86 protein-coding genes, 1 tRNA gene and 2 riboswitches are annotated in these 101066 nt (G+C 68.0%); of the genes, 43 read left to right on the top strand and 44 right to left on the bottom strand.

The window, feature by feature from the left end; all coding sequences use genetic code 11:
• The first annotated feature begins 567 nt into the window (after window positions 1-567).
• The 3 genes from QCD75_RS10205 (at window position 568) to QCD75_RS10195 (ending at window position 5117) form a co-directional block, all read left to right on the top strand.
• On the top strand, window positions 568-855 hold the full coding sequence (locus tag QCD75_RS10205; protein ID WP_024367639.1) for an HU family DNA-binding protein: 288 nt from the start codon (window positions 568-570) through the stop codon (window positions 853-855).
• A 141-nt stretch (window positions 856-996) separates the two neighbouring features.
• Window positions 997-3159, top strand: coding sequence for a cytochrome c oxidase assembly protein (locus QCD75_RS10200; RefSeq protein WP_441005464.1), 2163 nt, complete (start codon window positions 997-999; stop codon window positions 3157-3159).
• Entirely contained in the window at window positions 3156-5117 is a 1962-nt protein-coding gene (locus tag QCD75_RS10195; protein WP_301228208.1) for an NHL domain-containing thioredoxin family protein, read from the top strand. The genes QCD75_RS10200 and QCD75_RS10195 overlap by 4 nt, the downstream gene beginning before the upstream one ends.
• 96 nt (window positions 5118-5213) lie before the next feature.
• Here QCD75_RS10195 and QCD75_RS10190 read toward each other — a convergent pair whose 3' ends face one another.
• The 4 genes from QCD75_RS10190 to QCD75_RS10175 form a co-directional block, all read right to left on the bottom strand.
• Window positions 5214-6206: a hypothetical protein gene (locus QCD75_RS10190; RefSeq protein ID WP_301228221.1), complete on the bottom strand. Its 993-nt coding sequence runs from the start codon at window positions 6204-6206 to the stop codon at window positions 5214-5216.
• Between the two features lie 149 nt (window positions 6207-6355).
• Window positions 6356-8035, bottom strand: a complete 1680-nt coding sequence (locus QCD75_RS10185) for a helicase HerA-like domain-containing protein (RefSeq protein ID WP_301228205.1) — start codon at window positions 8033-8035, stop codon at window positions 6356-6358.
• A gap of 59 nt (window positions 8036-8094) precedes the next feature.
• A complete protein-coding gene (locus QCD75_RS10180; RefSeq protein WP_301228203.1) occupies window positions 8095-8796 on the bottom strand; it encodes a type 1 glutamine amidotransferase domain-containing protein in 702 nt (233 codons plus the stop codon).
• 51 nt (window positions 8797-8847) lie between these two features.
• Window positions 8848-9687 carry an aldo/keto reductase gene (locus tag QCD75_RS10175; RefSeq protein WP_441005463.1) on the bottom strand — a complete coding sequence of 280 codons (840 nt, stop codon included), beginning with the start codon at window positions 9685-9687 and terminating at the stop codon, window positions 8848-8850.
• A gap of 125 nt (window positions 9688-9812) precedes the next feature.
• Here QCD75_RS10175 and QCD75_RS10170 point away from each other — a divergent pair, with 125 nt between their 5' ends.
• Both QCD75_RS10170 and QCD75_RS10165 read left to right on the top strand, forming a co-directional pair.
• Window positions 9813-10622 carry a hypothetical protein gene (locus QCD75_RS10170; protein ID WP_301228199.1) on the top strand — a complete coding sequence of 270 codons (810 nt, stop codon included), beginning with the start codon at window positions 9813-9815 and terminating at the stop codon, window positions 10620-10622.
• A gap of 140 nt (window positions 10623-10762) precedes the next feature.
• Complete coding sequence (locus tag QCD75_RS10165) at window positions 10763-11752, top strand: LLM class flavin-dependent oxidoreductase (protein WP_301228197.1); 990 nt, start codon at window positions 10763-10765, stop codon at window positions 11750-11752.
• Between the two features lie 9 nt (window positions 11753-11761).
• On the opposite strand, the gene galT is transcribed toward QCD75_RS10165, so the two are convergent.
• The 6 genes from galT to QCD75_RS10135 form a co-directional block, all read right to left on the bottom strand.
• The gene (gene galT / locus QCD75_RS10160; RefSeq protein WP_301228195.1) at window positions 11762-12862 is read right to left on the bottom strand and encodes a galactose-1-phosphate uridylyltransferase; all 1101 of its coding nucleotides are present in this window, start codon (window positions 12860-12862) and stop codon (window positions 11762-11764) included.
• A gap of 1 nt (window position 12863) precedes the next feature.
• Window positions 12864-15035, bottom strand: coding sequence for an alpha-galactosidase (locus tag QCD75_RS10155; RefSeq protein ID WP_441005465.1), 2172 nt, complete (start codon window positions 15033-15035; stop codon window positions 12864-12866).
• 70 nt (window positions 15036-15105) lie between these two features.
• Window positions 15106-17187 carry a beta-galactosidase gene (locus QCD75_RS10150; RefSeq protein ID WP_301228193.1) on the bottom strand — a complete coding sequence of 694 codons (2082 nt, stop codon included), beginning with the start codon at window positions 17185-17187 and terminating at the stop codon, window positions 15106-15108.
• A 2-nt stretch (window positions 17188-17189) separates the two neighbouring features.
• Window positions 17190-18131, bottom strand: coding sequence for a carbohydrate ABC transporter permease (locus QCD75_RS10145; protein ID WP_301228191.1), 942 nt, complete (start codon window positions 18129-18131; stop codon window positions 17190-17192).
• Entirely contained in the window at window positions 18128-19081 is a 954-nt protein-coding gene (locus QCD75_RS10140; protein WP_301228189.1) for a carbohydrate ABC transporter permease, read from the bottom strand. The genes QCD75_RS10145 and QCD75_RS10140 overlap by 4 nt, the downstream gene beginning before the upstream one ends.
• Window positions 19082-19111: 30 nt before the next feature.
• Window positions 19112-20431, bottom strand: a complete 1320-nt coding sequence (locus tag QCD75_RS10135) for an ABC transporter substrate-binding protein (RefSeq protein WP_301228187.1) — start codon at window positions 20429-20431, stop codon at window positions 19112-19114.
• Window positions 20432-20655: 224 nt separating this feature from the next.
• Between QCD75_RS10135 and QCD75_RS10130 the strand changes: the two genes are divergently transcribed.
• Window positions 20656-23283, top strand: a complete 2628-nt coding sequence (locus tag QCD75_RS10130) for a trehalase-like domain-containing protein (protein WP_301228185.1) — start codon at window positions 20656-20658, stop codon at window positions 23281-23283.
• A 31-nt stretch (window positions 23284-23314) separates the two neighbouring features.
• On the opposite strand, the gene QCD75_RS10125 is transcribed toward QCD75_RS10130, so the two are convergent.
• The 5 genes from QCD75_RS10125 to QCD75_RS10105 all read right to left on the bottom strand — a co-directional run bounded on the left by QCD75_RS10125 (window position 23315) and on the right by QCD75_RS10105 (window position 28175).
• Window positions 23315-24316 (bottom strand): GmrSD restriction endonuclease domain-containing protein, encoded by a 1002-nt coding sequence (locus QCD75_RS10125; protein ID WP_301228183.1) that lies wholly within the window; start codon window positions 24314-24316, stop codon window positions 23315-23317.
• A gap of 159 nt (window positions 24317-24475) precedes the next feature.
• Complete coding sequence (locus QCD75_RS10120) at window positions 24476-25606, bottom strand: FAD-dependent oxidoreductase (RefSeq protein WP_301228181.1); 1131 nt, start codon at window positions 25604-25606, stop codon at window positions 24476-24478.
• Window positions 25607-25653: 47 nt separating this feature from the next.
• Window positions 25654-26580 (bottom strand): AEC family transporter, encoded by a 927-nt coding sequence (locus QCD75_RS10115; protein WP_301228179.1) that lies wholly within the window; start codon window positions 26578-26580, stop codon window positions 25654-25656.
• A 116-nt stretch (window positions 26581-26696) separates the two neighbouring features.
• A complete protein-coding gene (gene panD, locus QCD75_RS10110) occupies window positions 26697-27125 on the bottom strand; it encodes an aspartate 1-decarboxylase (RefSeq protein ID WP_197410622.1) in 429 nt (142 codons plus the stop codon).
• Between the two features lie 138 nt (window positions 27126-27263).
• The gene (locus tag QCD75_RS10105; protein WP_301228175.1) at window positions 27264-28175 is read right to left on the bottom strand and encodes a LysR family transcriptional regulator; all 912 of its coding nucleotides are present in this window, start codon (window positions 28173-28175) and stop codon (window positions 27264-27266) included.
• Between the two features lie 145 nt (window positions 28176-28320).
• Here QCD75_RS10105 and QCD75_RS10100 point away from each other — a divergent pair, with 145 nt between their 5' ends.
• Together QCD75_RS10100 and QCD75_RS10095 are read left to right on the top strand one after the other, a co-directional pair.
• Entirely contained in the window at window positions 28321-29784 is a 1464-nt protein-coding gene (locus tag QCD75_RS10100) for an amino acid permease (protein ID WP_301228173.1), read from the top strand.
• A 220-nt stretch (window positions 29785-30004) separates the two neighbouring features.
• Window positions 30005-33535: a bifunctional proline dehydrogenase/L-glutamate gamma-semialdehyde dehydrogenase gene (locus QCD75_RS10095; RefSeq protein WP_301228171.1), complete on the top strand. Its 3531-nt coding sequence runs from the start codon at window positions 30005-30007 to the stop codon at window positions 33533-33535.
• 108 nt (window positions 33536-33643) lie between these two features.
• Here QCD75_RS10095 and QCD75_RS10090 read toward each other — a convergent pair whose 3' ends face one another.
• Together QCD75_RS10090 and QCD75_RS10085 are read right to left on the bottom strand one after the other, a co-directional pair.
• Entirely contained in the window at window positions 33644-33943 is a 300-nt protein-coding gene (locus QCD75_RS10090) for a hypothetical protein (protein ID WP_301228169.1), read from the bottom strand.
• 265 nt (window positions 33944-34208) lie between these two features.
• Window positions 34209-35063, bottom strand: a complete 855-nt coding sequence (locus tag QCD75_RS10085) for a LysR substrate-binding domain-containing protein (RefSeq protein ID WP_301228167.1) — start codon at window positions 35061-35063, stop codon at window positions 34209-34211.
• Window positions 35064-35201: 138 nt separating this feature from the next.
• On the opposite strand from QCD75_RS10085, the gene QCD75_RS10080 reads away from it, so the two are divergent.
• Entirely contained in the window at window positions 35202-36560 is a 1359-nt protein-coding gene (locus tag QCD75_RS10080) for an MFS transporter (RefSeq protein WP_301228165.1), read from the top strand.
• Window positions 36561-36662: 102 nt separating this feature from the next.
• Here QCD75_RS10080 and QCD75_RS10075 read toward each other — a convergent pair whose 3' ends face one another.
• From QCD75_RS10075 to QCD75_RS10065, 3 genes are all read right to left on the bottom strand, one after another.
• Entirely contained in the window at window positions 36663-37823 is a 1161-nt protein-coding gene (locus QCD75_RS10075) for a N(5)-(carboxyethyl)ornithine synthase (RefSeq protein ID WP_301228163.1), read from the bottom strand.
• Window positions 37820-37969, bottom strand: a complete 150-nt coding sequence (locus QCD75_RS10070; RefSeq protein ID WP_301228161.1) for a hypothetical protein — start codon at window positions 37967-37969, stop codon at window positions 37820-37822. The genes QCD75_RS10075 and QCD75_RS10070 overlap by 4 nt, the downstream gene beginning before the upstream one ends.
• A gap of 102 nt (window positions 37970-38071) precedes the next feature.
• Window positions 38072-38145 (bottom strand) — tRNA-Gly (locus QCD75_RS10065).
• Between the two features lie 301 nt (window positions 38146-38446).
• Between QCD75_RS10065 and QCD75_RS10060 the strand changes: the two genes are divergently transcribed.
• Both QCD75_RS10060 and dcd read left to right on the top strand, forming a co-directional pair.
• The gene (locus QCD75_RS10060) at window positions 38447-38881 is read left to right on the top strand and encodes an SRPBCC family protein (RefSeq protein WP_301228159.1); all 435 of its coding nucleotides are present in this window, start codon (window positions 38447-38449) and stop codon (window positions 38879-38881) included.
• 62 nt (window positions 38882-38943) lie between these two features.
• Window positions 38944-39519 (top strand): dCTP deaminase, encoded by a 576-nt coding sequence (dcd, locus tag QCD75_RS10055; RefSeq protein WP_301228157.1) that lies wholly within the window; start codon window positions 38944-38946, stop codon window positions 39517-39519.
• Window positions 39520-39531: 12 nt separating this feature from the next.
• On the opposite strand, the gene QCD75_RS10050 is transcribed toward dcd, so the two are convergent.
• Genes QCD75_RS10050 through QCD75_RS10040 form a run of 3 tightly spaced genes read right to left on the bottom strand, consistent with a single transcriptional unit; the run spans window position 39532 to window position 42658 of the window.
• Window positions 39532-40728, bottom strand: coding sequence for a cation:proton antiporter (locus QCD75_RS10050; protein WP_301228155.1), 1197 nt, complete (start codon window positions 40726-40728; stop codon window positions 39532-39534).
• 4 nt (window positions 40729-40732) lie between these two features.
• Window positions 40733-41215, bottom strand: coding sequence for a cation:proton antiporter regulatory subunit (locus tag QCD75_RS10045; protein ID WP_301228153.1), 483 nt, complete (start codon window positions 41213-41215; stop codon window positions 40733-40735).
• 39 nt (window positions 41216-41254) lie between these two features.
• Entirely contained in the window at window positions 41255-42658 is a 1404-nt protein-coding gene (locus QCD75_RS10040; protein ID WP_301228151.1) for an MFS transporter, read from the bottom strand.
• A gap of 150 nt (window positions 42659-42808) precedes the next feature.
• Here QCD75_RS10040 and QCD75_RS10035 point away from each other — a divergent pair, with 150 nt between their 5' ends.
• The 6 genes from QCD75_RS10035 to mnhG are packed head-to-tail and all read left to right on the top strand — an operon-like array spanning window position 42809 to window position 49279.
• Window positions 42809-45844, top strand: a complete 3036-nt coding sequence (locus tag QCD75_RS10035) for a Na+/H+ antiporter subunit A (RefSeq protein ID WP_301228149.1) — start codon at window positions 42809-42811, stop codon at window positions 45842-45844.
• On the top strand, window positions 45841-46419 hold the full coding sequence (locus QCD75_RS10030; RefSeq protein ID WP_301228147.1) for a Na(+)/H(+) antiporter subunit C: 579 nt from the start codon (window positions 45841-45843) through the stop codon (window positions 46417-46419). The genes QCD75_RS10035 and QCD75_RS10030 overlap by 4 nt, the downstream gene beginning before the upstream one ends.
• Window positions 46416-48062: a Na+/H+ antiporter subunit D gene (locus tag QCD75_RS10025; RefSeq protein ID WP_301228145.1), complete on the top strand. Its 1647-nt coding sequence runs from the start codon at window positions 46416-46418 to the stop codon at window positions 48060-48062. The genes QCD75_RS10030 and QCD75_RS10025 overlap by 4 nt, the downstream gene beginning before the upstream one ends.
• On the top strand, window positions 48059-48604 hold the full coding sequence (locus tag QCD75_RS10020; RefSeq protein ID WP_301228143.1) for a Na+/H+ antiporter subunit E: 546 nt from the start codon (window positions 48059-48061) through the stop codon (window positions 48602-48604). The genes QCD75_RS10025 and QCD75_RS10020 overlap by 4 nt, the downstream gene beginning before the upstream one ends.
• Window positions 48601-48879: a monovalent cation/H+ antiporter complex subunit F gene (locus tag QCD75_RS10015; RefSeq protein ID WP_301228142.1), complete on the top strand. Its 279-nt coding sequence runs from the start codon at window positions 48601-48603 to the stop codon at window positions 48877-48879. The genes QCD75_RS10020 and QCD75_RS10015 overlap by 4 nt, the downstream gene beginning before the upstream one ends.
• Window positions 48869-49279 (top strand): monovalent cation/H(+) antiporter subunit G, encoded by a 411-nt coding sequence (gene mnhG / locus QCD75_RS10010; RefSeq protein ID WP_301228140.1) that lies wholly within the window; start codon window positions 48869-48871, stop codon window positions 49277-49279. Before QCD75_RS10015 ends, mnhG begins: the two co-directional genes overlap by 11 nt.
• Window positions 49280-49296: 17 nt before the next feature.
• Here mnhG and QCD75_RS10005 read toward each other — a convergent pair whose 3' ends face one another.
• Window positions 49297-49560, bottom strand: coding sequence for a DUF4235 domain-containing protein (locus QCD75_RS10005; protein ID WP_301228138.1), 264 nt, complete (start codon window positions 49558-49560; stop codon window positions 49297-49299).
• Window positions 49561-49678: 118 nt separating this feature from the next.
• On the opposite strand from QCD75_RS10005, the gene QCD75_RS10000 reads away from it, so the two are divergent.
• Window positions 49679-50476, top strand: coding sequence for a DUF4386 family protein (locus QCD75_RS10000; RefSeq protein WP_301228136.1), 798 nt, complete (start codon window positions 49679-49681; stop codon window positions 50474-50476).
• A 1-nt stretch (window position 50477) separates the two neighbouring features.
• Here QCD75_RS10000 and QCD75_RS09995 read toward each other — a convergent pair whose 3' ends face one another.
• Window positions 50478-51026 carry a heme-degrading domain-containing protein gene (locus QCD75_RS09995; RefSeq protein ID WP_301228134.1) on the bottom strand — a complete coding sequence of 183 codons (549 nt, stop codon included), beginning with the start codon at window positions 51024-51026 and terminating at the stop codon, window positions 50478-50480.
• Between the two features lie 184 nt (window positions 51027-51210).
• Window positions 51211-51354, top strand: a riboswitch (TPP riboswitch).
• Window positions 51355-51419: 65 nt separating this feature from the next.
• Between QCD75_RS09995 and QCD75_RS09990 the strand changes: the two genes are divergently transcribed.
• From QCD75_RS09990 to QCD75_RS09970, 5 genes are all read left to right on the top strand, one after another.
• Complete coding sequence (locus tag QCD75_RS09990) at window positions 51420-52052, top strand: ECF transporter S component (protein WP_301228132.1); 633 nt, start codon at window positions 51420-51422, stop codon at window positions 52050-52052.
• Complete coding sequence (locus tag QCD75_RS09985; protein ID WP_301228130.1) at window positions 52052-53695, top strand: ABC transporter ATP-binding protein; 1644 nt, start codon at window positions 52052-52054, stop codon at window positions 53693-53695. The genes QCD75_RS09990 and QCD75_RS09985 overlap by 1 nt, the downstream gene beginning before the upstream one ends.
• Window positions 53692-54495 (top strand): energy-coupling factor transporter transmembrane component T family protein, encoded by an 804-nt coding sequence (locus QCD75_RS09980; protein WP_301228128.1) that lies wholly within the window; start codon window positions 53692-53694, stop codon window positions 54493-54495. The genes QCD75_RS09985 and QCD75_RS09980 overlap by 4 nt, the downstream gene beginning before the upstream one ends.
• A gap of 96 nt (window positions 54496-54591) precedes the next feature.
• The gene (locus QCD75_RS09975; RefSeq protein WP_301228126.1) at window positions 54592-56115 is read left to right on the top strand and encodes a UDP-N-acetylglucosamine 1-carboxyvinyltransferase; all 1524 of its coding nucleotides are present in this window, start codon (window positions 54592-54594) and stop codon (window positions 56113-56115) included.
• A 120-nt stretch (window positions 56116-56235) separates the two neighbouring features.
• Complete coding sequence (locus tag QCD75_RS09970) at window positions 56236-57420, top strand: glutamate--cysteine ligase 2 (RefSeq protein WP_301228124.1); 1185 nt, start codon at window positions 56236-56238, stop codon at window positions 57418-57420.
• 99 nt (window positions 57421-57519) lie between these two features.
• Here QCD75_RS09970 and QCD75_RS09965 read toward each other — a convergent pair whose 3' ends face one another.
• The 4 genes from QCD75_RS09965 to QCD75_RS09950 all read right to left on the bottom strand — a co-directional run bounded on the left by QCD75_RS09965 (window position 57520) and on the right by QCD75_RS09950 (window position 60699).
• The gene (locus QCD75_RS09965) at window positions 57520-58728 is read right to left on the bottom strand and encodes an O-succinylhomoserine sulfhydrylase (RefSeq protein WP_301228122.1); all 1209 of its coding nucleotides are present in this window, start codon (window positions 58726-58728) and stop codon (window positions 57520-57522) included.
• The gene (locus QCD75_RS09960) at window positions 58729-59148 is read right to left on the bottom strand and encodes a rhodanese-like domain-containing protein (protein ID WP_301228120.1); all 420 of its coding nucleotides are present in this window, start codon (window positions 59146-59148) and stop codon (window positions 58729-58731) included.
• A complete protein-coding gene (locus tag QCD75_RS09955) occupies window positions 59145-59453 on the bottom strand; it encodes a DUF1737 domain-containing protein (RefSeq protein WP_441005462.1) in 309 nt (102 codons plus the stop codon). The genes QCD75_RS09960 and QCD75_RS09955 overlap by 4 nt, the downstream gene beginning before the upstream one ends.
• Window positions 59454-59466: 13 nt before the next feature.
• Window positions 59467-59581: riboswitch (SAM riboswitch) on the bottom strand.
• A 155-nt stretch (window positions 59582-59736) separates the two neighbouring features.
• Window positions 59737-60699: an aminodeoxychorismate lyase gene (locus QCD75_RS09950; RefSeq protein WP_301228118.1), complete on the bottom strand. Its 963-nt coding sequence runs from the start codon at window positions 60697-60699 to the stop codon at window positions 59737-59739.
• Window positions 60700-60792: 93 nt separating this feature from the next.
• On the opposite strand from QCD75_RS09950, the gene cls reads away from it, so the two are divergent.
• Window positions 60793-62268, top strand: a complete 1476-nt coding sequence (gene cls, locus QCD75_RS09945) for a cardiolipin synthase (protein WP_301228116.1) — start codon at window positions 60793-60795, stop codon at window positions 62266-62268.
• Between the two features lie 17 nt (window positions 62269-62285).
• Here the strand turns inward: cls and pabB are convergent, their stop codons facing one another.
• The 3 genes from pabB to QCD75_RS09930 all read right to left on the bottom strand — a co-directional run bounded on the left by pabB (window position 62286) and on the right by QCD75_RS09930 (window position 65603).
• Window positions 62286-64340 carry an aminodeoxychorismate synthase component I gene (gene pabB, locus QCD75_RS09940; protein WP_301228114.1) on the bottom strand — a complete coding sequence of 685 codons (2055 nt, stop codon included), beginning with the start codon at window positions 64338-64340 and terminating at the stop codon, window positions 62286-62288.
• On the bottom strand, window positions 64337-64903 hold the full coding sequence (locus tag QCD75_RS09935) for a low molecular weight protein-tyrosine-phosphatase (protein WP_301228112.1): 567 nt from the start codon (window positions 64901-64903) through the stop codon (window positions 64337-64339). Before QCD75_RS09935 ends, pabB begins: the two co-directional genes overlap by 4 nt.
• A 205-nt stretch (window positions 64904-65108) precedes the next feature.
• Window positions 65109-65603, bottom strand: coding sequence for a MarR family winged helix-turn-helix transcriptional regulator (locus tag QCD75_RS09930; protein ID WP_301228110.1), 495 nt, complete (start codon window positions 65601-65603; stop codon window positions 65109-65111).
• A 290-nt stretch (window positions 65604-65893) separates the two neighbouring features.
• Here QCD75_RS09930 and QCD75_RS09925 point away from each other — a divergent pair, with 290 nt between their 5' ends.
• The 6 genes from QCD75_RS09925 (at window position 65894) to QCD75_RS09900 (ending at window position 72546) form a co-directional block, all read left to right on the top strand.
• Window positions 65894-66829 carry an SDR family NAD(P)-dependent oxidoreductase gene (locus QCD75_RS09925; protein ID WP_301228108.1) on the top strand — a complete coding sequence of 312 codons (936 nt, stop codon included), beginning with the start codon at window positions 65894-65896 and terminating at the stop codon, window positions 66827-66829.
• Between the two features lies 1 nt (window position 66830).
• The gene (locus tag QCD75_RS09920) at window positions 66831-67724 is read left to right on the top strand and encodes an amidohydrolase family protein (RefSeq protein ID WP_301228106.1); all 894 of its coding nucleotides are present in this window, start codon (window positions 66831-66833) and stop codon (window positions 67722-67724) included.
• Window position 67725: 1 nt separating this feature from the next.
• On the top strand, window positions 67726-68952 hold the full coding sequence (locus tag QCD75_RS09915; RefSeq protein WP_301228104.1) for an acyl-CoA dehydrogenase family protein: 1227 nt from the start codon (window positions 67726-67728) through the stop codon (window positions 68950-68952).
• An 84-nt stretch (window positions 68953-69036) separates the two neighbouring features.
• Entirely contained in the window at window positions 69037-69492 is a 456-nt protein-coding gene (locus QCD75_RS09910) for a MaoC family dehydratase (protein WP_226760581.1), read from the top strand.
• A gap of 43 nt (window positions 69493-69535) precedes the next feature.
• Complete coding sequence (locus QCD75_RS09905; RefSeq protein ID WP_301228100.1) at window positions 69536-70900, top strand: MFS transporter; 1365 nt, start codon at window positions 69536-69538, stop codon at window positions 70898-70900.
• Between the two features lie 53 nt (window positions 70901-70953).
• A complete protein-coding gene (locus QCD75_RS09900; RefSeq protein ID WP_301228098.1) occupies window positions 70954-72546 on the top strand; it encodes an acyl-CoA synthetase in 1593 nt (530 codons plus the stop codon).
• Window positions 72547-72592: 46 nt separating this feature from the next.
• On the opposite strand, the gene QCD75_RS09895 is transcribed toward QCD75_RS09900, so the two are convergent.
• From QCD75_RS09895 to QCD75_RS09880, 4 genes are all read right to left on the bottom strand, one after another.
• The gene (locus QCD75_RS09895; protein WP_226760705.1) at window positions 72593-73216 is read right to left on the bottom strand and encodes a LysE family transporter; all 624 of its coding nucleotides are present in this window, start codon (window positions 73214-73216) and stop codon (window positions 72593-72595) included.
• A gap of 55 nt (window positions 73217-73271) precedes the next feature.
• The gene (locus tag QCD75_RS09890) at window positions 73272-73766 is read right to left on the bottom strand and encodes a hypothetical protein (RefSeq protein ID WP_301228094.1); all 495 of its coding nucleotides are present in this window, start codon (window positions 73764-73766) and stop codon (window positions 73272-73274) included.
• Window positions 73767-73933: 167 nt separating this feature from the next.
• The gene (locus QCD75_RS09885) at window positions 73934-74749 is read right to left on the bottom strand and encodes a methyltransferase domain-containing protein (RefSeq protein WP_301228092.1); all 816 of its coding nucleotides are present in this window, start codon (window positions 74747-74749) and stop codon (window positions 73934-73936) included.
• A gap of 170 nt (window positions 74750-74919) precedes the next feature.
• Window positions 74920-75459 carry a MarR family winged helix-turn-helix transcriptional regulator gene (locus tag QCD75_RS09880; RefSeq protein WP_441005461.1) on the bottom strand — a complete coding sequence of 180 codons (540 nt, stop codon included), beginning with the start codon at window positions 75457-75459 and terminating at the stop codon, window positions 74920-74922.
• A gap of 204 nt (window positions 75460-75663) precedes the next feature.
• Here QCD75_RS09880 and QCD75_RS09875 point away from each other — a divergent pair, with 204 nt between their 5' ends.
• Window positions 75664-77889 (top strand): MMPL family transporter, encoded by a 2226-nt coding sequence (locus QCD75_RS09875; protein ID WP_301228090.1) that lies wholly within the window; start codon window positions 75664-75666, stop codon window positions 77887-77889.
• A gap of 26 nt (window positions 77890-77915) precedes the next feature.
• Here the strand turns inward: QCD75_RS09875 and QCD75_RS09870 are convergent, their stop codons facing one another.
• Window positions 77916-78872, bottom strand: a complete 957-nt coding sequence (locus tag QCD75_RS09870) for an NAD-dependent epimerase/dehydratase family protein (RefSeq protein ID WP_301228088.1) — start codon at window positions 78870-78872, stop codon at window positions 77916-77918.
• A gap of 155 nt (window positions 78873-79027) precedes the next feature.
• On the opposite strand from QCD75_RS09870, the gene QCD75_RS09865 reads away from it, so the two are divergent.
• The 6 genes from QCD75_RS09865 to QCD75_RS09840 all read left to right on the top strand — a co-directional run bounded on the left by QCD75_RS09865 (window position 79028) and on the right by QCD75_RS09840 (window position 84644).
• Window positions 79028-79789: a TetR/AcrR family transcriptional regulator gene (locus QCD75_RS09865; RefSeq protein WP_301228086.1), complete on the top strand. Its 762-nt coding sequence runs from the start codon at window positions 79028-79030 to the stop codon at window positions 79787-79789.
• A 131-nt stretch (window positions 79790-79920) separates the two neighbouring features.
• Entirely contained in the window at window positions 79921-80325 is a 405-nt protein-coding gene (locus QCD75_RS09860) for a hypothetical protein (RefSeq protein WP_301228084.1), read from the top strand.
• Between the two features lie 260 nt (window positions 80326-80585).
• The gene (dnaK, locus tag QCD75_RS09855) at window positions 80586-82448 is read left to right on the top strand and encodes a molecular chaperone DnaK (RefSeq protein ID WP_301228082.1); all 1863 of its coding nucleotides are present in this window, start codon (window positions 80586-80588) and stop codon (window positions 82446-82448) included.
• Window positions 82449-82450: 2 nt separating this feature from the next.
• Window positions 82451-83125 carry a nucleotide exchange factor GrpE gene (locus QCD75_RS09850; protein WP_301228080.1) on the top strand — a complete coding sequence of 225 codons (675 nt, stop codon included), beginning with the start codon at window positions 82451-82453 and terminating at the stop codon, window positions 83123-83125.
• A 94-nt stretch (window positions 83126-83219) separates the two neighbouring features.
• Window positions 83220-84206: a DnaJ C-terminal domain-containing protein gene (locus QCD75_RS09845; protein ID WP_301228078.1), complete on the top strand. Its 987-nt coding sequence runs from the start codon at window positions 83220-83222 to the stop codon at window positions 84204-84206.
• 15 nt (window positions 84207-84221) lie between these two features.
• Window positions 84222-84644 carry a heat shock protein transcriptional repressor HspR gene (locus QCD75_RS09840; RefSeq protein WP_226760718.1) on the top strand — a complete coding sequence of 141 codons (423 nt, stop codon included), beginning with the start codon at window positions 84222-84224 and terminating at the stop codon, window positions 84642-84644.
• A 232-nt stretch (window positions 84645-84876) separates the two neighbouring features.
• On the opposite strand, the gene QCD75_RS09835 is transcribed toward QCD75_RS09840, so the two are convergent.
• A complete protein-coding gene (locus tag QCD75_RS09835) occupies window positions 84877-88413 on the bottom strand; it encodes a DEAD/DEAH box helicase (RefSeq protein ID WP_301228074.1) in 3537 nt (1178 codons plus the stop codon).
• Between the two features lie 245 nt (window positions 88414-88658).
• Between QCD75_RS09835 and QCD75_RS09830 the strand changes: the two genes are divergently transcribed.
• Entirely contained in the window at window positions 88659-89555 is an 897-nt protein-coding gene (locus QCD75_RS09830) for a DMP19 family protein (protein ID WP_301228072.1), read from the top strand.
• A gap of 46 nt (window positions 89556-89601) precedes the next feature.
• Here QCD75_RS09830 and QCD75_RS09825 read toward each other — a convergent pair whose 3' ends face one another.
• Entirely contained in the window at window positions 89602-90156 is a 555-nt protein-coding gene (locus tag QCD75_RS09825; RefSeq protein WP_301228070.1) for a COG4315 family predicted lipoprotein, read from the bottom strand.
• Window positions 90157-90343: 187 nt separating this feature from the next.
• Between QCD75_RS09825 and QCD75_RS09820 the strand changes: the two genes are divergently transcribed.
• The 3 genes from QCD75_RS09820 (at window position 90344) to QCD75_RS09810 (ending at window position 91950) form a co-directional block, all read left to right on the top strand.
• Window positions 90344-90844, top strand: a complete 501-nt coding sequence (locus tag QCD75_RS09820) for a sigma-70 family RNA polymerase sigma factor (protein ID WP_301228068.1) — start codon at window positions 90344-90346, stop codon at window positions 90842-90844.
• A 5-nt stretch (window positions 90845-90849) separates the two neighbouring features.
• A complete protein-coding gene (locus tag QCD75_RS09815) occupies window positions 90850-91539 on the top strand; it encodes an anti-sigma factor family protein (RefSeq protein WP_441005460.1) in 690 nt (229 codons plus the stop codon).
• 180 nt (window positions 91540-91719) lie between these two features.
• Window positions 91720-91950, top strand: coding sequence for a hypothetical protein (locus QCD75_RS09810; protein ID WP_301228064.1), 231 nt, complete (start codon window positions 91720-91722; stop codon window positions 91948-91950).
• A gap of 1 nt (window position 91951) precedes the next feature.
• Here QCD75_RS09810 and nagA read toward each other — a convergent pair whose 3' ends face one another.
• The 3 genes from nagA to trmB form a co-directional block, all read right to left on the bottom strand.
• Window positions 91952-93172: an N-acetylglucosamine-6-phosphate deacetylase gene (gene nagA, locus QCD75_RS09805; RefSeq protein ID WP_301228062.1), complete on the bottom strand. Its 1221-nt coding sequence runs from the start codon at window positions 93170-93172 to the stop codon at window positions 91952-91954.
• Window positions 93169-93975 (bottom strand): DUF1206 domain-containing protein, encoded by an 807-nt coding sequence (locus tag QCD75_RS09800; RefSeq protein ID WP_301228214.1) that lies wholly within the window; start codon window positions 93973-93975, stop codon window positions 93169-93171. Before QCD75_RS09800 ends, nagA begins: the two co-directional genes overlap by 4 nt.
• A gap of 138 nt (window positions 93976-94113) precedes the next feature.
• On the bottom strand, window positions 94114-95037 hold the full coding sequence (gene trmB, locus QCD75_RS09795; RefSeq protein WP_301228060.1) for a tRNA (guanosine(46)-N7)-methyltransferase TrmB: 924 nt from the start codon (window positions 95035-95037) through the stop codon (window positions 94114-94116).
• 109 nt (window positions 95038-95146) lie between these two features.
• On the opposite strand from trmB, the gene QCD75_RS09790 reads away from it, so the two are divergent.
• A complete protein-coding gene (locus tag QCD75_RS09790) occupies window positions 95147-96454 on the top strand; it encodes an MFS transporter (protein WP_301228058.1) in 1308 nt (435 codons plus the stop codon).
• Between the two features lie 51 nt (window positions 96455-96505).
• Here QCD75_RS09790 and QCD75_RS09785 read toward each other — a convergent pair whose 3' ends face one another.
• Window positions 96506-97714 carry a hypothetical protein gene (locus tag QCD75_RS09785; RefSeq protein WP_301228056.1) on the bottom strand — a complete coding sequence of 403 codons (1209 nt, stop codon included), beginning with the start codon at window positions 97712-97714 and terminating at the stop codon, window positions 96506-96508.
• A gap of 214 nt (window positions 97715-97928) precedes the next feature.
• Window positions 97929-99359 (bottom strand): hypothetical protein, encoded by a 1431-nt coding sequence (locus QCD75_RS09780; RefSeq protein ID WP_301228054.1) that lies wholly within the window; start codon window positions 99357-99359, stop codon window positions 97929-97931.
• A 277-nt stretch (window positions 99360-99636) separates the two neighbouring features.
• On the opposite strand from QCD75_RS09780, the gene QCD75_RS09775 reads away from it, so the two are divergent.
• Window positions 99637-101066: MFS transporter (locus QCD75_RS09775; protein ID WP_441005459.1), on the top strand; the 1430-nt coding region annotated here is incomplete at its 3' end.

Here is a 101066-nt window from a genome sequence, read left to right as displayed (position 1 = left end):
TCATTAAACGGTCGAGAGCCCCAACCACCATGGTCGGGGCTCTCCCGCATTTAACCACCAAACCCCTCTCAGTAGCGCCGTCGGACGGGAGGGCGGCGTCCCCGGGGCTTCCAGACCCCACAGAGAATTCAGACGCTCACTGGCACAAGCCCAGCCCGCAGCCCGCCTGCGGCCGCTGCAATCCCGACTTCTGGCCGCCCCAGGCCAAGCCCGGCCCGCAGCCGGCGTACGGCCGCCCCCGTCCAGTCCAGGCCAGGCCGGACCCGTAGGGGGGGCGCCGAAGTGGCGGGCGCCGCCGTCGTTCCCCCTGGGGTCCGGCGCGCGCTGGCCCGGAAGACGCGGGCTGCGGGGGACGCTTAGGGCGGACCTTGCCGGGACTGGGGGAGCGTCCGCTGATGGCGAAATATTGGCCAGAAAGGCGCCAAATCCCGGGTTTTTCCCCAAAAAAGGCCGAAAACACGCGGAATTTGCCGCCTCGGCGGCGGCAAGCTGGTAAGTTTTCGAACAGTGGCTTGTGCGCATGCCGTGTGCAGGCTCCAGGAATCATGACCGTCCAGGAGGACATAAATGGCTAAGAACCGAAGTGAACTTGTTGCAGAGGTAGCAGGCAAGGCCGGCACCAGCCAGGCAGCCGTCAACTCCGTGCTGGATGCATTGTTCGAGGTCTTCGAGACCTCTGTCGCCGCGGGCGAAAAGATCACCATCCCGGGCTGGCTTGCAGTTGAGCGCACCGACCGTGCAGCTCGCACCGGCCGCAACCCGCAGACGGGCGAGACCATTCAGATCGCCGCGGGCCACAGCGTCAAGCTGACCGCAGGCTCCAAGCTGAAGGCTGCAGTCTCCAAGAAGAAGTAGTCTTCTTGAACGCTTGAAAGGAGCGGTGACCCCTGGGGGCGCCGCTCCTTTCACGTTAACGGCGGCAGACAGCGGAGCACCAGAACCATTGCGGACCACGCTCGATTCGGTGAGCAGGCGGGGGTAGCGGACAATGGAACTGTGCCTTCCGCAGCAAATCCCCGTGCCACAGCAGCAGCTCCCACCCCGACCGGGGGAGCGCGAGGTCCTGTTGTGGGTCCAGGCGGGATCTCCCGGCCCTGGCTTTTCGCGGGCCTGGCGGCGCTGTTCCTGGGACTGGTTGCCGCCCTGCTGTTCTCCGGCGCCGCGGCTGCCCGCGGGGTCTCCGATCCGGGTGCCCTGGTCCGCTGGGGCCTGCCCGTCAGCAAGGCCATCCATAACGCCTCGCTGGCCACCGTGATCGGCGGGCTGCTCTTCGCCGTCGGAATCCTGCCCCGCTCACTTGCCGGCTCGCGCTCCAAGGCCAAGGACCTCCCGGAACATCCGGCTTTCACCCGCGCCCTGGCTGTCGCGGCGGCGGCTGGCGCCGTCTGGACGCTTTCAGCGATTGCCGTCCTAGTGCTGAGCTTCGCGGACATCGCCGGACAGGGGGTCTCCGGGGACGCGGAGTTCACCCGGTCCCTGGTGTACTTCATGACCGACATCGAGACCGGCCGCGCCTGGCTGTCCGTTGTCATCATTGCCGCCGTTGTCACCACCTCACTCTTTGGCGTCCGCTCCCAGGGCGCCCTGGTGGCGACCCTGATCCTCTCCCTCATCGGGCTCGTGCCGTCAGCGCTGATCGGCCACTCCGCCAGCTCGGCTGACCACGAAGGCGCCATCAACTCGCTCGGCCTGCACCTGATCGGGGTATCGGCCTGGGTCGGCGGCATCATCATGCTGGCTCTGCTCTCCGGCGTCCTGGGAGGCGCGGCGTCCGGCTCGACGTCGGGCAGCCGCCCGGATATCACCGAGCCGACGCTCCGGCGCTTCTCCTCCCTGGCCGGGCTAGCGTTCGTCCTCGTCTTCGCCTCCGGGGTGATCAATTCCAGCATCCGCCTCACCTCCTGGAACGACCTGTTCGGTTCGGCCTACGGGCAGCTGATCCTGGCCAAAGCCGCGGCAACCCTCGTCCTCGGCGGCATCGGCCTGATGCACCGCCGCTGGGTCATCCCGCAGCTGGGCAGCGCAGGTGGGGGGCTATCCGCGCGCCGAGTGCTCTGGCAACTCGTCATAGCTGAGCTGCTGATCATGGGAGCGACCTCGGGCATCGCCGTCGCGCTGGGTCGCTCCGCGCCGCCGCAGAGCGAGGCGTCCGCGCCGGACGCCACCCCGGCCTTCATTGTCTCCGGCTACGATCTGCCGCCGGAACTGACCCCGGATCGCTGGCTGACCGAGTGGCGCCTCGACTGGCTCTGGGTCGCCCTTGCGGTCTTTGGCCTCGTGGCGTACATCCTCGGCATGCGGAAGGTGCTTCGCCGCGGCGACTCCTGGTCCTGGTTCCGGGCCGTCAACTGGCTGATCGGCCTCGGGGTCCTGACCTATGTGACTTCCGGTCCGCCGTCGGTGTACGGCCGCGTCCTGTTCTCGGCCCACATGGTGGACCACATGGCCCTGACCATGGTGGCGCCCATTTTCCTGGTCCTCGGCGCCCCGGTGACGCTGGCCCTGCGCGCCCTCACGCCGCGGCGGGACAGCTCGCGCGGCCCCCGGGAATGGCTGCTGGTCTTCATCCACTCCAAGTTCGCCCAGCTCGTGACGCATCCGCTGTTCGCCGCCGCCAACTTTGCCGGCTCGATCGTGCTGTTCTATTACTCGGAGGCGTTCGGGTACGCCATGCGTGACCACGTGGGCCACGAACTGATGAACCTGCACTTCGCCCTCACCGGCTACATCTTCGTGCTGACCATGATCGGCACCGACCCGCTGCCCCGGCGCGCCCCCTACCCCATGCGGCTGCTGCTCCTGCTGGCCACGATGGGGTTCCATGCGTTCTTCGGCGTCGCCATCATGGGCGGAACCGGGCTGCTGGCTGCGGACTACTTCGGCAACCTCGGCCGGACCTGGGGGCCCCCAGCCCTGCTGGACCAGCAGATGGGCGGCGCGGTGGCCTGGGGCATCGGCGAAGTGCCCACGCTGCTGGTGGCCATCGGCGTCGCAGTCATGTGGTCCCGCTCCGATGAGCGCGAGTCCAAGCGCACCGACCGCGCGGCGGACAGGAATAACGACGCCGATCTCACCGCTTACAACGATATGTTTGCCAAATTGGCCGAGCGCGATGCCAGGCTGGCCGAACGCAACTCAAAGCTGGAAGGACGCTCATGACCGAAACCGTACGCACCCACCTCCGGGTCCGGGCCTCCGAGCTGGTGGGCCGCAACTGGCTCAACACCGGCGGCAAGTCCCTGGACTTGGAATCCCTGCGCGGCAAGATCGTGCTGCTGGACTTCTGGACCTTCTGCTGCATCAACTGCCTGCATGTGCTGGACGAGCTCCGCCCGCTCGAGCAGCAGTACTCCGACGTCCTCGTCACGGTCGGTGTGCACTCTCCCAAGTTCGAGCACGAGGCTGATCCGGTGGCCCTCGCCGCCGCCGTCGAGCGTTACGAGATCCGCCACCCGGTCCTGGATGATCCCGAGCTGGACACCTGGAAGGCCTACACGGCACGCGCGTGGCCCACGCTGGTGGTGATCGATCCTGAGGGTTACATCGTGGCCCACCTCTCCGGCGAAGGCCACGCCGACGGCCTCGCGGTGCTTATCCCCGAGCTGATCGCCGAGCATGAGGCGAAAGGCACCCTGCACCGCGGCGACGGGCCCTATGTGGCGCCGGAGCCGACGTCGGGCACGCTGCGGTTCCCCGGCAAAGCCCTGTTCCTTCCGGATGGCCGGGGCGTCGGAAGCGCTGCGGATGCGGGATCCTGGCTGGTGACCGACACCGGCCACCACCGCCTCGTGGAGCTGTCCACCGACTTCCAGACAGTTCTCGCCACCTACGGTTCCGGCGACAAGGGCCACGCCGACGGCAATGCCGCAACGGCCCGGTTCAACGAACCACAGGGCCTGGTCCTGCTCCCGGAGGACGCCGCCGCGGAGGCCGGCTACGACGTCGTCATCGCCGACTCCGTGAACCACCGCCTGCGCGGGCTGAACCTCGCGGACGGAAACGTCACCACGCTGGCCGGCAACGGCGTGCAGCGGCTCCTGGAGACGGGACCGGCCCGGGTCGACGAGGAGGGTGCCGCCTATGGTGCCCGGCTGGAAGCGGACCCGCTGCAGGTTTCCCTCAGCTCGCCCTGGGACGTGGTCTGGTCCGCCAAGCTGGACGCCGTTGTGGTTGCGATGGCCGGCGTGCACCAGATCTTCAGCTTCGACCCGCGCTCCGGCGCCGTGTCCATCATCGCCGGCAACGGACTCGAGGGTCTGCTCGACGGACCGGCGGAGGAGGCCTGGTTCGCCCAGTCCTCCGGTCTCGCCGAGGACGCGGACGGCAACATCTGGGTGGCGGATTCCGAGACCTCGGCCCTGCGCAAGCTCGTGATCGGCGACGGCGGCGCTGTCACCGTCGAGTCCGCCGTCGGCAAGGGCCTGTTCGACTTTGGTTTCCGTGACGGAAAGGCCTCCGACGCCCGGCTGCAGCACCCGCTGGGCGTTACTGTGCTGCCGGACGGCTCGGTGGCGATCGCCGATACCTACAACGGTGCCGTCCGCCGCTACGACCCCGCCTCGGGCCTGGTCTCCACCCTGGCGCGCGGGCTGTCCGAGCCCTCCGACGTGATTGTGGACCACACACACGTGGCCGGCGCCGAGCCTCTCCTGGTGGTGGTCGAGGCAAACAAGCACCAGCTGGTGTACGTGCCGATCCCCAAGGAAGCGCAGCAGGTCGACGAGGGTGCGGCCCAGACCCACCGGCCCAAGAGCCCCGTGGCCCCCGGGCTGCTGGAACTGACCGTCCGTTTCACCGCGCCGACCGGCCAGAAACTCGATGACCGCTGGGGCGACCCGACCCAGCTGAAGATCTCCTCGACGCCGCCGGAACTGCTGCTGGCCGGCGGCGGGACCTCGGTGGGCCTGCTCCGCACCCTGGAACTCGCCTCCGACGTGCCCGAAGGTGTGCTGCACATTACCGCCCGCGCCGCTGCCTGCGACGGCCCGGAAGACGCGGACGGCGAGATCCCTGACCACGCAGCCTGCCACCTGTACCAGCAGGACTGGGGCATCCCGGTCCTGCTGCAGGCCGACGGCGACACCGAACTGGTGCTGGACCTGCGCGGCATGGACTGACCTCCGCAGGGGTGGCGCACTTTGGCTGCTGTTCGTGACCACCGCGTCACGGACAGCAGCCTTTTTGTCCCTGGTCCGGGGTGCTCCCCAGCAGCCCTAGTAGCTCAGCAGCGGGGTGACCTTGACGGTGTCGTCGTCGACGTCCAGGCGGGTGGTGAAGCTGAAGTCGTGGACTGCGTTGAGCTCCGTCACGGCGCCGGTGAACAGGTCCACCTGCCGGGCCTTGATCCGGGCTTTGCCGTTCAGGGGTGCCACCACCCAGCGTCCGCCGAAGGGTTCGATACTGACGGTGGGGTACTCGGTGATGCTCCAGTCGATGGTGCCGTCGACGACGCGGTTGTTGGTGGTGTGGTAGAACGGGCAGTCCGGCTGGAGCTTCTGCTCCTTGTCGGCGGTGTCGGCGCAGGTGTCCAGGAACTCCCTGACCTTGCCGCCCACCGCGTCCTTCAGCCCGTCGGTGGCTTCGGTCATGAGGTTCAGGGGAGCGACGGGGACGTCCCGGCCGGACAGCGTGGCCTTGGCGGGCGGTGCGGAGAAGTACGCACCGGCCAGTGAAGCTTCGTACTCGCCCGGGTAGAAGACGGCGAAGGAGTTGCGGCCGTTGGGCATGTTCACCGGGACCCCGTTCAGGATGGCCTCGCTGGAGTTGACCACCGTGACGTCCAGGACCGGAAGAGCGGCCGGGACGAAGGCCCACTTATGGAAGAACAGCCATTCCACGCCGGACTTTTCCAGCAGGAACTCGGTCCGCAGCTGGCTGCCGTCAATCGTGTAGTCAATCGGCACCATGACCCGGTTGCCGCCGCGGTCCTCGGCCTCGCCGTACTTCACACCGCTGATCCGCGCGGACGCCGTCTGCAGCGCCGTGCCGTCCAGCATGGCAGCGTTTCCCTGGGGGACCGAGGCGCGCAACAGGCCGAGGGCCTTCTCGCCTTCGCCCTTCTGCAAAGCGTCGAGGTACTCGCGGACAGGCTGCTGCGGGCTCGCGATGGTGTTGTTCACGATATTGATAGCAACGATGCCCCCGGCCACGGCGAGCATCAGGCCCAGCAGCCACCCGGCTGCGATCCTGACCAACGCCTGACTGATTTGCACGTACCTTACGTTACCTGCACCCCAGCGGAATCCTCTTGTCACAGCGGCTGCACGCGGCAGGCTCTGCACCCAAGGCGGCCCGCTCCGGCGGCCAGGGCCGCGCGGATCGCCCCCGTCAGGGGAGGAACCGTTTCGGCTGGCTCCTAGCGGCGGCGGCGCTTGGGTGCCGTGCCGAAGACCCCGCGCAGCAGTTCACGCCCGAGCTGTGTCCCCAGCGACCGGGCCATGCTTTTGAGTCCCCCGCCCAGAGCGCCACCAAGGGCTCCGGCGAGGCCGCCGTCATCCGACGGCGGCCGTGGGGACTGCCGCGGTTCCTGCCGCGGTTCCTGCCGCTCGGGCGCCGGCGCGGGCCGGCTGCTGGGGCGGCCCAGGATTTCCTCTTCGATCCGCCGCGCTTCGGCGTCGACGTCCGGGGTGCCCCCGCCATGTGGGGCCGGCGACGCCGGGGCTGCCGCACCGGTGGCAGCCGAAGCCTTCCCGGCGATCTTCTCGAAGGCGGAGACGTTGTCGACGGCGGTGCCGTACTTGGGCAGAAGGGCCGAGCCGGCCACGGTGCTGGCGATGAGCGCGTCGGCGCTGGGGCCCATGACCGACTCCGGGGCGCGGAGCCTGGTGAGCGCCACCGGCGTCGGGGCTCCCTTCTCATTCATCACGGTGATGACAGCTTCGCCGATCCCCGCGGAGGTAAGGGTTTCCTCGAGGTCGTAGTCGCTCATCGGGAAGGTGGAGACGGTCGCTTTGAGCGCCTTCGCATCCTCCGGAGTGTAGGCCCGGAGGGCGTGCTGGACCCGGTTGGCGAGCTGCCCCAGGACCTCGGCCGGGACATCCTTGGGGGTCTGGGTGACGAAGAAGATGCCGACGCCCTTGGACCGGATCAGCCGCACGGTGGTGGTGATGGCATCCAGGAAGGCCTTCGAGGCACCGTTGAACAGCAGATGGGCTTCGTCCAGGAAGAACACGAGTTTCGGCTTGTCCAGGTCACCGGCCTCGGGCAGGTCCTCGAACAAGTCGGCCAGCAGCCACATCAGGAAGGTGGAGAACAGCATCGGCTTGGTTTGGAGCGTGGGCAGCTCGAGGCAGGTGATGACGCCGCGGCCGTCCGGGGCCGTGCGCAGCAGTTCGGCGGTGTCGAACTCGGGTTCGCCGAAGAACTTTTCCATGCCCTGCGCCTCGAGGGTGATCAGTTCACGGAGGATGACGCCGGCGGTGGCCTTGGACAGCCCGCCGAGTTCCTCGAGTTCGTCCTTGCCGTCCTTGGAGGTGAGGAACTGGATGACCGCGCGCAGGTCCTTCAGGTCAATCAGCTCGAGTCCGTTCTTGTCCGCGAAATGGAAGACCAGCTGCAGGCTCGATTCCTGCGTGTCGTTGAGTTCCATGATGCGGGAGAGCAGGATGGGGCCGAAGGACGTGATGGTGGCGCGGACCGGGATGCCGTGGCCGTCGCCGCCGAGGGCCAGGAACTCCACCGGGAAAGTCCTGCCGGACCAGGACTGGCCGATCCCGTCCGTGCGGGCGATCAGTTTTTCGCTGCCGGTGGCTGCAGTCGCCAGCCCGGAGAGGTCGCCCTTGATATCCGCCAGGAAGACCGGGACCCCCGCGGTGGAGAGCTGTTCGGCCATCATGTGCAGCGTGACGGTCTTGCCCGTGCCGGTAGCGCCGGCCACCAGGCCGTGACGGTTCATCATGGAGAGCGGGAGCCGGACGGGGGCCTCCTTGCGGACTTCACCGTCGATGATGGCAGCACCCAGCTCGATCGTGGGGCCCTCGAGGATGTACCCCTTCTGGATGGTGGCGATTTTGTCTGCAGTGGATTTGATGGCCATGCCGACAGCATAGCCGGGTCCGGCGGCCCCGGACCCGGCTAATGGCAGCTATGCCAGTGCTATTCGGCGAGGGCCTTGAGGACTTCCTTCGCCACGTCCTCGCTGGACTGGGGGTTCTGGCCGCTGATCAGATTGCCGTCGCGCACCACATGCGACGTCCAGGCGGCGGCGTTCTCGATGATCGCGCCCTTGTCCTTTAGCGCGTCCTCCACGAACCACGGCGTATTGGCGCCGGTGCCGCCATTGAGTTCCTCCTCGTTGGTGAAAACGGTGAGGCGGCGTCCCGCAAAGGCGAACGTCCCGGCGTCGTCCGTGGCGCTCAGCAGGCCGGCCGGGCCGTGGCAGAACGGGGCGATGACCTTACCCGCCGTGTTCGCCGCAGCCAGGAGCTTGCCGAGATCCGCGTCCCGGTAGAGGTCGGTCATGGGCCCGTGGCCGCCGGGCAGCACGATTGCGTCATAACCGGAGAGCTCGACGTTAGCCAGTGCCAGCGGCGCGGACAGCTCGGTGTCGAGCCCGGACAGGTACTTCCGGAAGCTGTCGGCGCGGTCCTGGCCGCCGGCGGATTCGGCGGCGAGGCTGACCTCGTCGACCGTGGGCTTTGCGCCGCCGGGGGTAGCGATGTGGACGGTGTGTCCGGCGCTGAGGAGTGTCTGGTGGGAGACCACCAGTTCCTCCGCCCAGTAGCCGGTGGGGTGTTCGCTGCCGTCGCGCATGGTGAGGGAATCGGCGGCGGATACGACCATCAGGATGTTAGCCATGTCAGGCTCCTGTTCTGCCGGCCACACGGCCGGCGCTGAAAGTAAAAGGGATTAGTGTGCGGATTCGAGTTCGGCGTACGTGGCGTCATCCAGGACGACGCCGGCAGCGGCCAGGTTCTCTTCGAGGTGGTTGACCGAACCGGTGCCGGGGATCGGCATCATGACGGGGGAGCGGCGCAGCAGCCAGGCAAGGGCCACTTGCGAGGTGGTGGCGCCGAGCCGTTTGGCGGCCTCGTCCAACGGGCCGCCGGGCTGGGCCAGTTCCCCGGCGGAGATCGGCGCCCAGGGGATGAATCCGATGCCGTTTGCCTCGGCATAGTTGAGGACGTCCTCGGAGCTGCGGTCGGTCAGGTTGTAGCGGTTCTGCACAGTGGAGACGGTGAAGTACTTCCCGGCTTCCTCGATCTCGGCGACGCTGACCTGGGAGAGGCCCAGCGCCTTCACCTTGCCCTCCTTCCGCAGGTCGCGGAGCACAGTGAACTGCTCCTCCGGATCCACCTTGGGGTCGATCCGGTGCAGCTGCAGCAGATCCAGCGCGTCGACGTTGAGCTTGCGCAGGCTCAGCTCCGTCTGCTGGCGGAGGTACTCCGCGCGCCCCAGCGGCACCCACTGGTGGGGGCCGGTGCGGGTGAAGCCGACCTTGGTGGCGATCCGCAGCCCCTCTTTGTAGGGATGCAGGGCCTCGGCGAGGATCTCCTCGCTGATGTTCGGTCCGTAGGAATCGGCGGTGTCAATGAAGTCGACGCCGAGTTCGACGGCCCGGCGGACAACGGCGACGGCGGCCTGGCGGTCTGCCGGCTCGCCCCAGACGCCGTCCCCGACAATGCGCATGGCGCCGAACCCCAGACGGTGGACCGTTCCCACGTCCTTGAGATCGATTGTGGCGGACATTTCCGGATGCTGTGAGATGTCATGGCTCATAGGGGCGGCAACTCCCTAAGCCAGCTGAGTATTCCGCCCGCCGCATCACTCGGCGCGTTTCCGCGCCCGGCCGGGGCACGGAGGTAAGCTGGGGCATGGCTACCCGGGTATTGACGAAGCTTTCTTCCGCCGCCATCACGTTTGGCCTTGTCCTTCTGGGCGGCGGGCCTGCGGACGCCGCCCCGCCCCGGACATCGGAGCCGGTCGGCATCGACGTCTCCTGGCCCCAGTGCGGAAAGACCCTCCCCAAACAGCCCGCGTTTGCCATCGTCGGGGTGAACAACGGCCTCGCCAACACCACCAACCCGTGCCTGGCAACCGAACTTGCCTGGGCAAACACAGCCCCGGACCCGGCGCTCACCGCCCAGCCGCGCGTGGCGCTCTACGTCAACACGGCCAACCCCGGCCTGCAGGGGTCCTGGTGGCCCACCTCAAACCACTACGGCGGCGCTGACGTGGCCAACCCGTACGGAGACTGCAGCAGCGACCCGGAAAATTTCAACGCCTGCTCCTACATCTACGGCTACGCGAAGGCCTACGACGACGCCACGATCCGCGGGGTCGCCAATCCGCAGAAGTACTTGTGGTGGCTGGATGTCGAGACCGGAAACAGCTGGCAGGCCGAAAAGGCCGCCAACGTCGCCGACCTGGAAGGGATGGCTGCTTACTTCAAGAGCATCAACGCGACGGTCGGCCTTTACTCCACCGGCTACCAGTGGGGGCAGATCGCCGGGTCGGTCCCGGCGAGCAGTCCGCTCGCCGGCTTGCCGAGTTGGCTCGCGGGTGCGCGGTCCCTGGCGGGTGCCAAGTCCAACTGCTCTTTGCCGGCGCTCACCCCCGGCGGCCGCGTCGTCTTGACGCAGTACGTCTCCGGCGGGCTGGACTACAACTATCCATGTCCGTGAGCCGCACCCGGAAACGGCATGGGGTGCGCCACAGCTGAGGCAGAAATAACCCGGAGCCCGGCGTCGTTGTCCACAGTGTGCGCGTGCCGGGACCCGGTGCCGCGCCTGAGACTTCCCCTTTACGAAAGGCCGGCTTTTCCGTGACTGTTCCGCTTTCCATCCTTGACCTGGCAACCATCGGCAAGGGCCAGACAGCGGCTGAGAGCTTCGCGGGGAGCGTGGCCATGGCGCAGCTCGCCGAGAAGCTGGGCTACCGCCGGATCTGGTACGCCGAGCACCACAACATGTCCGCCATCGCTTCCTCGGCCACCAGCGTGCTGATCGCCCATATCGCCGCCCAGACCGAGAGCATCCGGCTCGGCGCCGGCGGCGTGATGCTGCCCAACCATTCGCCGCTGACCATCGCCGAGCAGTTCGGCACCCTGGAGACCCTGCACCCGGGCCGGATTGACCTGGGCCTGGGCCGTGCGCCCGGCAGCGACCAGAACACGCTGCGGGCCCTGCGCCGGGACCCGATGTCCGCGGACAGCTTCCCGCAGGACGTCCTGGAACTCCAGGGCTACCTGAGCGGTCCCACCCGCATCCCGGGCGTGGAAGCCACCCCCGGCAAAGGCACCAACGTGCCGCTGTACATCCTGGGATCCTCGCTGTTCGGCGCCAAGCTGGCCGCGCAGCTGGGCCTGCCGTACGCTTTCGCCTCGCACTTCGCGCCGAACGCACTCCAGGACGCCGTCGCCGTGTACCGCCGCGACTTCCAGCCATCCGCGCAGCTCGACGCCCCGCACGTGATCGCCGGCGTCAACGTGATCGCGGCGGATTCCGCGGCCGAGGCGCAGCAGATGTTCCATGCCACCAAGCGTGCCCGCGTCTCGCTCTTCTTCGGTGGCGGCCGCGAGTTCAGCGACGACGAGGCGGACATGGTCCTGGACTCGCCGCAGGGCCAGCACGTGGCCCAGATGATGAAATATTCCGCCGTGGGAACGCCGGACGCCGTGCTGGAATACCTGGACGAATTCACCGCCCACGCCGATGCCGACGAGCTCATCGTCGCGCACCAGAGCACCGGGACCGAGGCCCGGCTGCGTTCGGTGCAGCTGCTGGCCGACGTCGCCGGGCTGGTCCGGGTCTAACAAACCCGGTCACCCCTCGATGACGTCCCGGAGCCTGCCAGCGGCGGTTTCCGGGACGATGTCGGCGATGAACGCTCCCATCGCCGCCTCCGAACCGGCAAGGTACTTCAGTTTTGTTTCCTCGCGCCTGGGGGAGGTCAGCTGGAGCATCAGCCGGATATCGTGCCGGTGGGCCCGGACGGGCGCCTGATGCCAGGCGGAGATATAAGGGGTCGGCGTCGGATACAGCGCATCCACACCGCGCAGCAGCCGGCCGTACAGCAGGGCAAACTCGTCGCGCTCCTCGGCGCTCGTGGCCGCGAGGTCGGGAACCTGGCGGTGCGGCAGGATATGGACTTCCAGGGGCCAGCGCGCCGCGAAAGGCACGAAGGCCGTCCACCGGTCGCCCCGGAGCACCACCCGCTCGGAGTTCCGCTCGAACGTGAGGACATCCTCGAAGAGCGAACGGCCGTACCGCTCCAGCGAGCGGATGAGTGTCTGGGTGCGCGGGGTGATGAACGGGTAGGCGTAGATCTGCCCATGCGGGTGGTGCAGGGTCACCCCGATCTCTTCGCCGCGGTTCTCGAAAGGGAAAACCTGCTGCACGCCGGGCATCGCGGACAGGGCCGCTGTCCGGTCCGCCCAGGCTTCCATCACGGTCCGCATCCGGGACAGCGATACCCGGGCGAGCGATCCGGTGTGTTCCGGGGAGAAGCACACGACCTCGCAGCGGCCCACGGACTGGCGGCTGCGCCCCAGGCCAATACGCGAAAGATCCTCGAGCCCGTCCGGCGCCAGCGGGCCGGTCAGCTCCGGTCCGAAGGACGGCGACTTGTTTTCGAAGACAGCCACATCGTAGGGGCTGGGAATCTCCGAGGGGTTCCCTGCCGAGGCCGGCGCCAGCGGATCCAGGTGCGAGGGCGGGAGCACTACCCGGTTCTGGCGGGCCGAAGCCACCGAAATCCATTCGCCGGTCAGCACATCCTGCCGCATGAGGGCCGTTGGCGGCCGCGGCGCCGGTGCACGCAGGTCCGGCGAGCGTTCCGCTGGGAGTGCGGTATCGGCGTCGTCGAAGTAAATGATGTCGCGCCCGTCCGCGAGCTGAAAGGCGCGCTTCACAATCCCGGCCATGCTAGCTGTGCTTCCCCGCGGGGCCGGGGACGGCCCGCGCACTCAGGAGCAGGCCGTGTTCCGGATTCAGGACGGGCATCGGCAGGCCGGACCCAGCGAGGAAACGGCCGCTCGCCTCAATCCCGGCTGCCAGCCAGGCAGGCGGGCGCGTCTGAATGAAAGCGTGTCCGCTGTCCGGGGCCGGATAGGCAAGCTCCACCCGGTAGTTCTGGTCGGGCAGCAGCCCGGGCAGGGGCACGCATCCGGGAACTTCGGAGAAGGACGTCGCCACCGACACCAGCGCGAACAGCGCTTCGGAGCCGTCGTGCGAGACGGCGCCGTGCAGCATCAGCGAGGGGTCCCGCTCGTCGGCCCGCACCATGCGCCCGCTGTGCAGCAACGAACGGTGCTCCTTGTAAAGCGCGATGACGGCTGCAAGCTCATCCCGTTCCGCACCCCGGAGCTGGCGGACGTCCCATTCCAGGCCGAAGTGGCCGAACATAGCGGTAATGGCGCGGAAGGACAGTTCGTGGGTGCGGGCTGTGGTGTGCGAGGTCCCCGGCCCGATGTGCGCTCCGACCAGCTCCGGCGGCACCACCACCCCGGTCCACCGCTGAATGGTCTGGCGTTCCAGGGCGTCGTTACAGTCGGAGGCCCAGACCCTGTCGGTGCGTTCGAGAATACCCAGATCCACGCGCGCCCCGCCAGAGGAGCAGCTCTCAATTTCGACGCCGGGATGGGCCTTCCGCAGTTCATCCAACAGCCGGTACACGGCCAGCGTCTGGGCGTGGACGGAAGGGCTGCCCCCGTGCCCCATTTCCGTGAGATCTCTGTTCTGGTCCCATTTGAGATAGCTGATGCGGTGCTCGCTCAGGAGTGAGTCGAGCCGGTCAAAGATGTACTGCCACGCCTCCGGGTTGACCAGGTCCAGCACCTGCTGGTGCCGCCATTGCTCCGGCAGCCGGCCCGGTGAGCCCGGCCCCTGGCGGAGCGGGCCCGGGCCGGAGATCCAGTCCGGGTGCGCGCGGGCAAGGTCCGAATCCTCATTGACCATCTCCGGCTCGACCCACAGGCCGAATTCCATGCCGTGCGCGGTGACGGCGTCGATCAGGGGGTGCAGCCCGTCCGGCCAGAGCTGTTCGTCCACGTACCAGTCGCCCAGGCCGGCGTGGTCGTCGCGGCGGCCGCGGAACCAGCCGTCGTCGAGGACATAGCGCTCGACGCCGAGCGCGGCGGCGGAGTCGGCCAACTCCAGGAGCGTGGTGAGCCGGTGGTCAAAGTACACGGCCTCCCATACGTTCAACACCACGGGGCGCGGCTTCCCGGACCGTGTGCCGGGATGGTGCGCCCGGGCACGGAACCAGGCGTAGAACGAGTCGCTGATACCGTCCAGCCCGGCGTCCGAGTAGGCGGCAAAGAGCCAGGGCGTCTGGTAGCCGGTTCCTGGGGCCAGGGTGACCTCGCCGGAGCCCAGCAGCTCCGAGGCGCCAATGACCGAGCGTCCGTCGCCGATCGTCTCCACGAAGCTTTCGTGGTTGCCGCTCCAGCCCAGGTGAACGGCCCAGACCTGCCCGTGCCGGTTGCCGAACCCCGGGGTTCCCGCGGCCAGCAGCAGTGAGGAATCGTGACCCGTGCGTCCGTGCCGGCCGGAGCGCACCCAGGTGCCCTGCCGCATCGGCAGCCGCTGGGGGTGGGCCTCGCGGCACCAGCGTCCCGTCAGGTCCAGGATTTCGCCTGCGGCACGCCCCACGGGCAGCACCGCGGCGAGCTCCTCCAGTGAATAGCCGTCCGGGCCGTCATTCTGGAGGCGGTGCCGGAGCTGCAGCAGGCCACCGTCGTTGATTTTGATTTCGGTGCTGAGGGTCAGGCCGGCGTCGGGGTCTGACTGTGTGATGACGGCGGAGCAGCCCTTACCCTCCGTTACGGACACCAGGCGGAGCCGGGCGGAGAACGACCGGCCGTTCCGGTGGCCGCGGAGCCCGGGGCGTCCACGCCAGCCGGAGGACGCCTGCGGGATCAGGCCCTGCGTCACGGGAATGTCCAGGGATGAGGGCGGCACGGGGTCGCCCAGCAGGGACAAATCCGGAAGATCAGGGCCCAGGTCCGCTCCGAAATGCAGCACCGCGGGCTCGCCGGTGCTGCAGTCGATGAGCAGTGCCGTGCCGGAGTTCCGCAAATACAGCAGCCGCGGCAGCGGTTCCAGGACCGGAGTCCCCCCGGGGACGGTGGTCGGGTTCGGGTGGCTCACGGCAGCTCCATGCTCATCATCGGCGTTGGGTGGTGGATGCTGTGCGGGAACGGACGACGGCGACGGCGCCAGCGTCCAGGCCAAGGCCGCCGTCGAGCTCCTGGCCGGCGATGAGTTCTACCCCCGCAAGGGGCAGCCGGACGTCGTCGGCCCCGTGGTTGATGCAGAACGTCCAGTCCGTGCCGTCCTTGCTGCGCCGGATGACCTCGACGTTGGGCGGAAGGTCCGGGACGAGGGGCTCCACCGACGCATCGGCGCAGATAACGGGCAGCAGCTCGCTGAGGCCTTCGGCGGACAACGTGGTGGCGACGTAGTAGGCCCGGCCGGTTCCTGCGTGGTTGCGGGTCACCGCCGGGGAACCGGCCACCGGCCCCTCCGTTGCCGCTGCGAGCACCTCGGCGGTGCTCACCGTGCCCAGTTCGCTCCAGCACGAGCCCGCCCCGAAGGCGCTGAGCGGGACCGACTCGCCGGCGCGCAGGGGGAAGAATTCCTCCATCCGTACTCCCAGCAGCTCACTGAACGCGCCGGGGTAGCTGCCGGGCCTGATGTGGTCATGTTCGTTGACGATGCCGGAGAAGTACGTCACGACGAGGTGCCCGCCGGACCTCACATAGCCGTCCAGGTTGGCCGCGCCGGCATCCGTCACAAGGTACTGCATCGGGGCCACCACGAGCCGGTAGCCGGACAGATCGTCCGTGCTTTGGCGGAAGTCCGTCGGGATTCCGGCGCGATAGAAGGCATCATGCCAGCGACGCGTCTCCGCGATGTTGGAGGCATCCGCGCTCGGGTGCGAATCGAGTTCCGATGCCCAGCGGGCATCGGTGTCATGGATGATCGCGACATCGACGCTGCCGGACGCGCCGGCCACGGTCGAGCCGGCGACTTCGGCGATGCTGCGCAGTGCCTGCCCCAGCTGGACGACTTCCCGCCACACCTTGGTGTCGGTTCCCCCGTGCGGCAGCATCCCGGAGTGGAACTTCTCCGCACCGGCCCGGGAGGCCCGCCACTGGAAGAAGAGCGCGCCGTCCGCGCCGCGGCCGACGTGCTGCATCGAGTTGCGCAGCATCTCGCCGGGCGCCTTGGCGATGTTGCGGGGCTGCCAGTTGACCGCAGACGTGGAGTGCTCCATCAGCAGCCATGGCCTGCCCTGCGCCCAGCCGCGGGTGAGGTCGGCAGTCTCGGCAAGCTCCTGGAAGTTCCGCAGGTCCTCGGCGATGAGGTAGTGGTCGTTGGAAACCACGTCCATCTGTTCGGCCCAGCGCCAGTAGTCCACCGGCTGGTGCAGCCCCATGTTGAAACCCATGAAGTTTGTGGTCACCGGATGCCGGGAATGCGCGCGGATGATCGCCGCCTCCGCTTTGTAGCACTCGAGGAGTTCGTCCGAGGAATACCGGGCGAAGTCCAGCTGCTGGGTGGGATTGACCCATGTGCCGGAGGTCCGCGGCGGCAGGATTTCTTCCCAGGCGTGGTAGCGCTGCGACCAGAATGCGGTGCCCCAGGCGTCGTTCAGGCCGTCGAGTGTTCCGTAGCGGGCCTCCAGCCAGCTCCGGAAGCCTGCGGCGGCGCCGTCGGAAAAGTCGGGCTGGTTGTGGCAGCCGTACTCGTTGTGCACATGCCACATGACCACCGCGGGGTGGTCCTTGTACCTCGTCGCAATCTGCTCCGTCAGGGCGGCCGCGGCCCGGCGGTAGTCCGGGCTGGAGGCGGCGAAGGCCTGCCGTGAGCCATAACTGTGGCGCACGCCGTCGGCAGTCACTGGAAGGGACTCCGGGTACTTGTGGCTGAACCACGGCGGCGGCGAGGCAGTGGCGTTGGCCAGGTCCACCCGGATGCCGTTGGAGTGCAGCAGGTCCAGCACACGGTCCAGCCAGCCGAATTCGTAGACGCCCTCGGACGGTTCCAGCAAGGACCAGCTGAAGATGCCGACGCTGACCAGGTTGACGCCGGCCTCGCGCATGAGCCGGACATCCTCGTCCCAGGTTTCTTCCGGCCACTGCTCCGGGTTGTAATCCCCGCCGAAAGCCAGCATCGGGGACCCTTCGGAGCCCAGCCGGGCGGTGATGTAGTCCATGGCGGCGTTGTTGTTGTTGTAATCCACGTTTATCCTTTGCTGGAGCCGAGCGTCAGGCCGGCCACGAAGTGCCGCTGCAGGAGCAGGTAGATGATGAGGGCCGGAATGGCCGTGATCATGGCGCCCGCGGCGATCAGGTTGTAGTCGGAGAGGAACTGGCCCTGGAGGTTGTTCACGGCGGTGGTGAGCGGGAGCCGGTCACCGCTTTGAATAAAGAGCAGCGGCCAGAAGAAGTCGTTGTAGATGAAGATGACCTCGAGCGTGCCCATCGCCGCCAGTGCCGGCCGGCAGAGGGGGAGGATGATTTCCCAGTACTGCCGCCAGATGCCGGCGCCGTCCACCAGGGCGGCCTCCGTCAACTCGGGGGACAGCGCCTTCATGTAGTTGGAGAGGACGAACGTGACGAAGCCGATCTGGAAGGCCGTGTCGACGGCGATGACGCTGATGTAGGTGTTGAGGAGGTTTCCGGAGTCGCTGATGCTGTACGGGAGCTCAAGCTGCTTGAACATCTGGAACAGGGGAGCCGCGAGGACCTGGGGCGGCAGGAGGTTGCCGGCCGTGAACATGATCAGCAGCGTGACGTTGAATTTCCAGGACACCCGGCTGACGGCGAAGGCCATCATGGAGGCGAAGAACAGAATCAGGATGACTGAGGGGACGGTGATCAGCACTGAGTTCCAGGCGTACTGCGCAAACCCGCCCCGGGTCCAGGCCTCGACGAAATTGTCGAAATTGAAGGACCCGCCAAGGCTGAAGTACCCGTACTTGTCGGTGTCGGCTTTGGGCCGCAGCGACGTGAAGACGGTCCAGCCCAGCGGCACCAGCCACATGGCTGCCATCACGATCAGGAAGATGTGGATGCCGAGGTGATTTTTCGCTGGCCCCCGTCTTTTGCCGCCGGTGCCTGTGCGCGGCGCTGCGGCGACGTCGTGGCCTCTCGCCGCGGCCGGGGCCGGCTTGATGATGCTCATGCCTCTTTGTCCTTTCCGAAGGCGCGGGACAGGTAGAAGGTGATGGGGACCAGCGAGATGACCAGGAGGATGACCGCGAGGGCGGAGCCGACGCCGATCACCTGTCCTTCGCCCACAAGATTCTGGATGACGAGGGCGCTGATGAGTTCGAGGCCGTTCGTGCCGCGGTTGATGACGTAGACAATGTCAAAGGCGCGCAGCGATTCGATCACCGTGATGACGATGATGATCACGTTGACCGGCCGCATGGCCGGGAAGATGACCCGAAAGAAGGTCTGGACAGCGTTGGCGCCGTCGATCTGGGCCGCTTCCCGCAGGGTGGGGTCAACACCCTTGAGTCCTGCCAGGTAGAGGATCATGACGTAGCCGGCGTGCCGCCACGTGGCTGCCACGAGGGCCGCCCAGATGTTGACGCTGGAGTCGCCAAACCAGTCGACCGCCTGCGGGGTGCCGGCGGTCCCCAGCAGGAAGTTCAGCAGCCCGCTGTCCCGGTTGTAGAACAGCTGCCAGATGACGCCGATCAAGGCCAGCGACAGCATGACGGGGGTGAAGAAGATGCTTTGGTAGATCTTGGTGCCGCGGATGTTCTGGTCGAGAAGGATGGCGAGCAGCAGGCCCAGCGGGGTGGCGATGAGGGCCAGGAACACCAGCCACAGCACATTGTGCTGGACCGCGGGCCAAAACGGCGGGTAGTCGTTGACGATGAACTGGTAGTTGGCCGCCCCTGCACTCTTGATGTCCGTCAGGCTCAGCCCGTTCCACCGGGTGAAGGACAGGGCCGCGGAGAGCAGCGTGGGGATCCAGACCAGGACGAGCTGGATGAGGGTGGGGACCCCCACCATGAAGCCGAGTACCCACTTGTCCCGGCCGGACAAACGCCGGACCCGCCCTGCCGGGGCCCGCGTGGTGCCGCGGTCCCCGGCAGTTGTTGTGTCGCTTGATGTGCTCACTGGGGATTCCTTGCTCGATATCGCGTGCGGCTACTGGGCGGCGTAGAGCGATTTGGCCTGGGCTTCCAGGTTCTTGACGTCGACGTTGCCGTCCTTGATAAAGGACTGCAGCGCCGGGATCATCACGTTGTTGGCCATGGCCGGGAGTGCGTCGCGGTCAAAGAACTGGCTGATGCTCTTGGCGTTGGCGATGGCCTCCGCCATCTTCTTGTTCAGCGGGGAGAATTTCGACGTGTCGGCGCCCTTTGCGGTGGCGATGTTCGAGGAGTCCACGGATGCGTAGACGTCTTGTCCTTCCGGGGTGCCGAGGTAGGCGAGGAAGTCCTTGGCGGCCGGGTTCTGGCCGCCCTTCTTGGAGAGCAGCAGTCCGTCGATGGGGGCTTCGATTGCGTCCTGGCCTTCCATCGCGATCTCCGGGAACGGGAAGAAATCGATGTCGTCCGCGACCGTCTTGTCGGTGTACTGCTGGGTGAGGAAGGATCCGAGCAGGTACATGCCGGATTTTTTGTCGCCGAGGTTTTTGGCGGAATCCTGCCACGTCATGCCCAGGGCATTGGGGTTCTGGTACGGCAGCAGTGCCTTCCAGGTGTCGAACACGTCGCTGACCTTCTTTTGGTCCCAGCTTTCCTTGTGGGCCGTGAGGTCCATGTGGAACTGGTAGCCGTTGAGGCGCATGTTCAGGTAATCGAAGGTGCCCATGGCAGGCCAGCCGTCTTTGTCCGCGAATTCGATGGGGATCAGGCCGTCGCCCTGCATCTTCTTGGAGAGTGCGGTGAGCTCATCGAAGGTCTTCGGAACCTGGTAGCCCTTCTCGGCCCACAGGCTCTTCCGGTAGAAGAAACCCCAGGGGTAGTTGTAGTTCGGGACCAGGTACATCTTGCCGTCGGTGCCGGTGGAAGCCTTCTTGAGGGCGCCGGAGTAGTTGCCCCCGATCTTCTCCCAGACATCGTCGATCGGGGCGAGTAAGCCCTTGTCCGCGTAGTACTGCATCCGGTAGCCGGCAAACCAGGTGAAGGCGTCGTCGGGGCTGCCCTGCAGGTACGTGTTGATCTTGTTCTGGAAGTCGTTGTGGGGCACCACATTGGTGCTGACCTTGACGCCGGACTTCTTCTCAAAAGCGTCCGTGACGGCCTTGTAGGCGGCCTTGGGGACTTCATCCGAGGATCCGGAACCGAAACTGACCGTTTTGGCGCCGCCGCTCGATGCCGGCGCACTTCCGCCGGTGCAGCCCGCCAACAGGGGCACCCCCGCCATCGCGACTGCTCCCACACCCAGCGTCTTCAGCAAGGTCCGACGGTCCCAGCCGCCCTGGCTGGAGGCCAGGCGCAGCGCATCTTCGTGCATGGTCATGATTTCTCCTTTGAAACATCACGGGTGTGAGGCAGTTCACATAACTATGTATCATAATCGCACAATAAGGAACGTCAAGAGGCAAAAAGGAACATCCCTGCGGATGTTACACAGCTGCAACCGCGGGGACACCCGCGGGAAATCGGGCCGGGAGGATACTTAGTAGTACGTCCTTCTCGGACGGTCTCATGCAGGCATTGGGGACTACTCGAAGGACTCCGCGCATGCCCACTCCACTCAACCAGGCCCTGGCCGACTCTGCCCTCCTGACGAAATCTCTGCCGCTGGGCCTGCTCCGGGCCTTTGTGCAGACCAACGCCGCCGACGACGGGCTCACGCCCCAGCTGCTGGCGGACCTCAAGATCCTGGCCCGCACCCCCGGGCTGCTCGTGGCCTGCAACTACGGCGGGACCCTGTGCGCCGCCGAAGGGATCTCCACCGAGACCCTGCCGCTGGGCAGCGCCGCGATTGCCCTCCGGGCGCTGGCTGCCCTGCCCAACACCCACGCCGCCGTCATCTCGGGGCGTTCCCTGCGGGACTTGGCCGCCGTCTCACGGCTCCCTGCAGAGGTGCACCTCGTGGGTTCGCACGGCGCCGAATTCGACATGGGCTACGCCCACGGGCTGTCCCTGGCCACCGAATCGGTGCTGCAGCAGGCCAGCCAGGCGCTCGCCGAAACCGTCGGCGCCTACCGCGGCATCACCATCGAACGGAAGCCCGTTGCCGTGTCCGTGCACACCCGCCCGGCCGCTCCCGACGTCGTCGCGCTGGCCACCGCCCAGGCGGAGGCCATTGCCCGGGCGCACGGGCTCTCGTTCATCGTGGACGGCTCGGTCCTGGACCTGTCCGTGGTGGAACCGTCCAAGGCAGCCGCCCTGGAGCATCTGCGCTCCATGCTTGGTGCCAGCGCGGCCTTCTACGCCGGGGACGCCGCCAGTGACGAGCTGGCGATGGCGACCTTGCGCGGCCCGGACATGGCGCTGCGGGTGGGGGAGGGCCCGACGCAGGCTGCCCACCGGCTCCGGGACCCCGAGTCCTTCGCGAGGGTCCTCGCCATCCTCTTCGAACTGCGGCGGTCCTGGCTGTTTGGTGAGGACGCGGTCGGCCTGGAGCGGCATTCGATGATCGGCAACGGCTCCTCCACAGCGCTGATCACACCGGACGCCAAAATCTGCTGGATGAGCCACCCGCTGCCGGACTCGGGATCCCTATTTGCGTATCTTCTCGGCGGCGACGCGGCCGGCCATTTCTCGGTCGAACCGGTGAAGGCCTCCCAGGTGCTGGGCCAGCGCTATGTGGACAGCACCATGATCGTGGAAACCCGCTGGGCCGACGTCACCGTCACTGACTACCTGGAACCGGCGCCGGAAGGCGTGACCAGCCTGGTCAGGGTGCTCTCGGGCACGGGGACGGCGCGGATTGTCTTTGCGCCCCGCCCGGACTACGCCAACGCGCCCTTCAGCATGGAGGCCCGCGGTGAGGAGCTGCACGTTGTGGGGACCGCGGACCCCATCATCCTGCTGGCGCCCGGGGCCGGCTTCTCCATCACCTCGGACGGCCGGCATGCCACCGCCACCGCCGAGGTGAACCTGCGGCACGGGCCGGTGGTGCTGAACCTGCGCTGCGGCGACACCGACCTCCAGCGCGCCGAGCCTCCGGAGGAGAACTCGCGCCGTGCCGGCGTCGCGCTGCATTCCCGGCGTTGGGTGCAGGCGCTGCAGCTGCCCGCCGTCAAACCGTCCCTGGTCCGGCGGTCCGCCCTGGTGCTCCGCGCCCTGGTCCACGAGCCCACCGGAGCCGTCCTGGCGGCGCCCACCACCTCGCTGCCGGAGGGGATTGGCGGCACCAGGAACTGGGATTACCGGTACTGCTGGCTGCGGGACGGCTCGATGACGGTCAACGCCCTCGTGGATCTCGGCTCGACCTCGGAAGCGGAAGGATTCCTGGCCTGGCTGGGCCGGATCCTGGCCCACGCCCCCGGCCCGGAATGGCTGCACCCGCTGTACTCGGTGACAGGGTCACCACTGTCCACCGAAGCCATCATCGAGAGCCTCCCCGGCTACGCTGGCTCCCGCCCGGTGCGGATCGGCAATGCCGCGGACCACCAGGTGCAGCTGGACGTCTTTGGGCCGATCGCCGAGCTGATCGACTCCCTGTCCGCCCGGCATGGGGACCTCTCCGATGCCCACTGGGAGCTGATGGTGCAGATGGCCTCGGCCGTCCTGGCCCGCTGGCACGAGCCGGACCACGGCATCTGGGAGGCCCGGCGGGCACCGCGGCACCACGTCTACACCAAGGTGATGTGCTGGGTGGCCCTGGACCGGGCCCTGCGCACCGCCGCGAGGCACGGCCGGACGCCGGTTCCGGCGTGGGAACCCGCCGCGACCGCCATCCGCGAGGAAGTCCTGCGCGAAGGCTGGGACGAGAGCGCGGAGTCCTACACGGTGGCCTACGACAGCCCGGACCTGGACGCCGCGGTGCTGCACATCGGACTCTCCGGACTGCTCGACGTCAGCGACCAGCGCTTCCTCGACACCGTCACCGCGGTGGAACGGGAACTGCGGGTGGGCCCCACGGTGTTCCGTTACCGGTACGACGACGGCCTGCCGGGCCTGGAGGGCGGCTTCCACATCTGCACAACATGGCTGATCGAGGCCTATGTCGCGGTCGGCCGGATCGAGGAGGCATGGGACCTGTTCGACCAGCTGGTCAACCTGTTCGGCCCCACCGGGCTGCTGCCGGAGGAGTACGACCCGGGCACCGAAACGCATCTGGGGAACCACCCCCAGGCGTACTCGCATCTGGGGTTCATCCGCTGCGCGCGGCTGCTGGACGCGCTGCCGAAGAACTAGCCGCTGCGCCGGTGCTGAATCAGACGGCGCGTTATTCGCAGGCGATGCCGTCGCGGTCGCCGTCCATCTGCTCGCGGTAGCCCGGCTGGCCGGCCCGGAGCGGTGCGGCGCCGGCAGCACGGGCAGCGGCGCAATTGGCGTAGTACACGGAGGCCGGGTTCGCCGGGGCTGCCGGAGCGGCGGGGGCCGGTGCGGGAGTCGCCGCCTGCGTCGGGGGCGCCGGCGCCGCCTGGCTGGTCGGGGCGGCCTGGCCGGGGCAGTCGCCGAGAACCCGTGCCATCGCATCGTGTTCGGCCGCGGTGACCCACAGCCCGTAACTGGACTTGACCGAGATCTGGCGGGCCACGTAGTCGCAGCGGTAGGACTTGTTCGCAGGCAGCCAGGTGGCGGCGTCGCCGTCGCTCTTTTGCTGGTTGGCGGGGCCGTCCACCGCGAGCAGGTTCAGCGGATCGTTGGCGAAGGAGAGCCGCTGGGCCTCGGTGAGTTGCTGGGCGCCCTTCTGCCAGGCGTCGCTGAGGGCCACCACATGGTCGATCTGCACCGCGTCACTGGTGCTGTTGCCGCGGAGGAAGTTGATCAGGATTGCCGTGTAGGGGTCGTTCAGGATGCCGGAAAGGACAACGCAGTCCCCGGTGCCGGGCTTGAGGGCGAGGTCGGTCAGGTCCCGGCGGAGCACGTCGTTGCGGGTGTCGCAGCCGTTGCGGTCGACGTCGGCCCAGGCCTGGCCGAACTGATCGCGCGAGTAGCCCGTCTTGGGCGCCCGGCCCTTGACCGGGATCGTTGCCAGAACGTCCAGAGCCTTGGCGGCGAAGGCCGGCTGCTGGTTCGGGGTGTCCTCGGCGCCGGGTTCCGGGGAGGCGGCCGCGGGGCTGCCGGCCGTGCTCACTGTTGGGAGGGCTGTCGGCGCGGCGGCCGGGGCCGTCCCCGTGCCAGCGCAGGCCGTGGCGGAGATTAGCAGCAGCCCTGCCAGCCCGGCCGCGATCCAATCGACGGCCCCGGACCTGGCGGTGCCGCGTGTTCTGACGCTGTGCAATTTGTCCTTACTTCCTGCTGTTGCCCCGGGTTGCCCCCGGGGCGGCTTAAGACCGGTCCCAGACTACCGGCGCACACAGCAACGCGGGGTCACATCGCGCCCATGCCGGAGCCCGGGATGGGCGCGATGTGACCCCGCGTTGCTTTTTGGGGGCGGGGGTCAGCGGATCCCGGGGCGGGAGGCCGAGAAGATTGCCGGCGCCGGGCCGTCGCCGGTGGCGAGGTCGGCGAGGATCCGCCCGACGACGGGGGTGAACTTGAACCCGTGGCCGGAGAAGCCCGCACCGATCACGAGCGGCCCGATGCGGTCAAGAATGAAGTTCTCGTCCGCGGTGGTGGTGTAGGTGCAGCTGATGTCGGTGAGGGAGTCGGCATCCACGCCGGGCAGCCACCGCCGCGCGTAGTTTTGCAGCGCCGCCAGTTGCGCGGGTTCCGGCGTGAAGGACCTCCGGTCCGGGTCCACGACCGGCCCCACGCCGTGCCAGCCGGCCTTGATGCCCTCGCCCGGCGTCGGCATGCCATAGACCGGTGAGTACCAGTCCGCGAAATCCGCGCCCTGGCCGGGGACATGGTTGAACCCCGGCCAGACCGCGCCCTCGTCGGCAACGGCGAAGTGCGCCGGCTGTTCCTGGGTGACGGTGAGCCGGGGGAGGGGCACCAGCCCGCCGAGCAGTTTCGAGGTCCAGGCACCGGCGGTGACTACGGCCTGCCGCGCGGTCAGCACCTCGGTGCGGCCGCCGGCGTCGACCGTGAGCCGGACGCCGTCGTCAGCCACGGCGAGCTCCAGCACCTTGACCCGGTGCCGGAGCTCGGCGCCGCGGCCCGCGGCCAGGCGCTGCAGCGCCGGCAGGACCGCACCGGGGTTCAGCTGCCCGCCGTCGGGCATGTGCAGCACCTGCTGGTCGAACCGGATGCCGCGCCACCGTTCGGCCGCTTCCGCTGCACCCAGGAACTCGGCCCGCAGCCCGGTCCCTTGCAGGGCCCACTGCACCGCGCCCAGCAGCGGATCGGTCCCGTGGTTCACGACGCCGGTGCGCGCCAGCAGCCGCTCGCCGGCATCGGCCTCGAGCTCGTCCCAGAGCCGGACGGACTCGGCCAGCATGGCCACGTAGTCGGGATCGGCGTAGCCGGGGTTGAGGTTCCGGGTGGCGCCATGGGAAGCGCCGTTGCGGTGCCCGGGGCTGAACTGCTCCAGCAGGGTCACGGCCCGGCCGCGGCTGGCCAGGGCCCACGCCGCCGCCGAGCCCATGGCCCCGCCTCCGATGATGACGGTGTCCAGGCTGGTGCTCATGGGTCCTCCGGATGGTGTGGTGTGGTGCGGGGGCGTTGCGGGGATGCTCAGGCGAGCAGCAGGGCCACGCCGATCATGGCCGGCACGGCGACGACCGTGGTGATCAGGATGGTGTCCTTGGCGACGGTGAGGCCGGTCCGGTAGCGGTTGGCGATCACAAAAACGTTCTGCGCGGTGGGCAGGGCGGAGGTCACCACCACGGCGAAAAGTGCCTGGTCCGCCAGCTGCAGGGCGAAGCGGGCGAAGAGGTAGGCCAGCAGCGGATGGACAATGAGCTTGAAGCCGCTGGCCAGCAGGGTGTCGATCCGGCGCCCCGCCGGGGCGTGCAGCGGGCGGGAGCCGTTCAGGCTCATCCCGAAGGCGAGCAGCATGGCCGGAATCGCGGCGCCGCCGATCAGGTGGATGGGCTCCATCACCAGTGGCGGCACCTGCCAGCCGGTGGCGGCCACCGTCAGGCCCAGCCCGGAGCCCACGATCATGGGATTCCGCAGGATCATCAGCAGGAAGCTCAGCGGCGTGGTCCGGTGGTTGCTGGTGGTGGCATCCAGGACCACCAGGAACATGGGGGTGAAGAACGCCAGCTGGAAGATCAGCAGCGGCGCCACATAACTTGCATCGCCCAGGACGTACACGGCGATGGGGATGCCGAGGTTGGCGGAGTTGGCCAGCGAAGCGCTCATGGAGGACATGAGGGATTCGGGCACGGAGCGTTTGAGCAGGAAGCGGACGATGCCGAAAAAGAGTGCCGCCGTCGCGATGGCGCCGACCGCCGTCACCAGCAGCGGGGCGGCGAAAATATCGTGGACTTTGGCCTTGCTGAGGGTGTCGAACAGCAGGGCCGGGCTGGCGACGAAGAATGTCAGCGCGCTGAGCACGGAGCGGGCGTTCTCGCCCAGGATTCCGCGCCGGCCGACGAACATGCCCACCAGGATGATGCACCAGACCACGAAGAACCCCGCGAGGACGCCTAGCACGCGGCACTCCGCAGCGTCGAAAGCGGGGAAGGGGCGGCAGTCACCCCTCCAGAGTAATCAGCTTTATTTACGCCCAGCTCCTGTTACGGCAGAAGTACGCCCGCGGGCTGACGCCGTCAGTTAAGCGTGGCGTTGTTCAGCGCGTACGGCGGGCGCATGATCCCGGGGGTGTGGCCCTCCGCGGGGTCGTTGCCGATCTGGACAATCTTGTTGTCCTTATCCACATGGACCACTTTGGGGCTGTAGGCCTTGGCTTCATCAGTGGTCATCTGGGCGTAGGTGATCAGGATGATGATGTCGTTCTCGTGCATGAGGTGCGCGGCGGCGCCGTTGATCCCGATTACCCCGGAACCGCGCTCGCCGGCAATCGTGTAGGTCTCCAGCCGGGCACCGTTGGTGACGTCGACAATGGAGACCAGTTCGCCGGGCAGGATGTCGGCCGCTTCCAGCAGATCCAGGTCCACGGTGACCGAGCCGACATAGTGGAGGTCCGCGTGCGTGACCGTGGCGCGGTGGATTTTGGACTTGAATATTGTGCGGTTCATAACGGATCCAGTCTAGCGCCGGGCCGCCGGAAGCGCTGTGAGCAAGCCAACACCCCCGCACGCGGGCGGCCTCGCCGGCCGGCAGCCTCGGCAGCCGGCACCGCCCGCCTGCACCGCCCGCCTGCGCCGCCCGCCGGCTTACGGGCCGGCGGGCGGGATGGACGCCGCTGTCTCCGCCAAGATCTCCCGGGTGGCCAGGATGGCCGGGCGCTTGACGCTGGAGCGCCGCACGGAGGTGAAGATGGTCCGGTGCGGATCACCCGGCAGGGTAATCAGCTGCGACGTTGTGCCTCTCCCGGTCCAGACGAGGTCCGGCATAAATGCCACGGCGTTCCCGGATTCGATCAGCCGGATCTGCGCCTGCAGGTCTGCGGTCTCGAAACGGACGTCGGGCTCGAATCCGGCGCTGCGGCAGGCCTGTTCGGCCCAGTGCCGTGACGCTGCGCCGCGGGGCTCCATCACCCAGGCCAGCCCGGCGGTGTCCGTGAGGGACGTTATCGCCGGGCGGTCGGAGGAGCGGGGCGGAACCGCGAGGCGGATGGCATCGCTCGTGAGCCGGAGCCGGTCGAGTTCGGCATAGCGGGGGGCCGCATGGCCGGGGTACTGCTCGGCAATGACCAGGTCAAAGTCCCGGGCCCAGGTCTCATGAAGTGCCGTTTCGGGTTCCCGCTGGGTCATTTCGATCCGGACTTCGGGATAGCGTGACGACATCCGGGTGAGGGCATCCGGCATCAGGGCCAGCGCCGCGGACTGGAAGACCGCAACGCGGACCGTGCCCGTCACGGTGGTCAGCGAGGCGGCCAGATCCGCCTCGGCCTGTTCCAGCGTTTCCAGCAGGTGGGCCGTGTGGGCCACGAGGACCTCTGCCTGCGGGGTCAGCTGGACCCGGCGTCCGGTCTTGCGAAGCAGTTCGACGCCGGCTTCCTTTTCCAGGAGCGCCAGCTGCTGCGAGACCGACGACGGGCTGTACTGAAGCGCCTCCGCGACCTCGGCCAGGGTGCCCCGGATCTTCAGTTCGCGCAGCAGGCGTAACCGCCGGACATCCAGCATCGCTATTCCTTTGTGAATTCTAATGTTTATTGATTAGGAGAATTCACTTTATCTAATGCAATCCGGCTTGCATACTGTTGTCGTCGAGTAACCCCCATCACAGGGCGGATTGATGGGCACCACACCTGAGCGGAAGACCCTGAAAATGAGTACAAAAGACATAACCCGGTCGATCATGAGGCGCAAGCCCATCGACGACATCGAGGAAGAAAACCTGCACAGCGGCCTGCTAAAGAGCCTGGGGCTCTGGCAGTTGACGGCCATCGGCGTTGGCGGCATCATCGGCGTCGGCATCTTCTCCCTGGCGGGCCTCGTGGCCCACGGCAGCGCGTCCGAACCCGGCGTCGGCCCGGCGGTGCTGTTCTCCTTTCTGATTGCGGGACTCGCGTCCGCGGCCGCCGCGTTGTCCTACGCGGAGTTCGCGGGCATGATCCCGCGGGCCGGTTCGGCGTACACGTACGGCTACGTGGCGCTCGGCGAGATCATCGGCTGGTTCATTGGCTGGGACCTGTTGCTGGAATACATCGCGATTGTGGCCGTGGTGGCGATCGGTATTTCCGGCTACTTCGACGCGTTCCTCTCCGGCATCGGCGTCCACATGCCGGCGTGGATGACCGCGACGCCGGATGAAGGCACCGGCGGGATCATCAATGTTCCCGCGATTGCCGTCTGCCTCCTGGTGACCTGGATCCTGTCCCGCGGCACCAAGACCTTCGGCCGATTCGAACTTGTGGCCGTTGGGATCAAGGTGGTCCTGATCCTGTTCATCATCGGTCTCGGCATCTTCTACATTGATACGGGAAACTACAACCCGTTCATGCCCAGCGGGTTTGGCCCGGTTGTGGCCGGCGCGGCCACGGTGTTCTTCGCCGTGTTCGGTTACGACGCGATGAGCACCGCCGCGGAAGAGGCGACCGACGGCAAGAAGCACATGCCGAAGGCCATCATCATGTCCCTCGTCGTCGCGATGCTCCTGTACGTCGCCGCAACCCTGGTGCTCACCGGCATGCAGAACTACCAGGAGATCGACCCCAAGGCCGGCTTCGCCTCCGCGTTCAACAGCGTGGGCCTGCCGGTCATCGCCACGATCATCTCGGTCTTTGCCGTCCTGTCCATCCTGACCGTGATGCTCACCTTCCTGCTCGGCGTCACCCGCGTCTGGTTCTCGATGAGCCGCGACGGGCTGCTCCCCGGCTGGTTCGCCAAGACGGACCGCCACGGCACCCCGCAGCGCGTCACCTGGATCGCCGGCGTCGCCTCCGCGCTGCTGGCCGGCGTGTTCCCGATCAAGGCCGTCGCCGACCTGACCAACATCGGCATCCTGGCCGCCTTCGTCGTCGTCTGCACCTCGGTCATCGTGTTCCGCTACAAGAAGCCCGACGCCCCGCGCACCTTCCGGCTGCCGCTCATGCCGCTCGTTCCGGCGTTTGGCGTGCTGGCCTCCGGCTTCCTCATGCTCCAGCTGCACTGGGAGACCTGGCTGCGCTTCGGCGTCTGGCTCGTCATCGGCCTGGTCATCTACTTCACCTACGGCCGCAAGAACTCGCTGATGAACCCTGACAGCCCACGGCACGAGGAAGCCGTGGAGATGCACCGCCACGTCGGCTAACCACCGGCCCGGTTGCGCTATCACTTTTGGCTCCCATGCCCCGGTTTTGGGAGCCAAAAGTGATAGCGCATTCGTGTGTTTCGGGGCGGTTCCGGCAGGCCTCACACCGTTCGATTTTTCTAACCAGTATTGCTCGGAAAACATCGCTTTATCTTATGAAAATCCGGTCCCATACTGAGTTTAGAACGGTCCCCATTTCGAGAAAGAACGAGTGCCAGCCATGACCAACATTTCCACGGAGTCCGGTGTGAACGCCCGCAAAGACGCCGTACACGCCGCCGTCTCGGAAGGCTCTCCGGTCCTCGAAGCCGCTGCCCTCGCCGGGGAGGCCATCGGGCTGGTGCGCCACTGGCTCGCCGAGGCGGCGAAGGTCCCGGTGGACGCCTCGGCCGAGCAGCTCGCTGGTGTCCTGAAGGACCCCAACGGCCTGGACTTCACGGTCGGGTTCGTCGACGGCGTGGTCCGGCCCGAGGACCTCCGGGTGGCCGCCCGCAACCTCGCCGCCCTGGCCCCCAAGGTCCCCGCGTTCCTGCCCTGGTACATGCGCGGTGCCGTGCGTCTCGGCGGCTCCATGGCCCCGGCCCTGCCGCAGGTGGTCATCCCGGTCGCCCGCCGTGTGCTGCGCGAAATGGTCGGCCACCTTATCGTCGATGCGACCGACGCCAAGCTGGGCCCCGCCATCGCGAAGATCCGCACGGACGGCATCAAGCTCAACGTCAACCTCCTGGGCGAGGCCGTGCTCGGCGAGCACGAGGCCTCACGCCGGCTCGAGGGCACGCACAAGCTGCTGTCCCGCCCCGACGTCGATTACGTCTCGATCAAGGTCTCCTCCACCGTGGCCCCGCACTCGGCCTGGGCCTTCGACGAGGCCGTGGAGCACGTCGTCGAGAAGCTCACCCCGCTCTTCACCCGCGCTGCCTCGTTTGCCGCCGGCGGACAGAAAGCCAAGTTCATCAACCTGGACATGGAGGAGTACAAGGACCTGGACATGACCATTGCGGTCTTCACCCGGATTTTGGACAAGCCGGAGTTCAGGGACCTCGAGGCCGGCATCGTGCTCCAGGCCTACCTCCCGGACGCGCTCGCCGCCATGATCCGCCTGCAGGACTGGGCCGCCGCCCGCCGCGCCGACGGCGGCGCCGCGATCAAGGTCCGCGTGGTGAAGGGCGCCAACCTGCCGATGGAGCAGGTGGAGGCCTCACTGCACGGCTGGCCGCTCGCCACCTGGAACACCAAGCAGGATTCGGACACCAACTACAAGCGCGTCATCAACTACGCGCTGCACCCGGACCGGATCCGCAACATCCGGATCGGCGTTGCCGGTCACAACCTTTTCGACATTGCCTTCGCCTGGCTGCTCGCCAAACAGCGCGGCGTGGAGTCCGGCATCGAGTTCGAGATGCTGCTCGGCATGGCCCAGGGCCAGGCGGAAGCCGTGAAAAAGGACGTCGGCTCGCTGCTCCTGTACACCCCGGTGGTCCACCCGGCCGAGTTCGACGTCGCGATCGCCTACCTGATCCGCCGGCTCGAGGAAGGCGCCAGCCAGGACAACTTCATGTCCGCCGTCTTCGAGCTCAGTGAGAACGAAACGCTCTTCGAGCGCGAGAAGCAGCGCTTCCTCGCCTCGCTCGCCAAACTCGACGACGAGGTTCCGCCGCCCAACCGCCGGCAGGACCGCAGCGTCCCGGCCGGGCCGATGCCGCATGACTCCTTCGAGAACACTGCGGACACCGACCCGTCCCTGCCGGTCAACCGCGACTGGGGCCGCGCCATCCTGGCACGCGTCCCGTCCTCGACCCTGGGCAACGCCGCCGTCGAGGCCGCCATGATCAACGACGAGGCGACGCTCAACACCGTGATTGACACCGCGGTGGCAAAAGGCAAGGCCTGGGGCGCACTCTCCGGTGACGAGCGTGCGGCGATCCTGCACCGCGCCGGCGACGTGCTGGAAGCCCGCCGCGCCGGTCTCCTGGAGGTCATGGCCAGCGAAACCGGCAAGACCATCGACCAGGGCGATCCGGAGGTCAGCGAGGCTGTTGACTTCGCGCACTACTACGCCGAATCGGCCCGCAAGCTCGACGACGTCGACGGCGCCGCCTTCATTCCGGCGAAGCTCACCGTGGTGACCCCGCCGTGGAACTTCCCGGTGGCCATCCCCGCCGGATCCACGCTGGCGGCCCTCGCCGCGGGCTCCGCCGTCGTGATCAAGCCCGCCAAACAGGCCCGGCGCAGCGGTGCCGTGATGATCGAGGCACTCTGGGAAGCCGGCGTCCCGCGGGACGTGCTGACCATGGTCCAGCTGGGCGAGCGTGAGCTCGGCCGGCAGCTGATCTCCCACCCCGCGGTGGACCGGGTGATCCTCACCGGCGGCTACGAGACCGCCGAACTGTTCCGGTCGTTCCGCAAGGACCTGCCGCTGCTGGCCGAAACCAGCGGCAAGAACGCCATCATCGTCACCCCGAGTGCCGACCTTGACCTCGCGGCCAAGGACGTCGCGTACTCCGCCTTCGGCCACGCCGGGCAGAAGTGCTCCGCCGCGTCGCTGGTGATCCTAGTCGGATCCGTGGCCACATCGCGGCGCTTCCACAACCAGCTGATCGACGCCGTCACCTCGCTCAAGGTGGGCTACCCCGAGGATCCGGCCAGCCAGATGGGCCCGATCATCGAACCGGCCGGCGGCAAGCTCCTCAACGCCCTCACCACCCTGGGCGAAGGGGAAAGCTGGGCCGTCGAGCCGCGGAAGCTGGATGGGACGGGCAAGCTCTGGAGCCCGGGCGTCCGCTACGGGGTGCGCCGCGGATCTTACTTCCATCTCACCGAGTTCTTCGGCCCCGTGCTGGGCGTGATGACCGCGGAGACCCTGGAGGACGCCATCGCCATCCAGAACCAGATCGAGTACGGCCTCACCTCCGGGCTGCACTCGCTGGACCCGGCGGAACTGGACCTCTGGCTCGAGACGGTCCAGGCCGGCAACCTCTATGTCAACCGTGGCATCACCGGCGCCATCGTGCAGCGCCAGCCCTTCGGCGGCTGGAAGAAGTCCGCCGTCGGCGCCGGCACCAAGGCCGGCGGGCCCAACTATCTCGTCGGGCTCGGCGAATGGGTCAGCAAGCCCAGCGCCGCGGCCGGGAACACTGCCGCCACACCCGCGCACCCCGGCGTCCGCCGGATCGAGCAGGCAGCCAGGGGGTTCCTGTCCGCCGGCGAGCTGGAAGGCGTGCAGCGTGCCCTGGCCTCCGACGCCCTCGCCTGGGCCGAGGAATTCGGCACGGCCCGGGACGTCTCCGGACTGGGCGCCGAACGGAACATCTTCCGCTACCGCCCGCTGCCGGTACAGGTGCGCCTCGCCGAAGGCGAACCGCTCGCCCGCCTGGTCCGGACAGTGGCGGCCGGCGTCCTGGCCGGCTCCCCGCTGACGGTGTCCACCGCCATCGAGCTTCCCACCCAGCTGCGCACCGTGCTCTCCGGGCTCGGTATCGATCCCACCGTGGAGAACGACGCCGACTGGCTGGCCGCCGCGGCCAGGTCCGCCGGCGCGGCCAGGCTCTCCACCCCGCGGGTCAGGCTCATCGGCGGGAACGCCGCGGCCCTGGCCGAGGCGACCGCGGGACGTCCGGACCTGGCGATCTACTTCCACCCGGTCACCGAAGCCGGACGCGTCGAGCTGCTGCCGTTCCTGCATGAGCAGGCCATCAGCATCACCGCGCACCGGTTCGGGACGCCGAACCACATTTCGGACGGGCTGATCTAGGGACCCCCTGGGCAACACACACGCCTGGGGCAACATAAACGAGCCGGGCGGCCACCCTCCAATGGTGGCCGCCCGGCTCGTGGTCTGTGGAGGCTCAAGTCCGCGGACTCAGCCGAAGTACCAGCCGGGTGGAACCCAGGTGGCAGGCACGGCATGCGCGGAGAAGTCGTCGCAGCCGGTGCAGAAGTACGTCACCTCGCCCAGCCGGTTGATGGAGCCGTCCCTGTGGTGCGTGGCCGGGACGAAAGTCTCCAGGTAGATGAATTCGTCGGTGCCGCAACGTTCGCAGTACGGGCTGCCGACGTACTCCGCCTCAACCAGGGTCGTCGGGTGGTGCGGGTCCAGGCGGCCGCGGCTGGGGTGATGCGCGGCGGCGCCGCGGTGCACTGCCTGGGAGAGCGGGGCCACGGGTTTGAGGCTCCGGTTTGCCGATGTGGCGGGACGATGTGGTCGGTTTATGGCTGGCGTCATTGTCGGCCTATCCCGAACGCCTCCGGTGAGTCGCCGCACGGCAGACACACAGGACAGCGTTCGTATTCGAATCGTTGTCACAGGCCTCTGCTTGACCTTCAACACACTCAGGATAAGCCATGATTACGAGTGGATCAATGGTATGCGTAAGTACGCAACCCGAGTAGGTACAGCCGCAGGTACGCAGGTGCGCCCCGGCCGCTCAGCCGGGGCGCTTCAGGGTCCGGCCCGCGATCGTCTGGGTCAGGGCCTCAATCACCTCGGTGTTCGCCAGCGGGTTGCGGATCAGGGTGAAATCGACGTCGCCGACCGGGGGCAGTTCAAAGCGCCGGGTGATGATCAACAGATCGTCCGGCACGAGTGAGGACGGCATGACCGCAACGCCGATGCCGGCCCGGACGGCGGCCAGCACTCCGCTGATCTGCCGCGTGGTGCAGGTGATGCGCCAGGTGCGGCCGGCGGATTCGAGGGCATCGATGGCCAGTTTCCGGCTCAGACTGGGGGAGGGGTAGGCAATCAGCGGCACCGGCTCGGCCGGGTCCAGGGACGTCTGTTCCACCCCCACCCAAGCGAAGGAGTCCTGCTGCACCACCGTGCCGTCCTTGGCCCCGGCCACCCATTTGACGAAGACCAGGTCCAGCTGGCCGGCGTTCAGCCGTTTGTAGAGCTGGGTGCTCTGGCCCACCGTCAGTTCCAGGTTGATTTGCGGGTAGACCTGGCGGAATTCCCGCAGGATCCTCGGCAGCCCGGTGATCGCGAGGTCATCCGCCGTGCCGAAGCGCAGCCGGCCGCGCATGGCCGATCCGGAGAAGTAGCGGGCGGCGGCGTCGTGCGCGGACAGGATGCTGCGGGCGAAGCCGGCCATGGCGTCCCCGTTGTCGGTCAGGCGCACATCCCGGGTGTCCCGCGCCACCAGGACCCGCTTCGCAGCGGTCTCCAGCTTGCGCACGTGCTGGCTGACCGTCGGTTGCGCGAGGCCCAGGCGCTCGGCGGCCCGGGTGAAGCTCAGTGTTTCGGCCACGGCCAGGAAAGAGCGCAGCTGGGCGGGTTCGAACATGCGGGCTCCTGAGCTGCGGCGCACTCCACCGCATTGCGTTTTGTAATGCTAGTTATGCAATGAATAATCTTCCACAATTTGCTGCGGCCAGCTTAGCGTTAAGGCATCCCCGCCGACCCGCTCCTTTGAGGACTTTCCGTGGCACCCCTTCCGCCGTTAGCAGCCAACGTAACCTCACTGCCGCTCCCCAGCACCGCGCCGATCACCGTCGTCAACGAGCGGCTGCCCTGGCGCCACACGTTCATCTCGCTGAAAGTCCAAAATTTCCGCATCTTCGCGATCGGCCACTTCATTGCGGTCACCGCCCTGTGGATGCAGCGGATTGCCCAGGACTGGCTGGTGCTCCAGCTCTCCGGTTCCGTCACCGCCGTCGGGATCACGGTGGCCCTGCAGTTCCTGCCTTCGCTGCTCCTGGGCCCGTGGGCCGGCATGATGGCGGACCGCTTCGCGAAGCGGAAAATCCTGATGCTGTGCCAGTCGGCCGCAGCCGTGCTGGCGGCCATCCTCGCGGCGCTGGCGCTGAGCCAGCGGATCGAGATCTGGCACGTCTACGGCATCGCCCTCGCCCTTGGCCTGGTCACCGTGCTGGACCAGCCGGCCCGGCAGGTCTTCGTCAACGAACTCGTTGGACCGGCCCACCTCCGGAACGCCATCAGCGTGAACTCCACGACCTTCCAGCTCGGCGGCCTGATCGGGCCGGCGCTCGCCGGGCTGCTGCTCACCGCGGTGGGGGCCGGCTGGGCGTTCGCCGCGAACGCCGTCGCCTGCTGCTGCACCGTGGCGATGCTGCTCACGCTGCGGAAGGACCAGCTGCACCTCAGCGCGCCCGTGCCCAAACGCAAGGGCATGCTCAAGGAGGGGCTGGACTATGCGCTGAGCAAACCCACCATCTACTGGCCGTGGCTGATGGCCGGCTTCGTCGCTGTGTTCGCGATGAGCCTGCCGGTGCTGCTGGCCGCTTTCGCGGACCACGTGTACGACGCCGGCGCCGGCGGCTACGGCCTGCTGAACGCGCTGGTGGCACTCGGGGCGCTGGCCGGTGCGGTCACGTCCGCCCGCCGGCGGGAACTGAGGCTGCGCTCCGTGATGCTGGGGGCAGGAATGTACGGGCTGATGCTCTGCCTCGCCTCGCTGGCGCCCTCCATGGTGTGGTTCGGGGCGGCGATGGTCCTGGCCGGGTTCTGGTGCCTGATGTTCCTGACCGCGGCCAACCAGCTGGTCCAGATCAGTTCCAACCTGGCCATCCGCGGCCGCGTGATGAGCCTGTACATCATGGTGCTGATCGGCGGGCAGGCAATTGGCGGGCCGATGATCGGCTGGCTGGCCGAGCACGTGGACCCGCATACGGCCATCCTGGTCTCCGGCGGGGTGCCGGCGCTGGCCGCGGCCGCCGTCGCCGTCGTGCTGGCGCGCCGCGGCCAGCTGATGCTCAGGGTGGACCTGAAGGACCGGCGGCGGCTGGTCAAGATCGTCCGTCAGGCAGCTGCCGTGCCCTAGCTTTCCGCACCGTTTTCGGACAGCCGCTGAGTGTATCCACGCAGCGGCTGTCCTTTTACGTAGCGGCGGTCCGTTTTCGCTGCGGAAACCGGGGGAGCGGCGCTAGTCCGCCAGGGGCAGGTGCGGGTACTCCGGTTCGCGCTGCTGGAACTGCAGCACCTCCGGGTTGAGGACCACGCCGTCGCGGATTTCGATCGCGCGGCGGATGGTCTCGTTCGCCGTCCAGGCGTCGGGCCCGGTGATCACGGTTTCCAGGAACGGCAGCAGCGCCTCGCTGATTTCCCAGCTGGAGGAGTCCCAGAGATAGGACGGGCTGTGGTCCACGGCGTAGTAGTCGATATGGTTCCCGACCTTGAACATCGGCTCGGCGAAGGTGGTGCTTTTCGCCCAGCTGAACCCCATGCCCTCGTCGCAGGACACATCCACGATCAGGCTGCCGGGCCGGAACGCGGCGAGGTCCTCGGTGCGCAGATACGTCAGGGGCGCGTTCGGGTCCTGCAGGGTGCAGTTGACCACGATGTCGCTCCCGGCGAGGAACGGCGCGAGCGGCACGCGGCCACGCTCGGTGATGACCTCGCTGAGGAACGGCGCCTTGTCGTCATGGTCGAACTGCGCGATCCGCACCGAGTGGATGGGGGAGCCCACCGCGGCAACCCCGCGGTTGGTCAGCACCTGGACCTCATGGATGCCGTGGGCGTTCAGCGCCGTGACCGCACCGCGGGCCGTGGCCCCGAAGCCGATGACGACGGCGCTCAGGCGGCGGCCGTAATCCCCGGTGGAACCGGTCAGGGCCAGCGCGTGCAGCACGGAGCAGTACCCGGCCAGCTCGTTGTTCTTGTGGAAGACGTGCAGGCCGAAGCCGCCGTCGCTGGCCCAGTGGTTCATCGCCTCGAAGGCGATCAGGGTGAGCTTCTTGTCGATCGCCAGCTGGGTGATCGCCCGGTCCTGGACGCAGTGCGGCCAGCCCCAGAGGACCTGCCCGTCCCGGAGTTCGGCCAGGTCTTCGGGCTGCGGCTTGGGCAGGAGGACGACGTCGGCCTCGGCCAGCAGTTGCGCCCGGGGGACGATGCGCCCCGCCAGCGGGGCCAGTTCGGCGTCCGAGACGCCGAACCGTTCGCCGTAGCCCTCCTCCAGGATCAGCCGCTGCCGGAGTTCCGGGGCGATGCGGTCCAGGTGGAGGGGATGGATCGGGAGGCGCTGTTCGGCGGGTTTCCGCGTGCTGGCAAGGACTCCGAGGGTGAGGTGGCTCAAGGTGCCGCTCACTTCTTTTTGGGGCTCGCCGGCTTGGCGCTGGTGGCTTTGTCCATGGAGCTGGGCGGCGCTGCAGCGGTCCGCTTGTCGGCCCGCTTTTCCTTGATGGATTTGCCGGATTTCTTGGATGCTGCTTGACGGGGGGATTTGTCAGCCATGATCGCTCCTGTAGCGGAACCGAAGAGGTTCCTGACTTCGAACGATACAGGTAGCCGCCTAACGGCCCCGGGAGGTCCGTCGAGCGGAATGGAGCGGTGAATTGGAGCGGCTGACGGGAATCGAACCCGCGTATCAAGCTTGGGAAGCTAGCGCTCTACCATTGAGCTACAGCCGCAATGGGACTGTCCAAAATGCTGGACGTGGTCCCGGGGAACGTCGAGATTTACCTTACCCCAGCCGCACGTGTTCTCAGAACACGTCACTCCGGCGACATCGCGGGCCAGGCACCTCCCCCGGGGCAGGCTCCAGGGCGTAGTCACAGAGCGGTACGTCATGCGGGGAGTCCCATAACTCTTCGATAAAGGCCCGCCGCTGCCGCACCGCGGGGCAGGCCTTGCTGTCTATCCTGAAGGGGTTAGCTGCAGTTCCGGGGAAGCGGGCTACGCCCATCAGCCGTCCGCCCAGCAAGGATTTCCGTGGCAATCGCAGAGTACGACGTCGTCATCAAACGTGACGCCATGAGCGTCTACGACTTCCTGCTCGACGCCAGCAACCTGCCGCGCTGGCGTGCCGGCGTCCACAGCATTGAACTGGAATCCGGTGCGGCCGGGTCCAAGGGGGCCGGCTACCGTCAGACCATCGCGGAACCCGGCGGACGAACCGTGTGCGGAGATTTCGAGATCACCGAGGCGCGGCCCGGTGCCGAGATCCGGTACAGGGTCCTTGCCGGGACCGAGCGGACACGCGGAGGCTACTATCTGAGCACGGAAGGCGGGGGCACCCGGGTCCGATTTGCCCTGGAATGCGAGCCGCGGGGGATCCTGGCCCGGCTGAAGTGCCCCTTCCGCCGGCGGATGAAGGCCGAAGTCTGCCAGCTCGAACAGCTCAAATCGGTGCTTGAGGAGCAGTAATGAGGAGCAGTAATACTGGCCGCGCGGACGGCCGATCCCGGCGAGTACGGTAATTTGAGACTGTGCTGATCTCTGACCGCGACATTCGTGCCGAAATTGACTCCCAACGGATTGTTCTGGAGCCGTTCGACCCTGCCATGGTGCAGCCCTCGTCGGTTGACGTCCGGATCGACCGGTTTTTCCGGCTCTTCGACAACCACAAGTACGCCCACATCGACCCGGCAGAGGAACAGCCCGAGCTGACCCGCCTGGTGGAGGTTGAGAGCGGCGAACCGTTCATCCTGCACCCCGGGGAGTTCGTGCTGGGCTCCACCTATGAGACCGTGACGCTTCCCGACGATATTGCCGCCCGGCTCGAGGGCAAGTCCTCGCTGGGCCGGCTGGGCCTGCTCACGCACTCGACTGCGGGCTTCATCGACCCCGGATTCTCCGGCCACGTGACCCTGGAGCTGTCCAATATGGCGACGCTGCCGATCAAGCTGTGGCCGGGCATGAAGATCGGCCAGCTGTGCTTCTTCCGGCTCACTTCGGCCGCCGAGCACCCCTACGGCTCCGGCGAGTACGGCAACCGCTACCAGGGCCAGCGCGGCCCGACGGCGAGCCGCAGCCACCTGAACTTCCACCGCACCGACGTCTGACCAGGCGCGTCGTCAGATCCCGTCCGCGGTCCGGACGCTCCGCTGTTTCGCCGGGCGGCGCAGCATCGCCACCACCGGCTCCACGAACCGGGCGGCGAGCGGGCCCGTCACGGCCATGATCAGCACGTAGGCGGTGGCCAGGGCCGCAAGCTCCTGGGGCACGACGCCCGAGGCGACCGCAAGGCCGGCAATGACGATCGAGAACTCTCCGCGGGCGATCAGCGCGGCGCCGGCGCGGAAACGCCCCGGCAGGCCAACCCCGGCACGCTTCGCCGCCCAGATCCCGGTGAGCATCTTGGTGGCCGCTGTGACGACCGCCAGCAGAAGGGCCCAGCCGAGCACCGGCGGGATGGTGGCGGGGTCGGTATTGAGGCCGAAGACCACAAAGAAGATGGCTGCGAAGAGATCCCGCAACGGCTCGAGGATCCTGGTGGCGCTGTGCGCGGTGGCGCCGGAAATAGCGATCCCGAGCATAAAGGCGCCCACCGCAGCGGACACCTGCATGGCTGCGGCCAGCCCGGCCACCAGCAGCGCGGCCCCGAGCAGGTTGAGCAGGAACACCTCGGAGTTCTCACTGTGCACGGCCTTGGACACGTGGTGCCCGTGCCGCAGGGCCACGAGCAGGACTACGGTGACGACGGCGAGTGAGATCCCGACGGTCTGCAGCCCCACGACGAAGCTCACACCGGCCAAGGTCGCCGTGAGGACCGGCAGGTAGACAGCCATCGCGAGATCCTCGAACACGAGGATCGAGAGCACCACCGGAGTTTCGCGGTTACCGATCCGGCCCAGGTCCGTGATCACCTTGGCGGCGATCCCCGACGACGAAATGTAGGTGACACCGCCCATCACCATTGCCCCGACGACCCCCCAGCCCAGCAGGACCGCGAGGAGGGCGCCCGGCAGGAAGTTCAGGACCAGGTCCAGGACGCCGGCCTGCCAGGAGCGGCGCAGCCCCGTGACCAGCTCGGCCGCCGTATATTCCAATCCGAGCATAAGCAGGAGAAGGATGACGCCGATCTCGCTCGAGAGATGGGTAAATTCGTGCATGCCCTCGAGTTTCACGAGCCCGCCGGCGCCGAAAAACAGACCACCGATGAGGTACAGCGGAATCGGCGACATGCCGACCCGCCCCGCCAGCCGCGCCAGCAAGCCGAGGCAAAAGACGACGGCGCCGAGCTCAATCAGGGTCAGTGCGAGCGGATCCATGCCGTCAGCCGTTGCGCAGGATGCCGGCCGCCGTGTCCAGGCCTTCTTGCGTCCCCACTGCAACGAGGAGATCGCCCGGGTGCAGGACGACGTCGGGCCCGGGAGAGGGGAGCACCTCGCCTTCCCGCATGATGGCGACGATCGAGACGCCGCTCCGGGTCCGGATGGAAGCCTTGCCCATCGGCTGGTTCTGGAACGGGGAATCGGCGGAGATCGAGAACTGCCGGGTGACGATCCCCGGAACCTCACGGTGGGCCTCGGAAAGCTGCATGGCCAGCCGCTGGCCGCCCAGCAGGTTCCCCAGCGCGGCGGCTTCGTCGGCGGTCAGCGGGATGGACGCCTGGCAGGTGTCCGGATCGTCCCACGTGGAGACGATCAGTTCGGTTTGGCCCTCGCGGTATTCCACGACGCCGATCCGGCGCCCCGAGGCGGTCATGAAGTCCTTGCGCCGGCCCAGTCCCGGGAGGTCTGTTTCATCCACGTTCATTCCTCCAGCCTAGTGCGCCGCAGGACTTTTCGGGCCGCTTCAGGCTGCGGGGACAACCGCGATTTCGGCCTGGTCCGGTGCCTTGACCCGGAGCAGCAGCAGCAGCCCGGCCAGGAGCACCACCATAATGCCGAGGATGCCCCAGCGCTGCGCCTCGCCGGGCTCCACCAGCGGGGCAGCGACCGCGATGCAGAGCGTAAACAGTGCCGGGGCGAGGAAGCTGACGGCCCGGCCGGTCGTGGCGTAAAGGCCAAACAGCTCGCCGGACTCGCCCTGCGGGGCAAGCCGGGCCAGGAAGGCCCGGGAGGAGGACTGCGCCGGCCCCACAAAGAGGCACAGGAACAAGCCAAAGATCCAAAACGTGGTGGTGCCGGCCCATTCCATGCCGAAGAAGGAATAGCTCCCGTTGCCAAGGGCCACGATCACGGAGCCGGCCAGCAGCAAACCGAGCAGCGAACCCATGATGACCGCCTTCGGCCCGACCCGGTCGTCGAGGAAGCCGCCCGCGATGGCGCCCACCGCGGCCACGACGTTCCCAAAGATCGCGAAGAAGATGACGTCCTTGAGTTCAAAGCCGAAGGTGCCCGCGGCATTGATGCCGCCGAAGGTGAACACCGCGGCCAGGCCATCCCTGAAGACGGCGCTGGCGAGCAGGAAGTAGATGGTGTGGGGGCTGGTCCGGTAAATCGCCTTGATCCGCCGCACCAGCAGCCCGTAGGAAGCCAGGAATCCCAGGCCGGCGCCCTGCCTGGTCTTGGGAAGCTCCGGGACGGCGAACAGCACGGGCAGCGCGAAGACGACGAACCACAACGCCGAGAACACGGCGACAAGGCGGATATTCAGGCCATCCTCGGTCGAGGCGCCGAACCACGCGAAGCTGGGCTGGACGAAGAGCTGGAGCACCAGCAGCAGCGCGACAATGCCGCCGAGGTACCCCATGCCCCAGCCGAAGCCGCTGACCTTGCCGATGTTCAGTGGAGTGGAGATCTGGGCAAGCATGGCGTTGTAGTTCACGCCCGCAAACTCGAAGAAAACATTGCCCAGCGCGATCAGCGTCACGCCCAGGAGCAGGAACTCCGGACGCGGGAAGACGAAGAAGCAGAGCGCGGTCAGCAGCGCGACGGCGACCGTGTTGACCCCCAGCCAGAGCTTCCGGCGCCCGCCGGCATCGGAGCGCTGCCCGGTGACAGGCGCCAGCAGCGCGACGGCCGCGCCGGCGACCGCCAGTGCGCCGCCCAGGACAGCAGAGGCCTGGTCCTCGCCGCCAAAGGCATTGGACGTCAGGTACACGGTGAACACAAACGTGGTCATGACCGCGTTAAAGGCGGCCGAACCCCAGTCCCATGCTGCCCAGGCGAGGATGCGGCCCTTGTGGGGGGCGTGGCTTCCGGATTCCAGGTCCGAGGAGGGACGCATGGCCTCTGGGGCAGCAGCGGAGTTCATAGCTCGAATATTATCCGCAGCAGGCGCGGGGCCCGACGCACCCTGCGAAAAGAATTTGTCCACGCTTGGTAAACTGTCCGGACTGAACCTAACGAATGCCCGCCTGCTCCAACTTTTGACAATCGAATTCCTGACGTTGCGGAGATACCAGTGATCACAGTCCTTGCCGTGCACTTCGCGGTGGCCGCTGTGGCGCCATTTCTCTTCCGGAAGTTCGGCCGGAATTCGTTTTACGCCCTCGCGGCGGTGCCCGCGGCCTCGTTCATCTGGCTGATCCTGCAGCATGGGGCCGTGTATGCCGGCGCCCCCGGCACCGGCGGCCGCCCCGAATCCGGGGTCGCCGAAGTCCTGCCCTGGATCCCCGGGCTGAAGCTTGAGCTCGCCTTCCGGATGGACGCCCTGGCCTGGGTCATGTCCCTTCTCGTCCTGGGTGTGGGTGCGCTGGTCCTCATCTACTGCGCCCGGTACTTCAAGGACAAGGACGACTACCTCGGGGGATTCGGCGCCCAGCTGCTGGCCTTCGCCGGGGCCATGTTCGGCCTGGTCACCGCCGATGACCTGCTGCTGATGTTCATCTTCTGGGAACTGACCACGGTCCTGTCCTACCTGCTGATCGGCTACGCCCGGACCCGACTGTCAGCGCGGCGCTCCGCCTTGCAGGCCCTCGTGGTGACCACCGCCGGCGGCCTGGCAATGCTGGTGGGCCTGGTCATCCTGGGCTCCAGCGCCGGAACCTACCGGATCGCGACCATCCTGGAGCTGGCACCAACCCTTGTCACCGGGCCCGCCGCCGGAGGCGTGGCCGCAGCCGTCGTCCTTATCCTGATCGGTGCGATCACCAAATCCGCCCTCGTCCCCTTCCACTTCTGGCTCCCCGGCGCCATGGCGGCCCCCACTCCGGTGAGCGCCTACCTGCACGCCGCGGCAATGGTCAAGGCCGGTATTTACCTCGTGGCGCGGCTGGCGCCCGGATTCGCGGAAACCCCGTACTGGCTGCCGCTGGTCCTCGGCCTTGGCCTGGCCACCATGCTGGTCGGCGGCTACCGGGCGCTGCGACAAACCGATATCAAGCTCATCCTGGCGTACGGCACGGTCAGCCAGCTGGGCTTCCTGACCATGGTCGTGGGGCTCGGCGAACCCGACGCTGCGCTGGCCGGCCTCGCACTGCTCCTGGCGCACGGCCTCTTCAAAGCCACCCTCTTCCTGGTGGTGGGCATCATTGACCACCAGGCCGGAACCCGCGACATCCGCAAGCTCTCCGGCGTCTACCGTTCCTCCCGCGCCCTCGCGATCGTGGCCGCGGTAGGAGCCGCCTCGATGGCCGGCATCCCGCCGCTGGCCGGTTTCGTCGCGAAGGAATCGGTGTTCGAAGCGTTCATCCACTACAGCACCGCCGGCGGCACCTGGGGCATGGTGATCCTGGCCGGCCTGGTCCTGGGATCCATCCTGACCTTCGCCTACAGTGCGCGGTTCATGTGGGGCGCCTTTGCCGTCAAGCCCGGCGTGGAGGCCACCCCGTTCAAACCGATCAAGCCGGCCTTCCTGGCGGCCCCCGCCATCCTGAGCTTGCTGACCATCGTCTACGGACTGTGGCCGGCGCCGGTGGACGGCTGGATCCAGCCTTACGCGGCGCTGTTCGTGCCCGCCGGCGAGGACGCGGCGGCCGCCGCCGGCCACCTGGCGCTCTGGCACGGCCTGACCCCGGCCCTGGGGCTGACCGCCATCACCTTCGCCTTCGGTGGGTTCATGTTCTACGGCCGCACCGCCGTCGCCCGGCTCCAGGGCCTGGTCCCGGCCTGGATCGACGGCGACCGCACCTATCAGTTGGCCATCGGCGCCCTAGACGACGCCGCCGTCTGGATCACCGGCCGGACCCAGCGGGGTTCGCTGTTCTTCTACCTCTCCGTCATCCTGACCGTGGCGTTCGTCCTGCCGCTTACCGCGCTGGTGCTGGCGGACAAGCCGCTCCCCGGAAACCTCTTCTTCATCGATCCCAACTCCCCGCTGCAGATCGTGGTGGGAGCCGGGATCGTGATCGGCGCACTGGCCGCCGTGCGGGCCAACAAACGCTTCCTGGCCGTCCTCATGGTCTCCGTCACCGGTTACGGCATCGCCCTGATGTTCGCCCTGCAGGGAGCGCCGGACCTCGCGCTGACCCAGATGCTGGTGGAAACCATCATCCTGGTGGCCTTCGTCCTCGCCATGCGCAGCCTCCCCGCGGAACTCCGCGACCGCACCGGCGGAAGGTACCGGGTGATCCGCGTGATCATCGGCGCCGCCTTCGGCATCACCATGGTGTTCGTCGCCATCTACGCCCTGGGCGCCCGGGTGGCGGCGCCCATCTCGCTCGAGTTCCCGAAACTGGCCTACGAGGGCGGCGGGGGACTGAATATCGTCAACGTCACCCTGGTGGATATCCGCGCCTGGGACACCTTCGGGGAAATTTCGGTGCTGGCGCTCGCAGCCACCGGGGTCGCGAGCCTCATCTTCGTCCGGGGCCGGGGGGACCGGCTCCGGACTTCCGCCATGGTGGAGGAAGGCTCAGTCGGGCGCCGGCAGCCAAACCGCTCCGCCGGCCGGGGCAACACCCGCGACGACGCCGCGCTGGCCATGAGCCGCCGCTTCGCCGCTTCCAGCCGCGATGCCTGGCTGGTGGCAGGCCGGACCATGGCACCGGAACGCCGTTCGATCATCTTTGAGGTCGTCACGCGGCTCATCTTCCACTCCATGATCGTCTTCTCGATCTACCTCCTGCTGGCCGGCCACAACCTCCCCGGCGGAGGCTTCGCCGGCGGCCTCACCGCAGGCCTGGCCCTCACCATCCGCTACCTTGCCGGCGGCCGTTTCGAGCTGGGCGAAGCCACACCGGTTAGTGCCGGCGCGCTGCTGGGCATTGGCCTTGCCACCGCGGCGGCCTCCGGCGTGGCCCCCCTGCTGCTGGGCGGCCAGGTGTTCCAGACCGCCATTCTCCAGTTCTGGCTACCGGTCTTTGGCGACGTCAAGTTTGTCACCTCCACCATCTTCGACATCGGCGTCTATGTCGTCGTCGTCGGCCTCGTACTGGACGTGCTGCGCAGCCTGGGGTCCGAGATCGACGAGCACTTCGAGGAACACCCCGCAGAACCGTCGGACGAGCAGGAAGCCGGCGGAATCGCGGCCGAAACCACAGCCAAGGGGAAAGCATGAGCGTCAACCTGACCCTGCTGACGGTCATGGGCGCACTGTACGCCTGCGGCATCTACCTGATCCTGGAACGCAGCCTCACCCGGGTCCTGCTGGGCCTGATGCTGCTCGCCAACGCCACCAACCTGCTGATCCTCACCACGGGCGGCTATGCCGGCCTGGCACCGTTGTTCCATAAGGACACCGACCCCGGTCAGTACAACGATCCGCTGCCGCAGGCACTGATCCTCACCTCGATCGTCATCTCCTTCGCCGTCACCGCTTTTATGCTCGGCATCATCTACCGCACCTGGGTGCTGGCCCGGCAGGACGAGATCCAGGACGACGCCGAGGACCGCCGCGTCGCCAAGACCCCCAGCTTCGACGCCGAGGACGACTCCGTGGTTCCGGTGGAAACCTCTGAATTCCCGCTGACCATGATCGGCACGGACGGCCAATCGGTCTCCGATGTTCCCGCCGGGGCCGAAGCCACCGTCACGGTCGCCGACCGCACGCTCGACGCCGATGCCGCCGCCTCGGAGGAACAACCCGGATCCCGGAACGTCACGATACCCAGCAAGGAAGGAGGCGGACAGTGAACATTGCCAGTTTCGCCCCGCTCGCCGTCATCCTTCCCCTGCTCGGCGCCGCCCTGACCTTCCTGCTCATCCGGAATTCCCGGGCCCAGCGGACCGTCAGCATTGTGCTCCTGTCCCTGACCCTGCTGCTCGAGTGCCTGCTGCTCGCCTCCGTCTGGGAGGGCGGCACCGCTGCGGTCAACATCGGCGGCTGGCTCCCGCCCTGGGGCATCGTCCTGGTGGTGGACCAGTTTTCCTCACTCATGCTCGTGGTGTCATCCTCGGTGAGCCTCGCCGTGCTGATCTACGCCACCGGGCAGGGCATGGCCGACGGCGACCAGGACGCGCCGGTCTCGATCTTCCACCCCACGTACCTGATCCTGGTGGCCGGCGTGTCCAACGCCTTCCTCTCCGGGGACCTGTTCAACCTCTATGTGGGGTTCGAAATCCTGCTGACCGCCAGCTACGTGCTGATGACCCTCGGCGGGACGGGTCCGCGGATCCGGGCCGGGGTGACCTACCTGGTGGTCTCGGTCGTGTCCTCAGTGCTCTTCCTGATCGCGATCGCCATGATCTACGGGGCCACGGGAACTATCAACATGGCCGATCTTGCCGTCAAGCTCGCGGACCTGGACCAGGGCACGCAGAACCTGCTGCACGTGATGCTGCTCGTGGCGTTCGGGATCAAGGCTGCCGTGTTCCCGCTGTCCTTCTGGCTGCCTGACTCCTACCCGACGGCGCCGGCCCCGGTCACGGCCGTGTTCGCGGGCCTGCTGACCAAGGTGGGCGTGTACGCCATGGTCCGGACCGAAACGCTGCTGTTCCCGGGGGACACCTTCAATGCCCCGCTGATGGTCGCCGCCTTGCTGACCATGCTGGTGGGGATCCTTGGCGCCCTGGCCCAAAGCGACATCAAACGACTCCTGTCCTTCACCCTGGTCAGCCACATCGGCTACATGGTGTTCGGCCTGGCGATGTCCTCGGTGGCCGGGCTGGGCGCCGCCGTCTTCTACGTCGCCCACCACATCACGATCCAGACGAGCCTGTTCCTGGTCACCGGCCTGATTGAACGCCGCGGCGGCAGTTCCTCGGTGGACCGCGTCGCCGGGCTGGCCAAGCTGTCCCCGCTGCTGGCGGTGCTGTTCTTTGTCCCGGCCATGAACCTCGCCGGCATCCCGCCGCTCTCCGGCTTCCTGGGCAAAGTCGGCCTGCTGCAGGCCGGCATCCAGCTGGGAACCCCGCTGGCCTACGCCCTGGTGATCGGCGGTGTACTGACGAGCCTGCTGACCCTGCTGGCCATGGCACGGGTGTGGAACCGAGCATTCTGGCGCAAGCCTGAGGACGCGGAACACCCCGACCCGGTGCTGCTGGCGCACCCCGCGGACTCGGCCACGGGTGACCGGGCCGGAAAGACCAACGTCACCCTTCTGCCGCGGACCATGGTGGGTTCCACGCTGGGCCTGGTCATTTTCGGTGTCGGGCTGACCGTGTTCGCCGGGCCGCTGTTCAAGGTGGCGGACCAGGCCGCCGTCGAAATGCTGGACCGGACCTCATACATTCACGCGGTCCTCGGCGAGGGAGCGCGGGTCCCGGCGATTTCCGAGCCGGAACCGGGCCCGGACCCCGCCCGTCTTCCGCCGGCCAGCGGGCAGGAGCGCAAATGAACCGGAAACGGATCTCCCTGCGGCAGGAACTGCCGCTCCTGGTCTGGCTCGTGATTGTCTGGGGCGCACTGTGGCAGAACTTCAGCCCGGGGAACCTGCTCTTCGGTGCACTGATCGCCGTCGTGGTGGCCCGCCTGTTCTACCTGCCGCCGGTGGAACTCGGCGGGCGCTTCAACCTGCTCCGGGCGGTCCCGTTTGCGCTGCTCTTCGTGGCCAAGGTCGTGACAGCAAGCTTCCAGGTCCTGTACCTGGCCCTGGCCCGGGGCCCGCAGGTGATCAGCGCCGTCGTCGCCGTCCCGCTGCGGAGCCATTCCGATCTGCTGGTCACTGCGACAGGGCACGTGACCGCGCTGATCCCGGGGTCGCTCGTGGTGGAGGTGGACCGGTCAACGTCCACGCTCTATATCCATGGCATCAACGTCCGCAACGCGGACGATGCCGCGCGGCTGCGCAAAGACGTCAGAGACACGGAAGCGGGACTGATCAGGATCATGGGCACCCAGGCCGAACTGTCCGCCCTCAACCAGGAGGCGGGGTCATGATGCAGCTTGTCCTGACCGTGACCACGGTGCTGCTGTCCCTCGCTGCCGGCGGAGCGATCATCCGGATCGCGCGGGGCCCGTCGCTGCTGGACCGGGTGCTCGCCGCGGACGTGCTGCTGGCGATCGTGGGAGCGGCCCTGTGCATCGACATGGCCGTGAACCGGCACCTGAACAACCTCATGCTGCTGGTGGCGGTGTCCCTGATCGGGTTTGTCGGCTCCGTCACGGTGGCCCGCTTCGTAGCCGACCGGCGGGAGAAAAGCCGTGAATCCTGAGACCTTTTCCGCCGACACCGTGATCGACGCCGTCTCGGCGGTCTTTATGGTGGTCGGTGCCCTGATGTCACTGGCGGCGGCGGTGGGCCTGCTCCGTTTTCCGGACCTGATGACCCGGATGCACGCGGCCACCAAGCCCCAGGTGCTGGGGCTTTTCCTGCTGCTCTTCGCGCTGGGGCTCCAGATGCGCTCCTGGTGGGTCTGGCCGGTGCTGGGCGTGGCGTGGATCTTCCAGCTGCTCACCGTGCCGGTGTCCGCGCACATGGTGGGCCGGGCCGGTTACCGCACCAAGCACCTCCACCCGGAACTGCTCAGCACGGACGAACTGGAGGCCGTCGTGCAGCAGGCGGCGGGCAAACGCGGGTTTGGCGACGACGACGCGGCCACCGACAGGCGGTAGGGGCTAGACGATGCGCCCTAAACCAGGTCCTGGGTCTTGGCGAAACGCGTGACCGCGCGCTGCGTGCCGCGGTTGGCGAGGACCTGGATAATGGCACTCACAGCTGCCGAAATCAGCGCGAAGGTCAGGGCAGAACGAAGCGTGGTGGGCACATCGTCCTCGTGGCCCTTGGGCGGCTTGTTACCCGTGGATTTCTCCCAGACAGTGTCAACGAGCTTGGTTCCGACGAAACCGGCGAGCAGGCTGATGCCGGTGCCGAGCAGTTTGATGAAGATGTTCATTCTTCGGACTCCTTGGGGGAGGAAACAGGGCTTCCCCTAGCCTAGCGTCCCTTGCCCGGCGCTCCAGCCAGGGGCCAACGCCCCTGTCCGGCGGCCCGGGCCGGACGTACCTTCGAGGATGGCACGACCCCAAACCCGCGCGCCGGGGCCTGCCCGGCAGCCGGCCACCGATCCGGCCGGCGGCCGGACCTGGCGCCGGCTCTATCTCTGGGCCGGGATCTCCTCGGTGCTGTTCGTGGCGCTGCTGATGCTGGCACTGGTCCTGGACTTCGCCGCCCCGCCCCCGGTTCATGGCGGCACTGAGACGCTGGAGTTCATCGCGCGGAACAAAGGGAACTATGTTGCCGAACAGCTGCTCTGGATCGTGCCGAACATCCTGCCCGTGCTGGTGCTCGTCGCGCTCTTCGTGGCGCTCGCCCCGCTGGAGAAGAGCCTGGCGCTGCTCGCCGCAGTGATCGGCGGCCTGTCGTGGGGGCTGATCCTTGCTGTCCCGGTCACAAGCAGGGGATCGCTGGGGCTCGTCTATCTCAGCGACCGTTACGCTGCCGCGGCCGACGACGCGGCCCGGCTCCGCTACTCGACCGCTGCCGAAGCCATCATCGCCGAAAACAACACCCCCGCCGTCTCCGGTGTCCTGTCCGCGGCCGGCATCCTGCTCATCTCCATCGTCATGCTGAACGGGGTGCTGCCGCGGGCCCTGGCCTGGCTGGGGATCGCCACGGGCGGACTGGGCATCGCCGCGGAAGCGCTCCGGCACGCCGTCCCTGAGCTCTACGGGGGCTACGGGGTGCTGATGTGGGTCTGGTTTGTGGCAGCAGGGATTGCGCTGATCCGGCTGGCCGGGCGGACACCCCGGCGCCCGAGCCGGGCGCCGGCACCCCGGGGGCGCGACGGGAGGGCAGCGCCGGGCAGTTGAGCTAGCTCCCGGGGGTGCCGGCGCGGCCGAGGATCTCCGAGAGGGCTTCGACCACCAGATCATGGTCGGCCTTCTGCGGCAGCCCGGATACAGTGACGGTGGCTACCATCCCGGTCCCGCGCACGTAGACGGGGAAAGCCCCGCCGTGGGCAGCAAACTCCGTCTGGTCGAACCAGGCGTTGTCCTCAATCCTCCGCCCGGCGGCCCGGGCCCGAAGACCCACCAACAGCGAGGGGACCTCGTAGCGGACGGCCGTGCGCTGCTTGGCCCTGATCCAGCGCTCATTGTCCGGGGTGGCGCCCTCCAGCGCCGCGTGGAAGAGCACCTGCTCGCCCTTGGTGATGTCGATGGCGATCGGGTGGGAGCGTTGCCTGCCGAGTTCAACCAGGAGCAGTCCGAGGTCCAGGGCATCGTCCTTGCCGAAAGACTGGAACTGCAGCTCATCGATTTCGGCCAGGATGCGGCCGATGAGCGCGGCCAGGGATCCGTGCGGCTGCTCGTCGGTGGAGTCCGGGTCGTAGCCGGGGGACGGCACTGCTGAGTTGGTCACGTGTTCCAGCTTCCGTTGGTTGGCCGCCGGCGCGTGGGCGCGGCATCCGGTGTTCCCATGCCTTGCCGACTCTACCAAGCAGGGGTCCCGGGTCACCGTCGCGACGCCGGCGTATTGTGACGGCTGACCCCGGAAATCAGCTCCCCGATGGGTGTAAACTGAGCCACGCCCACAAGGGCGATATTCAATACGACAGGGGAGCGCCGCCGTCGGGCATCACCGGAGGAATCCGGGGAGACCACAGGTGGGCGCTGAGAGTGCGGACAGCCGCAGACCCTCGAACCTGATCCGGTTAGTACCGGCGCAAGGGAGTCGAGTTCTCAGAGTGCCCGGAGCGGCGGCGGAAGCTGCGGACCCCGGACACCCTCCCCTCCTGTTCCTCAGGAGGACGGCATGACTGATACATCTGCCCAGCAGACGCTCACCGGACGCAGCTACAACTGGCGTGTGGTGGACATTGTGGTGGCCGCACTGATCGCGGTGGCCGGCGGCGTGATCTTCTGGGCCTGGTCCCAGGGCGCCAACCTCATTGCCGCCCCCGTCAACGCGTTCTACCCGCCGCTGACCGGGCTCTATGCCGGCGGCTGGATGATCCCGGCGGTGCTGGGCATGCTCATCATCCGCAAACCGGGCGCCGCACTGTTCTGCGAAGCCGTGGCCGCCGCAGGTGAGCTGATCATGGGCTCGCAGTACGGCACCACGGTGCTCATTTCCGGCATCCTGCAAGGCCTGGGCGCCGAGCTGGTCTTCGCCGCCTTTATCTACAAAAAGTTCAACCTGCCGGTGTCGCTGCTCGCCGGTGCCGGTGCCGGCCTGTTCTGCGGGCTGAACGATTCGTTTCTGCCCTGGGGCTGGAACATTGCCTACGCCGACGGCGACAAGCTTGCCTACATCATCTTCACGGCCATCTCCGGCGCCGTGATCGCCGGCGGACTGTCCTGGCTCGCCACCCGCGGCCTGGCCAGGACCGGCGTGCTGAGTTCCTTTGCCTCCCGCAAGGCGGCCACGGAGCCTGTCTTCTCCTGATGTCCGCCTCCAGCACGTCCGCCTGCGGCGGGGGCCGCCCGGCCACGATCACCGCGCGGGGCTGGGGCTGGCGGCACGCCGGCCGGCCCCGGCCCGCCGTCAGCGGCCTGGACCTGGATATCCGGCCCGGTGAGCGGGTGCTGTTGCTGGGGCCCTCTGGCGCCGGCAAATCAACGTTGCTCCACGCCCTGGCCGGGGTACTCGGCGATAGTTCCGCCGGTGACGCCGGCCGGGCTGCAGGCCGTGCCGCTGCGGATGCCGAGGATGCGGACGAGACCGGCCGCCTCCTGATCGATGGCGCCCCGCCCCGGGCCCAGCGCGGCCGGGCGGGACTCATGCAGCAGGACCCGGAGACCCAGGTGGTGCTCTCGCGCCTGGGCGACGACGTCGCCTTCGGCGCCGAAAACCTGTCCGTGCCGCCGGCCGAGATCTGGCGGCGGGTGGCGGAAGCACTTGACGACGTCGGGCTGGGCCGGCTGCCGCTGGACCATCCGACGTCGGCACTCTCCGGCGGACAGAAGCAGCGCCTGGCGCTCGCCGGCATCCTGGCAATGCGCCCCGGCCTGATCCTGCTCGACGAACCCACCGCCAACCTGGACCCCGCCGGTGTCCTGGAAGTCCGCGACGCCGTCGGCCGCTGCCTGGACAAGACCGGGGCCACCCTGGTGGTGGTGGAGCACCGGGTCTCCGTCTGGAAGGACCTGGTGGACCGGATCGTGGTGCTGCAGCCCGGATCCGCCACGGACTCCGCCGTGCTGATCGACGGGCCGCCGTTCCAGGTCCTGGCCCAGGCACGGGACATGCTCACCGCGGCCGGCGTCTGGGTCCCGGGTTACGTGCCGCCGACCCGGCCCCGGGGTGCAGGGGGCGCCGTCGCCGGCGCGGCCGGGCACAGCGCAGCCGCCAATGCTGCGGGGCAGTTGCTGCTCGCCGCGGAGGACCTGGCCGTGTCGCGCGAACGGCCGCGGCGGTCCGGGCTCCGCGGAGGCTTCCGTCCGATCCCGCCGGTGCCCGTGCAGTCCGGCATCACGGCCCAGGTCCGTGCCGGCGAGGCGCTGACCATCACGGGTCCCAACGGCTCCGGGAAGTCCACTTTCGCCCTGACCCTCGCGGGCCTGCTCGCGCCCGTCTCCGGCACGGTCTCCGCCACATTGGCGCTCAGTGCCGGCGCGGGGATCGATCCGTACCGGTGGAAGGCGCAGCAGCTGATCGCCCGGGTTGGCACCGTCTTCCAGGAGCCCGAGCACCAGTTTGTCACCGGACGCGTGCTCGATGAGCTGATGTTCGGGCCCCGGCACCTGGGCCGCGGCGAGGACCGGGTGGACGAACTCCTGGAGCGCCTTCGGCTCACGGAGCTGGTGGACGCTAATCCGTACACCCTCTCCGGCGGTGAGAAACGGCGCCTGTCCGTGGCCACCGTGCTCGCCGCCCATCCCCAGGTGCTGGTCCTGGACGAACCGACCTTCGGCCAGGACGCCAACACCTGGGCCGAACTCGCGTCCTTCCTCTCCGAACTCCTCGACGGCGGCACCGCCGTCGTGTCGGTGACGCACGATGCCGAATTCAGTGAGGTCCTGGGCGGCACCGAGCTGAGCCTCGGCGCCCCCGAATCCCGGGAACCGGGGAAGGTCGCAGCGCCATGAGGCAGGAACTGACCCTGCGCGGCAACCACGCCCTGCTGACCCGGGCCAACCCGCTGGCGAAGTTCGCCGCCGTTATGCTCATCACGATGGTCCTGGCGCTGTCCATCGACTGGGTGTCCGCCTCGGTGGCGCTCGTCTTCGAGCTGGCGCTCCTTCCGCTGGCCGGGCTGACCCCCGGAGTGCTCTGGCAGCGGGGCTGGCCGCTGATCCTGGCCGCGGCGCTGGGCGGCTGGAGCACCACGATCCTGGCACCCGACAGCGGAGACATCCTGCTCGATGCCAGGATCTGGTCCATCAGTGAAGGATCCCTCGAACTCGGGCTGGGCTTCATGCTCCGCGGCCTGGCCATCGCGCTGCCGGCGGTGCTGCTGATGAGCTGCACCGACCCCACCGACCTGGCGGACGCCCTTGCGCAGAAGGCGAAACTGCCGCACCGCTTTGTCCTCGGGACGCTTGCCGCGATGCGGCTGGTGGGACTGATGGCGGAAGAATGGCAGACCATCGGCATGGCACGCCGCGCCCGCGGCGTGGGCTCGCACGGGAGTCCGCTGCAACGGCTCCGCGCCACCCTGGGGCAGAGCTTCGGGCTGCTGGTGCAGGCCGTCCGGCGCGCCTCCCGGCTCGCCGTCACCATGGAGGCCCGGGGCTTCGGCGGCGCGCAACGGACCTGGGCCCGGAAATCCGTTTTCAGCGGCCTGGATGCCTGGGTGTTCGCGGGCGGACTGCTGATTGCCGCCGCGGCCGTCGCGTCTGCCCTGGCTGCGGGAACCTGGAACATGGTCTTCCTCGCGCGGCAGTAACGCCGGTTATCGCACCGGGCGGGTAGCCCTGTGAGATTCGCGGCATTCTGCCCCAAATTCCCGGGATTAATAAATCATGCGTGATATTTTCTTGGGATGACTCAAGAGACTGCTGAACACGTTGGCGCCCTCCTCCGCGACGCCCGCCGTCAGAAGGGCTGGACCCAGGGGCAGCTCGCGGCCGAGCTCGGAACCAGCCAGAGCGCCATCGCCCGGATGGAACAGGGGAAGCAGAACCTCAGCCTGAAAATGATCCAGCGGCTTGAGGCCATCTTCGGCCGGAGCATCGTCAAGGTGGGCCGGCCGGCCATGACGCACCTTCGGGTGGAGGGCGGCCGCACCCTGTCCGGTTCCGTCGACGTCAACAGCAGCAAGAACGCCGGCGTCGCCCTGCTGTGCGCCAGCTTGATAAACCGCGGCACCACGACACTGCGCCGGCTGGCCCGGATCGAGGAGGTCAACCGGATCGTCGAGGTCCTGACCAGCATCGGCGTCGAGTGCAGCTGGCTCAACGCCAACGACCTGCAGATCCGCCGCCCGGCCGTGCTGGACCTCGACTCGATGGACGTCGAGGCCGCCCGCCGGACCCGCAGCGTCATCATGCTGCTCGGACCGCTCCTGGACGAATCCAGCGAATACCGCCTGCCCTACGCGGGCGGCTGCGACCTCGGCACCCGCACCGTGCAGCCGCACATGCAGGCGCTGCGGCAGTTCGGCCTCAGCGTCGACGCCAAGTCCGGTTTCTATGCGGTGCAGGCGCCGCCGTCGGACGGGCACGACCGCTCCTTCGTGCTCAGCGAACGCGGCGACACCGTCACTGAAAACGCCATCATGGCCGCCGCCCACCGCAGCGGAACCACGATCATCCGCAACGCCAGCCCCAACTACATGGTGCAGGACCTCTGCTTCTACCTGCAAATGCTCGGCATCGGGATCCAGGGTGTGGGCACCACAACCCTGAAGATCACCGGCCGGCCCTCGGTCGACGTCGACATCGAGTACTTCCCCTCCGAAGACCCGATCGAGGCGATGAGCCTGATCACGGCCGGGATCGTCACGAACTCGGAAGTCACGATCCGCCGCGTCCCGATCGAGTTCATGGAAATCGAGCTCGCGACGCTGGAACAGATGGGCCAGCGGCTCGAAGTGTCCGGCGAGTACATGGCCCGTAACGGGCGCACCCGGCTGGTGGACGTCACCACCAAGCCCTCGGAACTGCGCGCCCCCGAGGACAAGATCCACCCCATGCCCTTTCCCGGGCTGAACATCGACAACCTGCCCTTCTTCGCGGTCATCGCCGCGAATGCCCAGGGCCAGACGCTGATCCATGACTGGGTTTACGACAACCGCGCGATCTACCTGACCGAGCTGAACAAACTCGGCGCCCAGGTGCAGCTGCTCGACCCGCACCGGATCTACGTCAACGGGCCCACCAAGTGGCGCGCGGCCGAGGTTGGCTGCCCGCCGGCACTGCGCCCCGCGGCCTGCCTGCTGCTGGCGATGCTGGCTGCCCGGGGTGTCTCGGTACTGCGCAACATCTACGTGATCGAGCGCGGCTACGAGGACCTGGCGGAGCGGCTCAACACCATCGGCGCGAAGATCGAGTACTTCCAGGACTGACCCGGCTGCGCACCTCCAAGCAACGCGGGGTCAGATCCCGCCCATCCGGGGCGCCTGCATGGGCGCGGAGTGACCCCGCGTTGTTGAGCGTTTCGGCGGATCCTGCCGCACAATAGAAATATGCGCACCTTCGGCGTGGAGGAAGAACTGCTCATAGTGGATCCCGAAACGGGGATGCTGCTCGCCCTCGCCGATGTGATGCTGCCCAGCCTGGTCCCGCCGATGCCGGACACCGGCCTGGCTGACCCGGGACAACCGCAGGTCCATGAGGACGCCGACTTCAGCTACGAGCTCAAGCTGGAACAGATTGAAACCCAGACGCGGCCGTGCCGGGACTACACCGAGATGCTCCGGCAGCTGCAGCAGGGCAGGGCACTCGCCGACCGGGCCGCGCGGGTTCACGGCGGCCGCGTTGCCGCCCTCGCCACGTCACCCCACGGCTCCGCCACCCACCTGACACCCAAGCAGCGCTATATGACCATGCAGCGGCGTTTCGGGCTCACGGTCCGGAACCAGCTCACCTGCGGCCTCCATGTCCATACCTTTGTGGAGTCGCCGGAGGAGGGCGTGGCGGTGATGGACCGGATCCGTGACAAGCTGGCGGTGCTGATCGCCCTCAGCGCCAACTCCCCCTACTGGAACGGCGCGGAGACGGGGTTCGAAAGCTACCGCACACAGGCGTGGAACCGCTGGCCGGGCTCGGGTCCGACGATGATCTTCGGCAGCCTGCCGGTGTACCGGCGGGTGGTGACCCGGCTGGTGGACAGCGGCGTCCTGATGGACGAGGGAATGGTGTATTTCGACGCGCGGCTGTGCCGGCACCATCCCACCGTGGAGGTCCGGGTCGCCGACGTCTGCCTGCGGGCCGAGGACGCGGCGCTGATCGCCGTGCTGGTCCGTGCCCTCGTGGAGTCGGCGTCCCGGGAATGGAACGACGGCGTGGATCCCGCCCCGGTCCCCACCCTGCTGCTGCGGATGGCCGCCTGGCAGGCCAGCAACTGCGGGCTGCACGGTCAGCTGCTGGACTTCGGAACCTTCACCCCCGCCCCGGCCGCGGAGGTGGTCCACGCGCTGGTCGACTTCGTGGCCCCCGTGCTGGACGAGCAGGGCGAGCTGGAACTGGTGCGCGCGGGCGTCGACCGGATCCTGGCGGAGGGCACCGGTTCGCAGCTGCAGCGCCAGCCGTTCCGCTCCGGCGGGCTGGCCGCCGTCGTCGAACGGGCCCTCGAAGTGACCATGCGGGGAGCCGCCATTGGGGACCCGGCGGACGAGTGCTCGTCCCTCGGCCGGGTCCGCCGCGGCTGAGCCCACGGCGCTCACCGGAGCGGCCGCCTGACCATCAGCGGGACGGCCCGGAGCCGGGTGTAGCCCGGCGGCGCCGGCCCGGGCCCGGGATGGGGGTGTCTAAACCTGCTTGAGGGCCTGCGCGAGGTCGCGGGTGAGGTCCCCGAGGTCCTCAAGGCCCACCGAGAGGCGCACGACGCCGTCGCTCAGCCCGATTGCCGCGCGCCCTTCGGGCCCCATGGCGCGGTGTGTCGTGGTCGCGGGGTGGGTGATGAGGGACTTCGAATCGCCCAGGTTGTTGGAGATGTCGATGATCCGCAGCGCATCCAGCAGCGCGAAGGCGGCCTCCTTCGCCGAACGCCCGGCGGACGGGGAGAGCTCGAAGGTCAGCACGGTGCCGCCGGCCTTCATCTGCCGTGCGGCCAGTTCGAACTGCGGATGGGACGGCAGCAGGGGGTACTTGACCCAGCTGACCGCCGGCTGCGCTTCGAGCCATTCGGCCAGCCGCAGCGCGGAGGCGGATGAATGGTTCACCCGCAGGGCCATGGTCTCCAGCCCCTTGGCTAGCACCCACGCGTTGAACGCCGAGAGCGCCGGGCCGGTGTGGCGCATCAGCTGCTTGACCGGGCCCTCGATGAACTCCTTGGTGCCCAGGATCGCGCCGCCCAGCACCCGGCCCTGGCCGTCAATGTGCTTGGTACCGGAATAGACGATCACGTCCGCGCCGAAGTCCCCGCAGCGCTGCAGCAGGGGAGTGGCAAAGACATTGTCGACGACGACCGTCGCCCCGGCGGCGTGCGCCAGTTCGCTCACCGCCGCGATGTCCACGATTTCCTGCATCGGGTTCGACGGCGACTCGAAGAAGACCGCCGTCGTCGGCTTCGTGAGCGCCGACCGCCACTGTTCCAGGTCCGGGCCGTCCACGAAGACGGTCTCGACACCCCAGCGGGGGAGGATCTCGTTGAGGATCACGAAGCAGGAACCGAAGAGCGAGCGCGCCGCGATCACCCGGTCGCCGGCGGCCAGCAGGGCGCCGAGCGCCGTGAAGACCGCGGACATGCCCGAGGCGGTGGCAAAACATGCCTCGGTGCCTTCGAGCAGCCGGAGCCGTTCCTGGAAGGTGGCCACCGAGGGGTTGCCGTAGCGGGAGTACACGAAGCGTTCGTCCTCGCCGGTGAAGGCGCGCTCCGCGGCGGCCGCGGATTCGTAGACGAAGCCGGAGTTCAGGAAGACCGGCTCGGACGTTTCCTGGAAGGCGGTGCGGTCGAGTCCGCCGCGGACGGCCTGGGTGTCGGCGCTCCAGCCGGCGGCGTCAGGGTTGAAGGTCACTTAGTGCTTTCCGGGGTTGGTGGGCAGGCCGCGGTTCTTCCAGCCGTTGACGGTGCGTTCGCCGTGGCGGTCCGGTTCGCCTTCAAAGCCCTCAAGGACGTTGTAGGAGACGAAGCCGGCGTCCGTCGCGGCGACCGCAGCGGCGATCGACCGTGCACCCGACCGGCACAGGAACACCAGTTCGCCGCCGCCGGCGCCGGCCGCCTGCTGCTTCAGCTGCTCAACGAACTGCGAATTGGGGATGCCGCCGGCAAGATTCCACTGGATGAACAGCGGATCGTTCCGCTTGCCACCCGCGGCTGCCGTGTCCGGGACACCGATGTGGGCCCATTCGCCCTCGGTGCGGACGTCCACCAGGATAGCGCCATCCTCGAGCTTGGCCCAGGCCTCCTGCGGGCTGAGGTCACCGGCGTAGCTCACGCGTGGCCCTCGCCGTCGAACTCAAGATCATCCACGGCGTTGGCGACGGCGGCATCGGCACTGGCGATGGCCGCCGGCAGCACGACGGCCTGGGCCACGATGACGCTGCTGCCGTTGAACGTGGCGGCCGGGCTGCCGTGCAGCACATAGCCCTCGGCGAGGGCGGCCGAGACGCGCTCGCAGAAGGCGCGGTCATCGGGGCCGGTGAACAGCCGGTAGGCCAGCTTCTCCTCGGCGGCGCCGGGGACTGCGGGGGACGGGGCGGGTGCTGTACTGGGGACAGCGGGGGCGGACGCGTCAGGCACGACGGATCTCCTTCTTTCACGCTTGCAGCTCGAATGGTCGATATGCCGAGTATTCACCTGAGGCACCCCGCCGCGAAAGGGAGGGTTGCCGACCGGCCAGTCAGGGCTTGGCGCCGGGTCTCATTACTCACCAAAAACGTAACACCTGCGACACCGGCCCGCAGAGCCGCCGTCGTCATGTTAAGTAACGGGATCCACCCAACGCGGGGTCAGTTAGCGCCCAACCGGGGCCGCGGGATGGGCGCTAAGTGACCCCGCGTTGCTGTGTGTGGGGGTGGGGAGGCTACTCGATCGTGGCGTAAAGCGCATTGAGTTCCGCCGTGAGCTGGCGGCGCAGTTCCGGGGTGCCGATTTCCTTGCCGTCGATGTGGTTGACGGGCGCCAGCAGTCGGATGCTGGAGATCAGCCAAACGGCGTCGGCGTCATACAGGTCATGGGGCTCCAGCGGTCCGTAGCCCAGCTCCCAGCCGGCGGCCTTGGCTGCGGTGAACAGGGCACCCTGCGAGGTGCCGGGCAGGATCCCGCTGTCGAGCTGCGGCGTGATGAGCCGCCGGACGGTGCGGACCCCGCCGGCCCCGTCGTCGGAGGTTTCCAGGTGCGCGAGCAGAACGGTCGACGTCGGGCCCTCCAGGACCCGGCCGTCCGCGGAGGTGAAGATGACGTCGTCGGCGCCCTGGCTGCGCGCATAGCGGAGCGCGGCCATGTTGACCGCGTAGGAAAGGGTCTTGGCGCCCATCAGCAGCCACGGTGCCCGTTCCCCGACTTCGCTGTCGTAGCCGCGGTCCAGCAGGATGACGTCGATCCCGGTCTCACGCTGGCGCCTCCCGGCCGGGCCGGGGGCGGAGGCCTGGACCCAGCAGGTGGGCGTGGGGGCACCTTCGACGCCGCGGGTCACGAGGAGCTTGACCACGAGTTCGTCGTCCTCGGTGGCCTCGCCGCCGGGCACGTGCTGGCGCCGGTATTCGCTGATTGCCGTGGCGATGGCCCGGCGCCAGACGTCCTCCGCCGGGATGTCCAGCTCCAGCAGTCGGGCGGACCCGGCCAGCCGGTTCAGGTGCGCCTGGAGCTTGCGGGGCTGCCCGCCCACCGCGAGCAGCGACTCGAAGACGCCGTCGCCGCGGGTGGCGCCCTGGTCCGTCGCCATCAGCTGGGGCTTGGTGGCATCTGCCAGCCGGCCGTCGTCGAAGGCGGGATCCAGGAAGACCAGCACCGGGGTGGGGGCGGGGGCGGCGGCAGGAGAAGTCATGGCTTCAGCTTAGTGCGGCGTGCCACGGGATAGGATTTGACGGTTGCCCGTTCCGGAACTGTTCCGCGGGTCTGGAGCTTGAGGGGTTCGCCTGTGCTGTGGCCATTTTCGCTGGCGGAATCACTTCCGTCCTGGCTGATCCTGATTCTGACCGTGGTCGACCTCGCCATCCGGGTGCTGGCCCTCGGCATCATCCCCGGAAACCGCCGTCCCACCACGGCCATGGCCTGGCTTTTGATCATCTTCTTCGTCCCGGCCGTGGGCCTGATCCTCTTCCTGCTCTTCGGCAACTTCCGCCTCTCCCGCAAGCGCCGCGCGCAGCAGGACGCGGTGAACATCCGGGTCCGCGCCGGGACCTCGGATCTGGCGATGCTGGAGAGCCGCTACGAGGGCCCGGAATGGGTGTTGTCCGCCGCGGAACTGAACAAGACCCTGGGCTCGCTGCCGATGGTGGACGGCAACCACGTGGAGCTCCTGCCCGGCTACCCGGACTCGATCAAGGCGATGGCCGCCGCCGTCCGCGAAGCCGAGTCGTTCGTCAACGCCGAGTTCTACATCATGAGCTCGGACCACATCACGGACGATCTGCTGACCGCGATGGAGGAAGCCGCCGAGCGCGGCGTCGAAGTCCGCCTCCTGTTCGACCACCTGGGGACCCTGCGCATCAAGGGTTACCGCAAGCTGATCGCCCGGCTCAAGGCCAGCAAGATCCACTGGCGGCCGATGCTCCCGCTGAACCCGCTGCAGGGGCAGTGGCGCCGGCCCGACCTGCGCAACCACCGCAAGATCATGGTCATCGACGGCGAGGTCGCCTTCACCGGGTCGCAGAACCTGATCGAGCCCTCCTACAACAACCCGCGGCACCGCAAGATCGGCCGCGAATGGGTCGAGCTGATGGCCTGCCTGCGCGGACCGATCGTCACCACGCTCAACGTCGTGTTCGCCACCGACTGGCTCAGCGAGACCGACGAATCCCTCGAGGGCCAGCTCGCGCACCGGCCTGAACTGCACGCCGGTAACGTCACGGCGCAGGTGGTGCCCAGCGGCCCCGGATTCATCACCGAAAACAACCTGCGGCTCTTCAACACGCTGATTTACTCGGCGCAGCGCAAACTCTCGATCTGCAGCCCGTACTTCGTCCCGGATGATTCCCTGCTGTACGCGGTGACGACAGCGGCGCAGCGCGGCGTCGACGTCGAACTCTTCGTCTCGGAAAAGGGCGACCAGTTCCTGGTCCACCACGCCCAGCAGTCCTTCTACGAGGCGCTGCTGGAAGCCGGGGTGCGGATCTACCTGTACAAGGCGCCCTTTGTACTGCACGCCAAGCATTTCACCATCGACGACGAGGTGGCCGTGCTGGGCTCCAGCAATATGGACATGCGCTCCTTCTCGCTGAACCTGGAGGTCTCGGTGATGCTACTGGGGGAGGACATCGTGCGGCGGATCAGCGCTGTGGAGGACACCTACCGGGAGATTTCGCGCGAATTGACGCTTGAGGACTGGATGAAACGTCCGATGGGCGTCAAATACGTGGACAACGTCGCACGGCTGACGGCCACCCTGCAGTAGCCGCACCGGCTCAGGCGTCAGCCGGGCGGGAACTCCGCGCCCAGCGCCGAGAGGACCCCGAAAGCCTTGGTCCGGATCTCCTCGTACTCCTCCTGCGGCGAGGAATCCGCCGTGATCGCCCCGCCGACGCCGAGGCTGAGTCCGGCGCCGCCGCCGGCCTGCTCGGTGCGCACGAGGGTCCGGATCGCGACGGCCAGGTCGGTCGCGCCGTTGAGCGAGAAATAGCCGATCGCGCCGGAGTACACCCCCCGCGGGGCGCCCTCGAGCCGGTCCAGGATGGCCATGGTGCTGACCTTTGGTGCACCGGTCATGGAGCCGGCGGGGAAGCAGGCGGCGACCGCCTCTGCCCTGGGCATGCCGGGCCTGAGCCGGGCGTCGATGGTGCTCACCATCTGGTGCACCGTGGCGTAGCTTTCGATCGCGCAGAGCCGGCTGACCGATACCGAGCCGGGCACGGCGAAGTGGCTGAGATCGTTGCGCAGCAGGTCCACGATCATGATGTTCTCGGCGCGGTCCTTCGGCGAGGACTCGAGCTCGTGCCGCAGCAGGGCGTCCCGTTCGGGATCCGCATCCCGGTGCCGGGTGCCCTTGATCGGCTCGGCGCGCATCCCGCCGTCGGCGGCGATCCGCAGGAAACGCTCCGGCGAGGTGCTCGCCACGGTGAGGTCCCCGAAGCGCAGATAGCTGGCGAATGGGGCCGGGTTCCGCCCGCGCAGAGCCAGATAGGACCGCCACGGGTCCAGGGCGGCGGCGGGGAGTTCTGCCGTCAGCGCGGTGGTCAGGCAGACCTCGTAGGTGTTTCCCTCGGCGATCTGATGCTGGGCTTCGGTGATTTTGGACTTGTAGGCGGCTTCCGAATCCCGTGCGGCGAAGTCCAGGGGTGCATGGCCGGGTGCGGACGGTCCGACGGCGCTGCCGCCGGCGGCCGCTGTCTGCCTGCCAGCTGCCTGGACGACGGCGGAACGGGCCGCCGCCAGCCAGTCCCCGGCGTCCGCGGTGTCCAGTGCCAGCAACCAGGCCGTGCGCTCCACCTGGTCCAGCACCACGGCGCGTCCGGCAAAAAGCAGGCAGGCATCCGGGGTCTCGGCTGTGACGTCGCTGCCGCCGGTCTCGCGTTTGAGTTCGTAGCCAAGGTAACCGAGCCAGCCCAGGGTGAACTCGCAGGGGTAGCCCTCGGGGCCGCGGAGCGCACGGCGCCCCCAGACTCCGTCGAGCCAGCGGAAGAACGGCCCTTCAGTCCGGACGCTGGCGTTGCCGACGCTTATGTGGGTTCTGCCCGAACTGTGCCGGACAGACTGGCCGAACGGGCCGCCGTCGTCCGCGAGGATGCTGAAGCGGCTCCGTTCCGCGGCCTCGTTGCCGCAGGCATCCATCGAGGAGTCCAGCCATACGGCTTTGGCGGAGCGGCCGAAGAGGGACTCGAACAGCCGGGCCGGGTCCGGGGCAGCGTCGATCCGTTCGGCGCGGAGCTGAAGCCCGTGGCGGGCGGCAAGTTCCGGGAGCAGCGCCGGGGACAGTGCGGGCAGGTATTGCAGGGCCTGCAGCACTTCCGCCGGAGCGGCGCCGTCGGCAAGGTTGAGCACCCGGACGTCGGCACGGGCGGGAACGTCGTCCCCGGACAGCCACTCGTGCTCCTGGGCGGCCCACTGGTCCCAATACGGTTCGTAGCTTTCACCGTCGCGGGCCAGGGCCCGGTTGCGCCGGTCTGGTTCGGGCGAATCGGCCCAGATTACCGCGGCCAGGTAGGGGCGGGCGGCCTCCGCGCCGGCGCCCACGCCCTCCACGAGGACGATTTCGGCGGGCTGGGTGGTGCGGACGTCGCCGTCGTAGTGCGCATTCCAGTCCCAGCTGACCCATTCGGCCGGCGCGCCGCGGTGCAGTGGGGCCAGAACCGTCGAGGCGTAGCGTTCGATGCCGGCCGCGAGCCCGTTCCAGCCGGGGTAGATGTCCTCCAAATGGAAGAGGGAAACCTTGTGGTGCTCGCGGAGCCGTGCCGCCAGTTCGATCGCCAGGGTGGTCTTGCCGGCGCCGGACCGTCCGTCGATGGCGATGATGACGGGTGCTGGACTCATGAAATAGAGCGTACCCGCCGCCCTGCCGTGCCGGGTTGCCCGTCCGCCTGTCCGCGCTGGGCGAGCTCGGCCCGGACGTGCGCCACGATCCCGGGAAGTGCGGCGTGGATCAGGTTCCAGGTGAGGTCGAAATCCGCGTGGCCGCCGTACCAGGGGTCTTCGATGCCCTGGTCTAGGGGGTCCTTGCCCGCGACGGCCGGATCGAAGCTGCGCAGCATCCGGATCTTGGACAGCGACCCGCGGTCCGGCGCCGCCTGCTGCAGCCAACCGAAGTGGTCCACGTCCAGGGCCAGGATGAGTTCGCGGGTCTGGAACCACTCTGCCCGCCATTCGCGCGCCACGTGGCTGTCCGAAGGGATGCTGTGGGCAGCGAGCTTGCGCGCGGCCCGCGGGTCAATCGGGCGGCCCGCCTCGTAGGCTGTGGTTCCGGCGGAATCGACGACGGCGCCACGCAGGCGCTCCGCGGCGAGGGCCTCCGCCAGCATCAGTTCGGCCATCGGCGACCGGCAGATGTTCCCGGTGCAGACCGCGATGATCCGGTACTGGCTCGACGTTGAGGTCATAGAGCAAGCATGGATCATGCGGGTGCTCTTGGCTAGTTTCGGGGGTACGCGTATTACAACGTTGTCACACTTGTAATTCGAACTGTCATAATGTCTGGTTGCCGCGTCCACTGCCCCGACCTCGGTGAACGGGGAGCAGTTTTGCCATTGCTGCGGGCTCGGTGGAATCCCTGCTCCCGAGCCTTGGCGCGGGCAGCCGAGTGAACTATCTGTCCGCCGGATTCCCGGACCAGACGGCCTTGCGGAGAATGGACCGTAAGGAGGCCACCTCCTCGCCGGTAAGCATTTCCAGCTGGCGCGATTCCGCGGCCTGGGTTGCGTTCTGGGCGGCAGCGTGGAGTGTGCGGCCCCCCTCGGTGGCGGCCACCAGTTTCTGCCGCCGGTCCGAGATTCCCGGCTTTCTTTCGACCAGGCCGCGCTGTTCCAGTTCGTCAATGAGGGCGACGATCTGGCTGGGGTCAAGGCTGAGAAACTCGGCCAGTTCGCGCTGGGTGGGTCCCAGGTCGCCGCAGGCCAGCGCCAGAACGGAGTAAGACCGCTCTTTCAGCCCGAATTCCGCAAGGGCGGCGTTGTTGAGAACGCTGCCGGCGGCGTGCAGCTTGGCCAGAAGGAAGCCGATATCGGTGCTGATGCTTGATTCCGCCAGTCGCGCTGAAGCCCCGCCGGAGCTTTCGGTGGCGTCGTTTACCTGTTGTGTCATGGTGCCTTTCGCGGCGGGTGGCCAGCCGGTCGTTGAATTATTCAATGATCCCACGCGGGACATGGCGGCGAAAGGCGTGACCCGGGGCGGCGAGGGTGGCGGGTGACACTTCCCGGCTCAGGGCGGTGAGTGCGTGAAGAAGGCCCAGGCCGCAGTGCATATTGCATGCATAAATAAATGATTGACATTTTCAAGGATTAAGTTTCTAATTGAAAGCAGTCAAGGGAGATGTGGATCACACCGCAGGCTCCCGGGGATAGCCGCCGCAAGGCGCAGTGCAAAGGAGCAGCATGAGCCTGTCAGGGAAAGTAGCAATCGTCACCGGAAGCGGCCGCGGCCTGGGCTTGGCATACGCCCGGGAACTCGCCCGCCAGGGCGCCGCCGTGGTTATCAATGACGTGGATGCCGAGGTGGCCGCCGAAGCGGTCCGGACGGTCGAGGCAGACGGCGGCCGCGCGGTCGCCGTCGTCGCTCCGGTGGGCAGCTCCGAAGTTGCCAGGCAACTCGTGCAGGCAGCCGTCACGGAGTTCGGCCGGCTCGACATCCTCGTCACCAACGCCGGCATCCTGCGGGACAAATCCCTGCTGAAGATGACGGACGAGGACTTCGACCTCGTGATCAACGTCCATCTCAAGGGCACCTTCACCTGCGCCCGTGAAGCGTTCGCCTACTTCAAGGAAAACGGCATCGCCGGCCGCATCATCACCATCGGCTCGCCCACCGGCCAGCGCGGCAACTTCGGCCAGACCAACTACGCGGCGGCCAAGGCCGGGATCGTCGGCATGGTCCGCACGTGGGCGCTGGAAATGAAGAAGGCCGGGGTGACCGCCAACGCCGTGATCCCGGTGGCCGCCACCGCCATGACCAAGACTGTCCCGTACTTCCAGAAGGCGGTCGCTGCGGACGAGCGCGGCGAGGCCATGCCGGCCTTTTTCCGGCACAATCTGGGTTTCGGCACCGCTGACGACGTCGCGGGACTTGTCGCGTTCCTCGCCTCCGATGAGGCGGCCGGCATTACCGGGCAGGCGATTGGTGCCGGCGGTGACCGCCTGCAGCTCTGGACCCACCCCGAGGCTGCGGCCACCGAGTACCGCGAAGGCGGCTGGGGCTACCAGGACCTCGTGGAGGACTTCGGCGCACTCTTCGGCGACAAGCTGCAAAGCGTTGGCGAGGACTTCCTGCCGCTTCCCGAAGAACTCAAGCCCGAACCGGCCGAGGTCCGCTGACATGGCCGCCCAGCGTTATGAACTCGGCATCGCTGCCTCAAAGCTCGACGCGATCGACATGCACGTCCACCTCGAGGTGGACGGCCACGGCCACCCGTCCCTCCCGCCGGCCCTGACCGAAGCTTCGGCCAAATATTTCAGGGCCGAGGACCGGACCCCGTCGCTGGACCGGATCGCCGAGACCTACCGCGCCCTGAACATGGCCGCCGTCGTGTTCACCGTTGATGCCCGCACCCAGCTCAAGCACGAACCCAACAGCATCGAGGAGCTCATCGCCGGTGCCGCCCGGAACAACGATGTGCTGATCCCTTTCGGCAGCGTGGATCCCCGCACCGGCGCCGAGGCCATCCAGGGCGCCAAGCGCCAGGCCATCGACCTCGGTGCCCGCGGCTTCAAGTTCCACCCGTCCCTGCAGGGCTTCGACCCCTCGAGCGAACAGTTCTACCCGCTCTGGGAAGCGCTGCAGGAACTTGGCCTCCCGGCCATTTTCCACACCGGACAGAATGGCATGGGCGCCGGGCTCCCCGGCGGGTACGGCATCAAGCTCGGCTACTCGAACCCGCTGCTGCTCGACGCAGTCGCAGCGGACTTCCCTGAACTGCAAATCATCATGGCCCACCCGTCCGTGCCATGGCAGGACGAGGCCAACTCCATCGCCACCCACAAGTCCAACGTCTTCATCGACCTCTCCGGCTGGTCCCCCAAGTACTTCCCGGAATCCCTGGTGCGGATGGCCAATTCGGTGCTGCAGGACAAGGTCCTGTTCGGCACCGACTTCCCGCTCATCACACCGCAGAAATGGCTGGGAGCCTTCGCGGACCTGCCGCTCAAGGACGAGGTCAGGCCCAAGATCCTCAAGCACAACGCAGTGCGCCTGCTCGGGCTGGGAGGCTGAGATGTCAGTCGCTACCGAAAACCAGACGAGGCTGTACGGTGTCTGCGACTACTACGACGCCGAGTCCCTGTTGACGGCGGACGAGCGCCGCGTGCTGGGCAGGCTGCGTACGTTCCTCGACGAGAAAGCCCGGCCGTTGCTCGCTGACTACTGGGAACGCGGTGAATTCCCGGATCAGCTGGCACAGCCGCTGATCGGACTGGACCTGATGGAACCCGCGGAACTGACCGGCGCCCCGGGTGCAGGGCGAACGCCGGCCCGGGGTATCTATCAGGGTTTCCGAATCTTCGAACTCGCCCGCACCGACGCCTCCCTCGCTACCTTTTACACCGCCCAGGCCGGACTGTTCCGGACGGCTATCCGGGTCGGCGCCTCCGCGGAACAGCAGATCGAGTGGATGCCGAAGGTCATCGACTTCTCGCTGAAGGGGGTCTTCTCGCTGACCGAGCCGGAGTCCGGCTCGGACATCGCCGGCGGACTCGCGACGACGGCGCGGCGTGAGGCCGGTCCTGACGGGGACACCTGGGTCCTGGACGGCGCGAAACGCTGGATCGGCGGCGCCGCCACCGCCGACGTCCTGGCCGTGTTCGCCCGCGACACCGCGGACGGGCAGGTCAAGGCCTTCCTCGTGGACCGCGACGCTGCTGGCGTGACCTTGGAGAAGATCCACCGCAAAACGGCGCTGCGAATGATGCAGAACGCCCACATCACTCTCGACGGGGTGCGGGTGCCTGAATCCATGCGCCTGCACAACGTGGACTCCTTCCGGGACGTGGCCGCGATGCTGCGGGCCATGCGCTCGGACGTCGCCTGGATCGCCACCGGAATCCAGGCCGGAGCCTTCGAAGCCGCACTCCGGTACGTCACCGAAAGGAAGCAGTTCGGCCGTCCGGTGGGCTCTTTCCAGCTGGTCCAGGAGAAGTTGGCCCGGATGCTCGGAAACGTCACCTCGTCGCTGTCCCTCGTGGTCCGGCTGACGGAGCAGCAGGACAAGGGCATCTACCGGGACCAGGACTCCGCCCTGGCCAAGATGCAGACGTCCCTGCTGATGCGCGAGACCGTGGCTCTGGCCCGCGAAGTGGTGGGCGGCAATGGCATCACGCTGGACACTGATGTCGCCAGGTTCCACGCCGATGCCGAGGCTGTCTATTCCTACGAGGGCACCCACGAGATCAACGCCCTGATCGTCGGCCGCGCTCTCACCGGCGAAAGCGCCTTCACCCGCTGAGCCTCCCGAACTGAATCATCGCACCCCGCTCCGGCACCGTCGTCGGACAATTCCCTACCCCACCCAGCCCTCCAGGAGGACTCCATGCCCAACCTCGTCGTCGACTTCGACAAGCTGCTCACCCTCGCCGGCACCGACCTCGGTGTCACCGAGTACCGCGAAATCACCCAGGAACAGATCAACAAGTTCGCCGACGCCACCGGCGATGATCAGTGGATCCACGTGGACCCGGAGCGCGCCAAGGACGGACCTTTCGGGGCCCCGATCGCCCACGGCTTCCTCACCCTCTCGCTCATCATCCCGTTCTGGGGCGAGCTGTTCGACGTCGACGGCGTCACGACGAAGGTCAACTACGGACTGGACAAGGTGCGCTTCACGTCCCCGGTCAAGGTGGGCGCTCGGATTCGGATGCGGTCCACCATTAGCGAAGTGACCGAGGTCAAGGGGGGCGCCCAGATCAAGGTCGCCAACACCATCGAGATCGAAGGCCAGGAGCGCCCCGCAGTCGTCGCGGAATTCCTCGCTCGCTTCTACAAGTAAAAAGCTCTCTCCAAGAACCCTCCCTCTGTCCAAAGGAACAACCATGTCAGGACTCACTCAGCTTCAGGCTATGGGCACCGCCGAGCGACGCAAGGAAGCGCGCACCGTCATTGCCTCCAGCTACCTGGGCAGCACGATCGAGTACTACGACTTCCTCCTCTATGCCACCGCCGCAGCGATCGTCTTCCCGAAAGTTTTCTTCAGCGGCATGGACGACTGGGTGGGCGTCGTGGCCGCCTACGGCACCTTCGCCGCGGGCTACGTAGCCCGCCCGGTCGGTGGCATCATCTTCGGCCACTTCGGCGACCGGATGGGCCGCAAGAACATGCTGATCATCTCCATGCTGGTCATGGGCATGGCCTCCACCCTGATCGGGCTGGTTCCGGGTGCCTCCGTGGCCGGTCCCTGGGGCGCGGTGCTCCTCGTGATTCTCCGTGTCTTCCAGGGCATCGCTGTGGGCGGCGAGTGGGGCGGAGCGGCCCTGATGGCGCTGGAGCACTCCGAATCGGGCAAACGTGGATTCGCCGCCTCGTTCGTCAACGCCGGGGCGCCGACCGGTGCCGTACTTGGCACCCTGGTTATGGGTGCGTTCGCCGCGTTGCCGAACGAGCAGTTCCTGGCCTGGGGCTGGCGCGTGCCGTTCCTGCTCTCCTTCGTGCTGCTGGGCGTGGGCATGTTCGTCCGGCTCAAGGTTTCCGAAAGCCCCATCTTCAAAGCCGCCATAGAGCAGGAAAAGGCCGAACGTGAAGACACAGCGCAAGGAAGCGGTGCCGGAACCACGGCGAAGCGGCCCACACCCCTGGTGCAGGTCCTGCGGCGGCCCAAGACCCTGATCTTCACCATGCTTGCCGGTGCGGCAGGCTTCGCACTTCAGGTGGTTCTGGCCACGTTCTCGGTCACCTATGCCGTCTCTAAGGGCGCCGACCGCCAGGGCGTGCTGTACGCGTTTGCCGCAGCCTCCCTGATCTCCATCGTGTTTGTGATCATGGGCGGCAGGCTCTCCGACAAGGTGGGACGGCGGCCGGTGATGATCGGCGGGCTGGTGCTCTTCATCATTTACCTGGTGCCGATGTTCCAGCTGCTCTCCTCCAACAACATCATGCTGATCTTCGTGGCTTTCGCAATCGGCCTGATGATTCATTCCACCCTGTTCGGTCCTCTGGCGGCGTTCGTGTCCGAGCAGTTCGGCACCACCTCCCGCTATACCGGCGCATCCCTGGGCTACCAGTTGGCAACTTTGCTTGGCGCCGGTTTCACTCCGGGCATCGTGGCCCAGATCTTCAAGGACTCAGGCCAGGACACGGCGTCGGTGGTCTGGTACCTGGCGATCATGTCGGTGGTCTCCATCGTCTTTATCCTGCTGACCCGGGAACCGAAGAACAACGACCTCCAGACCGTCCAGGCCTGACCCTTCATCGGGTCCAGTCCAACGGGCTAACCTCACAGTAGAAAGGATTCGCCGTGGAAAATTTTGGCATCGGCTCATGGCTGCAACGTCGCCGCCCGAAGTCCGGCAGCAAAACCGCTGTCATCGCAGGGGACAGGGAGCTCAGCTATGCCGAGCTCGCGGAACGTTCCGCCCGTCTCGCCAACGCCCTCCGGGACCGCGGCGTGAGCAAAGGCGACCGGGTGGCCTACCTGGGCGATAACGATCCCTCCTTTCTGGAGACCCTGTTCGCCGCCGGCCTGGCGGGGGCGGTCTTCGTCCCGCTGAACACCCGGCTCGCGCCGCCCGAAATCCAGTTCCAGCTCCGGGACAGCGGCGCAGTCCTGCTGGTCCACACTGCGGCGCTCACGGAACCTGCGGAGCGCGGCTCGGCGGGGACCGCGGTGGCCGGGCGAATCGTCGTCGCCGATGAAACCGGACCCGGCAGGACGGTGCCCGACGGCGGCACTGGCGGCGGCCGTGCTGCCAGGGGAACCGTGGTGGAGGGGATGGAGGCCGTGATCGCCTCCGGGGCGGCGCTCCCGCCGGACGAGCCCGTGGGCCTGGACGACGCCGCCATGATTCTCTACACCTCCGGAACAACTGGAAACCCCAAAGGTGCACTCCTGACACACGGAAACATCACGTGGAACTGCGTCAACGTGCTGGTCGACTTCGACTTTGCCTCCACCGATGTGGCCCTCATGATCTCACCGATGTTCCATGTGGCTTCCCTGGACATGGGTGTCCTGCCCACGCTGCTGAAGGGCGGCACCGTGGTCCTGGAAGCCAAGTTCGATCCCCGCCGGACGCTGGAGCTGATCCAGCGGCACCACGCAACAACCATCAGCGGGGTGCCCACCACCTATCAGATGCTGTGCGAGCACCCGGACTGGGACGCCACGGACCTCAGTTCGCTGAACAAATTGACGTGTGGCGGGTCCGCCGTGCCCATGCGGGTCCTGGAAGCATACGAACGCCGGGGGCTGCGCTTCTCCAACGGCTACGGCATGACCGAGACGGCGCCCGGCGCCACCACGTTGCCGGCGGCCAGGTCCCGGGACAAGGCAGGGTCCTCGGGGCTGCCGCACTTCTTCACCGAAGTCCGGGTGGCTGATCCCGTGGATCCGGCGGCCGGCCCGGCCGCGCCAGGGACGGTGGGGGAGATCCAGATCAAGGGACCCAACGTCATCCACCAGTACTGGAACCGGCCCGAGGCCTCAGCGGATTCCTACACCGCTGACGGCTGGTTCAAATCCGGGGACATGGGCTACAAGGACCCGGACGGTTTCGTGTTCATCTCCGACCGGCTCAAGGACATGATCATCTCCGGCGGGGAGAATATCTACCCGGCCGAGGTGGAACAAGCCATCGCCGAGCTCGACGTCGTCGGAAGTGTCGCGGTGATCGGCGTGCCGGACGAGAAATGGGGCGAAGTGCCGCGGGCCGTGGTGCTCCTGCGGGAGGGTGCCCAACTGACGGAAGAGCAGCTTCGCTCCCACCTGGAGGGCCGGCTCGCTCGTTACAAGATCCCCAAATCAGTGGTCTTCGTGGCAGAAATGCCCAGGACCGCGAGCGGCAAGATCCGGAAGGCCGATCTTCGGAAACTGACCCCCGGCCACGTCTGACTGGACTGGTCCCGGAAAGCCGGGCCGCCCGTCCCGGGCGGGGCCGTCAGTGGATGAGGGCCAGTGCGACGCCGACGGCCATGAACAGCACGCCAAACGTCCGGTTGAGTATGCGCTGCCCGCGGGCGTCGTGCGTGAACCGCTGGAAGGACTTGGCTGCGGCGGCGAAGAAGAACCACATGACCAGGATGTCGATGACAATCACTGTGGCAGACAACGTCAGGTACTGCGGCAGGAGCGGATTCTCCGGGCGGATGAACTGCGGCATGAAAGCCAGGAAGAACACGATCGCCTTGGGGTTCAGCAGGTTGACCCACAGCCCGCGGCGGAACATGGAGAATGCCGGCTCGTTGCGCAGCGCGGCAGCCTTTTCCTGGTCCAGGTCGGGTTTGTGCCGGAACTGCTGGATGCCCAGGTAGACAAGGTAGGCGGCGCCGGCGTAGCGGATCACGTTGAAGGCCACCGGCGAGCTGGCCACCAGCACCCCGACGCCGAGGGCCACGATCACGATGTGCACCACCAGCGCGGCCTGCTGGCCGAGGATCCCCCAGATGGAACGCCGGAAGCCGGAGTTCAGGGAGTTGCTCATGGTGTTGATGGCACCTGCGCCGGGAGTGAAGCTGATCAGGACGCCGGCGCCCGCCAGGGCCAGCCAAAGGGAGGGTTGCACTGATTCAGCTTACTTCCGCGGACGGGCCCTCTTCGCCCCTCGCTTCACAACACAGTCACGCGCCCGCCGTTTGGCACAAGGGGTCGCACCGGGCGCAGAGGCACCGGAGCAGCTTCGAATGGGACCAGTGCAGCATGGTTCTCGGAAGGTCGTTGTGACTCGGATACTGGTCGAAGTACATATGCGCGCGGGCGGACATGTAGCCCGTTTCGTCGAGGGCGAAGTGGCCGATCAGCCGCAGTCCCCGTTCGGCCGCCTTCGATTCCAATTCATCGGCCTCGTCCATGATTGGCTCCGTTTGGATGTATCCAGTGAATCTGCCGGGGTGGGCGATGGCAAAGTACTTGGTGAATTCCGTATCGAGCGCGGCCAGGACAGCGTCGTGGAAAGGGGCCAGGGAACCCTCGAATTCTTCAGTGATGACGTGTACGTCGTCGAGCTGCATTTCGGCGTCCAGGCCAATCAGGACGAGCCTGGGCAGGAGTGCGCCGTGCTGGACGATCAACGGGCGGGCGAGTATCTCGAAGTCAAAACCTGCTTGGATGATCATGTCTTGATGCTAAGAAACCCGGCGCCGGAGCTCTAGAGCGGTCGGCGGCTATGTGGACAACGGCCTGCCAGCGGCGGCCCTCACGGTCAACGGCTGCCGGGCCCGCCCAACCGTCCGTGCTGCGACGCGCCCGCGCTGCCGTATGGGGCACCGGCGCCGGGAGCACCTTAGGCCCGCGCGATCACCTCGCCGTTGGGGATCAGGAACCAGCCGTCATCCGTGGAGCCCCAGCGGTGCCAGCCGGCCGAAATCCGGGCCAGATCGGCGGCATTTGCAAAGCCGTATTCGAGTGCCTGGTCCGCGAAGGCTGAGTGCAGCACGCGCTCGCCCCACACCCGCGCCTGCCAGCGTCGCTGCTGTCCGGTGGCGTAGAGCCAGTTGCTGCTGGAGGGAGCGACGTCGGTGAACCCGGCGGACTGGGCCCAGGACACCAGGCGGCGTCCGGCGTCGGGTTCGGCCCCGTTGCGGCGGGCGATCCGCTGGTAGAGCTCCATCCATTCATCCAGCTCGGGGACGGCCGGGAACCAGCTCATGCCATGAAAATCGGCGTCGCGTACCGCCACGATGCCACCGGGTTTGGCTACGCGGCGCATTTCCCGCAGGGCAGCGACCGGGTCCGTGAGATGCTGCAGCACCTGGTGGGCGTGCACGACGTCGAACGTTTCATCCTCAAAGTCGAGGTCGTAGATGTTGCCGGCGACGAACTCGACGTTCCGCACGCCGCGCTCGGCCGCGAGCGCGGCCGCCTGGCCGATCACTTCGGGCGAGCGGTCCAGCCCGGTGACCGTCCCGGGGGAGACCAGCCCGGCGAAATCGCAGGTGATGCTGCCGGGCCCGCAGCCCACGTCGAGCACGGAAACCCCAGGGGTGAGGTACGGGATCACAAAGGCCGCGGAGTTCTCCGCCGTCCGCGAGGCATGGGCGCGGACCACCGACTCGTGGTGGCCGTGGGTGTACACATCTTCAGGCTGCTGCGCACTCATAAGGAAACGCTACCGCCTCGCGCCGGCAAATCCGTGAAAGGGGGAGGGGGCAGCGGGGAAGACCGCAGGATTTTCGGCCTCGCTGGGGCTGGCCGCGGCTGCGGCATGGGCGGGGCGCACAGCGGGCTGGGGGCTCCTGCCCTTGGGCCTGGGCCGCCCGAGAAAGGCAACTAGGACGCGTCGGCTGCAGACGGTGCAACCTGCTGCGCCGCCTCCTGCCCGGCCCTGACCGTCGCCTCGATCATCGAGGTCATAAAGCGGGTCGCGATCTCCAGCTCCTCCGGAGTGAATTCGGCCATCGCGGCGCCCATGTGGCGGGCCAGCGGCTGGAACATGGCACCGCCGTCGCGGTAGGCCTTGGGGGTCATCCGGAGCTGGACCTGCCGCCGGTCGCTACCCTGCCGTTCCCGGATGACGTGGCCGGACTTGTGCAGCCGGTCGATCAGCGCCGTGGTGGCCGGTGAGCTGAGGTGCAGTTCCTTACGCAGCACGCCGGGGGTGACGATCTGGTTCCGTGCGGTGTGCTGCATGATCACGGCAAGGGCGTTGAGGTCTGTCCGGTGCATGTCGTTGCGTCCGCCGGCGGAATCCACGTAGCGGTTGGCCTCAAGGCTGAAATCCTGCAGCAGCCGCACCAGCGGCGGCGGCCCGGGCGGCGGTCCGGAGGGCGCCCCGGAAGGTTCTGGTCGTCCCGACGGATCGACTGTCACGGTGCACCTTCCTCTCCCGGTACCTGGTTCACGCCTGCTCCCGCAGCAGGCGCCCTCCGGAGTTTACTTCAGCGGACCCCGGCTTCGAACCGGCCCAGGGCCACAATCTTTGCCAAGAATTGACGTCGGTGGGTTATCTCCATCGTGGAGATAGTCTATTATGGACTCAATTCTACTCCTCCGAGGCACGCACCAGAAGGAACCATGAACAAGACACCACAAAGCAGTGCCCGCGTCCCCTTTTGGCTGCGTTGGCTGATACCCGTTCTGCTCGTTGTCACCTGGCTGGCCATCGCCGGGATCGGCGGACCCACCTTTGGCCGGCTCAGTGAGGTCTCCTCGAACGACCAGGCGTCCTTCCTCCCGGCGGGAGCCGAGGCCACGGAGGCCCAGGACTGGCAGGCCAAGTTCCGGGCCTCGAACCAGATCCCCGCCGTCATCGTCGTTGAGAGCGATTCGGCGTTCACCCCGGCCCAACTCGGCGAGGCGGCAGCCCTCAAGGGCAAGCTGGAGGCCGTGGGCGGCGGCAGCACCGTCGTCGGCCCCATCCCTTCCGAGGACGCCAAAGCCGTGCAGTTTGTGGTTCCCATCGAGTCCGCCGGCGAGGTCAAGGCGGTCGTCAAGGAACTCCGCGAGGTGGTCCAGGCATCCGCGCCGGCGGGAATGCAGACCTTCGTGACCGGTCCGGCCGGGCTCACGGCCGACCTCGTTAGTGCCTTTGCCGGCATTGACGGCATTCTGCTGCTCGTGGCGCTCGGCGCGGTTTTCCTGATCCTGCTGATCGTCTACCGATCGCTGCTGTTGCCGATCGCCGTGCTGTTCACGTCGGTCTTCGCGCTCTGCGCCGCCATCCTGCTGGTCTTCGGCATGGCCAAGCTCGGCTGGATCCAGCTGAACGGCCAGAGCCAGGGCATCCTCTCCATCCTCGTGATCGGCGCCGCCACGGACTACGCGCTGCTCTACGTGGCACGCTTCCGCGAGGCCCTGACGCACACCACCAACCGCACGGCCGCCGCGCTCACCGCCTGGAAGGCGGCCTGGGAGCCGATCGTTGCCTCCGGCGCCACAGTCATCATCGCGCTGCTGTGCCTGCTCTTCTCCGACCTCAACTCGAACAAGGCCCTCGGACCCGTGGCGGCCGCAGGCATCCTGTGTTCCCTCATCGCGGCGCTGACCCTGCTGCCAGCGATGATGGCGCTGCTGGGCCGGGCCGCCTTCTGGCCGTTCCGTCCCAAGCTGCTTCCGGAGACCGAGCGCGAGCCGGAGTACGTCACCGGGCTGGAGGGTCAGAAAGGTCTGTGGCGCGCCACCGGTTCCCTTGTCTCCCGCCGGCCCCGCACGGTCTGGATCGCTTCCGTGTTGCTGCTCCTGGTGGCGTCCACCGGGTTGCTCCAGCTCAAGGCCAACGGCGTCCCGCAGACCGACGTCATCCTCACCGCCTCCAACGCCGTGGACGGCCAGGATGCCCTGGCCCGGCACTTCGACGCCGGGTCCGGCAGCCCCGCCGTGATCGTCGCCCAGGAGGCGAAGGCCCAGGAGGTGCTGGCCAAGACCAAGGCGACCGACGGCGTCGGGGATGCCTACCTGTTGGCCGAGGGCGGCGTCCCCATCATGACCGGCGCCCCGGCTGCACCCGGTGCTCCGGCGGCTCCTACGGCGCCCGCCGTCAGGGACGGCAAGGTCCTGATCAATGCAACGCTGAACTACGCCGCGGACTCCAACGAGGCCGAAAACGTCGTGGTGGCCCTGCGCCAGGAACTGAAGAAGACTGACGACGGCGCACTCGTCGGCGGAGTGACCGCGACGGCACTGGATACGAACACCACCGCCCAGCGTGACCTCGTCACCATCATCCCGGTGGTCCTCGCGGTCATCCTCATCATCCTGATGCTGCTGCTGCGCTCCGTGCTGGCGCCGGTCCTGCTGGTCGCCTCGGTGGTCCTGTCCTACGCCGCCGCCATGGGAGTCTCCGCCTTCGTGTTCAACAACGTCTTCCGATTCCCGGGAGCCGACGCCACTGTTCCCCTGTTTGGCTTCGTCTTCCTCGTCGCGCTGGGGGTGGACTACAACATCTTCCTGATGAGCCGGGTCCGGGAGGAATCAATCAAGCACGGCACCCGGCCCGGCAACCTCCGCGGCCTGGGCGTCACGGGCGGCGTGATCACCTCCGCCGGAGTGGTCCTCGCGGCCACCTTCGCGGCCCTGAGCGTCATCCCCATCATGTTCCTCGTGCAGCTGGCCTTCATTGTGGCCTTCGGGGTACTGCTGGACACCATTCTGGTCCGCTCGCTGCTGGTCCCGGCCCTGGCCTACGACATCGGCCCGCGGATCTGGTGGCCGAGCAAGCTCGGACGCCCCGACACGGATGCCGCCGCGCGCGCCCAGCCCGCGGCCCCGCAGCCGGAAGCTGCAAAGGCAGGCATCCGCTAGCCGGCACCCCGAGTCCGCAGCCGCCGTCACCGTTCCTGGTCCCCCCACCACGCAACGGTGGCGGCGGCTGCTTCCGTCAACGGGGTGGGCTGCAGCCCCAGGGCCGCCTCGCTGGCCCGGGAGTCCATCACGAAAGGGCGCTCGAACTGGTAGAGCGTTTCGGCCAGTTCACGCGTCCCGGGGGAAAACATGCCCATCATCCGCAGCGCCCGGCCGGGGATGGCAACCACGCGCGGTGCGCGGACGCCGGCGGCGGCGGCGAACGCTGCGGCGATCTGCCGTTGGCTCAGCGCCGGGCCGGTCGGCGCGTGCCACACCCGGTTCCAGAGGACCGGATCCTGCGCGGCCCTGATCATGGCGGCGGCCAGATCCGGCACATAGGTGAAGGAGTGCGGCAGCCCCGCGTTGCCGATCACCAGCAGGTATTTGCCGGCCAGTACCGGCTTCACCATGCGCTCGCCGGCATGCGCACCGCGGACCCTGGGGCCGAAGAAATCACCCGCCACCACGCTTACGGTGTCTGTTGCGGACGCCGCTCGGGCCTTCAGGAGTGCGGTCCGGATGCCCCGTTTGCCGCCCTGGGCCTCCCGCGGGCCCTCCTCGGTCATCGGCCGTTCCGGCTCGCTGTAGGAGTATAGGCTTTCCGGAAAGACGACGACGGCGCCGGCCTCGCCCGCCGCGGCAAGCACTGTCTGCTCGGCGCCGGGCAGTTCCTCGCCCCAGACCCTGGCGCTGTACTGCGAGCCGTGGATGCAGTGGAACACGGCCTTGGCTCCGCGGAACAGACCGCCAAGCTGCGCCGGGTCGGAGACATCCACGGCCACCTTCTCGATCCGCGGGTGGGCGGGCCCGCTGCCGGAGCGGGTGAGGACGCGCACCCGGTGGCCCGCTGTGGCGAGCTGCTCGGCAACCGTCCAGCCAACCGGGCCGGCGCCGGTAACGACGAACAGGGCAGGGACCTCGGGGGAATCAGGCTGGGACATGGTGTTCTCACTTTCTCGGGTCGCCCGGCTTCGTTGGTTCGTTCGGGCTTGCGAGAGCGGTGCTCTCCTAATTCAGGATGCCGCCGGTTCAGAGGGAAGTCAAGAGCAGTGCTCACATTTGTTGACACTGCTCTGCTTTGTGGAATGCTGGAGCCATGCCGCAGACCGCCAGCGCCCCGTCTCCGAAGCCGCCCACCCCGCGCGAGCGCGCCCGGGCCCGGACCATTGAGGACATCGTGCGCCTTGGCCGGGACCACCTGGCAGTGCACGGGGCCGCCGCACTGTCCCTTCGTGCCGTGGCCAGGGACCTCGGCGTCGTCTCCTCGGCGGTCTACCGCTATGTGGAGAACCGTGAAGAGCTGCTGACCTTGCTGCTCATCGACGCCTACAACGAGCTCGGCGACGAAGTGGACGCCGCCGTGTCCGCCCTGCCCGCGGCCGACTTCGCCGGACGGTTCAGTGCCCTGGGTTCCGCGGTGCGGCGCTGGGCGCTGCGCGAGCCGGCCCGCTACGGACTCCTCTTCGGCAGCCCGGTGCCCGGATACCGGGCGCCTGCCGAGCGGACTACGGGGCCCGGCACCCGGGTCATCTACGCCCTGATGGCTCTGCTGGACGGCGCCTACCGCGCGGGCCGGCTGGTGGATCCAGGCGGTGGGGCCGCCGTCGTGCCGCCGCTCGCCGCCGACCTGGCGCGCATCCGCGACGGGATGGGACTCGCGGTGTCGGACCGGCTGCTGGCGCGGGGCGCGCTCGTTTGGACCTCGCTGTTCGGCGCCGTCAGCTTCGAGGTTTTCGGCCAGTACGGCGCGGGCACCTTCGCCGCCCCGGACGAACTCTTTTCCCACCATCTGGCCGCGCTGGCGGATCTCGCGGGGCTTTGCGCGGCCGACGGGGCGGGCGAGCGGCCGGCTTATTAACCCTCCTGGCTTCTTAACCCTCCTGGCCGCTGGGCCCGGGTTTCCGTGCCCTCTGTTGTCTCCCGGCGACGCTCGATAGACTGCCCCTGCGCCTGCCTGGGCGCGCCGGAGCTTCCAGGAAGGATCCAACCATGTCCGAAAACAACGAGTCTGATCGAACGGCAGCGGAACCCGAAGGCGCGGCGGCCGAGGGCCAGTATGTCGAGGGCGACTACGGCACGGCGGGCTCCGCCGGGGAGAACCCGCCCGCGGCGGCGGAGGGCGAATACTCCACCGGCGACTACGGCGCGGCAGGAGTCGGCGGCACCACCGCCGTCGGCGCTGAGGAGGGCGACTACCCCGAGGGCGACTATGGAGCGGCGGGTGGCACAGTTGCGCCGCCTGCCGCCGCCGAAGAGGGTGAGTATCCGGAAGGCGACTACGGCGCCGCGGGTGCCGCAGGTCCGGCAGGTGCCCGGCCTGCCGCGGACCGCGAGCCCTTGGCGGCGCCCTCCCGGGACGACTCCGCAGGCGAAACGGGCCTCGCGGACCACTAGGCGTCGGACTTCGCGATCAGCGAACGGTGCAGTTGCCGGCCTTGGTGCTGCCCGAAATTCCCCGGAATTCCGGGAAAGTGCGGCTTGCAGTGACGGGCTCGAGCCCCCCGCAATTCAAAGTTGAGTGCAGGTCGCTCAACTTTGAATTGACTTTGACGCGGGTCTGAGTAGAGTTGAGTGCAGATCGCTCAATAACGGTCGGACTCTCTGGGTCCGCAGCCAATCAAGCAAGTTTCCAAGGAAAGAAAAGGAAGCAACACATGTCACGTGCAGTAGGTATTGACCTCGGAACAACCAACTCCGTCGTCTCCGTTCTCGAAGGCGGCGAGCCCACCGTCATTGCCAACGCCGAGGGTGGCCGCACCACGCCGTCGGTTGTTGCGTTCTCCAAGTCCGGCGAAGTGCTGGTTGGCGAAATCGCCAAGCGCCAGGCCGTCAACAACATCGACCGCACCATTGCTTCGGTCAAGCGCCACATGGGCACTGACTGGACCGTCGCCATTGACGACAAGAAGTACACCCCGCAGGAAATCTCCGCCCGCATCCTGATGAAGCTGAAGAACGATGCCGAGTCCTACCTGGGTGAAAAGGTCACGGACGCCGTGATCACCGTCCCCGCGTACTTCAACGACGCACAGCGCCAGGCCACCAAGGAGGCCGGCGAAATCGCAGGCCTCAAGGTTCTGCGCATCGTCAACGAGCCCACCGCCGCGGCACTGGCCTACGGCCTCGATAAGGGCAAAGAGGACGAACTTATCCTCGTCTTCGACCTCGGCGGCGGAACCTTCGACGTCTCCCTCCTCGAGGTTGGCAAGGATGAAGACAACTTCTCCACCATCCAGGTCCGCTCCACCGCCGGCGACAACCGCCTCGGCGGTGACGACTGGGACCAGCGCGTCGTTGACTACCTGCTGAACCAGCTCAAGGTCAAGGGCATCGACCTCTCCAAGGACAAGATCGCCCTGCAGCGCCTGCGTGAAGCGTCCGAGCAGGCCAAGAAGGAACTCTCCTCCTCCTCCAGCACCAACGTCTCCCTGCAGTACCTCTCCGTCACCCCGGACGGCCCGGTGCACCTGGACGAGCAGCTGACCCGCGCCAAGTTCCAGGACCTCACCAAGGACCTCCTGGACCGCACCAAAAAGCCGTTCCACGACGTCATCAAGGAAGCCGGCATCCAGCTTTCCCAGATCGACCACATCGTGCTCGTCGGCGGTTCCACCCGCATGCCGGCCGTCTACGACCTGGTCAAGGAACTGGCCGGCGGCAAGGAGCCGAACAAGGGCGTCAACCCGGATGAGGTCGTCGCCGTCGGCGCCGCACTGCAGGCCGGTGTCCTGAAGGGTGAGCGCAAGGACGTTCTCCTCATCGACGTCACCCCGCTCTCCCTCGGCATCGAAACCAAGGGCGGCATCATGACGCACCTGATCGAGCGCAACACGGCCATCCCGACCAAGAGGTCCGAGACCTTCACCACGGCGGATGACAACCAGCCGTCCGTTGCCATCCAGGTCTTCCAGGGCGAGCGCGAGTTCACCCGCGACAACAAGCCGCTGGGCACCTTCGAGCTGACCGGGATCGCTCCGGCCCCGCGCGGCGTCCCGCAGGTTGAGGTCACCTTCGACATCGACGCCAACGGCATCGTGCACGTCTCGGCAAAGGACAAGGGCACCGGCAAGGAACAGTCCATGACCATCACCGGCGGTTCCAGCCTCTCCAAGGAAGACATCGACCGCATGGTCAAGGACGCCGAGGAGCACGCAGCAGAGGACAAGGCCCGCCGCGAGGCAGCCGACACCCGCAACACCGCCGAGCAGCTCGCCTACTCCGTGGACAAGCTGATCGCCGACAACGCCGACAAGCTGCCTGCAGAGATCAAGACCGAGGTCCAGGCCGACGTCGACGCCCTCAAGGCCGCCCTCGAAGGCACCGACGATGCCGCCGTGAAGACCGCGTTTGAGAAGCTGCAGGCTTCCCAGACCAAGCTCGGCGAGGCCATCTACGCCCAGGCAGGTTCCCCGGACGGCGCCACCGGCGCCCAGGGTGCCCCGGCAGGCGAGCAGGCAGCGGGCTCCGACGAGGACATCGTGGACGCCGAGATCGTTGACGAAGACGAGAAGAAGTAATCATGCCGCACCACGGTAACGAAGAAGAGCACGGTTCTTCCGAGAGCCGTCGCGACGCTGAACAGCGGGAGAACGAGCCGCAGAAGCCGATCATCCACGACAACCGCAAGGTTGACCCGAAGACCGGCCAGGCCCGCCACCCCGACCAGGAGCACGGCGCCGCCGGGGCCCCGGATTCCGGGGATGCACTGTCCCAGGCCGAGGACATCCTCAACAGTGTTGAGGTGCCCGCCGCCGATTCCGTGGCCCAGGGCGCGGACGGGGCAGAGGCGGAGGAGCTCAGGAATGACCTTCGCCGCCTGCAGGCCGAATACGTCAACTACCGCAAGCGCGTCGAACGAGACCGTGCCGTGGCGGGGGAGATGGCCGTCATTGGCGTCATGAACTCCCTGCTCCCGGTACTGGACGACGTCGACGCCGCCCGCCAGCACGGTGACCTCACGGACGGACCGTTCGCCGCGATCGCCGCCAAGCTGGAGAACGCGCTGAAGACGTATGGCCTGGTCCGCATCGATGAGACCGGCGTGGAGTTCGATCCCACGATCCACGAGGCCCTCATCCAGCAGCCCGGCACAGATGTCGAAATCGACACCGTAAGCCAGGTCCTGCGCTCGGGTTACAAGTCCGGCGACCGGGTGCTCCGCGCAGCACAGGTCATCGTGGCTGTTCCGGCCTAGCAGTACCTCATCGAGGTGACAGTTCGCGCCCGTGTTTCGAACAGACATGGGCGCGGACTGTCATCTCGGCACACAGATTTGAAAGGAAACGCCATTGGCTAGCCAGGACTGGGTGGACAAGGACTTCTACAAGATCCTTGGAGTCGCCAAGGACGCTTCCGACGCCGACATCAAGAAGGCCTACCGGAAGCTCGCGCGGCAGCACCACCCGGACACCAACGCGGGGAACGCCGCTTCGGAGCGGAAGTTCAAGGACATCTCCGAGGCCTACTCCGTGCTCTCCGACGCCGACGAGCGCCAGCAGTACGACGCCATCCGGGCCATGGGCGGCGGAGCCCGCTTCGCCCCGGGCGGTGGCGGCGGCGCCGGTGGCGGGGCTGGCTTCGAGGACCTCTTCGGCGGCTTGTTCACCGGCGGCGGGGGACGCCAATCCGGCGGCTACAGCACGGCCGGCGGTATTCCGCCGGAGTTCGCCGACCTCTTCGGCGGAGGCGGCGGCGGCTTCGGCGGCGGCCAGTCCTTCCAGCGGGCACCGCAGAAGGGCGCGGACCGGACGGCGTCGACCTCCATTTCCTTCGCCGGTTCCATCCGCGGAACCACCATCGGCCTGCGTGAACCGGACGGGGAAGTCATCGACGTGCGCGTCCCGGCCGGCATCAAGGACGGCCAAAAGGTCCGGGTCCGCGGCAAGGGCCAGTACGGTCCGGCCGGATACGGGGATCTGATGGTCACCGTTTCGGTTAAGCCGCACGACTTCTACGTCCGCGACGGCGACAACCTGCGCATCCACGTCCCCGTCACCTTCCCGGAGGCAGCTCTGGGCGCGGACATCGAGGTTCCGACCATCGACGGCGACAAGGTCAAGGTGCGGGTTCCGGCCGGCACGCCGTCGGGCCGCACACTCCGGGTCAAGGGCCGCGGTGTCAAGCACGCCAAGGCCACCGGGGACCTGCTGGTCACCATTGACGTCGCCGTCCCGCGAAAGCTCAACAAGGAAGCCGAGGAGGCTGTCAAGGCCTTCGCCGCGGCCACCTCCGGCGAGGACGTCCGCGCCGAACTGGCAGCCAAGGCCCGGCTCTAGGAACGGACGCCTGCCATGGCCATCGACTTTGAGCAGCCGATCTTCGTTATCTCCGTGGCCGCGGAACTGGCGGACATGCACCCCCAGACGCTGCGGCAGTACGACCGGCTGGGCATCGTCTCGCCCAGCCGGGCCCCCGGCAAGTCCCGCCGCTACTCGCAGCGGGACATCAACATGCTCCGCGAGGTGCAGCGGCTCTCGCAGGAGGGCGTCTCCCTCGAAGGCATCAAACGGATCCTCCAGCTGGAGAACCAGGTGGCAGCCCTGCAGCGGCGCGTCACCGAACTGAGCGAAGAGCTCGAACGCCGCCCCCGCGCCCTGGACTCCCGCATCTTCGCCGCCGGAGCCGCGGGCGACGTCGTCAGCCTGGCCCGCGGCAAGCGCCCCCGGGCCCGGTCCCAGGCCGTCGTGGTGTGGCGGCCGCGGAACAGCGAGTGACGAAGCCCGGAGCCAGCACCGGGCCCCTTTCTACGACGCCGCCAGCGGGACGTGGCAGGACGTCGCCGCCGGGTTCTGAGTGATGGTCATGGTGATCTTCCGGTGGCGCCACGACGGCGATCCGGACAGCTGGTGGAAGGGCAACGCAAACCACCCAACGCGGGGTCACTTCGCGCCCATCCCGAGGGGATTTACCGGCGCTATGTGACCCCGCGTTGCTTTGGTGGGGTTCCTAGTCGGTGAACAGGCCGGCCAGGTCCTCGGCCGTGAGCGCTCCGCCGGAGAGGGCGTCGCCCTCCATGACGTCGGCGAACAGCTGGGACTTCCTGGCCTTGAGGGCCATGACCTTCTCCTCGATGGTGTCCTTGGCGACGAGCCGGTAGACCATCACATTGCGGGCCTGCCCGATCCGGTGCGTGCGGTCCACGGCCTGCGCCTCCGAGGCAGGGTTCCACCACGGGTCCAGCAGGAACACGTAGTCCGCCTCGGTCAGGTTCAGGCCGAAGCCGCCGGCCTTGAGGCTGATAAGGAACACCGGGGCGGCGCCGTTCTTGAACTCATTTACGACGTCGGTGCGGTTGCGGGTGCTGCCGTCGAGGTAGCAGAACTCGATGTCCTCCTCGACGAGCCGCTCACGGACTTTGCCCAGGAACCCGGTGAACTGGCTGAAAATGAGCGCCCGGTGCCCCTCAGCCACGAGGTCCTCCAGCTGTTCGAAGAGCACATCGAGTTTGCTGGACCGCACCCCGGAGAGTGCGGGATCGATCAGCGAGGGATCCAGGCTGAGCTGCCGCAGCAGCGTGAGGGACTGGAAGATGGTGAAGCGGTTCTTGTTGACGTCGTCGATCAGGCCCAGGATCTTTTGGCGTTCCCGCTGCAGGTGCGTCTGGTACACCTTCTGGTGCCGCGGGTTCAGCACCACCTCGAGGATCTGCTCCTGCTTCGGCGGCAGGTCGTGGATGACCTGCTCCTTGGTGCGGCGCATCATCAGCGGACGGACCCGACGCCGGAGCTTGTCCAGCTGGGCCTTGTCACCGTTCTTTTCCACCGGCTTCTGGTAGTACTCGGCGAAACGCTTCGGACTGGAGAAAAGCCCCGGCGCGACGATCGAGGTGAGCGCCCAGAACTCCATCAGGTTGTTCTCGAGCGGGGTGCCGGTGATGGCCAGTTTGAACACTGCCGGAAGCTTCCGGGCGCACTGGTACGCCTTGGACTGGTGGTTCTTGACGAACTGGGCCTCATCCAGGACCAGGCCGGCCCATTCCTTGGACGCATAGGCCTCGTAGTCGATCCGGAACAGGGCGTAGGAGGTGATGATGATGTCCGCCCCCGCCATGGCCGAAACCGGATCAGAGCCGCTTTTGGCGAAGGTTTCGCTGATGGCACGCACCGTGAGGCCGGGGGCGAACCGTGCGGTCTCGGCCTCCCAGTTCCCGACAACACTCGTGGGGGCGACCACGAGGAAAGGCGCGTCCCCGGCAGCGGCGCCGGGAACTGCGCCGGGTGCTGCCCCGCCAGCGTCCGCGGCGGTTGCCGCGGCAGCTCCCGCGGGGGAGGCTCCGCCGTCGGCCGCTGCCCCAGGGCCTTCGGCTGCGATCTTGGCGGCGCAGATCAGCGCCAGCGCCTGCACGGTCTTGCCCAGGCCCATGTCGTCGGCCAGCACCCCGCCGAGCCCGTGGCGGTACAGGAAGCTGAGCCAGTTGAACCCTTCCAGCTGGTACGGGCGCAGCTCGGCGTTGAGCGTTGCCGGCAACGGCAGGCCCTTCACTCCGCCTTCGAGCAGCCCGCCGACCGCTTCGCGCCAGGCCGCAGCCTGCTCATCCACGATGCCGAGCTGGGCCAGCTCGTCCCAGAGCCCCGCCTGGAAACGGCTGATCTGCAGCGGCGCGTCCTTGTTGTCCTGCAGTTCCCGCGCCTCCTCAATCAGCGCCCGGAGCTGGTGCAGTTCGGGCAGGTCCAGGGAGAAGTAGGCGCCGCTGGGCAGCAGCATCTTGGTCTGTCCGGCCGCCAGGGCCGAGAAAACGGCGGCGAAGGACACCGGCTGGCCTTCCAGGGAAATCTGGATGCCCAGGTCGAACCAGTCCCGCTGCTCGGTGGCCTTCGTGGAGATGGACACCACCGGGGCCTCCTCCGCCTCCCGGTAGTCGGCGATCTCGCCGGCCGTGTCGACGCTGACGCCGGGGACCTCGCGGAGCGCAGGGAGCAGTTCCTCGGTGAACGCCAGGGTGTCCAGGCCGCTGAGTTCGGCCGATGCTGCCAGCCGCGGCGTTCCCCAGCCGCCCGCGGCCGACTCGCCCAGCGCCGGCACCACGTCCCAGGGCTGTCCGACGGCTTCGAGGATCCGGGCCTCGGCGGGGTCGTCCCGGTAGCCGTGGTCGCCGGGGTGGCGCCAGAGCGGCTGGGACGTGACGAGCGTGCCGGACTTGTAATGCCATTCCCAGTGCAGCCGGACCCGGTGGTCGGCGCCGTAGTTCGCCAGCAGCGACAGCGTGGGAACGGCCAGCTGGGGCAGTTCCACGGACTCATCGGAGGCGGTCACCCGGGCGCTCTGCTTGAGCTTGGGGTAGAAACCGGTCAGGAAGCGGCTCTCATCCCGGGCCGGAATGTGCAGTGTGGTTCCGGCCGTGACAAAGGTCAGGAGCTCCTCGCTGAGCCCGCTTTCCAGCGGGGCGAGCGTGATGACGGAGTCCGCCGGCGCGACTCCCGGCAGGGCATCCGGCCCGGAGGTCAGGAAGATCCCGTGGGCCGGGCGCCCGATGGTCCCGACGGATGCGGGATCGACCACCTCCCCCTCGACGGTGATGACGGGGGCGAGCGACAGCCCGCCGCCGCCGTCCCCACGGCCGGCAGCCGGGTCACCGCCGCTGGCGTCGTTCCCTCCGGCCGGGACCGGCGCGGCGGCGAACCGGGCCAGGTTGAGCCCGACGGCGGCCGGCTGCTCGACGAGCCGCACCGGCTCCGAACCCCGGCTGTGGACCAGGGCGACGCCGATCTTCCGGGCCTGGGCCAGCAGGCTCCACAAGTTCTTGCCGGCGTAGGTGTTCATGCCCAGCCACAGCCCGGTCCCGGCGTGCTGGCGGTTGGCCTGGGCGGTGTGCGAGGCGAGGAACTCCTGCATCCACTCGACGTGGGCCTCGTTGCATTCGCGCCGGTAGCTCAGGTAGCTCAGGGTGTTCCAGGAGACGTCGCCGCGGATCCATTTGCCCTTGGCCCCCATGATGACGGGACGCGCCTTGAGCTGGCGGACGCTGCGCAGCGGGTCCCGGCGGCCGGTGTAGGAGAAATGCGGAGCGGGTTCTTCGATCTCGAACTGGAGCGCCAGCGGGATGCCGTTGGTGGACTGGGTGATTCCCGGCCGGGCGATCAGCGGGCTGAGGGCCTGCTCCCAGTCCGCCACTTCAAGCACCGGAGCCTGCCGGGACAGCCGGCTCGTATCGGCGGGAGTGAGCAGCTGGACCCGGATCGCGGGGTTGTCCTCGGCGGCAAACAACAGTGCCGCCACGTGCTTGCAGTCCTTCCGGACCGGGCAGCTGCAGACGCCGACGGTACAGCTCCACCCGCCCGCCTTCCGGACCAGCTTCGCCGTGGTCGAGTACGGCACATCGGAGCCGCCCCGGACTTTGCCGAGCATGAGTCCGGTGGCGGAATCGAAGGAAATCCCGGAAACACGGCTCCCCATGGCGTAGGCAAGTCCGGCCGCGAGGGAGCGGTCGTTGATCGCGGGGGTCTGTATTGCCAGTGCCGCACTCTCGTCCGGATGGGATGGCATGTGCGCACTACTTTCAGCAGTTGGTCATCGGATCCATCTTACCGAGCCTGGCAGGACACCCCGTACCCGGCTGCCTGCCCATGTGGATAACCTGCCCATCTGGTAACCGGGCGCAATGGACGTGCCGGCCCGGGACACCCAAACTTCGCCGGACGTTCAGCTCAGGCTCAACCGCCGCTCGGTCGGTGCCGCGTACCGTGAAAAGGGTCCGGAGCGACACCAGCCTTCAGCAGTGAGGATTTTCCATGAGCAACGGCCTTTCCACCGCCCTTCCCGCCACCGGTTACGCGGCGGTCCTGCCGCGGGAGCGCATCAACGGCAGCGACGCCGACGTCGTTGACGCGAACGTGGACGTTGTCAACGCCATGTACGCGGAGCTGCTCGACATCGGGGAGATCGCGCCGAACGCGCTGCGCAGCTACTACGTTGACTTCTATCTGACGCAGTCGCTGGGCGGCGGGTTCGCCCAGTACGTGTTCACCGCGCCGGACCGCGAGGACATCGACGCGTACATCCGGGCCGGGCTGGAGGGGATGGGGGCCGCCGCCCACCTGGACCTCTTCAACCGCACTGTGGCTGCCTTCGACTCCCTCTCCGAGGAAGAAGCAGACGCGTATCTTGACGGCGACACCGGTCTGGAAGACGGCACGGAAGACGGTCTCAAAGACGGCGCGGACGGTAGCGTCCCGGACGCGGGCCGGGTCGTGGAAGAGCTCGACGGCGAGTTCGAAACCCTGCTGGAGACCGAAGACCTCGTCGCGCTCAACGCCGCCTGGCTGCGGGGCCAGACAGACCTCCTCGTCCTGGACGAGGAGGAACTCGACCGCCATATCGCCGAGCGCGTCTCCCGGGTCCCGGACCTGGCGGAACGCCAGGCCGAGGCCGCCGAGGATGAACTGCTGGACACCCCGGAATTCGAGGTGATCATCCGTGAGCTCTGCGACGTGGCCGGCCACACGCTCCGGAAGATCACCATGGGCGACCCCAACTATGACCACGACGGACAGACCACCCTGGCGTGGCATTTCACCACGGACCAGGGCGAGTTCCTCATGCTGGATGATGAACGCGAGGCGGTCATGATCCACCCGGACACGAAGGAGATCCTGGCCGCCGTCGAGTTCGAGGTTGAAGCCGACTGAACCTGTTGGCCTGCCGCGCCCGAAGGTCTGCCGCGGCGGCCGGCTCCTAGTACCCGGCCGCCGCGGCGATCATTTCACCGGACGGGGCGATGAGGTGCCAGACGCTGCCGACGCCCTGGCCCAGAATGTCCCCGGCAGCCGTGTCCTTGGCGTAGTAGTACACGGGCATCCCGTTGATGGTCAGCTGCTTCTTGCCGTCCGGGGTGGCAATAGTGCCCACGGTGCCGGTGACGCCGTCGGCCGTGGGGGTGCCAGCGGCGGCGAGGACCGGAGGCCAGGACTGGAGGCAGCCGCCGGTGCAGGCGCTCCTCCCGGAGTCCTTGACGTCCTTCGCGTAGACGTAGACGCTCATCCCCTTGCCGTCGACGACGATCCTGCCGGCGCTGGAATCGGCGACCTTGAGGTCCGTGGCGGCCGACGCCGGGGCCGGCGCCGGAGCGGAGCCCGCCGCGGCGCTGCCGGGCGGCGTTGTGGCGGCTGCCGACGTCGTGGTTGCAGCTGCCGACGTCGTCGAGGTGCCGGTCCCGCTGGTGCCGGCACAGCCGGAGAGTAGTGCGGCGAGGGCGAAAGCGGACACGCCAATGCTGAGGTGCTTCTTCATCTGCTGCTCCTTGACTCGAACCGGCCAACTGGCCAGGCCGGCGCTAACCGTTACGACGCCATTGAGGGAAGAATGGTTCACAGCAGGCCGTGGGGTGCGCCCCGGAACTCGGGCGTGTGAACCCTTCCGGCGGTCCGCACGTCATAGAGGCAGAAGCGCTGAAACCCGCGAGACAGGGAGGACGGTCATGTCGCTGGACGAAGACGTCGTGGCGGCTATTTACCGCGACCACGGGGCGGCCCTCAGGCGCTTCGTCCTCAGCGCCTCCCACGATCCGCAGCTGGCGGATGATGTGGTGCAGGAGACCGTGCTGCGAGTCTGGCAGCAGGCCCCCCACATCACCGGAAGCCTGCGCAGCTACCTGTTCAGGACGGCCCGCAACATCCTGATCGACAACTATCGCAAGGCCCGGCGGCGGCCCCGCGAGACGACGGACCGGGACCTGGCCGACCCGGCCGGCGGCGAGGAACGCGTCGATGAACTCCTCAACCGGGTGCTGATGGAGGAAGCGCTGCTGCGGCTCAGCGCCGAGCACCGGGAAGTTCTCGTGGCGCTCCATTACCGCCGCTTCACCGTCCAGGAGGCAGCGGCCAGTTTGAACATCCCGAGTGGAACCGTCAAGTCCCGGGCGTTCTATGCCGTGCGGGCCCTCCGGACGATCCTCGACGAGATGGGGGTGGAACGGTGAGCGCCATGGAATTGCACCAGCTGCTGGGCGCCTACCTGCTGGGCGGGCTGGAACCTGTTGAGGCTGCGGCCTTTGAGCAGCATCTTGCCGGCTGTGCCCCGTGCCGGCAGGAGCTGGACGAGCTGGCCAGCCTTCCGGCGCTGCTGGACGCGCTCCCGGTGCCCGACGCCGTCGCCCTCGGCGCCGCTGCCACCACTGCCGGGCGGGACCCGGTGCCGCCGGTTCCCGTGCCGGCCGGGGTGCCGGCGGGGGTGACGCGGCGGATGCTCGACGAGGTGTCCGCGCGGCGCCGGAAAGCACGGCTGCGCTGGAGTGCTGCGCTGGCCGCTGCGGCCGCGGCGTGCCTCGCGCTCGGAATCCTGGCCGCACCGCTGGTCAACCCGCCGCCCAAACCGGACGCCAGCTATTCCATCCAGGCCAGCGACGGGCTGCAGATCACGGTGGGCCTGGTCAAGAAAACCTGGGGAACCGAGCTCGCGGTCGACGGCCGGAGCCTGCCGGTGGACGGCACCCTCTCCCTGTGGGTGAAGGACACCAACGGCGGCGAGGACCGCGCCTGCTCCTGGACGGCCACGCCCAGCGGCAGGGTCAGGATCACCGGAGCCACGCCGCTGCAGCTCACCAACATCTCCAGTGTCGAAATGCGGAACGGGCAGCAACAGACCATGGCCGTCATCGCCGTGCCCCGGGGATAGGTTAGGGCCGGCCCCTTGCCCGCCAAAGAATGTCGGACCCCCTGCTCTACTCAGGGTGGGGGATCCGACGGCTTCCCCACTACCTGCGGCACGCACGTCCGCACCGGCGATTGGGGGACTCGTTATGGAACAGGATTTTGTGGTTGTCACTTCCGGGAAAGAGAGGCGCTGAAGGCCACGGTGGAGGTCCTGACCGGGGCAGCTGAGCGGAATGCAGCCCGTGAAGTCCATGCGCTGCGGGCGAACCCGGGAGGAGACACCGCCCAGCTGGTGCGCGCGGACGGTGCAAAATGCTTCCGCGCGGCGATCGAGCAGTACGTGGCGTCGGCCCGGCGGCTGCACTTCTGGCGGCTGCCGGATGGAACGGTTGAGCTCTCGCGCGTCGTGGTCCACGACGACTTCAAGCCCTGACTCAGGGCGCGGGGCGGCCCAGCAGGTCCCCGGCGCGCAGGACCGCCACCAGCCCGAAGTCGGGGTCCACGGCCACGATGTCGGCGCGCATCCCCGGCCGCAGGCTTCCGATCTCGGCCTCGAGACCGAGGATCCTGGCCGGAACCAGGGTGGCCGCCTTGACAGCGTCTGCGGGAGCCACCCCGGCCTCGATGGTCCGGCGGACCACCTCAAGCAGCGTGGCCGTGCCGCCGGCGAGGGCGCCGGTGCTCTTCAGCGCCGCCACGCCCCCGCGGACCACCACGGCGGCGGGGCCCAGCTCGTAATCACCGTCGGGCAGGCCGGTGGCCGCCATCGAATCGGTGACCAGGGCGATGTTGTCGGCGCCGACCAGCCCGAACACCATCCGGACCGTCTCGGGGTCCAGATGGACACCGTCGCCGATGAGCTCCACGGCAACGATGCCTTCGGCCGCCAGGCGCAGGCACGCCGCCACCGGCCCGGGGTTCCGCTGGTGGAGCGGCGGCATCCCGTTGAACAGATGCGTCACCGTCGGCCGGCGGCCCGTCCCGGCTGCCGCACCCGACCTCAGCGACTCGGCCGCGCTGGCCAGGGAGTCAGCGGTTGTGCGGGCGTCGGCGTCGGTGTGTCCCACCGAGGGCGTGACCCCTTGTCCGGTGAGCAGACGGACCAGCCCACCGGCTCCGGGCAGTTCCGGGGCATACGTCATGGTTTTGAGGGTGCCGCCGGCCGCGTCCAGCATCCGGCCCAGCAGCGCCGGGTCGGGGTTCCGGATCCACTCCGGGTTCTGCGCCCCGCAGCGGGCCCGGGCGAGGAACGGCCCTTCGGAGTGGATGCCCGCGATGAGGCCCTCCTCCGCGAGCGGCCTCAGCGCGCCGATTCCCCGGACGAGCTCCTCAGCAGAGGCAGTCACGAGGCTGGCCAGCAGCGTCGTCGTTCCACTGCGGTGCAGGAATCCGACGGCGGCGCGGCAGGCCTGGGTGCCGCCGGTTGGGAAGCCGCCGCCTGCGGCGCCATGGCAGTGGAGGTCCACGAGTCCGGGCAGGATCGAGCTGCCCGGCGGAAGCTTTAACTCCCGGGCGCCGGGGAAGCCCGCAGCGTCGAAGCCGGCCCTGGGCCCGGCATAGGCAATCCGTCCGTCAGCCACCGCCACCACGGAATCAGCCGCGGCGGCTCCGTCCGAGATCAGTGTCCCGGCCAGGACATAGGCGTTTGGCTTCACATCTTGGCGAGTTTGGCCCGCACCATCATGAAGATGCCGTAACAGATGAGGCCAATGCCGACGGCGGCCAGCATATACACGCCCAACGGCTGGTCGCGGAGGGCCTTCAGGCCGCCGTCGAGCCCGGTGGACTCCTCGGGGTGCACCTTGATGGTGGCGATGATGACCAGCAGCCCCACCAGCAGCAGGGCGGCGCCCTTGGCGGCGTAGCCCACGACGCCGAGGACGACCACGGCCATCCGTGCCTTCTCGGCGGCGGGCAGGCGGAGGTATTTGGTGAAGGACTGCCGGAAACCGCGGATGGCGTAGACAATCCCGGCGACCGCCACCGCCGCTCCGACGGCGAGCAGGAGTAGATTGCCTCCAGGTGCCTTCATCACAGACGCCGTGAAGTCGCTGGTGGAGCTGCTGTGGTCTTTGCCCGCGCCGATTGCGAAGGAGGCCAGGGTCACGGCGAGCCCGGCGTAGACCACGGCCTGAAGCGCGGCTTTGGCCTTCTTTGCGGCCTTTTTCTTCACTGGCAGATGCTCAAAATCGAAGATGGCGTCACTTGCCTGCCACACGGCCAGGGCCACGCACGCGGCGAAGCAACTCCACAGCAGTAAGGGCCCGGCCGGCTGTCCGGCGAGTTGCCCAACGGCCCCGCTGACGTCAGCCTCGCCCTGGCCGCCCATGGCGAGCCGGATCGCGACCACACCGATCAGGAAATGCAGGATGCCGCTGACGGCAAACCCGGCCCGGGCCACCGGTTCGAGCCACCGGGAGTTGGTGATTTCCTCCGCCGCGTCCGCGGCGTCCTTCAGTTCTCTTTTGATGATCGGTCCTTCAACTGACTCGGTGGTTCCGCCGGACTCCGGCTCCGCCCGGTTTGTGTCTTTTCTGCCTTTTCGGTAATCGTGCCACGCGGAGCCCGCCGGGAACAGCGCCGCCGGATGGCTGGCCTAGCGGCGGCGGTAGCTGAGGTCGAAGATGAGCCGGCCGGCGTCGTGCGCCTTGTTTTCGAAACTTGTCAGGATCCGCCCGTCGAACCGCGGCGCCCAGCCGCCGGTCTCATCGGTGCCCTCGTTGGGGCCGGTGTGTTCGGTGCTCACCGGTGCGCGCCCCTCCTTCACGGGGGCTCCGCCCACGAGGGACTCGACGCCGGATTCCCAAACCTGCGTGAGGGGGCTCTCCGCGCCGCTGCGTTCGCCGTCGTGCAGGTTCTCGAAGTCGGGGGAGCCGGCCAGGACCTCCCGCACGTGGACGGCATAGTTGGACCAGTCCGTCGCGATCCGCCAGATTCCGCCCGGTTTGAGGGCGCGTGCGGCAAGCGCGGCGAAGGCCGGCTGGATGAGACGGCGCTTGTGGTGCCGTGACTTGTGCCACGGGTCGGGGAAGAAGACCCAGAGTTCCGTCACGGATCCGGCCGGCAGCATGGTGGCGAGCACCTCGGGGGCATTCGCCTCCACAACGCGGACATTGGCCAGCCCGCGGCTGTTGATCTTGATCAGGGTGTTGGCCAGCCCCGGGGTATAGACCTCAACGGCCAGGAAGTCCTTGTCCGGGTTCTCCTCGGCGGCGTGGCACACGGCGTCGCCGAGCCCCGAGCCGATCTCCACGACCAGCGGGGCCTTCCGGCCGAATTCGGCTTCGGCGTCGAAGACGTAGTCCGGGTGCACGGACGTGTTGGCGATGTGGCGGGGGACGTCGACGGCCCACCGGTCGGAATGTTCTTCCCAGGCGGTCTGCCGGCGGCCCTGCAGGCGGGTGCCCCGGCGGACAAAACTGACCGGACGGCCGCCGTAGGTGCCGAAGGAGGCCTGGGTGCCGGGGGTCACCGGGCGCGGTGCCTGCGGTGATTCGGGGGATTCTGGGGATTCACTCATCCCTTCCAGAATAGTGGAGTCCCGGCGTGCGCCCGGCTCGGCAGGTTTGGTGGGCGGGGCACCCGAGCGTGACGCCGGTGGCACGGCATGCGGCGAAGATCCTGCCAGAATGGGGTCCGTGACTGTACCGAGAAGCTCCCAGGACCCCACCCTCAGCGGCATCAGGGTTGACGAACGCCCTGGCCTGCTGGTCGACGCCGAGATCGACGACGTACCCGCGGCGGAGCCTACCCGGGTCGGCAGCCGCCGCGGCCTGGTCTACCTGGGGGTGTGCCTGGTCCTGATCGGGCTGAATCTCCGCACGGTCTTTTCCAGCTTCTCCGCTGTTCTTCCCGAGTTAACGGCCGACGCCGGGCTGCCGGGCTGGGCCGTCGTCGTCCTCACCACGGTGCCGGTGACGCTGCTCGGGGTCTTCGCGCCGCTCGCTCCCGTCCTGGCCCGCCGCTTCGGTGCCGAGCGCGTGCTGCTGGGTGCCATGGCGGTGCTCACCGCCGGGCTGCTGCTGCGGCCCCTGGAGGCCGGGGGCGCCGGTCACCTCCCGGCCCTGCTGGCAGGGACGGCGGCCTGCGGTGCCGCGATCTCGCTCTGCAATGTGCTGCTGCCCGGCCTGGTGAAGCGTGACTTCCCGCACCGGCTCGGCCTGATGGGCGGCCTGTACACCACGGCGATCTGCGCTTCCGCGGCCCTGGGCGCCGGATTCACCTACCCGGTTTTCAGCGCGACCGGGGAATGGACCGCGGCGCTGCGGTTCTGGGCGCTGCCCGCCGGCGTCGTTCTCCTGCTGTTCCTGCCGCTGGCCATCAGGCAGCGCCACGGCCGGCACCAGAGCTCGCGCCGCGGCGTGAATGTGTGGCGCTCGGCGGTCGCCTGGCAGGTGACCGTCTTCATGGTGCTGCAGGCGATGATGTCCTTCAGCGTCTTCGCCTGGCTGGCACCGATCCTGCGCGAACGCGGGGTGGACGGCGGCACGGCCGGAGTGATCGTTTCCGTCTCGATCGTGTTGCAGATGCTGGGGTCCTTGTTCGCCCCGGCGCTCGCCACCAGGTTCCGGGACCAGCGCATGATCAACACCGTGGTGGCGCTGATGACCGGTGTGGGCTTCGCACTGAGCATCTTCGGTCCGCTGCCGCTGATCTGGCTGTGGACCGGGCTCCTGGGCCTGGGCCAGGGCAGCCTGACGGCCGTCGCGCTCACCATGATCATGGTCCGCACCCGGGACGGCCACACCGCCGCGCACCTGTCCGGGATGATGCAGGGCGTGGGCTACGGGGTGGGCTCCGTCGGCACCCTGATGGTCGGCCAGCTGCACCAGGCCACGGGGTCCTTCGCGGCGGCGGGTGTGCTTTTCCTTGCCGTCGGGTCGCTGGCCGCGGTGTTCGGCTACCGCGCTGGCCGGAACCGCTTCATCGGCGGCTAAGGCTGGCGGCGGCGGAACCGGCGGAGCCGGGCTCTTGCCGGAAGCGGCCCGCTACAGGCCGGAGTTCGCAAAGACCTGCCGGATAATAGTGGTGGCCGAATCGACTGCGGCCTGGACATCGCCCTCTGCGAGCGGCCGGAAGTTCATCGTGCCGACCTCCACCGAGAGTGTTCCCCGCCGGGCGCCGAGGCGGACGTAGGAGCGGCCGGATCCGTCCGAGTTCTGGTACCTGAACCCATGGCGGGAATCCGCGTCGAGCTGCACGGTCAAAGGCTCAACCGGTGACCAGTAAGGCTGGCCCTGGCCCAGGACGTTCGCCTGGATGGACGGGCAGTCCTTGATCGCCGACGTCCGGATGTCGAAGGGGTACGGCTGCGCGACCGCTGTGCCCATGCTGATGATGGTCACCTCGAGGGAGACCACCTTGTCTGCGGTGGAGGCGATGCCCTGGGCCATCGTCGCTTGGCCGGCCAGGGTTCCGTAGTAGGCGGCGTCGTCGTAGGCGCAGCCGGCCTGCGAGGGGAGTGGCGCGACCCCTGGGGTTCCCGGGACCACCCGGGCATCGGTGGGGGTCACGAAGAGCTCCGTGCCCGCCCCTCCCGTCACTCCCTGGAGCAGTTGGCCCAGCTCCTCGGGGCTGCGGGCGCCGGCCGGATTCGGCTGCGGGGCGCCGGGCGGGTTCTTTACCGCCTCGTCGATGAGGTCCCGGGCGAAGCCTGCCATGGAGTCCACCGCCCGGGCCGTCGTCTCTGCATTCACCGGCCAGACCGTCAGTGCCATGTCGATGGACACCGTGCCCGCCAGCACCTGCAGACCGGCGGTCCCCATGTCCATGGGGCCCAGGCCCTTCGCTTTCTGCGTGGTCGCGTACGCCTGCTGGCCCACGGGCGGAGCCGGCACGAGGGTGGCCTCATAGGTCGTCGGCGGGGGCGCCGCTCCGGCGTCGGGCATGGAAGTGGTGTAGCTCCGCTCGAATTGGGCACACTGTGCGGCGAGGGCATCCGTTTTGTTGAAGTCCGCGGCAAGCTTTTCGGGCGGGGCGCTCCTGATCACGAAAAGGATGGTCGTCGCCTGCGTCGGTTGCGCGGCGAGGGGCAGGCGTCCCTCCGCGAAGCTCACGCCCAGGCCGGTGCCCGGCACCGCGGCCTCCCCCTCCTCGAACAGGCGGAAGGCGGAGCGCTGGGCCGGCGTCGTGGTGCTGGTGCTGCTCGGCCCCTGGAAGTTCCTGGCCATGTCACGGGACGTCCGAGTGTCAATCACGAGCCCTTGAAGGCTCCGCGAGCGCACAACAGCCGTCGCCAGATCGACAAGCTCCTGGTCCGTATAGACCTCGCCCGGCGGCGGCGGGGGATGCGCTTGCGGGGGAAGTGCTGCCGGGCGCGGACGACGCCGGCGGGCCCCAGGGTGCCGGGGAGCAGCCGGCGAGGGTCATGATGGCCACCGCTGCGCCGGCCATCCAACGGCGGCGCCGCATCTACAGGCCGGCCCGGGCGAAGACCTGGCTGATCACGGCCGCGAGCCCGTCGGCGCCGGACTGCACCTCGGCGTCCGAGTACTTGATAACGCTTGCCTGCACGGTCAACGTTCCCCTCCGGGCCCCGACCATGACGTGCCGCTCGCCGGTCCCGTCGGGGAGTTGGTAGGCGACGGCGTAGCTGGAGTCCGCGGGGAGGCCCGCGCTCAGGTGCTGGAGGTCCGACCATGGGCGTGTGCTGCCACCCATGCCCTCCTGGATCGTGGCGCAGTCCCGAAGAGTGGCGGCAACAGTGTCGAACAGGTACGGCTGGGCCGCCGTCGTCGGCAGGCTGGCCACCATGAGATCGATGAAGTCCATCTTGTTGGAACCCTGGATCGTCCCCTGACCGACCACCGAGCCCGGCAGGGCGGATGGGTCACTGTAGGTGCACGGAGCCCGGGTTCCCGGCGACGGCGTGCCGGGATTCACGCCGGGCCGCTCAGCGCCAATGACGGCGGCGCTCGGCCTGTCCACCGTGTTGCCGTTTGGACCGGTGATGCCCCTGAGCAGCGCCGCGACATCATCAGGGGTGCGCGGGTTCGGCGGAACCGGCGCCACCGACGGAGGGTGCTGCGCGGCCTGCTCGATGAGCTCCTGGGCCAGCCAGGCCATGGAATCGAGGGCAGGGCGGGCGTCTGCCTCGGAGTTCAGCTCGGCGACGGAGAGAGTCAGGCTGACGGATAACGTGCCTGCCAGCACCTGGAGCCCGACCGAGCCGTAGTCCTGGGGCTGGTGGGGCTTTGTGTTCTGCATCCAGGCGAACCTCTTCTCCCCGGCCGACGGGGCCTGGAGGAGCTGGACGGCATGCGTCGAGGTCATGCCGGATTCCGTGTACGTAAGGTCGAACTGGCCGCAGCGGGCGGCCAAATCGTCGGTGTAGTTGAAGTCGGCCTGGGAGATCGCGTCCTTCTCGGCGCTCCGGACCGTGAGAGTGACGGTCGTCGTCGGTCCCGACTGCGCCGCGATGGGGATCCCGCCCTGGGCCATGTTCACGCTTTTGTCGGCCCAGACGGCGAACGGGTCCCGTGGAGCGAGGACCACGCAGTCGCCGGGCGTCGTCTCCGTTGTGGTGACGGGTCCGGCGCCGCCCGAAACCGCGCTGCGCAGGCGCTGGGAGTCCATGGCCCCTCCCTGGACCTGCCGGTTCTGGGCCACGGCGTTGATGACCGCCATCAGCTCCTGGTCCGTGTAGACCTTGTCCGGAGTGCCCGCCGGTGGGGCGGTGCCGGACGACTGGCCCGCCGTCGTCGGGCCGCCCGGCGCGGAGGGCCCGGACGAACATCCAGCAAGGGCCAGCAGGACGACGGCGGCGCAGGCTAGCCGCCGCCTGTCCCTCGCCGGCGGCGCCGCCCGCAAAGATCCAGCTGTCCCAACTGCCCGAGCGGACATCGCAGGCCCCCTTTAGCTTGTAAGCCACAGGCTACGTTTCAGTAGGGAACCCACGTAGGGCACTTTGACCTGACATTTGGGCGGCTGGCAGGGATCAGAAAGGCCGGACCTGCAGGTACCGGTCGACGCGGTGTGCGCGGCGAGCGGACCGCTGCCACGCCCGACGCCGCGGTCCTCACACGAGGATGGAGCCGATGCCCGGGCGGTGGTGCGTCCCGCCCGCCAGCTGTGGCATGCTTCCCCTTTAGCCAACATCCCCTACCGATCAGGCCACGCCTTGCCCCGTTCCGTCCCCGTGCCGACGCTGGACTCAGCCGGCATCTTCCACCGCGCCTACCTGCTGGTGACGCTGGGCGCCTGTGCCCTCGTGTTCCTGGCCGCCTTCGAATCATTGGCGGTGACCACGATCATGCCGCTGGTCAGCCGTGAGCTGGATGGGGCCGCCCTCTACGCCCTGGCGTTCGCCGGCCCGCTCGCCACCGGCGTCATCGGAATGGTGGCCGCGGGCAACTGGTCCGACAGGCGCGGCCCGGTGGGCCCTTTGTACGCGTCCGTCGCCATGTTTGTGCTGGGCCTGCTGATCGCCGGCACCGCAGCGACCATGCCTGCCCTGGTGGCAGGCCGGCTGGTCCAGGGCCTGGGCGGCGGCGCCATGACGGTGGCGCTGTATGTGGTGATCGCCCGGGTCTATCCGCCCGAACTGCACCCGAAGATCTTCGCGGCTTTTTCCGCAGCCTGGGTGATTCCCTCGCTGGTTGGCCCCTTCGCCGCCGGCCTCGTGGCGCAGCTGCTCAGCTGGCACTGGGTGTTCCTCGGCGTGGTGGGGCTGGTGGTGCCGGCCCTGCTGATGATTGTGCCTGCACTGCGCGGGCTGCACGGCACGCCCGACGGCGGAACCCCGGCGGCCGCCGCGGCGGGGGACATGTCCGATCCTGCTCCGCGGAAGTCCTCGGCCGCCGGCAGGCTGGCCTGGGCCGGTCTCGCGGCGCTCGCCGTACTGGGCCTGAACCTCTCCGCCCGGCTTCCGGTGGCCGGCGGGGTCGCGGCGGTGGCGGCTGTCGTCGTGGCCCTCGTCGCGGTCCGCCCGCTGGTGCCGCGTGGCACCCTGACCGCGCGCCGCGGACTCCCCAGCGTCATCCTCACCCGCGGCCTGGCCTCCGGCGCGTTCTTCGGCGCCGAGGTCTACCTGCCGTACCTGCTGGTGGAGCGCTACGACTTCTCGCCCACCTTCGCAGGCCTGACCCTGACCGGCGGCGCCGTCGCCTGGGCAGCAGGTTCCGCGGTCCAGGGCCGGCTCGGGTCGCGCCTGGACCACCGCCGCGCGGTTCGAACCGGCGCGGCCCTCGTGCTCGGCGCCGTCGTCCTGGTGCTGGCGGCCACCATCCTCAACTGGCCGGCCGCCGTTGTGATCACCGCCTGGGTGTTCGCCGGAGGCGGCATGGGGGTGATGTACGCGCGCCTGAGCGTGATGACCCTGGCCCTGTCGAGCAAGGAAAACGAAGGCTTCAACAGTTCGGCGATGTCCATTTCCGACTCGCTCGGCGGGGCGCTGTCCCTCGCCACCACGGGCATCATCTTCGCCGCGTTCCCGACGACGACGGCGGCGTCCTTCGCCGGGGTCTTCGCCCTGACCGCGCTGATCGGGGTCGCCGCGGTCGCCGTCGCCCCGCGGGTCGCGGGGGGGGGGGGGGGGGGGGGGGGGGGGGG

Source organism: Arthrobacter sp. PsM3, from assembly GCF_030433895.1.
GTDB lineage: Bacteria > Actinomycetota > Actinomycetes > Actinomycetales > Micrococcaceae > Arthrobacter.
Note: the sequence above shows the minus strand (reverse complement) of the source record. Positions and strands in the feature narration are given on the sequence as shown.

Coding starts and splice junctions, on each gene's coding strand:
- QCD75_RS09975 (WP_301228126.1), top strand. CDS start 54,592: ATGACTCAAGAGACTGCTGAACACGTTGGCGCCCTCCTCCGCGACGCC.
- QCD75_RS09875 (WP_301228090.1), top strand. CDS start 75,664: ATGAACAAGACACCACAAAGCAGTGCCCGCGTCCCCTTTTGGCTGCGT.
- QCD75_RS09985 (WP_301228130.1), top strand. CDS start 52,052: ATGTCCGCCTCCAGCACGTCCGCCTGCGGCGGGGGCCGCCCGGCCACG.
- QCD75_RS09850 (WP_301228080.1), top strand. CDS start 82,451: ATGCCGCACCACGGTAACGAAGAAGAGCACGGTTCTTCCGAGAGCCGT.
- QCD75_RS10040 (WP_301228151.1), bottom strand. CDS start 42,658: ATGAACTCCGCTGCTGCCCCAGAGGCCATGCGTCCCTCCTCGGACCTG.
- QCD75_RS10195 (WP_301228208.1), top strand. CDS start 3,156: ATGACCGAAACCGTACGCACCCACCTCCGGGTCCGGGCCTCCGAGCTG.
- QCD75_RS09905 (WP_301228100.1), top strand. CDS start 69,536: ATGTCAGGACTCACTCAGCTTCAGGCTATGGGCACCGCCGAGCGACGC.
- QCD75_RS09840 (WP_226760718.1), top strand. CDS start 84,222: ATGGCCATCGACTTTGAGCAGCCGATCTTCGTTATCTCCGTGGCCGCG.
- QCD75_RS10085 (WP_301228167.1), bottom strand. CDS start 35,063: ATGTTCGAACCCGCCCAGCTGCGCTCTTTCCTGGCCGTGGCCGAAACA.
- QCD75_RS10135 (WP_301228187.1), bottom strand. CDS start 20,431: ATGACCATGCACGAAGATGCGCTGCGCCTGGCCTCCAGCCAGGGCGGC.
- pabB (WP_301228114.1), bottom strand. CDS start 64,340: ATGAGTCCAGCACCCGTCATCATCGCCATCGACGGACGGTCCGGCGCC.
- QCD75_RS10205 (WP_024367639.1), top strand. CDS start 568: ATGGCTAAGAACCGAAGTGAACTTGTTGCAGAGGTAGCAGGCAAGGCC.
- QCD75_RS09790 (WP_301228058.1), top strand. CDS start 95,147: ATGGGGTCCGTGACTGTACCGAGAAGCTCCCAGGACCCCACCCTCAGC.
- QCD75_RS10130 (WP_301228185.1), top strand. CDS start 20,656: ATGCCCACTCCACTCAACCAGGCCCTGGCCGACTCTGCCCTCCTGACG.
- QCD75_RS09930 (WP_301228110.1), bottom strand. CDS start 65,603: ATGACACAACAGGTAAACGACGCCACCGAAAGCTCCGGCGGGGCTTCA.
- QCD75_RS10020 (WP_301228143.1), top strand. CDS start 48,059: ATGAACCGGAAACGGATCTCCCTGCGGCAGGAACTGCCGCTCCTGGTC.
- QCD75_RS09860 (WP_301228084.1), top strand. CDS start 79,921: ATGTCCGAAAACAACGAGTCTGATCGAACGGCAGCGGAACCCGAAGGC.
- trmB (WP_301228060.1), bottom strand. CDS start 95,037: ATGAGTGAATCCCCAGAATCCCCCGAATCACCGCAGGCACCGCGCCCG.
- QCD75_RS10050 (WP_301228155.1), bottom strand. CDS start 40,728: ATGGATCCGCTCGCACTGACCCTGATTGAGCTCGGCGCCGTCGTCTTT.
- QCD75_RS09920 (WP_301228106.1), top strand. CDS start 66,831: ATGGCCGCCCAGCGTTATGAACTCGGCATCGCTGCCTCAAAGCTCGAC.
- QCD75_RS09815 (WP_441005460.1), top strand. CDS start 90,850: ATGGAATTGCACCAGCTGCTGGGCGCCTACCTGCTGGGCGGGCTGGAA.
- QCD75_RS09925 (WP_301228108.1), top strand. CDS start 65,894: ATGAGCCTGTCAGGGAAAGTAGCAATCGTCACCGGAAGCGGCCGCGGC.
- QCD75_RS09935 (WP_301228112.1), bottom strand. CDS start 64,903: ATGACCTCAACGTCGAGCCAGTACCGGATCATCGCGGTCTGCACCGGG.
- QCD75_RS10120 (WP_301228181.1), bottom strand. CDS start 25,606: ATGAGCACCAGCCTGGACACCGTCATCATCGGAGGCGGGGCCATGGGC.
- QCD75_RS10145 (WP_301228191.1), bottom strand. CDS start 18,131: ATGAGCATCATCAAGCCGGCCCCGGCCGCGGCGAGAGGCCACGACGTC.
- QCD75_RS09890 (WP_301228094.1), bottom strand. CDS start 73,766: ATGATCATCCAAGCAGGTTTTGACTTCGAGATACTCGCCCGCCCGTTG.
- QCD75_RS10105 (WP_301228175.1), bottom strand. CDS start 28,175: ATGCTGGATGTCCGGCGGTTACGCCTGCTGCGCGAACTGAAGATCCGG.
- QCD75_RS09825 (WP_301228070.1), bottom strand. CDS start 90,156: ATGAAGAAGCACCTCAGCATTGGCGTGTCCGCTTTCGCCCTCGCCGCA.
- QCD75_RS10170 (WP_301228199.1), top strand. CDS start 9,813: ATGGCTACCCGGGTATTGACGAAGCTTTCTTCCGCCGCCATCACGTTT.
- QCD75_RS10175 (WP_441005463.1), bottom strand. CDS start 9,687: ATGTCCGCCACAATCGATCTCAAGGACGTGGGAACGGTCCACCGTCTG.
- QCD75_RS09830 (WP_301228072.1), top strand. CDS start 88,659: ATGAGCAACGGCCTTTCCACCGCCCTTCCCGCCACCGGTTACGCGGCG.
- QCD75_RS09910 (WP_226760581.1), top strand. CDS start 69,037: ATGCCCAACCTCGTCGTCGACTTCGACAAGCTGCTCACCCTCGCCGGC.
- QCD75_RS10180 (WP_301228203.1), bottom strand. CDS start 8,796: ATGGCTAACATCCTGATGGTCGTATCCGCCGCCGATTCCCTCACCATG.
- QCD75_RS10185 (WP_301228205.1), bottom strand. CDS start 8,035: ATGGCCATCAAATCCACTGCAGACAAAATCGCCACCATCCAGAAGGGG.
- QCD75_RS10100 (WP_301228173.1), top strand. CDS start 28,321: ATGAGTACAAAAGACATAACCCGGTCGATCATGAGGCGCAAGCCCATC.
- QCD75_RS09970 (WP_301228124.1), top strand. CDS start 56,236: ATGCGCACCTTCGGCGTGGAGGAAGAACTGCTCATAGTGGATCCCGAA.
- QCD75_RS09885 (WP_301228092.1), bottom strand. CDS start 74,749: ATGAGTGCGCAGCAGCCTGAAGATGTGTACACCCACGGCCACCACGAG.
- QCD75_RS09990 (WP_301228132.1), top strand. CDS start 51,420: ATGACTGATACATCTGCCCAGCAGACGCTCACCGGACGCAGCTACAAC.
- QCD75_RS10015 (WP_301228142.1), top strand. CDS start 48,601: ATGATGCAGCTTGTCCTGACCGTGACCACGGTGCTGCTGTCCCTCGCT.
- panD (WP_197410622.1), bottom strand. CDS start 27,125: ATGAACCGCACAATATTCAAGTCCAAAATCCACCGCGCCACGGTCACG.
- QCD75_RS09820 (WP_301228068.1), top strand. CDS start 90,344: ATGTCGCTGGACGAAGACGTCGTGGCGGCTATTTACCGCGACCACGGG.
- galT (WP_301228195.1), bottom strand. CDS start 12,862: ATGGCCGGGATTGTGAAGCGCGCCTTTCAGCTCGCGGACGGGCGCGAC.
- QCD75_RS09950 (WP_301228118.1), bottom strand. CDS start 60,699: ATGACTTCTCCTGCCGCCGCCCCCGCCCCCACCCCGGTGCTGGTCTTC.
- QCD75_RS09870 (WP_301228088.1), bottom strand. CDS start 78,872: ATGTCCCAGCCTGATTCCCCCGAGGTCCCTGCCCTGTTCGTCGTTACC.
- QCD75_RS10070 (WP_301228161.1), bottom strand. CDS start 37,969: ATGGCTGACAAATCCCCCCGTCAAGCAGCATCCAAGAAATCCGGCAAA.
- QCD75_RS10005 (WP_301228138.1), bottom strand. CDS start 49,560: ATGAACATCTTCATCAAACTGCTCGGCACCGGCATCAGCCTGCTCGCC.
- QCD75_RS09835 (WP_301228074.1), bottom strand. CDS start 88,413: ATGCCATCCCATCCGGACGAGAGTGCGGCACTGGCAATACAGACCCCC.
- QCD75_RS09915 (WP_301228104.1), top strand. CDS start 67,726: ATGTCAGTCGCTACCGAAAACCAGACGAGGCTGTACGGTGTCTGCGAC.
- QCD75_RS10045 (WP_301228153.1), bottom strand. CDS start 41,215: ATGAACGTGGATGAAACAGACCTCCCGGGACTGGGCCGGCGCAAGGAC.
- dnaK (WP_301228082.1), top strand. CDS start 80,586: ATGTCACGTGCAGTAGGTATTGACCTCGGAACAACCAACTCCGTCGTC.
- QCD75_RS09980 (WP_301228128.1), top strand. CDS start 53,692: ATGAGGCAGGAACTGACCCTGCGCGGCAACCACGCCCTGCTGACCCGG.
- QCD75_RS10000 (WP_301228136.1), top strand. CDS start 49,679: ATGGCACGACCCCAAACCCGCGCGCCGGGGCCTGCCCGGCAGCCGGCC.
- QCD75_RS09865 (WP_301228086.1), top strand. CDS start 79,028: ATGCCGCAGACCGCCAGCGCCCCGTCTCCGAAGCCGCCCACCCCGCGC.
- QCD75_RS10095 (WP_301228171.1), top strand. CDS start 30,005: ATGACCAACATTTCCACGGAGTCCGGTGTGAACGCCCGCAAAGACGCC.
- QCD75_RS09780 (WP_301228054.1), bottom strand. CDS start 99,359: ATGTCCGCTCGGGCAGTTGGGACAGCTGGATCTTTGCGGGCGGCGCCG.
- QCD75_RS10030 (WP_301228147.1), top strand. CDS start 45,841: ATGAGCGTCAACCTGACCCTGCTGACGGTCATGGGCGCACTGTACGCC.